At 56.1% G+C, this 115,343-nt stretch carries 96 protein-coding genes, 1 tRNA gene and 4 pseudogenes (2 of these 101 cut by a window edge); 61 read left to right on the top strand and 40 right to left on the bottom strand.

Annotated features, from left to right (window positions below; genetic code table 11):
* The 3 genes from xseA to pcaF all read left to right on the top strand — a co-directional run.
* On the top strand, positions 1-984 hold the 3' portion of the coding sequence (gene xseA, locus DBV39_RS06155; protein WP_407669269.1) for an exodeoxyribonuclease VII large subunit. It extends 300 nt beyond the left edge of the window; the window shows 984 of its 1,284 coding nt (coding positions 301-1,284); the start codon falls outside the window, past its left edge; its stop codon occupies positions 982-984.
* Positions 985-1,238: 254 nt separating this feature from the next.
* Positions 1,239-1,817: a superoxide dismutase [Fe] gene (sodB, locus tag DBV39_RS06150; RefSeq protein ID WP_108620783.1), complete on the top strand. Its 579-nt coding sequence runs from the start codon at positions 1,239-1,241 to the stop codon at positions 1,815-1,817.
* A gap of 236 nt (positions 1,818-2,053) precedes the next feature.
* On the top strand, positions 2,054-3,262 hold the full coding sequence (pcaF, locus tag DBV39_RS06145; RefSeq protein WP_108623134.1) for a 3-oxoadipyl-CoA thiolase: 1,209 nt from the start codon (positions 2,054-2,056) through the stop codon (positions 3,260-3,262).
* A 114-nt stretch (positions 3,263-3,376) separates the two neighbouring features.
* Here the strand turns inward: pcaF and DBV39_RS06140 are convergent, their stop codons facing one another.
* Complete coding sequence (locus DBV39_RS06140) at positions 3,377-3,859, bottom strand: DUF192 domain-containing protein (RefSeq protein WP_108620782.1); 483 nt, start codon at positions 3,857-3,859, stop codon at positions 3,377-3,379.
* 136 nt (positions 3,860-3,995) lie between these two features.
* Positions 3,996-4,238 (bottom strand): transcription antiterminator/RNA stability regulator CspE, encoded by a 243-nt coding sequence (gene cspE, locus DBV39_RS06135; protein ID WP_108620781.1) that lies wholly within the window; start codon positions 4,236-4,238, stop codon positions 3,996-3,998.
* Between the two features lie 205 nt (positions 4,239-4,443).
* On the opposite strand from cspE, the gene clpS reads away from it, so the two are divergent.
* Positions 4,444-4,764: an ATP-dependent Clp protease adapter ClpS gene (gene clpS / locus DBV39_RS06130; protein ID WP_108623133.1), complete on the top strand. Its 321-nt coding sequence runs from the start codon at positions 4,444-4,446 to the stop codon at positions 4,762-4,764.
* A gap of 246 nt (positions 4,765-5,010) precedes the next feature.
* The gene (gene clpA, locus DBV39_RS06125; RefSeq protein ID WP_108623132.1) at positions 5,011-7,344 is read left to right on the top strand and encodes an ATP-dependent Clp protease ATP-binding subunit ClpA; all 2,334 of its coding nucleotides are present in this window, start codon (positions 5,011-5,013) and stop codon (positions 7,342-7,344) included.
* A 159-nt stretch (positions 7,345-7,503) separates the two neighbouring features.
* Here clpA and dut read toward each other — a convergent pair whose 3' ends face one another.
* From dut to DBV39_RS06095, 6 genes are all read right to left on the bottom strand, one after another.
* Positions 7,504-7,956, bottom strand: coding sequence for a dUTP diphosphatase (dut, locus tag DBV39_RS06120; protein WP_108620780.1), 453 nt, complete (start codon positions 7,954-7,956; stop codon positions 7,504-7,506).
* Between the two features lie 135 nt (positions 7,957-8,091).
* Positions 8,092-8,712 carry a DedA family protein gene (locus tag DBV39_RS06115; RefSeq protein WP_108620779.1) on the bottom strand — a complete coding sequence of 207 codons (621 nt, stop codon included), beginning with the start codon at positions 8,710-8,712 and terminating at the stop codon, positions 8,092-8,094.
* 61 nt (positions 8,713-8,773) lie between these two features.
* Positions 8,774-9,970, bottom strand: coding sequence for a bifunctional phosphopantothenoylcysteine decarboxylase/phosphopantothenate--cysteine ligase CoaBC (coaBC, locus tag DBV39_RS06110; RefSeq protein WP_108620778.1), 1,197 nt, complete (start codon positions 9,968-9,970; stop codon positions 8,774-8,776).
* 134 nt (positions 9,971-10,104) lie between these two features.
* Positions 10,105-10,641, bottom strand: a complete 537-nt coding sequence (gene lspA, locus DBV39_RS06105) for a signal peptidase II (RefSeq protein ID WP_108620777.1) — start codon at positions 10,639-10,641, stop codon at positions 10,105-10,107.
* Positions 10,577-13,432 (bottom strand): isoleucine--tRNA ligase, encoded by a 2,856-nt coding sequence (ileS, locus tag DBV39_RS06100; protein ID WP_108620776.1) that lies wholly within the window; start codon positions 13,430-13,432, stop codon positions 10,577-10,579. The genes lspA and ileS overlap by 65 nt, the downstream gene beginning before the upstream one ends.
* Positions 13,401-14,384, bottom strand: coding sequence for a bifunctional riboflavin kinase/FAD synthetase (locus DBV39_RS06095; protein ID WP_108620775.1), 984 nt, complete (start codon positions 14,382-14,384; stop codon positions 13,401-13,403). Before DBV39_RS06095 ends, ileS begins: the two co-directional genes overlap by 32 nt.
* 56 nt (positions 14,385-14,440) lie before the next feature.
* On the opposite strand from DBV39_RS06095, the gene purN reads away from it, so the two are divergent.
* The 6 genes and pseudogenes from purN to DBV39_RS06065 all read left to right on the top strand — a co-directional run bounded on the left by purN (position 14,441) and on the right by DBV39_RS06065 (position 21,501).
* Positions 14,441-15,100: a phosphoribosylglycinamide formyltransferase gene (gene purN, locus DBV39_RS06090; protein ID WP_108620774.1), complete on the top strand. Its 660-nt coding sequence runs from the start codon at positions 14,441-14,443 to the stop codon at positions 15,098-15,100.
* 373 nt (positions 15,101-15,473) lie between these two features.
* Positions 15,474-16,763 carry an RsmB/NOP family class I SAM-dependent RNA methyltransferase gene (locus DBV39_RS06085; RefSeq protein ID WP_227870838.1) on the top strand — a complete coding sequence of 430 codons (1,290 nt, stop codon included), beginning with the start codon at positions 15,474-15,476 and terminating at the stop codon, positions 16,761-16,763.
* A 240-nt stretch (positions 16,764-17,003) separates the two neighbouring features.
* Positions 17,004-17,435 (top strand): annotated as a pseudogene (locus tag DBV39_RS06080) (transposase); the annotation flags it as partial.
* Positions 17,436-17,633: 198 nt separating this feature from the next.
* Positions 17,634-18,836 carry a DesA family fatty acid desaturase gene (locus DBV39_RS06075; protein WP_108620772.1) on the top strand — a complete coding sequence of 401 codons (1,203 nt, stop codon included), beginning with the start codon at positions 17,634-17,636 and terminating at the stop codon, positions 18,834-18,836.
* Positions 18,833-21,130, top strand: coding sequence for a UvrD-helicase domain-containing protein (locus tag DBV39_RS06070; protein WP_108620771.1), 2,298 nt, complete (start codon positions 18,833-18,835; stop codon positions 21,128-21,130). Before DBV39_RS06075 ends, DBV39_RS06070 begins: the two co-directional genes overlap by 4 nt.
* Positions 21,131-21,261: 131 nt before the next feature.
* Positions 21,262-21,501: a hypothetical protein gene (locus DBV39_RS06065; protein ID WP_159078829.1), complete on the top strand. Its 240-nt coding sequence runs from the start codon at positions 21,262-21,264 to the stop codon at positions 21,499-21,501.
* A 20-nt stretch (positions 21,502-21,521) separates the two neighbouring features.
* Here DBV39_RS06065 and DBV39_RS06060 read toward each other — a convergent pair whose 3' ends face one another.
* From DBV39_RS06060 to dapC, 5 genes are all read right to left on the bottom strand, one after another.
* Positions 21,522-23,468 carry an ABC-F family ATP-binding cassette domain-containing protein gene (locus DBV39_RS06060; protein ID WP_108620769.1) on the bottom strand — a complete coding sequence of 649 codons (1,947 nt, stop codon included), beginning with the start codon at positions 23,466-23,468 and terminating at the stop codon, positions 21,522-21,524.
* The gene (prmB, locus tag DBV39_RS06055) at positions 23,465-24,364 is read right to left on the bottom strand and encodes a 50S ribosomal protein L3 N(5)-glutamine methyltransferase (protein WP_108623131.1); all 900 of its coding nucleotides are present in this window, start codon (positions 24,362-24,364) and stop codon (positions 23,465-23,467) included. Before prmB ends, DBV39_RS06060 begins: the two co-directional genes overlap by 4 nt.
* Positions 24,365-24,366: 2 nt before the next feature.
* On the bottom strand, positions 24,367-25,512 hold the full coding sequence (gene dapE, locus DBV39_RS06050) for a succinyl-diaminopimelate desuccinylase (protein ID WP_108620768.1): 1,146 nt from the start codon (positions 25,510-25,512) through the stop codon (positions 24,367-24,369).
* A gap of 7 nt (positions 25,513-25,519) precedes the next feature.
* Positions 25,520-26,341, bottom strand: a complete 822-nt coding sequence (dapD, locus tag DBV39_RS06045; RefSeq protein WP_108620767.1) for a 2,3,4,5-tetrahydropyridine-2,6-dicarboxylate N-succinyltransferase — start codon at positions 26,339-26,341, stop codon at positions 25,520-25,522.
* Positions 26,342-26,888: 547 nt separating this feature from the next.
* On the bottom strand, positions 26,889-28,097 hold the full coding sequence (gene dapC / locus DBV39_RS06040; RefSeq protein ID WP_108620766.1) for a succinyldiaminopimelate transaminase: 1,209 nt from the start codon (positions 28,095-28,097) through the stop codon (positions 26,889-26,891).
* Between the two features lie 115 nt (positions 28,098-28,212).
* On the opposite strand from dapC, the gene DBV39_RS06035 reads away from it, so the two are divergent.
* From DBV39_RS06035 to DBV39_RS06010, 6 genes are all read left to right on the top strand, one after another.
* Positions 28,213-28,299: transfer RNA gene (locus DBV39_RS06035), tRNA-Leu, on the top strand.
* 70 nt (positions 28,300-28,369) lie between these two features.
* Entirely contained in the window at positions 28,370-29,695 is a 1,326-nt protein-coding gene (tig, locus tag DBV39_RS06030) for a trigger factor (RefSeq protein WP_108620765.1), read from the top strand.
* A gap of 298 nt (positions 29,696-29,993) precedes the next feature.
* Positions 29,994-30,650: an ATP-dependent Clp endopeptidase proteolytic subunit ClpP gene (gene clpP, locus DBV39_RS06025; RefSeq protein ID WP_108623130.1), complete on the top strand. Its 657-nt coding sequence runs from the start codon at positions 29,994-29,996 to the stop codon at positions 30,648-30,650.
* 22 nt (positions 30,651-30,672) lie between these two features.
* Positions 30,673-31,980, top strand: coding sequence for an ATP-dependent Clp protease ATP-binding subunit ClpX (gene clpX / locus DBV39_RS06020; protein WP_108620764.1), 1,308 nt, complete (start codon positions 30,673-30,675; stop codon positions 31,978-31,980).
* Between the two features lie 93 nt (positions 31,981-32,073).
* Complete coding sequence (lon, locus tag DBV39_RS06015) at positions 32,074-34,542, top strand: endopeptidase La (protein ID WP_108620763.1); 2,469 nt, start codon at positions 32,074-32,076, stop codon at positions 34,540-34,542.
* Positions 34,543-34,673: 131 nt separating this feature from the next.
* A complete protein-coding gene (locus tag DBV39_RS06010) occupies positions 34,674-35,069 on the top strand; it encodes an RNA-binding S4 domain-containing protein (RefSeq protein WP_108620762.1) in 396 nt (131 codons plus the stop codon).
* Positions 35,070-35,306: 237 nt separating this feature from the next.
* Here DBV39_RS06010 and lexA read toward each other — a convergent pair whose 3' ends face one another.
* On the bottom strand, positions 35,307-36,014 hold the full coding sequence (gene lexA, locus DBV39_RS06005; RefSeq protein WP_108620761.1) for a transcriptional repressor LexA: 708 nt from the start codon (positions 36,012-36,014) through the stop codon (positions 35,307-35,309).
* A 380-nt stretch (positions 36,015-36,394) separates the two neighbouring features.
* Complete coding sequence (locus DBV39_RS05995; protein ID WP_108620759.1) at positions 36,395-37,600, bottom strand: amino acid aminotransferase; 1,206 nt, start codon at positions 37,598-37,600, stop codon at positions 36,395-36,397.
* Positions 37,601-37,784: 184 nt separating this feature from the next.
* On the opposite strand from DBV39_RS05995, the gene uvrB reads away from it, so the two are divergent.
* From uvrB to DBV39_RS05940, 11 genes are all read left to right on the top strand, one after another.
* The gene (gene uvrB / locus DBV39_RS05990) at positions 37,785-39,809 is read left to right on the top strand and encodes an excinuclease ABC subunit UvrB (protein ID WP_108620758.1); all 2,025 of its coding nucleotides are present in this window, start codon (positions 37,785-37,787) and stop codon (positions 39,807-39,809) included.
* 192 nt (positions 39,810-40,001) lie between these two features.
* Positions 40,002-40,493: a low molecular weight protein-tyrosine-phosphatase gene (locus tag DBV39_RS05985; protein WP_108620757.1), complete on the top strand. Its 492-nt coding sequence runs from the start codon at positions 40,002-40,004 to the stop codon at positions 40,491-40,493.
* Between the two features lie 815 nt (positions 40,494-41,308).
* A complete protein-coding gene (locus DBV39_RS05980; protein WP_108620756.1) occupies positions 41,309-41,836 on the top strand; it encodes a Fe-S cluster assembly transcription factor in 528 nt (175 codons plus the stop codon).
* 52 nt (positions 41,837-41,888) lie between these two features.
* The gene (locus DBV39_RS05975) at positions 41,889-43,100 is read left to right on the top strand and encodes an IscS subfamily cysteine desulfurase (protein WP_108620755.1); all 1,212 of its coding nucleotides are present in this window, start codon (positions 41,889-41,891) and stop codon (positions 43,098-43,100) included.
* Between the two features lie 125 nt (positions 43,101-43,225).
* On the top strand, positions 43,226-43,609 hold the full coding sequence (gene iscU, locus DBV39_RS05970) for a Fe-S cluster assembly scaffold IscU (protein ID WP_108620754.1): 384 nt from the start codon (positions 43,226-43,228) through the stop codon (positions 43,607-43,609).
* Positions 43,610-43,628: 19 nt separating this feature from the next.
* Positions 43,629-43,952: an iron-sulfur cluster assembly protein IscA gene (gene iscA / locus DBV39_RS05965; RefSeq protein WP_108620753.1), complete on the top strand. Its 324-nt coding sequence runs from the start codon at positions 43,629-43,631 to the stop codon at positions 43,950-43,952.
* 4 nt (positions 43,953-43,956) lie between these two features.
* On the top strand, positions 43,957-44,514 hold the full coding sequence (gene hscB / locus DBV39_RS05960) for a Fe-S protein assembly co-chaperone HscB (RefSeq protein ID WP_159078828.1): 558 nt from the start codon (positions 43,957-43,959) through the stop codon (positions 44,512-44,514).
* 18 nt (positions 44,515-44,532) lie between these two features.
* Positions 44,533-46,386: a Fe-S protein assembly chaperone HscA gene (hscA, locus tag DBV39_RS05955; protein WP_108620751.1), complete on the top strand. Its 1,854-nt coding sequence runs from the start codon at positions 44,533-44,535 to the stop codon at positions 46,384-46,386.
* A 14-nt stretch (positions 46,387-46,400) separates the two neighbouring features.
* A complete protein-coding gene (gene fdx / locus DBV39_RS05950; protein WP_108620750.1) occupies positions 46,401-46,742 on the top strand; it encodes an ISC system 2Fe-2S type ferredoxin in 342 nt (113 codons plus the stop codon).
* 52 nt (positions 46,743-46,794) lie between these two features.
* Positions 46,795-47,616: an HpcH/HpaI aldolase family protein gene (locus DBV39_RS05945; protein ID WP_108620749.1), complete on the top strand. Its 822-nt coding sequence runs from the start codon at positions 46,795-46,797 to the stop codon at positions 47,614-47,616.
* Positions 47,617-47,633: 17 nt separating this feature from the next.
* Entirely contained in the window at positions 47,634-48,491 is an 858-nt protein-coding gene (locus DBV39_RS05940; protein WP_108620748.1) for a hydroxypyruvate isomerase family protein, read from the top strand.
* Positions 48,492-48,645: 154 nt separating this feature from the next.
* On the opposite strand, the gene lysS is transcribed toward DBV39_RS05940, so the two are convergent.
* From lysS to DBV39_RS05915, 5 genes are all read right to left on the bottom strand, one after another.
* Positions 48,646-50,154 (bottom strand): lysine--tRNA ligase, encoded by a 1,509-nt coding sequence (gene lysS, locus DBV39_RS05935; protein WP_108620747.1) that lies wholly within the window; start codon positions 50,152-50,154, stop codon positions 48,646-48,648.
* A 2-nt stretch (positions 50,155-50,156) separates the two neighbouring features.
* Positions 50,157-50,912 (bottom strand): SDR family NAD(P)-dependent oxidoreductase, encoded by a 756-nt coding sequence (locus DBV39_RS05930; protein WP_108620746.1) that lies wholly within the window; start codon positions 50,910-50,912, stop codon positions 50,157-50,159.
* A gap of 213 nt (positions 50,913-51,125) precedes the next feature.
* A protein-coding gene (gene prfB / locus DBV39_RS05925) for a peptide chain release factor 2 (RefSeq protein ID WP_159078827.1) occupies positions 51,126-52,230 on the bottom strand; the annotation gives its coding sequence in 2 pieces (ribosomal slippage) (positions 51,126-52,148 and positions 52,150-52,230; 1,104 coding nt in all).
* A gap of 82 nt (positions 52,231-52,312) precedes the next feature.
* Positions 52,313-54,028 (bottom strand): single-stranded-DNA-specific exonuclease RecJ, encoded by a 1,716-nt coding sequence (gene recJ / locus DBV39_RS05920; protein WP_407669279.1) that lies wholly within the window; start codon positions 54,026-54,028, stop codon positions 52,313-52,315.
* On the bottom strand, positions 54,010-55,209 hold the full coding sequence (locus tag DBV39_RS05915; RefSeq protein WP_108620743.1) for a hypothetical protein: 1,200 nt from the start codon (positions 55,207-55,209) through the stop codon (positions 54,010-54,012). Before DBV39_RS05915 ends, recJ begins: the two co-directional genes overlap by 19 nt.
* Before the next feature lie 328 nt (positions 55,210-55,537).
* On the opposite strand from DBV39_RS05915, the gene DBV39_RS05910 reads away from it, so the two are divergent.
* The 3 genes from DBV39_RS05910 to DBV39_RS05900 all read left to right on the top strand — a co-directional run bounded on the left by DBV39_RS05910 (position 55,538) and on the right by DBV39_RS05900 (position 58,619).
* On the top strand, positions 55,538-56,857 hold the full coding sequence (locus DBV39_RS05910) for a lipoprotein-releasing ABC transporter permease subunit (protein WP_108620742.1): 1,320 nt from the start codon (positions 55,538-55,540) through the stop codon (positions 56,855-56,857).
* Between the two features lie 4 nt (positions 56,858-56,861).
* Complete coding sequence (locus tag DBV39_RS05905) at positions 56,862-57,635, top strand: ABC transporter ATP-binding protein (RefSeq protein ID WP_227870837.1); 774 nt, start codon at positions 56,862-56,864, stop codon at positions 57,633-57,635.
* 153 nt (positions 57,636-57,788) lie between these two features.
* A complete protein-coding gene (locus tag DBV39_RS05900; protein ID WP_108620740.1) occupies positions 57,789-58,619 on the top strand; it encodes a TatD family hydrolase in 831 nt (276 codons plus the stop codon).
* A gap of 68 nt (positions 58,620-58,687) precedes the next feature.
* Here DBV39_RS05900 and DBV39_RS05895 read toward each other — a convergent pair whose 3' ends face one another.
* Positions 58,688-59,917 carry a hypothetical protein gene (locus DBV39_RS05895; RefSeq protein ID WP_108620739.1) on the bottom strand — a complete coding sequence of 410 codons (1,230 nt, stop codon included), beginning with the start codon at positions 59,915-59,917 and terminating at the stop codon, positions 58,688-58,690.
* A 261-nt stretch (positions 59,918-60,178) separates the two neighbouring features.
* On the opposite strand from DBV39_RS05895, the gene DBV39_RS05890 reads away from it, so the two are divergent.
* The 7 genes from DBV39_RS05890 to dusA all read left to right on the top strand — a co-directional run bounded on the left by DBV39_RS05890 (position 60,179) and on the right by dusA (position 69,074).
* Entirely contained in the window at positions 60,179-63,400 is a 3,222-nt protein-coding gene (locus DBV39_RS05890) for a ComEC/Rec2 family competence protein (RefSeq protein WP_108620738.1), read from the top strand.
* Between the two features lie 91 nt (positions 63,401-63,491).
* Positions 63,492-64,373 (top strand): alpha/beta hydrolase, encoded by an 882-nt coding sequence (locus DBV39_RS05885; RefSeq protein ID WP_322348749.1) that lies wholly within the window; start codon positions 63,492-63,494, stop codon positions 64,371-64,373.
* Between the two features lie 179 nt (positions 64,374-64,552).
* A complete protein-coding gene (locus DBV39_RS05880) occupies positions 64,553-65,401 on the top strand; it encodes a PHP domain-containing protein (RefSeq protein ID WP_108620737.1) in 849 nt (282 codons plus the stop codon).
* A 110-nt stretch (positions 65,402-65,511) separates the two neighbouring features.
* The gene (greB, locus tag DBV39_RS05875) at positions 65,512-66,009 is read left to right on the top strand and encodes a transcription elongation factor GreB (protein ID WP_108620736.1); all 498 of its coding nucleotides are present in this window, start codon (positions 65,512-65,514) and stop codon (positions 66,007-66,009) included.
* A gap of 63 nt (positions 66,010-66,072) precedes the next feature.
* Positions 66,073-67,545 carry a M20 family metallopeptidase gene (locus DBV39_RS05870; protein WP_108620735.1) on the top strand — a complete coding sequence of 491 codons (1,473 nt, stop codon included), beginning with the start codon at positions 66,073-66,075 and terminating at the stop codon, positions 67,543-67,545.
* Positions 67,546-67,735: 190 nt separating this feature from the next.
* Complete coding sequence (locus DBV39_RS19440) at positions 67,736-67,876, top strand: hypothetical protein (RefSeq protein WP_159078826.1); 141 nt, start codon at positions 67,736-67,738, stop codon at positions 67,874-67,876.
* A 244-nt stretch (positions 67,877-68,120) separates the two neighbouring features.
* The gene (dusA, locus tag DBV39_RS05865) at positions 68,121-69,074 is read left to right on the top strand and encodes a tRNA dihydrouridine(20/20a) synthase DusA (RefSeq protein WP_265416055.1); all 954 of its coding nucleotides are present in this window, start codon (positions 68,121-68,123) and stop codon (positions 69,072-69,074) included.
* 71 nt (positions 69,075-69,145) lie between these two features.
* Here the strand turns inward: dusA and DBV39_RS05860 are convergent, their stop codons facing one another.
* The 5 genes from DBV39_RS05860 to DBV39_RS05840 all read right to left on the bottom strand — a co-directional run bounded on the left by DBV39_RS05860 (position 69,146) and on the right by DBV39_RS05840 (position 73,293).
* The gene (locus DBV39_RS05860; protein ID WP_108620733.1) at positions 69,146-69,484 is read right to left on the bottom strand and encodes a carboxymuconolactone decarboxylase family protein; all 339 of its coding nucleotides are present in this window, start codon (positions 69,482-69,484) and stop codon (positions 69,146-69,148) included.
* 245 nt (positions 69,485-69,729) lie between these two features.
* The gene (locus DBV39_RS05855) at positions 69,730-70,593 is read right to left on the bottom strand and encodes a CDP-diacylglycerol diphosphatase (RefSeq protein ID WP_159078825.1); all 864 of its coding nucleotides are present in this window, start codon (positions 70,591-70,593) and stop codon (positions 69,730-69,732) included.
* Positions 70,594-70,772: 179 nt separating this feature from the next.
* Positions 70,773-71,702: an NAD-dependent epimerase/dehydratase family protein gene (locus DBV39_RS05850; protein ID WP_108620731.1), complete on the bottom strand. Its 930-nt coding sequence runs from the start codon at positions 71,700-71,702 to the stop codon at positions 70,773-70,775.
* A gap of 2 nt (positions 71,703-71,704) precedes the next feature.
* Positions 71,705-72,610: a class I SAM-dependent methyltransferase gene (locus DBV39_RS05845; protein ID WP_108620730.1), complete on the bottom strand. Its 906-nt coding sequence runs from the start codon at positions 72,608-72,610 to the stop codon at positions 71,705-71,707.
* Between the two features lie 20 nt (positions 72,611-72,630).
* Positions 72,631-73,293: a SixA phosphatase family protein gene (locus DBV39_RS05840; RefSeq protein ID WP_108623129.1), complete on the bottom strand. Its 663-nt coding sequence runs from the start codon at positions 73,291-73,293 to the stop codon at positions 72,631-72,633.
* Positions 73,294-73,782: 489 nt separating this feature from the next.
* Here DBV39_RS05840 and DBV39_RS05835 point away from each other — a divergent pair, with 489 nt between their 5' ends.
* The 4 genes from DBV39_RS05835 (at position 73,783) to tsaD (ending at position 77,501) form a co-directional block, all read left to right on the top strand.
* The gene (locus DBV39_RS05835; RefSeq protein WP_108620729.1) at positions 73,783-74,628 is read left to right on the top strand and encodes a haloacid dehalogenase-like hydrolase; all 846 of its coding nucleotides are present in this window, start codon (positions 73,783-73,785) and stop codon (positions 74,626-74,628) included.
* Between the two features lie 74 nt (positions 74,629-74,702).
* Positions 74,703-75,203, top strand: coding sequence for a tRNA adenosine(34) deaminase TadA (gene tadA, locus DBV39_RS05830; RefSeq protein WP_108623128.1), 501 nt, complete (start codon positions 74,703-74,705; stop codon positions 75,201-75,203).
* Between the two features lie 111 nt (positions 75,204-75,314).
* Positions 75,315-76,397: an LD-carboxypeptidase gene (locus DBV39_RS05825; RefSeq protein WP_407669264.1), complete on the top strand. Its 1,083-nt coding sequence runs from the start codon at positions 75,315-75,317 to the stop codon at positions 76,395-76,397.
* 33 nt (positions 76,398-76,430) lie between these two features.
* On the top strand, positions 76,431-77,501 hold the full coding sequence (gene tsaD, locus DBV39_RS05820; protein WP_108620728.1) for a tRNA (adenosine(37)-N6)-threonylcarbamoyltransferase complex transferase subunit TsaD: 1,071 nt from the start codon (positions 76,431-76,433) through the stop codon (positions 77,499-77,501).
* Positions 77,502-77,630: 129 nt separating this feature from the next.
* Here tsaD and plsY read toward each other — a convergent pair whose 3' ends face one another.
* Positions 77,631-78,317, bottom strand: coding sequence for a glycerol-3-phosphate 1-O-acyltransferase PlsY (gene plsY / locus DBV39_RS05815; RefSeq protein WP_108620727.1), 687 nt, complete (start codon positions 78,315-78,317; stop codon positions 77,631-77,633).
* 258 nt (positions 78,318-78,575) lie between these two features.
* Here plsY and surE point away from each other — a divergent pair, with 258 nt between their 5' ends.
* From surE to rlmD, 5 genes and pseudogenes are all read left to right on the top strand, one after another.
* Complete coding sequence (gene surE, locus DBV39_RS05810; RefSeq protein WP_108620726.1) at positions 78,576-79,325, top strand: 5'/3'-nucleotidase SurE; 750 nt, start codon at positions 78,576-78,578, stop codon at positions 79,323-79,325.
* A gap of 76 nt (positions 79,326-79,401) precedes the next feature.
* Positions 79,402-80,102, top strand: a pseudogene (locus DBV39_RS05805) (protein-L-isoaspartate(D-aspartate) O-methyltransferase).
* Between the two features lie 17 nt (positions 80,103-80,119).
* Positions 80,120-80,902 carry a peptidoglycan DD-metalloendopeptidase family protein gene (locus tag DBV39_RS05800; protein ID WP_193853050.1) on the top strand — a complete coding sequence of 261 codons (783 nt, stop codon included), beginning with the start codon at positions 80,120-80,122 and terminating at the stop codon, positions 80,900-80,902.
* A 14-nt stretch (positions 80,903-80,916) separates the two neighbouring features.
* Positions 80,917-81,693 carry a 3'-5' exonuclease gene (locus tag DBV39_RS05795; protein ID WP_108620725.1) on the top strand — a complete coding sequence of 259 codons (777 nt, stop codon included), beginning with the start codon at positions 80,917-80,919 and terminating at the stop codon, positions 81,691-81,693.
* Positions 81,693-83,012 (top strand): 23S rRNA (uracil(1939)-C(5))-methyltransferase RlmD, encoded by a 1,320-nt coding sequence (gene rlmD / locus DBV39_RS05790; protein WP_108620724.1) that lies wholly within the window; start codon positions 81,693-81,695, stop codon positions 83,010-83,012. The genes DBV39_RS05795 and rlmD overlap by 1 nt, the downstream gene beginning before the upstream one ends.
* A gap of 77 nt (positions 83,013-83,089) precedes the next feature.
* Here the strand turns inward: rlmD and argH are convergent, their stop codons facing one another.
* Complete coding sequence (argH, locus tag DBV39_RS05785) at positions 83,090-84,505, bottom strand: argininosuccinate lyase (RefSeq protein ID WP_108620723.1); 1,416 nt, start codon at positions 84,503-84,505, stop codon at positions 83,090-83,092.
* Between the two features lie 72 nt (positions 84,506-84,577).
* Between argH and DBV39_RS05780 the strand changes: the two genes are divergently transcribed.
* The 3 genes from DBV39_RS05780 (at position 84,578) to DBV39_RS05770 (ending at position 88,446) form a co-directional block, all read left to right on the top strand.
* Complete coding sequence (locus DBV39_RS05780) at positions 84,578-86,239, top strand: NAD+ synthase (protein WP_108620722.1); 1,662 nt, start codon at positions 84,578-84,580, stop codon at positions 86,237-86,239.
* Positions 86,240-86,290: 51 nt separating this feature from the next.
* On the top strand, positions 86,291-86,629 hold the full coding sequence (locus tag DBV39_RS05775) for a P-II family nitrogen regulator (protein WP_108620721.1): 339 nt from the start codon (positions 86,291-86,293) through the stop codon (positions 86,627-86,629).
* 191 nt (positions 86,630-86,820) lie between these two features.
* Entirely contained in the window at positions 86,821-88,446 is a 1,626-nt protein-coding gene (locus DBV39_RS05770) for a gamma-glutamyltransferase family protein (protein ID WP_108620720.1), read from the top strand.
* A 137-nt stretch (positions 88,447-88,583) separates the two neighbouring features.
* Here the strand turns inward: DBV39_RS05770 and DBV39_RS05765 are convergent, their stop codons facing one another.
* Entirely contained in the window at positions 88,584-89,828 is a 1,245-nt protein-coding gene (locus DBV39_RS05765) for an MFS transporter (protein ID WP_108620719.1), read from the bottom strand.
* 140 nt (positions 89,829-89,968) lie between these two features.
* On the bottom strand, positions 89,969-90,577 hold the full coding sequence (locus tag DBV39_RS05760) for a chorismate--pyruvate lyase family protein (RefSeq protein ID WP_108620718.1): 609 nt from the start codon (positions 90,575-90,577) through the stop codon (positions 89,969-89,971).
* 22 nt (positions 90,578-90,599) lie between these two features.
* Here DBV39_RS05760 and DBV39_RS05755 point away from each other — a divergent pair, with 22 nt between their 5' ends.
* From DBV39_RS05755 to DBV39_RS05745, 3 genes are all read left to right on the top strand, one after another.
* Positions 90,600-91,328, top strand: a complete 729-nt coding sequence (locus DBV39_RS05755) for a pseudouridine synthase (protein ID WP_108623125.1) — start codon at positions 90,600-90,602, stop codon at positions 91,326-91,328.
* A 235-nt stretch (positions 91,329-91,563) separates the two neighbouring features.
* The gene (locus DBV39_RS05750) at positions 91,564-92,046 is read left to right on the top strand and encodes a tripartite tricarboxylate transporter substrate-binding protein (RefSeq protein WP_108620717.1); all 483 of its coding nucleotides are present in this window, start codon (positions 91,564-91,566) and stop codon (positions 92,044-92,046) included.
* A 60-nt stretch (positions 92,047-92,106) separates the two neighbouring features.
* On the top strand, positions 92,107-92,799 hold the full coding sequence (locus tag DBV39_RS05745; protein WP_108620716.1) for an RraA family protein: 693 nt from the start codon (positions 92,107-92,109) through the stop codon (positions 92,797-92,799).
* 841 nt (positions 92,800-93,640) lie between these two features.
* Here DBV39_RS05745 and DBV39_RS05740 read toward each other — a convergent pair.
* Positions 93,641-94,528: pseudogene (locus DBV39_RS05740) on the bottom strand (23S rRNA (adenine(2030)-N(6))-methyltransferase RlmJ); the annotation flags it as partial.
* Positions 94,529-94,643: 115 nt separating this feature from the next.
* On the opposite strand from DBV39_RS05740, the gene DBV39_RS05735 reads away from it, so the two are divergent.
* Positions 94,644-96,602 carry a SurA N-terminal domain-containing protein gene (locus DBV39_RS05735; RefSeq protein ID WP_159078824.1) on the top strand — a complete coding sequence of 653 codons (1,959 nt, stop codon included), beginning with the start codon at positions 94,644-94,646 and terminating at the stop codon, positions 96,600-96,602.
* Between the two features lie 452 nt (positions 96,603-97,054).
* Here DBV39_RS05735 and DBV39_RS05725 read toward each other — a convergent pair whose 3' ends face one another.
* A complete protein-coding gene (locus DBV39_RS05725) occupies positions 97,055-97,765 on the bottom strand; it encodes an arylesterase (RefSeq protein WP_227870836.1) in 711 nt (236 codons plus the stop codon).
* Between DBV39_RS05725 and DBV39_RS05720 the strand changes: the two genes are divergently transcribed.
* The gene (locus DBV39_RS05720; RefSeq protein ID WP_108620712.1) at positions 97,764-98,441 is read left to right on the top strand and encodes an ABC transporter ATP-binding protein; all 678 of its coding nucleotides are present in this window, start codon (positions 97,764-97,766) and stop codon (positions 98,439-98,441) included. The two genes, DBV39_RS05725 and DBV39_RS05720, sit on opposite strands and share 2 nt — an antisense overlap.
* Here the strand turns inward: DBV39_RS05720 and DBV39_RS05715 are convergent.
* Positions 98,438-99,364: a DMT family transporter gene (locus DBV39_RS05715; protein ID WP_227870835.1), complete on the bottom strand. Its 927-nt coding sequence runs from the start codon at positions 99,362-99,364 to the stop codon at positions 98,438-98,440. The two genes, DBV39_RS05720 and DBV39_RS05715, sit on opposite strands and share 4 nt — an antisense overlap.
* A 420-nt stretch (positions 99,365-99,784) precedes the next feature.
* On the opposite strand from DBV39_RS05715, the gene DBV39_RS05705 reads away from it, so the two are divergent.
* The 4 genes and pseudogenes from DBV39_RS05705 (at position 99,785) to DBV39_RS05690 (ending at position 104,549) form a co-directional block, all read left to right on the top strand.
* A complete protein-coding gene (locus DBV39_RS05705; protein WP_108620710.1) occupies positions 99,785-101,164 on the top strand; it encodes an amidase in 1,380 nt (459 codons plus the stop codon).
* Positions 101,165-101,372: 208 nt separating this feature from the next.
* Positions 101,373-101,963 (top strand): ATP-dependent zinc protease family protein, encoded by a 591-nt coding sequence (locus DBV39_RS05700; RefSeq protein WP_227870834.1) that lies wholly within the window; start codon positions 101,373-101,375, stop codon positions 101,961-101,963.
* Between the two features lie 112 nt (positions 101,964-102,075).
* A pseudogene (locus tag DBV39_RS05695) lies at positions 102,076-103,598 on the top strand (inactive transglutaminase family protein).
* A gap of 3 nt (positions 103,599-103,601) precedes the next feature.
* Positions 103,602-104,549: an alpha-L-glutamate ligase-like protein gene (locus DBV39_RS05690; RefSeq protein WP_108620709.1), complete on the top strand. Its 948-nt coding sequence runs from the start codon at positions 103,602-103,604 to the stop codon at positions 104,547-104,549.
* A gap of 29 nt (positions 104,550-104,578) precedes the next feature.
* Here the strand turns inward: DBV39_RS05690 and DBV39_RS05685 are convergent, their stop codons facing one another.
* The 3 genes from DBV39_RS05685 to gmk all read right to left on the bottom strand — a co-directional run bounded on the left by DBV39_RS05685 (position 104,579) and on the right by gmk (position 108,072).
* Positions 104,579-106,888 (bottom strand): RelA/SpoT family protein, encoded by a 2,310-nt coding sequence (locus DBV39_RS05685; protein ID WP_108620708.1) that lies wholly within the window; start codon positions 106,886-106,888, stop codon positions 104,579-104,581.
* Positions 106,889-106,904: 16 nt separating this feature from the next.
* Entirely contained in the window at positions 106,905-107,108 is a 204-nt protein-coding gene (gene rpoZ, locus DBV39_RS05680) for a DNA-directed RNA polymerase subunit omega (protein ID WP_108620707.1), read from the bottom strand.
* Positions 107,109-107,448: 340 nt separating this feature from the next.
* Positions 107,449-108,072 (bottom strand): guanylate kinase, encoded by a 624-nt coding sequence (gene gmk / locus DBV39_RS05675; RefSeq protein ID WP_108623121.1) that lies wholly within the window; start codon positions 108,070-108,072, stop codon positions 107,449-107,451.
* Between the two features lie 305 nt (positions 108,073-108,377).
* On the opposite strand from gmk, the gene DBV39_RS05670 reads away from it, so the two are divergent.
* Positions 108,378-109,148, top strand: a complete 771-nt coding sequence (locus tag DBV39_RS05670; protein ID WP_407669278.1) for an SDR family oxidoreductase — start codon at positions 108,378-108,380, stop codon at positions 109,146-109,148.
* A gap of 92 nt (positions 109,149-109,240) precedes the next feature.
* On the opposite strand, the gene DBV39_RS05665 is transcribed toward DBV39_RS05670, so the two are convergent.
* The 4 genes from DBV39_RS05665 to ggt form a co-directional block, all read right to left on the bottom strand.
* Positions 109,241-110,224, bottom strand: coding sequence for a Bug family tripartite tricarboxylate transporter substrate binding protein (locus tag DBV39_RS05665; RefSeq protein ID WP_227870833.1), 984 nt, complete (start codon positions 110,222-110,224; stop codon positions 109,241-109,243).
* A 517-nt stretch (positions 110,225-110,741) separates the two neighbouring features.
* Positions 110,742-111,251: a hypothetical protein gene (locus DBV39_RS05655; protein WP_108620704.1), complete on the bottom strand. Its 510-nt coding sequence runs from the start codon at positions 111,249-111,251 to the stop codon at positions 110,742-110,744.
* A 365-nt stretch (positions 111,252-111,616) separates the two neighbouring features.
* Entirely contained in the window at positions 111,617-112,552 is a 936-nt protein-coding gene (locus DBV39_RS05650; protein WP_108620703.1) for a YicC/YloC family endoribonuclease, read from the bottom strand.
* Between the two features lies 1 nt (position 112,553).
* Entirely contained in the window at positions 112,554-114,545 is a 1,992-nt protein-coding gene (gene ggt / locus DBV39_RS05645) for a gamma-glutamyltransferase (protein ID WP_108623119.1), read from the bottom strand.
* Between the two features lie 682 nt (positions 114,546-115,227).
* Here ggt and rph point away from each other — a divergent pair.
* On the top strand, positions 115,228-115,343 hold the 5' end (the start) of the coding sequence (gene rph / locus DBV39_RS05640; protein WP_322348748.1) for a ribonuclease PH. It continues 637 nt past the right edge of the window; the window shows 116 of its 753 coding nt (coding positions 1-116); the start codon lies at positions 115,228-115,230; its stop codon lies beyond the right edge, outside the window.

Genomic DNA, 115,343 nt, shown 5'->3' with positions numbered 1-115,343 from the left:
GACTTTCAACTCAATGTGCAGGTGATGCGTCCGGATGGTCGTGGCACGCTCTACGAACAGTTCCAGCAGATCCGCTCGCGATTGCAGGCAGAAGGTCTTTTTGATCCTGGGCTTAAACGGTCGGTGCCTCTTCATCCCCGGGCCATTGGCGTGGTGACTTCGCTGGCCGCTGCGGCGCTTCACGATGTGCTCACGACACTGGCTCGCCGTGCACCTCATGTGCCAGTCATCATCTATCCTGCCAGTGTGCAGGGTGTGCAGGCACCGCTGCAACTCAGGCAGGCTCTGGCCCAGGCCAATGAGCGGATGGAAGTCGACGTCATTTTGCTGGTTCGCGGTGGTGGCAGCATTGAGGACCTCTGGGCTTTCAGTGACGAGTCCCTGGCTAGAGACGTGGCCGCCAGTACATTGCCCGTGATCTGTGGAGTCGGTCATGAGTCAGATGTTTCCATCGCTGATTTTGCGGCTGATCTGCGTGCACCGACACCGACTGCTGCTGCAGAACTTTGCTGCGCGTCTGTTGCGGATTTACTCGCGAACGTGCGGGGCGGCTTTGAGCGCCTGCAGTTGGCCATGGCTCGCAAGCTTGAACGCTGGTATCAGCGTGTTGACCAACTCAGCTACGGTCTGGTTTCACCGTCACAGCGACTTGCGGCGCAGTCGCAGGCCTTGCTTCGTCTGGAGAGTCGCCTGGCACAGGTTCGACCTGACACCGAACGTCGCTCGGCGCGTGTGCAGGCGCTTGAGGTCGCGTTGCGTCACGGTTTCAGCCGGCAGATGCAGTTGCGTGAAAGTCGCCTGGCGATGGCGGTTGCTCGACTCCAGTCTCTGGCACCCCAGGCCATTCTGGACAGGGGGTTTGCGATTGTGCGCGATGTGGATGGAAAGCTGCTGACCAGTTCGGCGTCGCTTGCGCCCGGGCAGGGGGTCAAGGTTCAGCTCGCAAAAGGTGCGTTCGAGGCCGATGTCCGGAACGTTGTCTGAAACGGGTGCGACAGATCGCGTGACCCGCGGGTGTAGCGCGCCTGTGCACGGCGTGTCCCGTTACGGGCTTTACGCAGGGATCGTCGGGCGCACAGAAGTGGCCCCGGGGGTGCCGGACGTGCTCGCGAGTAACCCTTGAGAAGGATGGGGCCGGGTTAGCCGGTTAGCCTGCACTTCGATACAATGCAGACTACCTTGCCGATTTCGGTCGAGCAACTCATTCACGATAACCTGACTAGAGAGGATTTGGCACTATGACTCATACCCTTCCTGCACTGCCGTATGAAATGGATGCGCTCGCTCCGCATATCTCCAAGGAGACGCTGGAGTTTCACTATGGCAAGCACCATCAGACCTATGTCACCAATCTGAACAACATGATTGGCGGGACTGAGTTTGAATCGGCCTCCCTTGAGGACATCATCAAGAAGTCCTCGGGCGGTATCTTCAACAACGCTGCTCAGGTCTGGAACCACACCTTCTACTGGAACAGCCTGTCCCCACAGGGTGGCGGTGAGCCATCGGGCGCACTGGCTGAGGCAATCAATTCCAAGTGGGGCAGCGTCGAGGCGTTCAAGGATGCATTCAACAAGTCCGCCGCCGGTAACTTCGGATCGGGTTGGACCTGGCTGGTGAAGAAAGCAGACGGATCTGTGGATATTGTCAACACCAGCAATGCGGCGACTCCGCTGACCACCGATGACAAGCCTCTGCTGACCTGTGACGTATGGGAGCACGCCTACTACATCGACTATCGCAATGCCCGTCCGAAGTATCTCGAAACCTTCTGGAAGCTTGTGAACTGGAAGTTTGCAGAGCAGAACTTCGCCTGAATGTGCAGTCGGGTGTGACAGATCAGCTGGATATAAACACTGGCTGACACGATGTAACTGACGCCAGCACCTTGCTGGCGTTTTTTTCACTATGATGAGGCGATCACTGTGTCGACGGTCGCTGTCTGTGGCAGGTCTGAAATCGTTCATCGGTGGTGGTTGGTGGTCTGGCCTGTAAAGTGGACGCGCGTAGTCCAGGGTCGGACATCAGAATCAAATTTATCAGGGGACTCAAGATGTCAATCAAAGAAGCATTCATTTGTGACGCACTTCGCACACCGATCGGGCGCTACGGCGGTGCGCTCTCCCAGGTACGCACGGATGATCTGGCTGCCATTCCAATCAAAGCTCTGATGGCGCGCAACCCTAATGTGGACTGGAGTCAGGTTGACGAGGTTCTCTATGGGTGCGCCAACCAGGCTGGAGAGGACAACCGTAACGTGGCGAGGATGGCTGGTTTGCTGTCTGGATTGCCGGTCGATGTGCCGGGTGGCACGATCAACCGCCTTTGCGGTTCAGGCATGGACGCAGTTGGTACGGCTGCGCGCGCCATCAAGACAGGCGAGGCCTCACTAGTGATCGCTGGCGGTGTTGAGAGCATGAGTCGCGCCCCGTTCGTCATGGGTAAGGCCGACACGGCGTTTTCACGGTCCGCTGCAATTTATGACACAACCATCGGGTGGCGGTTTGTCAACAAACTGATGAAAGCCCAGTACGGCGTTGACTCGATGCCCGAGACAGCAGAGAACGTTGCCGATCAATTCAACATCTCTCGTGAAGACCAGGACAAGTTTGCACTGGCCAGCCAGACTAAAACCGCGGCGGCACAGGACAACGGTTTTTTCGATCAGGAAATCACGCCTGTGTCGATTCCGCAGCGCAAAGGCGATCCGGTAGTTGTTTCGCGTGACGAGCATCCTCGCCAGACGACTATAGAGTCACTCGCCAAGCTCAAGCCTGTCGTGCGTGAAGGTGGAACGGTGACGGCAGGTAATGCGTCTGGTGTGAACGATGGCTCGGTTGCGATGATTCTTGCCAGTGGCGAGGCCGTCAAGGCGCATGGGTTGACTGCACGGGCGCGTGTCATCGGCATGACGACAGCCGGTGTGGAGCCACGGATCATGGGTATCGGACCCGCACCTGCTTCGAAGAAGCTGCTTGCTAGCCTGGGCATGACCATTGACCAGATGGATGTCATCGAACTCAACGAGGCGTTTGCTGCCCAGGGCCTGGCCACTTTACGTGAACTCGGTGTCGCCGATGATGATCCTCGTGTCAATCCGAACGGTGGCGCTATCGCGCTGGGCCATCCGCTTGGTGCCAGTGGTGCACGTCTGGTGATGACAGCTGTCAACCAGTTGCACCGTACGGGCGGACGCTATGCATTGTGCACTATGTGTATCGGTGTCGGGCAAGGGATTGCGATGGTGGTTGAGCGCGTCTGATCAGCGTCAATTGAACGGCTGGTAGCCTCTCAGGCAGTGATAGCGGGGCTGGGGGATCACTCCCCCAGCCCCGTTCTGCTGTGGGGTGTTGTATGCGGATACTGCGGGGTTTACTTATTGCTTGCCTGGCAACCCTCTGATCTGCATGCCTGACTTGATATTGCGCTGTTCAAACCATCCCTGGTTGACTTCCAGTGCAAGCCTGACGGGCTCACTCGAGCAGTGTGAGGCCCGACTCAGGGGCTCCATGTGTTCGATGTTCGTGATGGTCCCGTCTTCTTTCAGGAAGGCGATTGAAAGCGGAACAAATGTTTGTTCCATCCAGAAGCACTGCCGTTGTGGCGACTCAAAAACGAACAGCATTCCATGATTGTCCGGCAGGGATTTGCGTCCCATCAGTCCGATGGCCCGCTGATCCGGCGAAGCAGCCACTTCGGTAACGATCCGGTGCATGCCCGCGTACAAGTCCTGAGTTGGTAGACTGGCCTGTACCGGCTGGGCGTGGGCGATCGAAGCGATGACCGTCACGCTCACTAGTGTGGCAAATGCTTTTAAAATGCTGGTCAGGCCTCTGGCTGGCGTTGCATGTCTGAACATTGACGGTTTTCGTGTGCGTAGGTGCGCGTCTCGCCTGGGTTTGGTCAGGGCGTCAGGCAGTGCTGGACCCACCGGTCGGTGCGGTACGGTGTGAGCGTGTTCAGACATGCGGATTCAGGGTTATACAACCCGAAGTTTAGCCAGCCGTTATATTAACGGCTTGTTTGCCTTTAGGTCCCTGCGTCACCTCGAAGTTGACTTTCTGACCTTCCTTCAGTGTCTTGAATCCATTCATCTGGATGGAAGAGAAATGTGCAAACAGGTCTTCCCCGCCGTCGTCGGGGGTGATAAAGCCAAAGCCTTTGGCATCATTGAACCACTTGACGGTGCCCGTGCTGGTGGTGGGGAACTCTGCGGACGGGTTGGTCGAGTCTGACATGACGACTGCCTCTTGTTACGGGGGTGATTCTGCAAGGACAGACCATTGCTGTCCTTCCGACGCCAGGAACATAGTGGGTTGTTCAAGGCCTTCAGGAAATATGCGACATACTTGTTACATTCGTCAAGTGGTTATCGGGTTTTCTCGTAGGCGTCAGTCCATTTAAACTGGTATTCGTTACCAAATGGAGTTGTTTGAATTCATCATGGCTACACGCTATAGCTCATCCAGCGGTGTTCTGCTTGAAAAGCAGGCCAGTCGCACTAAACCACCTCCGATGTATCGGGTGATTCTGCTTAATGATGACTACACCCCCATGGAGTTCGTCGTCCATGTGTTGCAGCGGTTTTTTGGCAAGTCCGAAGAGGAGGCGATGAAGATCATGCTGCAGGTGCATCATGAAGGCAGGGGTGTGTGCGGGGTCTATCCACACGATGTGGCGGCGACTCGTATTACCCAGGTTTTACAGTTTGCCAGATCCCGGCAGCATCCTCTGCAATGCGTCATGGAGCCAGTGGGGGATTAGCCGTTTGTGGGGATTAAGGCATAGAATCGAATCGAGTATGTGATCATGTCAGTTCCTTTAGTGGTTGTGCTCAGGGAGTCTTACGAGGATGTGTGTCAGACGTCCTGTAATCAGAAAATGTGTACAGGGTGTCTGGTTTTCCCCGATGAGTTTTCTGGCGACGCAACCAAAACAGTGTGAGATGATCTAAGAAATATCTGCGTGGCCAAGGTCACGGAATTGGGTTTAGACGCAACGGGAGGAAATGTGATTTCCCAAGAACTTGAAGTTAGCTTGCATATGGCGTTTGTTGAAGCTCGTTCGGCACGCCATGAGTTCATTACCGTTGAGCACCTGTTGCTGGCCCTGCTGGACAATGCCGCTGCGCTCGAGGTTCTGAAGGCTTGTGCAGCCAACGTTGATGAATTGCGCCAGAACTTGCGCAAATTTGTTTCCGACAACACGCCGGTGATTCCGGAGGGTGGGGAGGTTGACACACAGCCGACCCTCGGGTTTCAGCGAGTGATCCAGCGGGCCATCATGCATGTCTCGGCAGGTGGAACCTCCAAGAAGCCGGTGACGGGTGCCAATGTTCTGGTCGCCATTTATGGCGAGAAAGATTCCCATGCGGTGTATTACCTGCAGCAGCAGGGGATATCGCGTCTGGATGTGGTGAATTTTCTATCGCATGGCATCACCAAGAACCAGCAGACTCCGGAGTCGCCTCAGAGCGCACCTCGCGATGCTGCAAGTGGCGGTGAGGAAAGTCAGCCTGGCGCGGAGAACCGTCAGTCACCGCTTGATCAGTATGCTCAGGATCTGAACGCATCAGCCCTGGCTGGCAAGATTGATCCGTTGATCGGCCGTGATCACGAGGTTGAGCGGGTGATTCAGATCCTCTGTCGGCGCAGAAAGAACAATCCGTTGCTCGTGGGTGAGGCAGGTGTTGGCAAGACCGCCATTGCAGAAGGGCTTGCCTATCGCATCACTCGCGGCGAAGTCCCTGAAGTCCTTGCACAGGCCAAGGTGTTTGCGCTTGATATGGGGGCACTGCTGGCTGGAACCAAGTACCGTGGGGATTTTGAACAGCGACTTAAGGCGATTCTCAAGCAGATCAAGAGTAATCCTGACGCCATTCTGTTTATTGACGAAATTCACACGCTCATCGGGGCGGGATCTGCCTCGGGCGGCACGCTGGATGCTTCGAACCTGCTCAAGCCGGCTCTGTCGGCAGGTCAATTGCGCTGTATCGGTGCGACTACCTACACCGAGTACCGTGGCATCTTCGAGAAAGATGCAGCGCTGTCGCGGCGATTCCAGAAGGTCGATATCAACGAACCTTCAGTTGAGCAGACGGTCCAGATCCTGCGCGGGCTGAAGACACGTTTCGAGTCGCATCACGGTGTGAAGTATTCAGCGGCAGCACTCACTGCAGCAGCAGAGCTCTCTTCGCGCCATATCAGCGACAGACATCTGCCAGACAAGGCGATTGATGTGATTGATGAAGCAGGTGCAGCACAACGCCTGTTGCCTCGCTCTAAGCAGAAAAAAGTGATTGGCAAGCATGAGATCGAGTCGATCGTAAGCAAGATTGCCCGTATTCCGCCGCAAAGCGTTTCGACGGATGATCGTAGCAAGCTTGCAACACTCGAGCGCGATCTCAAGACCACGGTGTTTGGACAAGAGACGGCGATCGAGGCTCTGTCGGCTGCCATCAAGATGGCTCGTTCAGGTCTTGGAAAACCGGACAAGCCAATCGGTGCGTTCCTCTTTTCAGGGCCGACCGGCGTGGGCAAAACCGAAGTTGCAAAGCAACTCGCGTTTACGCTCGGCATCGAACTGGTTCGTTTCGACATGTCTGAGTACATGGAAAGACACACAGTCTCCCGATTGATCGGTGCGCCACCCGGATACGTCGGATTTGACCAGGGAGGATTGCTGACCGAAGCGATCAGCAAACAGCCACACTGTGTCTTGTTGCTTGACGAGATCGAGAAGGCGCATCCGGACGTCTTTAACATCCTGCTTCAGGTCATGGATCATGGCACATTGACTGATAACAACGGCCGCAAGGCAGACTTCCGAAACGTGATCTTGATTATGACGACCAATGCTGGTGCAGAGGCGATGAGCAAGCCCACAATCGGGTTCTCCAACTCCCGAGCCAGTGGCGACGAGATGGCTGACATCAAGCGCCTGTTCTCGCCTGAGTTCAGGAACCGTCTTGATGCCATTGTTCACTTCAGCGCGCTGAACCAGGACATCATTTTGCGTGTGGTTGACAAGTTCCTGATGCAGCTCGAAGACCAGTTGCACGAGAAGCGCGTAGACGCCAGTTTCACTCAACGTTTGCGTGACTATCTGGCCGAGCATGGATTTGATCCGCTGATGGGGGCCCGTCCGATGCAACGCCTGATTCAGGACATGCTGCGCCGTGCCCTGGCAGACGAGCTATTGTTTGGTCGACTGGTCAATGGTGGAAGCGTGACACTTGATATCGATGAAGATGGCAAGGTTAAGCTCGACATCGAAGACGAGTCTGCAACACCAAAATCCGTACGTTCCAAGCCAAAGTCAGACAAGGAGCTCGTGCACGAGTAAGTGAAAAGAAGACGCGTGGTCCGGCTTTGGGGACGATGCGTCTTCTTTTTATCATGTCTCTCGGTGTAGTAACAGGATCACGATCCGGATTGGCCTTATGTCTCATTTCAAGGGCCAGTCCGGGCTGTCCAGTTTGCTAATACCCTGTTCGCAGGGTGTTTACCGTGTCCCCGTGCTTCCAAATCCCCCCTGACCCCGGTTTGAAACCTGACTGAAGTCGTCTACGAGTTCAAACTGCGCACGAGCAACTGGAACAATGACTAGTTGTGCAAGCCGCTCCATGGGTTCAAGCACAAAAGGTGTTTGTGACCGGTTCCAGGCCGAGACCATGAGAGGGCCCTGGTAGTCCGAATCAATCAACCCCACCAGATTGCCCAGCACGATTCCATTTTTGTGCCCGAGTCCTGATCTTGGCAGGATGACTGCCGCGTAGTCTGGGTCGCCGATATGAATGGATAGTCCTGTCGGAACCAGAATCGTCTGACCGGGTTCGATTGTGACAGCCTGCTCAAGGCAGGCGCGCAGGTCCATGCCAGCGGATCCTTCAGTCGCGTAGGCTGGGAGGTGCTCACGCATCCGTTGGTCAAGAATTTTTAATGAAACAGGAACCATGTATCTGCTCGCTTCGGTTAGTCGCTTAAGGGTTGATTGAAATGGTCGGGCTGGGTGGACGGATCGGTGAGGAACCAGGCAACGCAAGCCGAGCTCTCCAATCGAGCGCATCCGACTATCCCCTGAGCAGCTGGGTCAGCGTTTGGATGGTCGTTTGCGGACAAAAAGATAAAACAGTCCAACACCGATGACCAATGAGAGTCCACCGGCAATGTACAGCCCCAGTTCGCTTGTTTGCTGCGCGGTTGACAGACTTTTTGCGGTTAGAAAGCCCGGTGCCAGCAATGCCGGTACCCAGGCGATTGAAGACGTGATGTTTGCAATCTGGAAGCGCCAGTGTGACATGCCCATTACGCCGGCGACTGCGGGCACGGTACTGCGCAGTGGGCCCAGAAATCGCCCGACAAATACAGCCATGAATCCATAACGATAAAAGAACAGTCGGGCCCTCGCCACACTGGTTCGGTGGCGCTTGAGTATTTTCCACCTCAGGAGGGACGGGCCAGTCCACCGACCGAGTGCGTACGAGGCAGCATCTCCCAGTATGGCACCGAGTGACCCCCAGACCAGGAGAGGCATGGGCTCAAGCGTCCCTGATCCTACGAGTCCACCTGCAAAGAATAGCAAGGTCGTCGCGGGGATGAGCACGCCAACGATCAGCAAAGACTCCCCAAATGTGAGCAATCCGATGATTGGACCGGCCCAGACCTGATTGGTCTGGATAAAAAGCTGAATCTGGTCCAGATACTCTTGCATGGTTTTCTAGATTTGGCTGAAATCAATCAAGGCAGATATTCTGAAGCACCTTCTACCGCGCTCAGTGCGGCCTGACATAGCGCTGTGCAATCTCTTGCACGATTCGTCTGGCGATCTCGAGCTTCTCGCCTGAGCCCAGATTGATCATGCCCTCATCGTCAAAGAGTTCCACTGTGGTGTGGTCAGCATCCATGACGTGCTGAGCAAGGTTGCCGATGAGCATTGGCACACCCTTGCGCCGACGCTTCTCTTGCGCCATCTCGGGATCCAGCGTGGTTTCGGCTGCGAATCCAACGCACCATGGCGCATCCGGGCGCGCGGCCACTTCAGCCAGAATGTCAGGGTTCTGCACAAAATGCAAAGCAGGTGGTTGACCGTCCTTTTTCTTGAGTTTCTCGCTGGATTGGTTCTCGACCCGCCAGTCTGCGACGGCGGCTACAGCGATGAAGATGTCAGCGTCGTCCACGCGCTGCATCACAGCATCGCGCATCTGAACAGCAGTCTGGACCGGGATGCGCTCCACGCCTGGTGGACAGGCCAGGGCAGTGGGGCCAGATACAAGCTGAACCGTGGCGCCATACTCGTATGCGGCCTGGGCGAGCGCGTAACCGGTTTTGCCTGACGATCGGTTGGTAATCACCCGCACAGGATCAATGGGCTCGCATGTTGGTCCTGCGGTGATGAGCACTCGGCTGCCAGCCAGTGGCTTCGGTTGAAAGTATGCAATCACGGCTGCCAGCAGTTCATGTGGCTCCAGCATGCGGCCATCACCGACTTCACCGCATGCCTGGCTACCCTCTGCTGGACCAAGAATTTGTACACGGTCTTCACGCAGCTGGCTGGCGTTTCTCTGTGTGGCGGGCGCAAGCCACATTTCGCGATTCATGGCAGGCGCCACCAAAATGTCACGCGGACTGGCCATGCAGAGTGTGGTCAGGAGGTCATCAGCCAGTCCATTGGCCAGCTTGCCCATGAAGTCAGCCGTCGCAGGGGCAACCAGCACAACATCGGCTGCGCGCGTCAAATCGATGTGGGCCATGTTGTTGGCCATGCGGTTGTCCCAGAGGTCTGTGTAGACGGTTCTGCCAGACAGCGCCTGAAATGTGACTGGTGTAATGAAACGGCAGGCCGATTCAGTCATCACGACATCAACTGTCGCGCCATGGTCAATCAGTCTTCGAACCAGTTCAGCACTTTTGTAACAGGCGACACCGCCTGTCAGCCCTAGGACAATGTGTCTGCCTTGGAGGTCTCTCATGCCGGTGCTCCGCTTTAAATCGTGTTGTATCAAGTTGACGCCATCCGGCTGCATGTGGTTCCGATTCACGTATCGTGAGCAGCACAGGGTTGAACCAGACACTGCTCCCTTCGCCCTGATTCGTTCGCATCAGCTTATTGTCGGTCCGAGTCTTTTTGCTGGCGCCACCGTACCCATTCATCGTAGATGATCAGGATGGCTCCGAATGTGATCGACATGTCTGCAACATTGAATGCCGGATAGTACCAGCCACGCCAGTGCAGCAACAGAAAGTCGATGACATGTCCAAGCAGAATCCGATCAATCAGATTACCAATCGCTCCGGCCAGTATCAGCGTTAACGCCAAGACAAAGCGCGTCTGATCCTGGTAGCGTCGAATCATCCAGCTGATCACGATGATAGCAATTACTGCAATGCTCGCGAGCAACCAGCGCTGCCAGCCGGATCCGCCTGCCAGAAAACTGAATGCTGCACCAGTGTTGTAGACCAGTGTCAGGTCGAAAACGGGAAGAACAGGGATGCGCTCTGCAAAGTCAAATGTCAGTTCAACCCACCACTTGGTCACCTGATCCAGAATGACAATCAGTGCAGCCAGACCCAGCCACCTAGCCACCCGAGGCCTCGGCCAGGTTTGACACGCAGCGAGCGCAGATATCCGGATGGTTTGCATCACTGCCTACATCCGCTACGTAGTGCCAGCAGCGCGCGCACTTGGTGTGTTCGCTTGCGCGAGCGAGCACCCGGATCTCATCGCCCGGACCGCTGACTACTGTTGCACTCGATACAATCAAGACAAACTTTAGCTGATCACCCACGCTATTCAGGATCTCTGCGTCAACTGGTCCGCACTCTATCTGGATCTCGGCCTGCAGCGATGCGCCGATCTTGCCGTCCGTGCGCAATACCTCGAGGTCTTTCTGTACCTGTGCGCGGATTTCTCTCACCCTGGACCACTTGCTGTTCAGATCCTGTGCATTGTCGAGTGCAGGCATAGTGTGGTAGCACTGCGCGAAGATGGTCTTCTGGGACGGAACATCTTCAACGTTGAGGACGCCTTCCTGCTGCAGCACTTGCCAGGCCTCCTCAGCGGTGAAGGAAAGAATGGGCGCCATCAGCTTGAGCAGTGATTGTGTAATATGAAAGATCGCAGTCTGTGCGCTACGGCGAGCGTGGCTTGAAGGTGCGCTGGTGTAGAGGCGATCTTTGAGGACATCGAGGTAGAACGCTCCAAGGTCCTCCGAGCAGAAGTGCTGCAGTCGTGAGACCGCAGGATGGAAGTCATACTGTTCGTAATGGGCCAGGACTTCCTGCTGCATGGATTGAGTCATGGCGATCGCATAACGATCGATCTCGAGCAGATCCGGTGCCGGGATGCTGTGCTGAGTGGCCTTGAAGTCCGACAGGTTGGCCAGCAGAAACCGCAGAGTGTTGCGGATTCGACGATAGCCCTCGACTACACGTTTCAGAATTTCCTTGGAGATCGACAGTTCACCTGCATAGTCGGTGCTGCCGACCCACAGCCTGAGGATCTCCGCACCCAGTGCGTCAGAGACTTCCTGCGGTGCAACGACATTGCCAACAGACTTGCTCATCTTGCGGCCATGCCCGTCCACCACGAAACCATGCGTGAGCAGGCCTTTGTAAGGGGCGCGTCCGTAAAGCATGCATCCGGTTAGCAGGGACGAATGAAACCAGCCGCGGTGCTGATCTGAGCCTTCAAGGTAAAGATCGGCAGGCCATTGCAGCAGTTCCCCGTGAGAGCCATCCTGGGCATTCTCAGGGCCACCGATTACGGTCGAATGGGTTGATCCGGAGTCAAACCAGACATCAAGGGTGTCGCGGTTTTTTTCGTAATGTCTGGCTTCGTCACCCAGCAAATCGGTCGTGTCCATGTTCTGCCAGGCTTCAATGCCGTCCTTTTCAACCCGTTTGGCAACCTCTTCAAGCAGGCGCGGCGTATCTGGGTGCAGATCACCCGTTTCCTTGTGAACAAAAAACGCCATCGGGACGCCCCACTGGCGCTGACGCGACAGTGTCCAGTCGGGACGATTCGCGATCATGTTGTGCAGGCGAGCGCGGCCCCATGACGGGTAGAAGGCTGTTTCGTCAATGGCCTTGAGAGCGCTTTCGCGCAAGGTGTCGCCGCCTTCATTCGGGGTGATATCCATGCCAGCAAACCACTGGCTGGTTGCCCGGTAGATCACGGGCGTTTTGTGTCGCCAGCAATGCATATAGCTGTGCTGATGAGGCTCATGTTTAATCAGTGTCCCAGCTTGTTCGAGTGCCTTGACGATCGCCGGATTGGCCTTCCAGATCAGTTGCCCACCAAAAAGCGGCAAGCTTTCAGCGTAGTGACCATCGCCCATGACCGGATTCAGGATGTCCTTATCCTGCATGCCATGGGCTTTGCAAGAAACGAAGTCCTCAACACCATAAGAGGGTGCCGAGTGAACCACGCCCGTTCCAGTGTCTGTAGTAACGTAATCGCCCAGGTAGACAGGTGACGTGCGGTCGTATCCCGCGTGCAGTTGTGCGAGAGGGTGACGGAACTGAAGTCCTTCGAGGTCAGATCCATTGCAGGTTGCAATGATCTCGCCCGCAAGACCCCATTCCTGCAGACAAGGTTCGACCCGCTCCCTGGCGAGGATCAGGTGCTCGCCGCTTGCGTGACTCTGGTTCAGACGGACCAGTGCATAGACGACTTCAGGGTGGAGGTTTAGTGCCTGGTTCGACGGAATTGTCCACGGGGTGGTGGTCCAGATGACGATTGCACCGCTGGAAACGGATGGCACCCCGAAAGCACTCGCTACGGCCTGTGGATCTGCAAATGGAAACGCAACGTCAATTGCCGGATCAGTCCTGTCCGCGTATTCGACTTCCGCCTCGGCCAGTGCAGAGCCGCAGTCAAAGCACCAGTTCACAGGCTTCAGTCCACGAAACACGTATCCCTTCTCAAGAATGCGCCCAAGTACCCGGATTTCGTTGGCTTCGTTCTTGAAGTTCATCGTGAGATAGGGGTTGTCCCACTGTCCCAGCACACCGAGTCGTTTGAAATCGTGTTTCTGGCTCTCGATCTGCTCGTAGGCGTAGGCGCGTGCTTTGGACTGCACCTCGGCGACAGGCAGGGATTTGCCAAACTTCTTTTCGATCTGGATCTCGATCGGCATGCCGTGACAGTCCCATCCAGGAACATAATGGGCATCATAGCCAGCCATGTTCCGGCTCTTGACGATGATGTCCTTCAGGATCTTGTTGACTGCGTGTCCGATATGAATAGATCCATTCGCATACGGAGGCCCGTCGTGCAGGATGAACTTGGGTCGACCGTCGCTGGCCTGCCGAATGGCCTTGTAAATGCCATTCTCTTCCCATTGCGATACCCATTGCGGTTCGCGTTGCGGCAGGTTACCGCGCATTGGAAAGGTGGTGTCAGTCAGATTCAGCGTAGTTTTGTAGTCCATTTTGCGCAAAGTAGTTGACCGCGTGCTGCCTGTCTTGCTGCATGGCCGCGGTCAGAGTGGGAAGATCCGGGAATTTTGCTTCATCCCGCACGTGTTGCAGGATGTCGATCTCTACGAGTTTACCGTAGGCATCGACATTTGCATCGATCAGATGGGTCTCTAGTAGAACGTCCTTGCTGTTGGTCACCGTCGGGCGTACGCCCAGACTCGCGATGCCAGGCATGGCATTGGGGCCCAGACCGCGGACCTGAACCACGTAAATGCCGAACCGGATTGCGCAGTTGGACGGTACCCGCACGTTCATTGTCGGAAAACCAAGTGTACGGCCGAGTTTCTGTCCGTGCAGGACGTGGCCACTGATCTGGTAAGGCCGGCCGATCAGATTGCTGGCTGCGCTCATGTCAGCGCAGGCCAGCGCCAGCCTGAGGTTGGAGCTCGACACACGATCGCCTGACTCATCGCGTACGTCCTGAAGAATCTCAAAGTCGAAATCGTATTGTTCACTGGCCTCACGCAGCGTACTGGTGTTGCCGGCACGCGAATGGCCGTAGCGAAAGTCTGCACCGACAATCAGCCAGCGGACGTTGAGTTGCTTGATCAGCAGATCTCGCACGAAAGCATCGGGACTCATCCTGGCCATCGCCTGGTTGAATCTCAGAAGCGCGATTTGTTCGATGCCTGCCCGAGCCAGACCCTGAATGCGGTCGCGTAATCCGTTGATGCGCAATGGTGCGATCTCGGGCTTTCCAAGTAATTTCGCAAAATACGACTTGGGGTGCGGCTCAAACGTCATCGCACTGGGAATCAGAGAACGTTGTTCGGCTGCCTGCACAGCCTTGGCAAGCATAGCCTGGTGGCCGCGATGGACGCCATCAAAGTTCCCGATGGTCAGTGCACAAGGGGGCAGGGGATGGGGGCAAGGTAGGTGCCGGATGATGCGAATCGGTTTCATGTCGAGCGTAAGTTTACAATCTGGCGCATTCAACTACTGTCTAAATCCTCGTTTGCATGCAACCTGCTTCTGAAATTTGTCGTTTTGTGGTGCTGATTTCCGGTCAGGGCACCAATTTGCGCGAGATTGTGCGCTCGTGCCGAGAGCACAATGTGCCGGCCGAGTTTGTCAGGGTCATTTCGAATCAGGCAGATGCGCCAGGTCTGCAATGGGCAAGAGAGCAGGGAATAGAGACTGCTGTTCTGTCGCACAGGGATTTTGCCAGCCGTGAAGCTTTTGATGCTGCTCTGGCTGAATTGATTCAGGAGAGCATGCCGGAATATGTCATTCTGGCAGGGTTTATGCGAATCCTTACTGAAGGGTTTGTCAGACAGTTCGAGAGTCGGATGGTTAACATTCATCCTTCTCTGTTGCCAGCGTTCACAGGGCTACATTCCCATGCGCGCGCAATTGAAAGTGGTGTAGGCTGGCACGGGTGCACGGTTCACTTTGTTACGGCCGAGCTTGACCATGGGCCGATCATTGCGCAGGCCGCGCTTGAAATCGAACCGCAGGATACGCCCGATTCACTTGCCAGGCGAGTTCAATTGCTAGAGCACCGGCTCTATCCGCAGGTTATCGAATGGCTTGCGCGGGGCCGCGTCAGTCTTGACCAGCACAACAAAGTCCATGTCCGGGGCGTTGAGCACCGGCATATCAAGGGGTATCAAGCGTGAAATCAGATCGTGCAAGCCGTAACCCGTCTCGGTCCAGATCAGGGCAAGGACTGGCTGACCGGTTCACCAGAGCCCGGCGCACGCCAGGCTCTGGTGGCGTAGCATCCGCACCGGTGGCCACGCCAGACCGCCAGACGAGGTCGACTGTGTCGCCGGGTTCATCCACATCGCCCACTTCTGCATCACATCATCGTCAGAGCATCAAGACCGGTGAGCAATCGCCCCCGCACGTGCGCAACAGAACCGTCATGTCGGAAAACCTGGGGCGGCTTCAACAGGTGGCAAGCGTCCGGACGGTGCGTCGAAATCGCATGTTGACAGGAAGAGTGGTTCCAGGCCCGGCTCCAGAGACGTTGAAAAATCGACCGTCAATTTGCGCATCGGTCGTCCCCAGCAAGTGGCCAGTTTGCTGGAAGATATTTTTCAATGGCGTCATCCCGCTGATCAATGTGTTTCATACTATTTCAGGCAGCACCGCCACCTTGGTGGGCGGGATCGGGCCGAGATTGCTCAGGCTGTGTTTGATGTGCTGAGGCACTTGCGCCGCTATCGCCGCGATGCGCAAAGTGGACCAGGCCCGTTGAACCTCTGCCTGGCCTGGCGTGGTTTGAGTGCAACACTACCTGACGCTTCTCAGACACTGGGCGCAGATGCTCCGATGCAAGAGTGGGTCAAACGCTGTGAACAGATCGATGAGCAATCACTACCATTCGAAGTCCGGTTCAGCCTGCCTGACTGGCTCGCACAGCGAATTCAGGCGATGCCTGAACCGGACAGCCTAGCCCGTTCGTTCTTGCGAAGTGCGGCGATCGATCTTCGGGTCAACACTGTCAAGGCGGATCGCGATAGTGCACTGACTCAGGTACGCGAGATGCTGACGCAGTCCTCGCGTCATGGCTTTGATGCAAAGGCAACCCCTTATTCAGATGTCGGAATTAGGCTCAAAGGTCATCCACCTATTCAGCGCTGGGCCCTGTTTGAGCAAGGCGTGCTGGAAGTCCAGGATGAAGGGTCGCAGTTACTTGCGAAACTGGTTGATCCGAAACGGCAGGAAATGGTGATCGACTTTTGCGCGGGCGCGGGGGGCAAGACATTGGCGCTTGGTGCGATGATGCGTTCGACTGGCCGTCTGTATGCATTCGATGTGTCGGCGCCCAGGCTGGCCCGTGCGAAGCCCCGGTTCGCGCGTAGTGGTCTGAGTAACATTCATCCGGTTGTGATCCGCCCCGAAGGCGATGATCGAGTCCGTCGTCTGGCAGGCAAGGCCCATCGGGTGCTGATCGATGCGCCCTGCACAGGTCTTGGCACGCTGCGCCGTAACCCGGACCTGAAGTGGCGCCAGAGCGCCGATGAGCTCGACAGGTTGCAGATCGAACAAGCGCTGATTCTCGAGCAAGCCAGTATCTGCGTTCGACCGGGCGGACGTCTGGTTTATGCGACCTGCAGTGTGCTGGCCGAAGAGAACGAAGCCCAGGTGGTGCGTTTTCTGGAGAGTCATCCGGAATTCACCCTGATTGATGCGCGTGCGTTGCTTGCGGCGGAGCTGACCGAAGGCGGGCACAGTGCAGTTGATGACCAGGGTATGGTGCGTTTCAGGCCGGACTGGCATGGGACAGATGGATTTTTTGCGGCTGTCATGCAGCGGCAAGGTAGCCTGGCCTGATGGGCCGTTGCAGGCGTAGGAAGGTGAGACGGCAGGTGAGGCGGCAGGTGTTGAAATGTGAACACTTGCCCGCGCATTCCCCTTGCTAGTCCGACTGGTTCGCGTGCGAACCTTTAGGCGAAGCCGACCGGAGAGGAGGGGGTCAGGCGGTCGGTCTGGTTATGGGTGACCCTGGGCCATTTGCCTTGGCGACTGTTTTGCGGGCATGCTCTTGGGTTTCCTGAGCGTCGACATAGGCACGCACTGTCTCAAGCGTTACGCTGGCACAGCGGATTTGTCTGCCCACGTTGTCATGAGTCCAGTCACAGCAAGACTGGCGGTCGTACGCATGCCTTGTTTCAATGCCAGGCCTGCCGGCATCAGACATCACTCATTGCGGGCACCGTGATGCAGGGTACCAAGTTGCCATTGACCACCTGGTTTCTGGCCATTTGCCTGATCAGTCAGGCCAGGACGGATCTTTCAGTACTGGCGCTCAAACGCCATCTGGGCGTGAGCTACCCGACAGGCTGGCTCATGCATCACAATCTGAGGCGTGCCATGGCTCAGAGGGAGAGACGCTATACCCTCGAAGGGCAAGTGCAACTGGATGATGCCTATCCAGGTGGTGAGCGCAGCGGCAAAGCCTGCGTCGGCTCGATCTGGCGTTTCAAACCTTCTTTCGTCGCGTCAAGGCTGGACAAACGCCGGGTTACCCGCAGTGCAAGAGTTTATTGTCATGGAAGTTCCCGCTATTGCTATCTAACCGGTAACTTCCCGCTATTTCTTTGATTCACAGCAATAACATCAGGAAATTCGTTCTATCGAAAATTCAACTTGTCGGCTACACTCGGATTTGTTTTTACACCCTAGCAGGACACTGATACCTATATGGACGCACTTCTTTCATTTGCCGCGGGCGGTTTGACCCAAGCCTCCTGGTGGGAAATCGTCATTTACACGTTGGTGGTGACACACATCACAATCGTGGGAGTGACTCTCTACCTGCATCGCTCACAGGCGCACAGGGGACTCGACTTGCACCCTGTCGTGTCACATTTTTTCCGGTTCTGGCTCTGGATGACCACCGGCATGGTGACCAAAGAGTGGGTTGCCATTCACCGCAAGCACCACGCTCGCTGTGAACGTGAAGGCGATCCTCATTCTCCGATGATTTACGGCATCGAGCGTGTGCTGTTCCGTGGAGCGGAGCTTTATCGCGAGGAATCCGCCAAATCCGACACGCTGAAAAAGTTTGGTCACGGTACACCAAACGACTGGCTTGAGAAGAACATCTACTCACGTTACAGCGTGGGCGGCATTTTGCTGATGCTGGCGATAGATGTTGCATTGTTTGGCGCGATCGGTCTGACCGTCTGGGCGATCCAGATGGCCTGGATTCCCTTCTGGGCGGCAGGTGTGGTCAATGGGATTGGTCACTATTGGGGGTACCGCAACTTTGCTAGTCCGGACACCAGCACCAATGTGTTTCCAATCGGCTTGCTGATCGGTGGCGAAGAGTTGCACAATAATCACCACGCTTACGGTACATCGGCGAAGTTCTCAAGCCGCTGGTTCGAGATCGATATCGGGTGGACGTACATCCTGATTCTGCGTACGCTAGGACTGGCCAAAGTTCGCAAGGTTGCGCCCAAGCTCAAGCTTGAGGATGGTGGCAAGACAGGCGTCGATCTGCGTACCCTCCAGGGTGTGATTGCGCACCGCTATGAAATTCTTGCCCGCTACACGGGACTGATGAAGCGGGCGTGCCTGGAAGAGGTGTCGCGCATCAGCAACAAGGATGAGTCAGTGGTCAACGTTGATGCGATCAAGTCGGCGGTTCACTGGCTGGGTCGTGGAGAAGAGACGCTGGCACCTGCTGAACGCGAGCGCATCAATCAGGCGCTTTCTCAGACCGAATCACTGTCGGTGATGGTTCAGATGCGCCAGGAACTGGTCAAACTCTGGGAAAGCTCCAGTGCCAGCAGCGAACAGTTGCTACACGACCTGCAATCATGGTGTCACCGTGCCCAGCAAAGTGGCATTGAAAGCCTCCAGGAGTTTGCAATCAGATTGCGCCGCTATGCGGCATGATTGAGCAGCTCAATCCCTATCAGAGCCAGGCTGTCACGCATGAAGATGGTCATGCTCTGATTCTTGCAGGGGCCGGTAGTGGCAAGACGCGAGTTCTGACAACACGCATTGTGTGGCTGATTCAGCAAAAGCTGATCAGTCCACATGCCATTCTGGCGGTCACATTTACCAACAAGGCTGCGCGCGAAATGAAGTCGCGCATCGCTGCCATGCTGCCTATCAATGTGGGTGGCATGTGGGTGGGGACTTTCCACGGACTGTGCAACCGGTTGCTCAGAGCACACTACCGGGACGCGAATCTTCCACAGACTTTTCAGATTCTTGACAATACCGACCAGCTCGCCGCAATCAAGCGTATCTTGAAAGCGGGAAACTTCGATGAAAGCAAGTTTCCTCCGAGGGATGTCCTGCGGTTCATTGCCTCTCGCAAGGAGGAGGGCTTGCGGCCCGATGCCGTACAGGCCCAGGACCCGTATTCGCTGCGCATGGTCGAGATTTACCGCTTGTACGAAGCGCAGTGCCAGCGTGAGGGCGTGGTTGACTTTGCAGAGCTTTTGCTGCGTTGTCTTGAGTTGCTCGAGCGCAATCCGGTCATCAGTCAGCACTACCAGCAGCGTTTTCAGCATATTCTGGTTGATGAGTTTCAGGATACGAACCGTCTGCAATACCGCTGGTTGCAGTGCCTGGCCGGGCCCAGGAGCTTTATGTTTGCAGTGGGTGATGACGATCAGTCCATCTACGCGTTTCGCGGCGCACGAGTCGGCAACATGGTTGACTTCGAACGTGACTATGCAAAAGGTCACGTCATCCGGCTCGAGCAGAACTATCGTTCTTATGGCCATATCCTCAATGCGGCCAATGCCTTGATCGCCAACAATACCGAGAGGCTGGGCAAGAACCTCTGGACCGAACAAGGTGAGGGTGAACAGATCCGGGTGATGGAGCTGGCATCCGACCATGAGGAAGCTCAATGGGTTGTCGACGAGGTCAGGGCGCTGATTCGTGATGGCATGTCCAGGTCCGATATCGCCATTCTGTATCGAAGCAATGCCCAGTCCCGGGTGCTTGAACACGCACTTTTCACATCGGGTATCCCTTATCGAGTGTACGGCGGGTTGCGATTTTTTGAACGTCAGGAAATCAAGCATGCACTGGCTTATCTTCGCCTGACAGCCAGCCTGGATGATGACAACTCTTTTTTGCGGGTTGTGAACTTTCCTGCGCGCGGCATCGGTGCACGCACGCTGGAGAACCTGACCGACCAGGCGCGGACATACAGTACTCCGCTGGCTCAGGCCGTTGCCCGGGTGGCAGGCAAGGCCGGCAGTTCATTGGTTCAGTTTTGTGGTCTGATCCAGCGCCTCACGGAGGCCTCTAGAACATTGCCGCTGTCCGAACTTGTTGACGAGATGATCGAAGTCAGCGGATTGAGAGCCTACTACCAGACGCAGCGTGACGGTTCTGAACGTTTAGAGAACCTGGAAGAACTGGTGACGGCCGCCAAGGTTTTTGAGATTGAGCAATCCTTTAGTGGCTTGCCGGCGGGACTGACTCCCCGGCAGATCAATCAAAACTCACCTGATCCCTTCGAACAGGCCCCGGCCATCGGGCAGGCTGATGGCGTGGATGAAGCTCTGAGCCCCCTGGTTGCCTTTCTGGCACACGCATCGCTTGAGTCGGGTGATGCCCAGGCTGACGATGGTACGCAGGCGGTTCAGTTAATGACGGTTCATTCGGCCAAGGGGCTCGAGTTTGATGCCGTCTTTCTGACTGGACTGGAGGACGGATTGTTTCCTCACGAGAACAGCATTCACGAACGCGATGGTCTTCAGGAGGAACGGCGGTTGATGTATGTGGCGATGACCCGTGCGAGAGAACGTCTGTATATGACGCTTGCTCAAAGCCGCATGCTGCATGGGCAGGTCCGGTACAGCCGTGCTTCGCGCTTTGTTGAGGAAGTCCCACCAGAACATCTCAAATGGTTGTCAGCCCGGGCTGCGGACAATGTGTGGCTGGACCTTGCACCCATGTCCACGGCGACGAGTGGTCGAAGAAGCTCATCTGGTGCTGGATTTTCTCAAGGACCGGGCGCCACAACGACGATGGCGAGAGGCGTAGAGGTCGGTGGAGTTCAGTACCGTGCCGGTCTTCAGGTCAGTCACCCCCGGTTTGGAGAGGGAACGGTGCTGACGGTGTCGGGTGCGGGACTTGACGCACAGGCCCAGATCAACTTTGCCGATGTCGGGGTCAAAACGCTCGCTTTGGGGATTGCCAAACTGACAGTATTGTCCTGACTGTCCGGCAATCTGCCGACTTTCCGGGCGCGGGAGCAACGCTTGGCGCCCGGAGTCTATGACAAGACTATCTCTTGCGTTTGATTCGCCCGGAGTCGATGGTCTGCAGGATTTTTCGGGAAACTGCCGCAATGATTCTGATGTTTCTGGTAATGGTGTTCGTACATGCTTTGCTACCGCTTCTGGGCGCCTGGTTGACCAGGTCGCGTAGTGGCGTAGTGCTCGGAGGCGTTGTCGCTGCCATCGTAGGACTGGTCTCGGCAACACCTATCCTGATGGGAGCCGGAGTTGCAGGGCTGCTGCTTGGCATGTGGAGCGGATTTTCCTGGCTTAAACGACAGGAGAGCAAGAAAAGAGCAGGCGCTAGATAACGCCTCCCTTACTCTGCACTCTAATCGGCTGCCTGGCTGTATTTTGCTTCGAGCTCTTCAATCTCTTGCGACACTTCAAGCCACTGCTCTTCCAGAACCTCATGGTCTCGAGTAAGTTGCCCGTGATCCTTCAGGGTTTGCTGACGCAGGTTGCTGTCAGCAGATTCGTAGAAGGTGGGGTCCTGCATCTGCTGATCGATCTTTTCTAATCTCGAAGCCAGTGCCTGCATCTGTGTCTCGATCTTCGTCAGGCGTGACTGCAATGGTTTGCGAAGGCTCGATAACTGCTGCCTTAGTTGGGCTTGTTCGCGTTTTTGCTGCTTGCGGTCGCCCTGAGCTTGCGATCCATCCTCAGCCTGAGCGGATGCATCGGTCGATGTCTCCGTTGAGGCGCCGGAGCGACTCAGTGTGTGTTGGCGATAATCCTCCAGATCACCATCAAATTGTGTCACCTGGCCATCACCAACAATCCAGAACTGATCAACACTGGTTCGTAGCAAATGGCGATCATGTGAGACCAGGAGCAAGCTGCCCTCGTACTCCGCCAGCGCTGTCGTCAAAGCCTCTCTCGTTTGAACATCCAGGTGGTTGGTCGGTTCGTCCAGAACGAGCAGATTGGGTCGATGCCAGACGATCAGCGCCAGAGCCAGCCGGGCCTTCTCTCCGCCTGAGAATGGTCCGACTACATCCATGACTTTTTCCCCGGTAAATCCGAAGCGAGCCAGGTAATTCCTCAGCTCCTGCTCTCGCGTCTGGGGTGCAATCCGCTTAAGATGCAGCAGGGCACTGGCATGTGAATCCAGTATGTCCATCTGTTGCTGGGCAAAGTAACCAATGACCAGGCCTTTACCTTCAATTCTCTCACCTGCAAATGGATCGAGTTCGGCTGCAATAATCTTGACCAGAGTGGATTTTCCGGCCCCATTGACACCGAGAATGCCTATACGACTGCCAGCCTCGATTCGCAGACCGATTGAGCGCAGAATCGTGTGTGGTGAGCCGTCGACCAGATAGCCGGCATCGATGTCCTTCAATCTGAGCAGCAGATTTGGCGCGTGCTCGGGTTCCGGGATATGAATGCCGATATCAGTTTCAGTTTGCAGTGGAGCCAGTGTCTGCATCCTTGCGAGTGCTTTGACTCGGCTTTGCGCCTGTTTGGCTTTGGATGCTTTGGCCTTGAATCGGTCAATGAACTGCTGCAGGCGAGCAGATTCCCGCGCCTGACGTTCGATTGCCAGACTGGTCTGACGCAGCTTCTCAGCCCTTTGGGTCAGAAAGGACTGATAGTCCCCGCGATAGCGTTCGATACGCTTATGTTCGATGTGCAGAATGACATTGCAGACCGCATCGATAAACTCGACATCGTGCGAAATAATGATGACGGTACCCGCATAGGCTGTGAGCCAGCGCTCAAGCCAGAGCATGGCGTCAAGGTCCAGGTGATTGGTGGGTTCGTCCAGTAGCAGAAGGTCTGAGGGTGCCATCAACGCGCGGGCCAGACTGATCCGCATTTGCCATCCACCCGAGAACGAACCGACCGGATTGAGCCATTGATCGGGTTTGAAGCCCAGTCCGGAGAGCAGGGACTCTGCGCGAGAGTTCGCCTGCCAGGCGCCAGCGTCGATCAGGCGTGTCTCCAGCTCCGCGATGGCTTGACCATCTTTGGCTTGTTCGCGTGCAGCCTGCAACTGTCGTAGTGTTCTGTCCCCGTCTATGACGTATTCACGGGCAGGCCGCTCGAGATCCTCGATCGTCTGTTCTACCCATGCCATGTTCCAGGTGACAGGGATGTCAACATTTCCCTGGTCCAGATCGAGCTGCCCACGAAATGCGGCAAATAGCGACGACTTGCCGCTGCCGTTGCGCCCGATCAGGCCGACTCGCTCGCCCGGATGCACGACAAATTCGGCATCCTGTATCAGAATCTTGGTACCGCGACGTAGGGTTAGTGCGTTTGCTTTGATCACTTTATCAGGTCATTTCCAGCGAGTAGCATGATCTGGTCATCAGCTGCCTCAGTTTGCAGCCAGGTCGGATTCAGGTCCGGAAACGCGCTTTCGAAGTGCGCCTTCTCATGTCCTATCTCCAGGATCAGGTGGCCTGTCGGACTGATCCGGCTTTGAATCTGTTCAATCAACCGGGCAACGAGTTGCATGCCATCCTGTCCACCTGTCAGCGCGAGTTCGGGTTCATGCTGAAACTCCGCGGGTAACGCTGTCATGGAGGTACTGTTGACGTAGGGGGGATTGCACAGAATCAGGTCGCACGTGTTGTCCGGTGCCAGCGCTTCGATCATGTCAGTCTGTACCAGTGTGATCCGGTCGGTCAGTCCGTAGAGTGCGATATTTTGAGCCGCGACTGCCAGTGCGCGTTCCGAGATGTCGGTTGCGAGGACTTCTGCGTGCGGAAACCGGAGCGCGGCCAGAATGGCCAGACAGCCTGATCCGGTGCATGCGTCGACGATTCTTCCTGGTTCAGGCCGATCGTCTAGCCATGGAGAAAAGCCTTCCTGAATCAGCTCGGATACGGGCGAACGCGGAATCAAGACATCCTCGTTGACGATGAAACGCAACCCCGAGAGCCATGCTTCACCGAGAATGTAAGCCGCTGGAATCTGATCCCGGCAGCGCCGGTCAAGTACATGGTAAAGGCGGTGCCGCTCTTGCGGGAGCACCCTGGCATCGAGAAACGGTTCGAGCTCGTCCACCGGCAAATCAAGCGTTCGCAGTACCAGAAACACGCTCTCATCCCAGGCGTTGTCGGTGCCCTGTCCATAGACGACACCAGACTTCTCCAGACGGGACACCCCGAAGCGGATCCAGTCGCGGACAGTACCCAGGTGTTCGATCGCTTCCTGTTGCAGGTTCACGCGCGGTCCTTCAGAAGCAGCGATTCAAGTGTGCGAAGATAGATGTTCTTGAGAGGCTCAAGTTCACTGATTGCAAGACGTTCGTTGATCTGGTGAATCGTCGCATTGAGCGGACCAAACTCCACCACCTGCGGACAGATCCGTGCGATGAATCGACCGTCTGACGTACCGCCTGTGGTGGACAGTTCTGCTGCGACACCGGTTTCAGCAGCAATGGCTCGAGTCAGTGCTTCGCTCAGTTCTGCTCTGGGAGTCAGGAAAGGCAGTCCGCTGATCGACCATTCGATCCGGTATTCGATCAGGTGCGATTTCAGGATGGACTCGACCCGCGACTGTAGTGACTCGGGTGAGCATTCCGTTGAGAACCGGAAGTTGAAATCAATGACCACTTCACCCGGGATGACGTTGCTTGCACCAGTGCCGCCGTGAATGTTCGAGATCTGGAAGCTCGTGGCAGGGAAGTACTCATTGCCGCGATCCCATACCTCTGTGATCAATGCCTGCAATGCTGGCGTGGCGTCATGAATCGGGTTGCGAGCCTGCTGTGGATAGGCAATGTGGCCTTGCTTGCCGATAACGGTCAGTTTGCCTGACATCGAACCACGGCGACCATTCTTGATGGTGTCACCAAGCTGACTGACCGACGTGGGTTCACCCACAATGCAGTAGTCGAGCTGCTCCCCACGGCTCTTGAGCGCCTCGCACACTTTGACGGTCCCGTGCACAGCTGGCCCTTCCTCATCGGAGGTGATCAGTAGTGCGATGGAGCCGGGGTGATCCGGATGCGCATCCACGAACTCGCGGGCAGCCACAACAAACGCGGCAATTGAACTTTTCATGTCGGATGCGCCACGACCACAGATGTATCCGTCCACTTCGACCGGATCGAACGGGTCGTGGTCCCAACGATCCAGTGGACCAGTCGGTACGACGTCTGTATGACCAGCGAAGACCACCAAGGGACCAGTGTCACCCTTTCTGGCCCAGAGATTGGTCACTCCCCCTGCTGCGATGGTTTCTCCACCAAATCCCGCCGGACCAAGGTGCTCCATCAGAAGCGACTGGCATCCAGCGTCCTCTGGTGTAACTGAAGGTCTGGCAATCAGGTCCTTGACCAGTTCAAGTACGCGCGTTTGCTGCATAGGGGCCTCAGGCGCGAAGCAGTTCGTTGATGCTGGTCTTGGCGCGCGTCTGCGCGTCAACGCGTTTGACGATCACCGCGCAGGCCAGACTGTGGGAGCCATCTTCGGCCGGCAATGATCCGGGTACAACGACTGAACCCGAGGGCACGCGGCCATAGGTAATCTTGCCCGTTTCACGATCAAAGATGCGGGTGCTCTGGGACAGGAACACGCCCATGGCCAGAACCGAGTTCTCTTCAACGACCACGCCTTCTACCACTTCGGAGCGAGCACCAATAAAGCAGTTGTCTTCAATGATGGTCGGGTTGGCTTGTAGTGGCTCGAGCACACCACCAATGCCGACTCCGCCCGAAAGGTGTACGTTCTTGCCAATCTGTGCGCAGCTACCGACGGTCGCCCAGGTGTCAACCATGGTGCCCTCATCAACGTAGGCCCCGATGTTGACGTATGAGGGCATCAGTACCACGTTACGTCCGATGAACGATCCGCGGCGCGCGACAGCAGGGGGAACGACTCTGTAGCCACCTGCGTGAAAGGCATTGATGCCATAACCGGCAAACTTGAGCGGCACTTTGTCGAAAAACTGCATCGGGGCCTGGCCCATGACCTCATTGTCAGAAATGCGGAATGAAAGCAGTACGGCTTTCTTGAGCCACTGATGCACGACCCACTCTTCGTCGATTTTCTCGGCAACGCGCAGCGTGCCTTGGTCCAGCGCGTCCAATGCATGCTCGATGGCCTCGCGAATATGAGGTTCGACGGTCTGGGTGCTGATGCTTGCGCGGTCTTCCCAGGCATGTTCGATCGTCTTTTGCAGGTCAAGGGTCATGGTGTTTGTTCCGTCAGTATGGGTCAGTCGGTGGATAAAAAAGCAAAAATGATGGCCAGGACACGCGCACAAGTCCTTTGCGATCATTCCCGGTGTTTCAAGAGTATTGCTCTTTGTACCGGAGTCTGATTGATGTGGTTGCGCGATGCGTGCCTTGCAGTTGGCAGATGGTCTGCAGCAACTCGTCTGTTGCCGACCTGAAGTTTAGCCAATTGAGCAGCCTGTTGCTTGAAATTACCTCGTTTTTTGCTGTTGCTCGGGTTGAAATAGCGCTGGCTGGGCCGTGTATTCCATTCTGTGGAAGACAAGGTGTCAGTGGCCGATCGCAATGAATGGATGATGGTTGAGCGCTGCTACGTGTGCTGTCAGTGTGATGCGTGTGCTCCATGCAAGGGCTGCTTGTGCCGCTTGCTTTCACGCGGATTCGAGTTGGTAGTGCTCTGGCCGAACCACGCTGTCGGCCGGTGATCAGCCAGGAGAGAAGTCCTGTTTGCGTGAAATCCCGTGCCCTCACGTCGGCACAGGACTCCGTAGCCGATCCGGTCAGTCAGCGAGATTTCGCCTCTGATTTCACGAAAGTGGCGATTCGGTGAGCCGCTTCGACGCACTCCTCGAGCGGAGCGACCAGCGCGATCCGGATACGACCAGCACCTGGGTTCACACCACCAGACTCTCTGCTTACGTAGCTTCCAGGCAGCACGCGAACCGCCTGCTGGTCCAGCAGGTCATGGGTGAAGCGCATGTCGTCTGCGCGGGTGCCTGCCCACAGATAGAACGATGCCTCGGGTCTGGTCACATCGAGAACCGGCTCAAGAATGGGTAAAACCGCATCGAACTTTGCGCGATATGCATCTCGGTTGGCCACGACGTGTGCCTCGTCATTCCAGGCAGCCAGGCTCGCGGCCGTGACCAGGCCAGACATGGCGCTTCCGTGGTAGGTGCGGTAGAGCAGAAACCTGGAAATGATCGATGCGTCACCGGTCACAAAGCCTGATCGCAGTCCTGGCAGGTTCGACCGCTTTGACAGACTGGAAAAAACCACTAGCCGGGAAAAGTCCTTCCGGCCGAGCTGCCAGGCTGCCTGCAGAGCGCCCAGAGGCGCTGCATTCTCGTCCAGATAGATTTCGCTGTAGCATTCATCGGAAGCGATCACAAATCCGTAACGATCAGAAAGCTCGAACAGCAGCTTCCATTCTTCGATCGGCATGACGCTGCCGGCTGGATTCCCGGGGCTGCAGGTATACACGAGTTGTGTGTGCATCCAGACGTCATCAGGCACTGAACGCCAGTCAGGCAGAAAACGTGTTTCCTCAGGTGTATTGATGAAATAAGGTTTGGCCCCTGCAAGCAGCGCCGCTCCTTCATAGATCTGATAAAAAGGGTTTGGACACACGACACGTGCATCCGGACTGGCAGGGTCGATCACTGTCTGGGCGAAGGCAAACAGCGCCTCGCGCGAACCAAGCACCGGCAGTATCTGTGTTTCGGGATCCGGGGTGTCGATGCCGTAACGGCGTCCTAGCCAGGCGCTGATTGCCTGCCGCAGGGCCGGGTCACCCTTGGTGGGAGGGTAGCCTGACAGTCCTTCGAGTGCGCCGACCAGCGCTTGACGCGCAAGTTCGGGTGCGGCGTGCTTGGGCTCACCGATTGACAGGTCAATCAGGCGCAGGCCAGTTTCCTGCGGCCGAGCGGTTGCGAGCAAAGCACGAAGCTTCTCGAAGGGATAGGGCTGAAGGAGTTCGAGGCGTGGATTCATGGTTTTTATTTTACCTAAATGCGCGGTACATCTGGCCTTCAGCAAAAGGTCGATGTGAGGGCCGGACCCGGTTGTTCGAAGCAGGTGTCGTGTGTGCGTTACAATCCCAAATCACGCGAAGGTGGCGAAATTGGTAGACGCACCAGGTTTAGGTCCTGACGCCCTCACGGGTGTGCGGGTTCGAGTCCCGCCCTTCGCACCATTTTTCCTGACAACAACATGAGCAGCCGGGTGATCCGGCACTCGTATAGATCCAATCGGTGGTTATTCCTATGCAACCTGAGGTTGAAACTCTGACAGGCCTTGAGCGCCGAATCGAAGTATCCGTCGCGATGGCGGACGTTGAAAAGCAAGTCGGCGAAGAGCTCAAACGCGTGGCCCGGACAGCCAAGGTGGCAGGGTTCCGGCCGGGCAAGGTGCCAATGTCGATGCTGCAACGCTCGCATGGTCCCAGCATCCGCTACGACGTGATCAATCAGCAGGTCGGTCAGGCGCTCGAGACCGCGCTTGAAAGCACAGGCCTGCGAGTCGCTGGCCAGCCCCGACTTGACCCCAAGACAGAGGGTGTGTCTGAGGGCACTATGGCTTTCACTGCAACGTTTGAGGTCTACCCTGAAATTGAACTGCCGGAAATGTCCGCGCTTGAGGTCAAGCGTTGTGCTTGTGAAGTCAGTGATGAAGCAATCGACAAGACGGTGCAGATTTTGCGTGAACAACGTGCTGAATACATTGCTGAAGAAGGTCGTGCTGCGCAGGATGGCGATCAGGTGAAAGTCGACTTCGTCGGCAAGATCGACGGCGTTGCGTTCGAGGGTGGTTCGGCAGAGGATTTCTCCTTTCTGATCGGCAAAGGCCGTATGCTGGCCGAGTTCGAAGAGGCTGTGAGTGGTTTGAAGGCGGGCGACTCCAAGACCTTTCCGCTGACTTTCCCTGAGGACTATCAGGGCAAGGAAGTCGCTGGAAAGACCGCCGAGTTCACGGTTACCGTCAAGGAAGTTTCCCGTCCCGAGTTGCCCGAAATCAACGCCGAGTTCGCCAAGACGCTTGGTCAGGCTGAGGGTGATGTCGAGAAGCTGATGGCTGACATCCGCCAGAATATCGAGCGTGAAGTGACAGCACGTGTGAGCGCGCGCACCAAGGGTAGCGTGATGCAGGCACTGGTCGATGCTGCCACTTTTGATGTGCCCAAGGCACTCGTAGACGGTGAAATCGAGAACCGGGTAAAGGCTGCGCGAGAAGAACTCAAGCAGCGTGGCATGCCCAATGTAGACGATCTCCCGATTCCTCCCGAAACTTTCTCCGAGGAGGCAACCCGCCGCGTCAAGCTCGGACTGATAATTGCGGAGCTGATCGACAAGGCGCAACTGCAAGCCAAACCCGAACAGGTTCGTGCCAAGATTGAGTCGTTTGCGCAGAATTACGAGCATCCGGCTGAGGTGGTCAGCTACTACCTTACCGATCGCCAGCGTCGCGCCGAAATCGAGGCAGTCGTGCTTGAAGACAATGTCGTAGAGCATGTCCTGAATTCAGCGAAAGTCACCGATGATTCAGTCTCGTTCGATGAGATCATGGGTACCTCAGGTGATGTAAACGCCTGAGTTGGTTAACCGTTTGCCGGAGGAGCCAGAGTGTCTCCGGCAATCTGTCATCGACAGATCATTGACTGGTGGACTGGCCGGGTCGCTTAGCTGAAGCCGGCTGTTGTCCACGGGTAAGCTTCAAGCAAGTGGTGAGCAGTAATTTTGCGTGATCTCTGGCTGACAAGGCCGCGTTTCAGGCCAACTTGTCCAGGTCGCGTTGATCGGACCTTTTCGTCCGGTTCAAGGGTCTTTTTCCCGAGGACCGGTCGACAAGGTCGTCATGGAGTCCATCAGAATCATGAGCACGAACATTGAGATGAATCGGTTTGCCGATTTTTATGCCAGTATGAATGGCGCTTCGTCTGTCACGCCGACCAGTCTCGGGTATATCCCGATGGTGGTCGAGCAGTCTGGGCGGGGAGAGCGATCGTATGACATTTACTCGCGCCTGCTCAAGGAGCGTGTCGTGTTTCTGGTTGGTCCGGTTCAGGATCAGTCTGCCAACCTGGTGGTTGCACAGTTGCTGTTTCTGGAGTCCGAGAATCCTGATAAGGATATCTCCCTGTACATCAACTCACCGGGTGGGTCGGTGTACGCTGGCATGGCAATGTACGACACCATGCAGTTCATCAAACCGGATGTATCAACCCTTTGTACGGGTCTGGCAGCGAGCATGGGTGCGTTCTTGCTGGCGGCAGGCGCCAAAGGCAAGCGATACGCCTTGCCCAATTCCCGTATCATGATTCATCAGCCTTCTGGTGGTGCACAGGGTCAGGCGTCGGATATCCAGATCCAGGCGCGCGAGATTCTCGATCTCAGGGAGCGCCTCAATAACATCCTGGCCGAGAAAACCGGTCAACCGATCGAGCGCATTGAACTCGATACGGAGCGCGACAATTTTATGTCGGCCGAGTCCGCGGTCACGTACGGCATCATTGACAAGATGCTGACAAGTCGTGCCGACACCGTCTGAATTTTTATTTGAGTAGCATAAGATGGCTGACAAGAAATCCACTACCTCTTCCAAATCCTTGCATTGTTCATTCTGCAACAAATCGCAGAATGAAGTTCGCAAGCTGATTGCTGGGCCTTCTGTATACATTTGTGATGAGTGTGTGGATCTCTGCAAAGATATTATCCGGGAAGAGATTGAGGCGACCACACGCGAATCCGTTCGCACCGAGTTGCCCACCCCCGCTCAGATCAAAGCGTTTCTTGACCAGTACGTGATCGGTCAGGATTCACCCAAGCGTGTGCTTGCTGTCGCTGTCTACAATCATTACAAGCGCCTGCGTCATGGGGCAGATCTCAAGGGCGATGAGGTCGAACTGAGCAAGAGCAATATTCTGCTGATCGGCCCGACTGGCTCTGGCAAGACGTTGCTGGCGCAGACTCTCGCCCGGCAACTCGACGTTCCGTTCGTGATGGCCGACGCGACGACTCTGACTGAGGCCGGATATGTTGGCGAGGATGTCGAGAACATTATTCAGAAGCTGCTGGCTAACTGCAATTATGACGTCGAGAAGGCTCAGCGCGCGATTGTCTACATTGATGAAATCGACAAGATTTCACGTAAAGCCGATAACCCGTCAATTACCCGGGATGTATCTGGGGAAGGTGTTCAGCAGGCGTTGCTCAAGTTGATCGAGGGGACTGTTGCATCGGTTCCGCCGCAAGGTGGTCGTAAACATCCGAATCAGGATTTTGTGCAGGTCGACTCCACCAACATCCTGTTCATCGTCGGCGGTGCCTTTGATGGGCTGGAAAAGGTGATTCTGGATCGCACTGAAAGATCTGGAATCGGTTTTGGGGCCTCCGTTGCCGCCAGAAGTGAGAAGCGGGCCGGCGAGGCGTTTACATCGGTCGAGCCCGAAGACCTCGTGAAGTTTGGTCTGATTCCTGAGCTGGTCGGACGCTTGCCAGTGATCGCAACCTTGCAGGAACTGACCGAGGATACGTTGGTCAAAGTGTTAACTGAGCCCAAGAATTCGCTGGTTCGTCAGTTTCAGAAATTGTTCGAAATGGAAGGGGTGGAGCTAGAAATCCGCCCACAGGCTCTGCATGCCATTGCCCGCAAGGCTATTCTCAGAAAAACTGGTGCCCGAGGATTGCGCTCCATACTGGAGTCGACACTTCTCGACACAATGTATGAGATTCCTTCCCAGGACAATGTCAGTCGAGTGGTGTTGGACGAGAACGCCATCGAAGGTCAAGCTGAGCCACTGCTGGTTTATCAGGAAGACGAAGCGGAAGGACAAGACAAGTCTTCCGGTCGTTCTAAAGCGCGAAATGCTGCTGCCTGAGCTTGATTTTTAGGCTATTGTCCCAATATCACTAACTATGTTAGCGAAGGTCTCCTGATTGGATCAGGGGACCGATTTGAAGAGGACAAGCAAATGTCAGGTCAACCCATTCTCCCCGCCGAGCGCATTTCACTGCCTCTGTTGCCGCTGCGCGATGTCGTTGTGTTTCCACACATGGTGATCCCACTGTTTGTGGGGCGGCCGCGCTCGATTCGCGCGCTCGAAGCAGCGATGGAAGGGGACAAGAGCATCATGCTCGCCGCCCAGAAGTCTGCGACGAAAGACGATCCGACACCTGACGACGTGTACGAGATTGGTAGTCTCGCCACCATTCTGCAGATGTTGAAGCTCCCTGATGGTACCGTCAAGGTGTTGGTGGAAGGCTCACAGCGCGCTCGGATTCTTTCAATCGAGGAGGCTGAGGAGCACTTCAGCGCAGATGTTATGCCCATGCAGCCAGACGAAGCCAAAGGATCGGAAATCGAGGCCTTGCGTCGTGCGATCGTCGGTCAGTTTGAGACGTACGTCAAGCTCAACAAAAAAATCCCGCCAGAAATCCTGACTACCCTGTCGGGTATAGACAGCCCGGGACGGCTGGCTGACACGATCGCAGCCCATCTGCCACTGAAACTCGAGCAAAAGCAGAGCATGCTTGAGGTCACTGACACCGCAGAGCGTCTGGAGGCGTTACTCGCACAACTCGAGACCGAGATCGATATTCTCCAGGTCGAGAAGCGTATTCGCGGCCGGGTCAAGAAGCAAATGGAGAAGAGTCAGCGTGACTACTATCTGAATGAGCAAGTCAAGGCGATTCAGAAAGAACTCGGTGAAGGCGAAGAAGGTGCTGATATCGAAGAGCTCGAGCGTCGAATCGAAGCTGCCGGGCTCAGCAAGGAAGCGCGCAAGAAAGTTGATGCCGAACTGAAAAAGCTCAAGCTCATGTCACCGATGTCGGCCGAGGCAACGGTGGTCCGTAACTACATCGACACGGTTATCGGTTTGCCATGGCGCAAGAAGAGCAAGATCAATCACTCGATCCCGCATGCGCAAGAGGTGCTTGACGATGATCACCATGGTCTTGAGAAAGTCAAGGAGCGTATCGTCGAGTATCTGGCTGTGCAACAGCGAGTCGACAAGGTCAAGGCTCCCATCTTGTGTCTTGTCGGCCCACCGGGAGTCGGCAAGACTTCCCTGGGTCAGAGCATTGCCAAAGCCACCAATCGTAAATTCATCCGGATGGCACTTGGTGGTGTACGGGATGAAGCAGAGATTCGTGGGCATAGACGGACCTATATCGGTTCCATGCCTGGCAAGATTCTCCAGAACATGAACAAGGTCGGTGTGCGCAATCCATTGTTCCTGCTTGACGAGATCGACAAGCTTGGCATGGATTTTAGAGGTGACCCTGCTTCTGCATTGCTCGAAGTGCTGGATCCCGAGCAGAATCACACTTTCCAGGATCACTACGTTGAGGTGGATTTTGATCTGTCGGACGTCATGTTTGTGGCGACCAGTAACACCTTGAACATCCCGCCTGCGTTGCTGGACAGGATGGAAGTGATCCGTCTGTCCGGTTATACCGAAGACGAGAAGATTCACATTGCCAAAGATCACCTTTTGCCTAAGCTGATGAAGAACAACGGGCTCAAGGAAGGCGAGTTAACTGTTCAGGACGATGCCTTGCAGGACATGGTTCGTTACTACACCCGGGAAGCCGGTGTACGTTCACTTGAACGTGAAATCAGCAAAATCTGTCGTAAAGTGGTTAAGCAACTTGTGTCCAAGCTTCCTCAGGGTGTCAGTGCTGCACAGACTCGCAGAGCAGCAAAGTCGCAGACGACTCAGACAATTGTTGTATCAAGCGAGAACCTGGGGGAGTACCTGGGTGTGCGTCGATACAGTTACGGCATGGCGGAGAAAGACAACCAGATCGGACAGGTCACCGGACTGGCATGGACCGAAGTCGGTGGTGATCTGTTGACTATCGAAGTCGCCGACATGCCGGGTAAGGGCAACATCCTTCGTACGGGATCACTCGGTGATGTGATGAAAGAGTCGGTCGAGGCGGCGCGTAGTGTTGTCAGGGCGCGTGCCAGTCGGTTGGGTATTGCTAATACGGTGCTTGAGAAGCGTGATATGCACGTGCACGTGCCAGAAGGGGCCACACCCAAAGATGGTCCGTCTGCGGGGATTGCAATCACGACTGCGATTGTGTCAGCGCTGACCCGGATTCCAGTGCGTGCCGACGTAGCCATGACAGGTGAGATCACCCTTAGAGGCGAAGTGCTCGCGATCGGTGGGTTGAAAGAAAAATTGCTGGCGGCTCGTCGAGGTGGCATCAAGACTGTTCTGATTCCCGAAGAGAACGTGAAGGATCTTGCTGAGATTCCGGATAACGTTAAGAATCATCTCGAGATCATTCCTGTCAAATGGATCGACAAGGTGCTCGAAGTTGCGCTTGAGCGCAAGCCGGAACCTCTTTCTGAAACCTCAGTAGAGGAAGCTGTTGTGAGCAAACAGGCATCATCTGATGTCACAAGCAATCCGGTGATCAAACACTGATCACTACCGGCTTGAGGGGATGCGATCCTGCATCCCCTCAAGCCGGACAAATGAACTGGCTGCTCGGTGTTATTTTTGTGGCAGCACGTTTACTATCTACTCATTCCGATATCTGACCTCCGATCGCACCCATGGCCGAAGAAGTTCAGTCCGTCCGTCTTGACAAGTGGCTCTGGGCCGCACGTTTTTTCAAGTCGCGATCGCTGGCGACGGATGCGATTGAGCTTGGACGCGTGCATGTTAATGGTAGTCGGGTTAAACCAGCCAGAAGCATCAAAGTCGGCGAAAAAGTTCAGGTTCAGCGAGGACATGAGCGGTTGGAGGTGTTTGTACGTTTTCTGAGTGATGTGAGACGTTCTGCCTCGCTTGCTCAGTTGCTCTATGATGAAACGCTTGAAAGCCGCGCAGCCCGTGAGGAAGCATCTGAGCGAAGGAAGCTTTTCTCGGAGCCTGCTCAAGGCATCCGCAAGGGGCGTCCCACAAAACGCGACAGGCGGCAGATTGAGCGCTTTGCAAAGGACGATTGACTGTGCCTGGGCGTTTTATTGGCTAGGTGCAGAGGGAAAGGTCAGTGACAGCCTTGTTCAGAGCAAGAAAGTCGCCAAGGAATATCAAGTGTCTGTTGGTGCCTGCTTCCCTTGAATGGGTACACTCAGGGCTCGTGCGTGATGCACAAAATGATCCTTGCTTTCATTTTCTTCGCGTTCATCTTCTCGAATTGTCTGTATCAAGAAGATCGTTTCGTGTGAGCTGGTCAAGCTCGCTTAATGTAAAGGCTGTGTTCGAATCAGGCCGACCGCCAGTCCTTCGATAGCAAAGACCTCGCCAGAACGGATATGAATCGGCTCAAAGTCCGGATTCTCGGGCAGTAGCACAATTTTTCCCTTTTCCCTGGACAGTCTTTTGACGGTGACCTCATCGTCGATACGGGCAACCACGATTTCTCCGACACGCGCTTCACTCGTCTTTTTGACCGCTAACAGATCCCCGTCCAGTATGCCGATGTCGCGCATACTCATTCCACGAACCTGAAGAAGGTAGTCCGGTCTGGACGAGAATAACGATGAGTCGACGGCGAGCTCTTTCGCGACGTTCTCTTGTGCAAGAATTGGCGAACCGGCGGCCACACGTCCAATCAGGGGTAGAGTGGTCTGGTTGAGGCTTGGTAGTGCATACGAGATGGTTGATGCATATGGCATGCCGGACTCAACAGTCTGGTCCGCTATCTGCGCTTGAGTTGAATTATGCGTCGGTTTTTGCTGGATCAGCCTGATGCCTCGTGATGCACCTGCCTTGAGCTCGATATAGCCTTTTCGCGCCAGAGCACGAAGATGATCTTCTGCCGCATTGGTCGATTTGAATCCAAGCTTGCGCGCAAGTTCAGCCCGTGTCGGAGGGAAACCTGTTTGTTCGAGCAGCTGCACGATGAGATCAAGCACCTGTGCTTGTCGAGCGGTTAACTCAGTAGCCATCAAATTCTCCGGGCTGTATGTATATACAGCGCATTGTGACGTATTTCATCACAATTTGCAAGTGAGCACATTGTGTGAAGTAAGTCGTCTAGCTGTCTGATTCCTTTGGTTGTTTTAGGTTGATTTGAAGGCAAGACCAGGCCGATGGCGTTGGGTCATCGGGCATGTCTTGGTTCAAGCATATGAATTTCTGCTATCAACTGGCGGAATCGTTCAGCCATTCAGAGCGGCAGAAGTCACAGATGGATATCAAGAGTTCGAGAACGCGAGAGCCACTCAGGCCAGGGAGCCACACAACGTGGTTCGCTGGCCTGAGTGGTTTGCAAAGGGGCGACGTGATTCTTCACGCCAAATTGCTGGAGTCAACAACTTCTAGTGCGTCAGCCTTTGATAACGCTTGCGATAGCCTTTGCGACTGTGTCGATGTTTTTGCTGTTAAGGGCGGCAACGCAGATCCTGCCACTTGAAATAGCGTAGATCGCATGCTCTTCACGCAGTTTGTCCACTTGTGCTGCTGTCAGTCCCGAGTATGAGAACATGCCTTTCTGGGCCATCACAAAATCGAAGTTCATGTTGACGCCATTCTCAGCCAGCTTGTTCACAAGCTGTGATCGCATTTCCTTGATGCGTTGACGCATCTCACCGAGCTCTTCTTCCCACATTGCGAACAGTTCAGGCGTATTCAATGCTTCAGCGACAATTGCACCGCCAAATGTTGGCGGGTTGGAGTAATTGGTGCGAATGACCCGTTTGACCTGACTCAGCACCCGGGCTGCCTCCTCGGCGCTATCGGTCACCAGTGTCAGGGCCCCAATACGCTCTCCGTACAGAGAAAATGACTTGGAGAACGATGTGCTGATCAGGCAGTTTAGACCCTTTTCCACAAACAGTCGCACTGCGGCTGCATCGGCCTGCAATCCATCACCAAATCCCTGGTAGGCGATGTCCATAAACGGAATCAATTCCTTGTCCTGAACAACTTTGGCGATCTCGGTCCACTGTTCAGGAGTCGGGTCAACGCCCGTCGGGTTGTGGCAGCATGCATGTAGCACCACGATGGACTTTGCGGGCAGGCTCTTCAGAAAATCGAGCATGCCATCAAGATTCAGTCCGTGTGTCTCGGGGTCATAGTAGGGGTACTCAACGACTTCAAAGCCGGCTTTTTCAAACAGCGCGCGGTGATTCTCCCAGCTCGGCTTGCTGATAGCGACTTTGGCGTCAGGCAACAGCGCTCTAAGGTAGTCTGCGCCAATCTTCAGAGCGCCGGTTCCACCAATCGATTGAACAGTGACGCAGCGCTCTGATTTGATCGCCTCACTGTCCTTGCCCAGAACCAGTTCGCGTGCGCCACGGTTCAGCTTGGCGATGCCCTCGATCGGCAAATAGCTGTGAGCGAGCTGAGCCTGAACCCGGTCAACTTCAGCCTTGTGAACACAACGCAGCAAAGGGACACGTCCATCATCGTCGTAATAGACACCGACTCCCAGGTTGACTTTATGCGAACGGGTATCTGAGTTGTACTGTTCGGTCAGACCCAGGATTGGATCACGCGGTGCGAGTTCGACGGACTGAAAAAGTTTGCTCATTGGGCGACCTTCGCGCTTGCGGCAGCGCTACTTTTGAATGTTGTCAGTTGTGAATAATCGGGGAAAGTCATCAGACGGAAGAACCCTTTCGAGTCATCTGGATGGTCATACTGGACTGCAGGGGAGGCTACCGTCATAATGGGGGTTGTCCACGAATTGGGGAAAACCCCATCTAAAGTCTAACATGACAAAAGGCCGTTTCGTAGAGTTTCCGCAGAGCCCTTTCTCTCTGTACCAGCCTTATCCGCCAGCGGGCGATCAGCCTGTGGCGATTGAACAACTGAGCGAGGGCATCGATGACGGATTGATGTTTCAGACACTTCTGGGGGTGACTGGTTCTGGCAAAACCTTCACCATGGCAAACATCATTGCCAGGACTGGTCGGCCGGCACTGGTGCTGGCCCCCAACAAGACGCTCGCGGCACAGCTATACGCGGAAATGCGAGAGTTTTTTCCTCGTAACGCGGTTGAGTACTTCGTGTCTTACTATGACTACTACCAGCCGGAGGCCTACGTCCCGTCACGAGATCTCTTTATTGAAAAAGACTCGTCAATTAACGAACACATCGAACAGATGCGACTGTCTGCCACCAAGAGTCTGCTTGAGCGGCGCGATACGGTCATTGTGGGGACTGTATCCTGTATTTACGGTATCGGTAATCCTTCCGATTATCACGCGATGGTGCTGGTCCTGCGCGCAGGTGATCGAATTTCGCGCCAGGAAGTGCTGGCACGACTAGTGGCCATGCAGTACTCGCGTAATGACGCTGAGTTCACCCGGGGCGTGTTCCGTGCGCGCGGTGAGGTCATTGACGTGTACCCGGCAGAAAGTGCAGACCTGGCTGTACGCATCACAATGTTTGACGACGAGATCGAGAGCCTGGCTTTGTTTGATCCGCTTACTGGCAAGGTTCGCCAGAGCGTTCCGCGATTCACTGTTTATCCGGGGTCACACTACGTCACGCCTAGAGAAACGGTTCTGCGGGCTGTAGAGACCATCAAGGAGGAGTTGCGCGAGCGTCTCAAGCAGCTTGTTGACGCAGGGCAACTGGTTGAAGCCCAGCGCCTGGAGCAGCGCACCCGGTTTGATCTGGAGATGCTCGGCGAGCTCGGCTTCTGCAAAGGAATCGAGAACTACTCACGCCACCTGTCCGGAGCAAAGCCAGGCGACCCGCCGCCGACGCTGATTGATTACTTGCCGGCCGATGCGCTGATGTTCATTGACGAGAGTCATGTCACGATGGGGCAGCTTGGCGGGATGTATCGAGGAGACCGTGCAAGAAAGGAAACACTGGTTCAGTACGGTTTTCGTTTGCCTTCGGCCTTGGATAATCGTCCGCTCAAGCTTGAAGAGTTCGAGCACCGTATGCGTCAAACCGTGTTTGTTTCAGCCACTCCGGCGGCATACGAGCAGGGGCGCTCCGATAAGGTGGTAGAACAAGTGGTTCGACCGACAGGGTTGGTCGATCCGATTGTCGAGGTGCTTCCAGCGGCTACTCAGGTTGACGATCTGCTTGATAAAGCCAGGATCTGCGTCAGTCATGGCCAGAGGGTGCTCGTGACAACACTTACCAAACGTATGTCAGAGGAGCTGACGGACTTCCTGACCGAGCAGGGGTTGAAAGTGCGTTACCTGCATTCGGACATCGATACGGTCGAGCGAGTGGAGATTATCCGGGATCTGCGTCTGGGTGTTTTTGATGTGCTGGTGGGGATCAACTTGCTGCGCGAAGGTCTCGACATTCCGGAAGTCGCATTGGTGAGCATTCTGGATGCTGACAAGGAAGGATTTCTGCGATCTGAAAGGAGCTTGATTCAGACGATTGGACGCGCTGCCCGTAATGTCAACGGGCGCGCAATCCTGTACGCCGACCGGATCACAGACTCGATGCGCAGGGCTATGGATGAAACGAGTCGACGGCGGGAACGCCAGATAGCATTTAATCTGGAGCATGGAATCGAAGCAAAGAGTGTGATCAAGGCGGTAAAGGAACTGATTGATGGCGTCGTGGTAAGTACCCCGGTGAATGCGGGGCAGGACGATCTGCCGGCATTTGAACCAACGGATGAGAAGTCGGTCGCCAAAGCCATTAAGCAGCTGGAAAAGAAGATGCTTGATCACGCCAAGAACCTGGAGTTCGAGCAGGCTGCGGCTGCACGCGATGCGCTAAACAGGCTCAAGCAACAAGTGCTTCAATATGGTGCGTAACAAGTGAAAATTGGTGCGTTGCAAGATGACAGCGTCATTTTCTTGATGTGAATTATTAGATAATTTACTTTAAAATTAGATGTTAACATTATGTTTTAAATAGAAGTAAGTGTAATTTTTCACTGTAACGAAAATGCAACTTCCTTAAAAAAATTCTGGACAACTTACGGGTTTTCCCGCAAAATTCGCACCATGATGACAAAAGTTCTCTTCGTATGCATGGGTAACATTTGCCGTTCGCCAAGTGCGGAGGGCGTGTTTCGCCATATGATCAATGAGGCCGGCCTGAGCGATGTAATTGGCATCGATTCCGCCGGGACACACAACTTTCACGTGGGTGAAATGCCAGACGCAAGAACAATTGCGGCTGCACGCAAACGTGGCTATGAGGTTACCCAGCGTCCTGCGCGGCAGATCAGTGCCGAGGACTTCCTGGAATATGACCTCATTCTTGCTATGGACTGGGAAAACCTGTCAGCGATGCAGCAGCAGTGCCCTAAGCACCACCGGCACAAACTGATGCTTCTGATGCGTTTTGCGAATGAGTTCGAGGAGGCCACTGTTCCGGATCCCTACTACGGTGGGCTGGACGGATTTGGCAAGGTTCTCGACTACATCGAAGACGCCTGTCAAGGGGTTCTGGAGATGGTTCGCAAGCGTGCGACCCAGTATCAGGCAGCCTGACGCAGAGCTGTGACAAGCTGGCACGCGAATTGCAGGACTTCCGGATTCTCGTTGCTGGCTCAGTCATCAGGCACACGGGGTCTCACCTCCCATTGAGCAAAGCATTGATTGCAATGCGTGACCAGGCTCTCGTTATCGAGACCTGTATAACAGCAGGGTGAGGGGTGAGCGGAATTCAACGCAGTCACATTTGAGTTCTACACTGCAGCACCGGGATCTTCTCCCGGTTAATTAAAAAAACCGCGCCTGGTTGCGCGGTTTTTTTGTGGGCGGTGTTTTTTACCGACAGAGACCAAAAGTGGAGCCCAATACTGTGTTACGGAGCCCCAGAAGTGCCTTGAGTTTCGGTTGATGGCTCGAGATCTCGTCAGGTAAACGCCTATTGCCACAGGGCTAACCACTGTGTAAGCGCTTTCAATAAAAGAAGACTCTAATTTATTTCTTGATGATGCGTTGATGCCAGCTGTTACATTTCAGTGTGAATGTCATCAGAGTCTGTATATCTTTCACAATGGTTCTATAAAATATCAATAAATCAATTATATAAGATAACTATATAAAGTATTTTCTAGAAAAATTTATCGTCACAGGAATAGATTTCTTTCGATGATCGAGTGTGCTTGCTGAGTTTTTTGAACTAATGAGTTCAGATTGCGTCGAATCAGTTTCCGGCATTTACTGATAAATAAGTTGACTATTTAAGTCGGAAATTTGTTATACTTGAGTTGTTTAGTCAACTTAATACATCAGGCCAGTTCGCATTCAAAGCCCGATAGCTTTGAAGCTGGCAGGATGCTTTGACAGAGGACGATGACATGCGACTAACTACGAAAGGGCGGTTTGCGGTAACGGCGATGATCGATTTGGCCCTGCGACAGCATAGCGGTCCGGTCACCCTGTCCGCGATCAGCCAGAGGCAGAACATATCTCTGTCCTATCTTGAGCAGCTGTTTGGCAAGTTGCGTCGCCACGAACTTGTCGACAGCATTCGCGGCCCAGGTGGTGGTTACACGCTGGCCAGGCTGGCGCGCAACATCACGGTGGCCGATATCATTTTTGCGGTCGACGAACCCATGGATGCAACCAACTGTGGGGGAAAATCGGACTGTGCTAGCGGCACGGATGGGCGCCCTGGCGTGTGCATGACCCATGAGCTGTGGTCTGCGCTCAACCGTACCATGGTTGATTTTCTGGATTCGGTGTCCCTGCAAGATCTGGTTGATCAGCAGCGGATGCGTCAGCTTCAGGAAGGGACCGTGCAGCGCTCCGAGACTCCGATCCGTGTTTCCCCCACAGCAGCAGATCCGTTTGCGCGCCGTGCGGGAGAGACCGTTACGGTGTGACTTCGGTCCGGCACGCGACTTTGAATTCATCTAGTTTCAGGAGTTTTTAAAAATGTCGGTCAAACCAGTCTATTTCGACTATTCAGCCACGACTCCCGTGGACCCGCGTGTGGTCGACAAGATGGTGCCGTGGCTCTATGAACATTTCGGCAATCCAGCTTCGCGCAGCCACGCATTCGGTTGGGAAGCGGAAGCGGCTGTCGAGCAAGCCCGTGCTGACGTGGCAGAGCTGATCAATGCGGACCCGCGTGAGATTATCTGGACCTCCGGTGCAACCGAATCTAACAACCTGGCCATCAAGGGCGCAGCTCATTTCTATGCTGAGCGTGGCAAACATGTGATTACGGTCAAGACAGAACACAAGGCGGTTCTTGATCCGTGCCGCGAACTTGAGCGTCAGGGTTTTGAAGTGACGTATCTTGATGTGATGGAGAATGGCCTTGTTGACATGAAGGCGCTTGAAGCTGCTATCCGGCCCGATACGGTTCTCGTGTCCGTGATGTTCGTCAATAACGAGATTGGCGTCATTCAGGACATAGAAGCGATTGGCCAGATGTGCCGCGAGCGCAAGATCATTTTCCACGTTGATGCGGCCCAGGCCACCGGCAAAGTTGCGATTGACCTCGAGAAGCTGAAGGTCGACCTGATGTCGTTTTGTGCGCACAAGACTTATGGTCCGAAGGGCATCGGTGCGTTATACATCCGTCGCAAGCCGCGTGTTCGTCTGGAAGCGCAGATGCACGGTGGCGGGCACGAACGGGGGTTCCGTTCCGGTACGCTTGCAACGCACCAGATTGTCGGCATGGGTGAGTCTTTCAGGCTTGCTCGGCTTGAGATGGGTACAGAGAACGAACGTATTCGTATGTTGCGGGATCGTCTCTGGAACGGTATCAGCGAGATCGAAGAGGTCTATCTGAACGGTGATCTCGAGCGTCGGGTGCCACACAACCTGAACGTGAGCTTTAATTACGTCGAAGGCGAGTCGCTCATCATGGCGGTCAAGGAGCTTGCAGTCTCTAGTGGATCCGCCTGTACATCGGCCAGCCTTGAACCCTCGTACGTTTTGCGCGCGCTGGGTCGTAACGATGAACTGGCACATAGTTCCATTCGTTTCACGCTGGGACGTTTCACGACTGAGCAGGAAGTCGACTTTGCAGTCGAGCTCCTTAAGGCGCGTGTCCAGAAATTGCGTGACATGTCACCGCTCTGGGAGATGGCCAAGGAAGGTATTGATCTCAACTCTGTCCAGTGGACAGCTCATTGAGTTTGATGCACTGAGGTTGAGAGTCAAGGTTGAATATGTAGGCTGCGCACCGGTTGCGCACAACAAGACTGTGTATCGCGATGAGGTCTGACCGCAACCGCGAACAGTCATCAGGAGTAACAAACATGGCATACAGCGATAAAGTTCTGGATCATTACGAGAATCCCCGTAACGTCGGGGCGTTTGACAAGTCAGATGATCACGTCGGAACCGGGATGGTCGGTGCACCAGCCTGTGGGGATGTGATGAAGCTGCAGATTCGTGTCAACGATGAAGGCATCATTGAGGATGCACGCTTCAAGACCTATGGATGCGGTTCAGCGATTGCGTCGAGTTCACTTGTAACAGAGTGGGTCAAGGGTAAGTCCCTCGATCAGGCGATGGATATTCGTAATACCGAGATCGCCAAAGAACTCGCGTTGCCTCCGGTCAAGATTCACTGTTCGATTCTGGCTGAAGATGCGATCAAGGCCGCTGTCAAGGATTACAAAGACAAGCATGGAAGCTAACCTGGAAACGAGGACGAGCATGGCAGTGACACTGACGGCCAGCGCGGCCGACCATATCCAGAAGTATCTGAGCAAGCGCGGTAAAGGGATTGGTCTGCGGCTAGGCGTGCGAACCACCGGATGCTCGGGCATGGCGTACAAGCTCGAGTACGTAGACGACCCGAAACCTGAAGACGAGGTGTTCGAGAGTCATGGAGTCAGGGTGTTTGTTGACCCCAAGAGTCTCGCCTATCTGCAGGGTACTGAACTTGATTACGCTCGAGAGGGATTGAACGAGGGCTTCAAGTTTCAGAATCCGAACGAGAAGGCCACCTGTGGTTGTGGCGAGTCTTTCACGGTTTGATGCCTTGACTTCAAACCGTTCGCCCAGTTTTTTCGAGCTGCTTGGTCTGGCCGAAACATTCGAGATTGATCCTCAGGATTTGCAGGATCGGTGGAAGACTGCGGCTGCAAAGGTGCATCCGGACCGGTTCGCAGGTGGTACGGCGGCTGAGCGGCGGGTTGCAATGCAGTGGAGCGCCCAGCTCAACGAGGCTTACCGGACTCTGCGTGATCCGGTAAGCCGTGCTCGCTACATCTGCGAGCTGAACGGACACCCTGTCGGGGATCGTCCTGGCGGTCAACTTGATGCCGATTTTCTTGAGCAGCAGATGCTTTGGCGGGAAGCGCTTGAAGAGATCCGGGAGTCGACCGGCTCCGATGATTCGCAAGCACCGTTGCACACCAGGGAAGCGGTTGATTCGCTCAGAGTGCAGGTTGAGCAGGCGCGTCAGGCGTGCGTCACCCAGGTTTCAAGAATGATTGATGCGCAATGCTGGCCCCAGGCAGCGGCTGCACTGCAGCAGTGGATGTTCGTAGACAAATTTATGCAGGAGGTCAGTCGGCTCAAATTGACTGGCTCCTGAGCGGATTCAAATATCAATATGGCATTTTTACAGATTTCTGAGCCCGGGCAGTCGCCTGCGCCGCATCAACGTCGGGTCGCGATTGGTATCGACCTTGGCACGACGCACTCCTTGGTCGCTGCTGTCAGGCATAGCGTTGCCCAGTGTTTGCCGGACGAGCAAGGTGAGTTGCTACTGCCTTCGGCAGTTTACTATGCGGGCGACGGCAAGGTGCTGGTGGGTCGTGATGCACTGGCCCACCAGCGATCTAACCCGCTTGACACGCTGGTGTCCACCAAGCGGCTCATGGGGAAGTCGCTCGAGGATGCCAGGCAGTCACAGATGCCTTACCGGTTTGCCGAGCATGGCAACAGTGTCTCCATTGTGACCGATGGTGCTACGGTTACTCCGGTGGAAGTGGCCGCCCAGATCCTTCGGGCATTGCGCGAGCGTGCCCAGGCCAGTCTGGCAGAGGACCTGGTGGGTGCGGTGATTACGGTACCAGCGTATTTCGACGATTCGCAGCGGCAGGCGACACGAGACGCGGCGAGGCTTGCCGGCTTGACGGTCTTGCGTCTTCTGAACGAACCCACTGCTGCGGCCATTGCCTATGGACTCGATAACGATTCGGAAGGCGTTTACGCTGTCTACGATCTGGGGGGTGGTACGTTTGACTTGTCTTTGCTGCGATTGACTCAGGGTGTTTTCGAGGTGATCGCGACCGGCGGAGATACCGCACTCGGTGGAGATGACTTTGATGACGTGATTGTGCGGCATTGTCTGGGCAAAGCAAAAATAGCTGATGTTGATTCGCCTACACAGCGTCATCTGTTGTCAGCCGCGCGCCGGCTGCGCGAGAAACTGACCGAATGCGACGAAGCGAGCGAGCCCACCGGCCTGGATGAACCGAGTCAGTTGCATCTTTCTCGTCAGGTATTTGAGGAACTGGCCGAGTCGCTGGTTCAGCGTACGCTGGTCTGCGCACAGCGGGCGATGGACGATGCAGGTCTGGATGTGACGCAGGTAAATGGTGTTGTGATGGTGGGCGGTGCTACCCGTATGCCCGTTGTACAGCGTCTGGTTGGTGCTTATTTCGAGCAGGACCCTCTGGTCAATCTGAATCCCGACGAGGTGGTGGCGATGGGTGCGGCCAAACAGGCCAATCTGCTAGCAGGAAACCGATCGGTCGACGAGGACTGGTTGCTGCTTGATGTCACGCCATTGTCGCTGGGGCTTGAGACCATGGGGGGTCTTGTCGAGATCGTCATCGCCCGCAATAGTACGATTCCGGTAGCGCGTGCTCAGGATTTCACAACATATCAAGATGGCCAGACGGCCATGGCATTGCATGTTGTCCAAGGCGAGCGTGATCTGGTGAGCGAATGTCGTTCCCTGGCGCGGTTTGAGTTGCGCGGAATTCCGCCCATGGTCGCGGGTGCGGCGCGTATCCGGGTCACTTTTCAGGTTGACGCGGACGGGTTGTTGAGTGTGACTGCCAGAGAACAGTCGAGTGGTGTGGAAGCAACGGTCACAGTCAAACCCTCGCACGGACTGTCTGACGAGGACATCGCGAACATGCTTGCTGATGGTGTTGCCAGTGCGGATGCAGATTCGCAGTCACGCATGTTGCGTGAGCATCAGGTTGAGGCTCGCCAGTTGGTGGAGTCGACCATTGCAGCCCTTCAGTCAGATGCAGACCTGTTGTCGGAAGCGGAACGTGCCGTCATTGACACCCAGATCGGGAAGACCCGCCTGGCGATTGAAAGCGACGATGTGGATGCAGTGCGCGATAATTTCGAAGCACTGTCGCGCGCAACCGACGAGTTTGCAGCCCGCAGGATGGATCGCAGCATCCGTGCCGCGCTGACTGGCCGAACCCTGGATCAAATCTGACTGACGTATAAAAAATGCCCAAGCTTACTGTAATACCTCATCCTGATGTTTGTCCTGATGGTGCGGTCATTGAAGACGCGCCGCAGGGCGAGTCTATCTGTCGCGTGTTGCTTGATCATCAGATCGAGATCGAACACGCGTGTGAACTGTCTTGTGCCTGCACGACATGTCATGTGATTGTTCGTACTGGGTTTGATTCGCTGGAAGAAGCGACCGACTCAGAAGAAGACATGCTTGATCGTGCCTGGGGTCTGAGTACACTGTCCCGACTATCTTGTCAGGCGATTATTAGCGATGAAGACTTGACGATCGAGATTCCACGCTACACCATCAACCACGCTAAAGAAAATCACTAGCGCCGGTTTTCCTGCCGTGCGCTTTTCTTGTCAAAGTTTTCGAGAGATTATTGTGAGACCAAACTCCATCAAGCGCGCGCTGCAGGCAGGCCAGTCCATCGTCAACGGTTGGCTGGCGATTCCTTCGTCATATTCGGCAGAGGTGATGGGACACTCCGGATGTGACGCGGTAACAGTTGATCTGCAACACGGTATGATCGGGTTTGACTCGGCGCTAGGCATGTTCCAGGCGCTTTCATCTACACCAGCCATTCCACTGGCGCGTGTGCCAGTCAACGACGGTGCCCAGATCATGCGACTGCTTGACGCAGGTGCATACGGCATAATCTGTCCCATGATCTCGACGCCTGAGGATGCGGCCCGGTTCGTCTCGGCCTGTCGTTACCCGCCTAAAGGTGACCGCTCATTTGGCCCTTCTCGTGGCATGCTCTACGGTGGTTCTGATTACTACCCGCATGCAGATGACGAGATTCTGACAATTGGCATGATTGAAACCCAGGCTGGACTCGACAACCTTGACGCAATTCTTTCTGTCGAAGGCCTGGATGGTATTTACATTGGTCCTAATGATCTGAGTCTTGCGCTTGGGCAGGCACCTAGTTCCGAGCCAACGTCACCGGTGGTGGTTCAAGCCATCGCCCATATCTGCGAGCGCACGTCCGCGCACGGCAAGATCCCCGGTATCTTCTGCTCGTCGGGCGAGGCTGCCAGAATGCGGGTAGAGCAAGGTTTCCGAATGGTGACTCCGGGTAATGAGGCAGGTTTGCTTGCAGCGGCGGCCCGAGCTGCAGTCAGCACCATTAAGGGGAATGGCACCGGCTTCACACCATCAACCTCTTCCACGTCCGGACCAACTGGACATTCGGGTTACTGATTCTCTGGGAGAGGAGTATGTCTGCTGCTCCGAGTGCACCGAGTCTGCGATTTTCTGCCAATCTGGGGTTTTTGTGGCGAGATCTGCCTTTGCTTGAACGCATCGAACGGGCGGCCAGGGCCGGATTTCAAGGCATTGAAATGCACTGGCCATATGAGGAAGATCCCGATGCGGTTGCCACGCTCTGTCAAAAGCATGGCATGTCGGTTCTCTCTATCAACACTCCACAAGGTGACGTTGCCGCGGGTGATAGCGGCCTGGCTGCGCAGCGAGGTCGGCAAGAGGAATTCCGTGATGCATTTCTGATGACGCTAGACTGGGCGGTCAGGAGTACGGCGAGCATGATTCATGTTTTGCCTGGCAAACGAAACGTCGAAGCGACTCGAATCAGCGAGAACCATTTTCCCTCTGCGGACAACCCTGTCGATTCCGGGCAGTTCGATTGTTTTGTGAAAAATCTTCAATGGGCAAGTGATCAGGCCAGAGCACACGGTAAGGGACTGTTGCTTGAAGCGATTAATGGCCGGGACAAGCCAGGGTATTTTTATCATACGCAGGAAGCTGCACACGCGGTTTTAACAGCGTGCAATCGATCCAATATTCGATTGATGTTCGACGTCTATCATGTCGGTGTTGCCCAAGGGGATGTGCTGAACCGGCTTGAACGTTTCATCCCATCCATTGGACATGTCCAGATTGCAGGCGTTCCGGATCGAAATGAACCCGATCGGGGTGAAATCTGCTATCGCGCTGTTTTTGAGAAGCTCATCAGTCTCGGTTACACCGGCTGGATTGGTTGCGAGTACCGTGCAGATGCAGGAATTGAGTCGGGACTTTCTCGCTGGACGAAGTCTTGCGCGGTGACGCTGGGTTGACCTGAGTTTGGCCAGTACGCTATTGCACTTCTAGTGACAGAGGGGGCAGGCAAGACATCCCGGATGTTTCGTGTCGACAAGAACAAACGTGGCAGAAGATCATCCTCAGATCTCCTGCCACGTTGTTACTGACTCAAGGTCCTGGTCTTGATTCCTAAGCTTCCTGCTTTCGCATGTGTGGAAACAGAATCACATCCCGAATGCTCGGGCTATCCGAGAGCAGCATGATCAGACGGTCCACACCGATTCCACACCCTCCTGTCGGTGGCATGCCGTACTCTAGCGCACGGATGTAGTCTTCGTCGTAGTACATTGCCTCTTCGTCTCCAGCGTCCTTGGCTGCAACCTGAGCTGCAAATCGTGCAGCCTGGTCTTCAGGGTCATTCAGCTCGGAGAAGCCATTGGCGAGTTCGCGCCCAGCAATGAAGAGCTCGTAGCGCTCGGTGACACCCGGTTGGCTATCGGATGCACGTGCGAGCGGGGATACCTCGACGGGATAGTCGATGATGTAGGTCGGATCCCAGAGATTGGGTTCTGCCACCTCCTCGAACAGAGCAAGCTGCCATGCCCCGACGCCTGCATTGGTGAAGGCGGGGTCATTGATATTCACTCCGAGCCGTTCCAGTTCTTCCTTGAGGAATTTGACGGTGCCGAGTTGCTCGGTCTCGTAGTGAGGTGCATGCTCTTTGATGGCTTCGACAATTGTCTGGCGTTTGAACGGCTTGGCCAGGTCAAGTGTCCGGTCCTGATAGGTGAGGGTGGCGCTACCGGTTGCACGAATTGCAATTTCCCGGATCAAGGATTCGGTGAAATCCATCAGCCATCGGTAATCCGTGTAGGCTGCATAGAACTCCATCATGGTGAATTCAGGATTGTGACGCGGACTCACACCTTCATTGCGAAAATTGCGGTTGATCTCGAATACCCGTTCGAATCCACCCACAATCAGTCGCTTGAGATACAACTCAGGGGCAATCCGCAGGAACATGGCCATATCAAGCGCATTGTGATGCGTGATGAATGGCTTGGCGGCTGCACCTCCGGGGATGGGCTGCAGCATGGGGGTTTCCACTTCGAGAAACTCATGTTCGACCATGATCTGTCGCATCGCGGCAATCGCTTTGCTGCGCATGACGAAGGTGTCCCGAGTTTGCTGGGTCACAATCAGATCAACGTATCGCTGACGATATCGAAGCTCCTGGTCAGTGACACCGTGAAACTTGTCCGGAAGCGGGCGCAGCGACTTGCTCAGGAGGCGAATCTGCGAGGCATGGATCGACAGTTCACCTTTGTTGGTCTTGAAGACTTTTCCATGGACACCGAGGATATCGCCAAGGTCCCAGTGTTTGAAATGTTCATAGACATCTTCGCCAATCGACCCTTTGTCCAGGTAGATCTGGATACGGCCTGTGGCGTCTTGTAAAGTCGCAAAACTTGCTTTGCCCATCACGCGCTTGAGCATCATGCGCCCGGCAACTGACACCTCATGGCCGGCCGCTTCAAGCGTGGGTTTATCCTGCTCACCGTAAAGGTAGTGCAAGGTGGCCGCGCGGTGGCCGGGAGTGAAGTCGTTCGGAAATACCTGACCAATCTGACGGATTTCGGCGAGTTTCTGACGACGTTCGGCGATCAGATGGTTCTCAGAGGAGGGAGCTTGATTCATGGTTAGAAAGTATGTTGACGGACATCATCGATTGCACGATCCCCAAAATCTGCCAGTGCCAGCAGGCTCAGCAGATTGGACCCGGTCACCTTGGGATCAGCCAGTGCGCCGGTACGGTGGAAGTCTTCAAACTTCTGGCGGTTTGGAAACAGCTCGTCTGGCGTACCACGAATGGTTTCCTGCATGGGTGTATCGACGATACCAGGCGCAACTGATGCAATGCGCAAGTTGGCATGGCCTTCGATCTTGACCGCTTCAACATAGCGATCCATGGCGGCCTTGGTGGCGCAGTAGATGCCCCAGCTGTGCGAGGCATTACGACCAGCGCCTGAAGAGATCATCATAATGCGGCGTTCCGTTGCCTTGCCGGTGGCCTGAAGGAAGCAGCCTGTCAGGTAGATGGGGGCTACGATGTTGATGTCAAACGCCTGGGCAATTGCATCGATGTCGGTGTGTCGGTCTGCTGGCAGGATCGGATTGACGGTGCCTGCGTTCAGGACCAGACGTGCCTGGTCGACGCCTTCGAGAAGGGTCGCCAGTGCCTGTCCGGCCTGTTCTGTTTCGTTTCGATCGGACAGGTCGACCAGCAGCTCGTTCCAGTCTGTCGAGTGCGCCTTGGCGATTTCGACCAGTTCAGGAACGCTACGACGTCCCATGGTGATGACGCGCTCGCCGCTTTGCGCCATTTTCTCTGCCATGGCGCGACCAATTCCGCGTGTCGCACCAGTGATGATCGTGGTTGGTTTTTGCTGAGTCATAACGTTATCTGGTTCTGTGTCTTGTTATTAAAGGTCTTCAGGGTCGTGCCATACCGTTCCGGCCGTAGGAGCTGCTGTGTATTGCGATCGACCAGGCTTTGACCGTCATCGGGAGATCGAAGCAAGTGGACAGACTGCTCACACTGAAAACGTGGTGCCATGTATAAACAGGCAGGCACCACTGTGGTCTCTGTGCTCATTGCCGGACAAGGCTTACAGACCCTGCTTCAAGCTGGCTTGAATAAACGGATCAAGATCGCCGTCAAGAACCTTCTGGGTGTTCGAAATCTCGACCGAGGTGCGTAAATCTTTGATTCTGCTCTGATCGAGGACGTAGGAGCGAATTTGATGACCCCAGCCGACGTCGGTCTTGGCGTCTTCCATTTTCTGCTGTTCAGCCATGCGCGCACGCATCTCGAATTCGTACAGTTTGGATCGCAGCATTTCCATCGCTTCAGCCCGGTTGCGGTGCTGGGAGCGGTCATTCTGGCACTGCACCACAATGCCGGTGGGCGCGTGCGTGATCCGCACCGCCGAGTCGGTCTTGTTGATGTGCTGACCACCCGCGCCGCTGGCACGGTAGGTGTCGACCCTGAGATCGGCAGGGTTGATGTCGATCTCGATGGATTCATCAACCTGCGGGTAAACGAACACACTTGCAAACGAGGTGTGACGGCCCCCGGAGGAGTCAAACGGGCTTTTGCGAACGAGTCGATGTACACCGGTTTCGGTGCGCAGGTGACCGAACGCGTAATCGCCTTCGACCTTGATGGTGGCTGACTTGATGCCAGCTACATCACCTTCGGACTCTTCCAGTACTTCGACCTTGAAATCCTTACGTTCGCAATATCGAAGGTACTGACGCAGCAACATGGACGCCCAGTCCTGGGCCTCGGTGCCACCTGCACCGGCCTGAATGTCGATGAAGCAGTTCAGTGGATCAGCGGGATTGGAGAACATCCTGCGGAATTCCAGACCTTCAAGGGTACTCTGGAACTCGTCTGCGTCGGCATCGATCGCGATCAGCGTCTGGTCATCCTCATCTGCAGCGGCGAGCTCGAACAGTTCCAGCGAGTCGCGAATCGCGCGATCAAGCGAGTCGAGTGTGTGGACCACATTTTCCAGGCTCTTCTTCTCGCGACCAAGCGATTGAGCCCGTTCGGGGTCATTCCAGACCTCAGGGTCTTCAAGTTCCGCGTTGATGACTTCTAAGCGGTTGGCTTTGTCATCGTAGTCAAAGATACCTCCGGGCAGACAGCTCGCGCTCGAGGTAGTCTGCGAGTCGGGCGGCCAGTGCGTTTTGACGTTCAGCTTCCATAGTCTTCCAGTTCCTGCTTGTTCTAGTTCAACCCGTTATTCTAACGTACGGGCTTGCCGTGTACGCGATCAGTCGTTCTGCTTTACGACGCAGGCCATGCTGCATCGATGATCATCTGAAGGGAAATACGGGATTGCCAGACGTTGGGGGCAATTCGGTACACCGCTTCGATGCTCTCGGCCAAAGGCTCTGCCTGGTTGAACCAGATGGCATCAAAACGCTGCCTGTCGCGCACTAGCGAGAGCTTGAGGTGTTTGCCCCCGACCAGGCGCTGTCCTGCAACCTGGAACGTATCCTGAAACAGCGGTGCCGCAAATCCGGCGCCCCAGACCTGCTGTTCAAGCATTTGTGCTGTCTGCACATTGGCCCAGCCCGATTCCAGCGAACCATCTGTCTCGATCACTGGTTCGAAGCGGGTTTGTCCGGTCAGTTCGACAACTGCGTCAATCAGGGCTGTTTCAAATGTCTGGAGATGACCGTCTGCCAGCGTGAGGCCAGCCGCCATGGCGTGTCCGCCGAACTTGAGGATCATGCCGGGATGGCGTTTTGAGACGAGGTCAAGCACATCGCGCAGGTGAACGTCCGGAATGGAACGCCCGGATCCGCGCCAGTTCCCGTCATCACCCTGTGCAAACGCAATGACCGGGCGGTAATACTTTTCTTTCAGGCGCGATGCCACAAGCCCTACCACGCCTTGATGCCATTGCGGATGGTGCACACACAGTGCAGCCTGCTGTGCGCTGGCTTGTACGTCCTCGACTGCGGTCATGGCCTGGTCCCGCATGACAGACTCGATCTGGCGTCGTTGCTGATTGATCTCGTCGAGCTGGCGGGCGAGCGCGAGCGCATGGTCCGGATCGTCAGTGGTCAGACACTCGATTCCAACGGTCATGTCTGTCAGGCGGCCTGCGGCATTGATGCGTGGGCCGATGGTGAATCCCAGATCAAAGGTGGTTGCCTGTGCCGGGTCGCGGCCACTGACTGCAAACAGCGCCCGCAAACCTGGTTGCAGTTGCCCGTTGCGCATGCGTGCCAGTCCGCGCGTCACCAGGAGGCGGTTGTTGGCATCGAGTCGAACAACGTCGGCAACCGTACCGAGCGCCACCAGGTCGACCAGATTGTCCAGGCGCGGCTGGCTTTGCGCATCAAAATGTCCGCGGCTGCGCATTTCACTGCGTAGCGCCATCAGCACATAAAAGATCACACCAACACCTGCCAGATTCTTGGACGGAAATCCGCAGTTGGGCTGATTCGGATTCACGATCGCCAGTGCATCAGGCAACTCATCGCCGGGCAGGTGGTGGTCGGTCACCACTACCTGCATGCCGTGCTCGTGCGCGACCCTCACGCCGTCTACACTGGCAATCCCATTGTCAACTGTCACCAGAATGTCGGGCTTTCCTGCCGCGTGCCGTACGGCCAGCTCGACCACCTCGGGTGACAGTCCATAGCCAGTTTCGAAGCGGTTTGGCACCAGAAAGTCCACACTGGCTCCAAGCGCACGCAATCCCCGGACAGCCACCGCACAGGCTGTCGCGCCATCACAGTCATAGTCAGCAATGATCAGCAGATGCTTGCCGGCCTCAATGGCGTCAGCCAGCACCTGTGCTGCATGGTCAACCTGGGTGAGCCGTGCAGGTTCGATGAGCTGCCTCCATTCTGTTCCCATTTCGGCGCAATCCCTGACCCCGCGGGCAGCCAGCAGGCGAGCCAGCAACGGATGAACGCCCTGACTGGCGAGTCGTCTGGCGATGTCCTGCGGGACGGGACGGGCTTTAGTCAGACGTTGTTCCACCAGTGACTCCATGTTTGTTGCGGATGTTGCCGGGTTAAAGGGCTGTCAGAACTGCTCACCGGGCTGCTTTGCTGCCGGTGCGGGTCTGGGCGGGTGGTTCCAGGCTGACCGCCACGCAGGCGTGACAGCGTGTTCTTGAGTAAATGTGTGATCAAGCTCGAAACGCGATGCATCGTTGCCTGTGGTGGCGTCGACTGTCCGAGAGTCCTTTGACCGTTCTTGCTCGCGTCGGTGTGCAAGCTGACGATGCGATCGTCTCCGGTCAGAATCAGTTCAAAGTCATTCTGAACGTTATGGCCTGTCCCTGGCATCGCCTCTTTTTCCCGTAAAAGCTGTTCGACAATCCGGGCATAACCGCAGAGCCATTCGGCCCAGTCCCCGTTCTGTGCAGGGCGCGTCAGTTCGGTGATCCACTGAACATCGGCCTCAGGTCTGGGTGTCCATCCATTGGCACCGCCATAGAGCCAGACACCATTGATCGTCGGCATACCTTGCTGTGACCGTCTTTCGTTGACAGGATGGTCATGCCAGCACATCTGGATTTCGTTGAGCAAGCGTCTCCACGGTCTCCATGCATCATCTGTTGGCCACCAGTCTCCCAGATCCTGTCCACGCACTGCACCCGGCGAGGCAAGCCAGGCGTGCTCTGGCAGATTGCCCCGCACTCGCCAGCTGCCTGGTGTCAGCATCTCGAGTTCAAAGGGGTCACCAGGCTGCCCTTGTAGCGGCGTGATGGCCTCGTGCAGTGCGCGCAAATCCTCCTCGCTCGCCTGCAAGTCTGATAGAGGGAGTAAAGTCGCTCGCTCAGCGGAGATCAGCGTGGCGCACGCCTGGGCAATCCAGACGGGCTCATCGGGATCGCGGATACCATACTCGAGGGCCGGGAGTGCACTCCCGGGCGGCAAAGCAGGTGCGCCCTTGATGCCCTGAGGCTCGGTATCGTCGGTGCTGATCCGACAGCCGTTTGTCTGCAGCAGCAACCGCTCGGCGGGGGTGCAGCCATACTCGGAAACCGGGCTGGCAAGCATCCGGGCGTGCAGGGGGCCGAACAATTCGGCGAGCCGGGCAGGCATGTTGTCACTTGAGTTCAGCAATGCTTGCTCAAGCGACTGGGCGAGTGCGGCAGGCGGTAGCGCGTGGGTCACGATCCATTTCATGCCTGTATTGTAAGGTTTGCGTGCCATCACGCTTGTATGTCCGGATGCAGTAGGAGGCTAAGTGGTGGTGACTGAGTGGTGGTGACTGAGTGGTGGTGACTGAGTGGTGGTGACTGAGTCGTAGACGAGGCCACTCTTGGCTGTGTCGGGATGGGCAGCTGCTGGTGCAACGGCTGACCGAGCGTCCGGGAACGTTGGTGCCATAATGACGGTCTTACTGCCGCACAGCATCTGTGCGCAGGCTTGGGCAGGGGGCGATCAGTGGACGTTGCGCCGGTCACGAGCTTTGATCGTCCTGTCGGCGCACGGCCAGCACAGGCTGTCCAGGTAGCATGCCAGCAAAATGGGTTGATGAATGAAATTTGGATTTGAACTCTGGGTTGGAGCCCGGTATGCAGGGCTTGCGAGGCTTGCATCAAGACGGTCCGGCAAACGTGCTGGTCCTTCGGGAGGCTCTGCGGGCGGCTCAGGCAAGGACCGGTTTGTGTCGTTTGTCGCGATGATGTCGATGGCCGGTATTGCACTTGGGGTCGCTGCGCTCATCATTGTGCTGTCGGTCATGAACGGTTTTCAGAAGGACGTTCGCGATCGCATGCTGTCTGTCCTGCCGCACATCGAATTGTTCGTTCCTGGTCAGATGCCTGAAGCGGTACTCGGTCGGTTTGAGGAGCTTGCTGAGCGGGCAGGCGATCATCCGGAAGTGGTGGCGGGTGCGCCATTCGTGGCAGCGCCGGCGATTGTGATGCGTGGACAGGTGCTAAGAGGGGTCCAGGTACGGGGTATTGATGCCCAGACAGAGAAGTCAGTGTCTGAACTGGACTCCCAGATGGTGTCCGGTTCACTTGAAGGTCTGGTGCCAGGCGAGTTCGGTCTGATTCTTGGGCAGACGCTGGCACAGATTCTGGGCGTTGGGGTGGGTGACACGATCATGGTGCTGGCCCCTCAAGGAAGCGTCAGTCCGGCCGGGTTCTCCCCCAGGATGCGCCAGTTTACAGTGGCGGGTCTGTACCGGTCAGGTCACTATGAGTATGACAGCTCACTGGTGTTCGCACAGGCTCAGGATGCTGCCCGTCTGTTTCGCGACACGGGTTCTGCCGGGGTGCGTCTGAAAGTCCAGAATATGTACGAGGCGATGAGAGTTGCCAGCGAGTTGCAGCAGATGATGCCGTCTGATGTATTCGTAGCGGACTGGTCACGAAACAATCGCACCTGGTTTGCCGCAGTCCAGACAGAAAAGCGCATGATGTTCATTATTCTGGCTCTCATTGTCGCCGTCGCCGCCTTTAACCTGCTGTCATCACAGGTCATGGCGGTCAAGGATAAACAGGCTGACATCGCGATTTTGAGGAGTTTCGGGGCAACACCAGGCAAGATTGCAAGAATTTTCCTGATTCAGGGGGCGTTGGTCGGTGCGATCGGAACCCTGCTTGGAGTGGGTGCGGGTTGCCTGATCGCCTACAACGTGGATGTCATCGTGCCAGCCCTGGAGCAGTTTTTTGGTGTTCAGTTCCTGCCACAAGAGATCTACTTCATTTCGTCCCTGCCGTCTGATCCCAGGCTCGATGACATTGTGACTATCGGGATCACCTCGCTCGTGCTTTCTTTGCTGGCGACACTCTATCCGAGCTGGCGCGCATCCCGGGTCGAACCCGCACAGGTGCTCCGACATGACTGATATCATGCATCAAACTTCAACACCCTCAAACGACGGTCGGATTGTTCTCGAAGCGCGTGACCTGGGCCGGCACTATGACGATGGTGAACAGCGCATAGACGTGCTCAGACATGTCAGCCTGAGTGTTCATGCAGGGCAGCTGGTGGCTATTGTCGGTGCATCCGGTTCTGGCAAAAGCACGTTGCTTCACTGTCTGGGTTTGCTTGACAGGCCTGACTCGGGGGAGGTGCTCGTGTGCGGGCAGTCAACCAGGTCGATGACTGAGTCGGACCGCAGTCGTCTGCGCAATGAGCGCCTGGGCTTTGTATACCAGTTTCACCATCTGCTACGTGAGTTCAGCGCTCTCGACAACATCGCCATGCCACTGGTTGTGCGAGGAACTTCCCTGCGCCAGGCCAGAGAATGTGCCGGGCCGCTATTGGAACGGATGGGTCTGGCTGCGCGTGCAGGGCATTTTCCGGGGCAGCTCTCCGGTGGTGAAAGACAGCGAGTGGCGCTGGCCCGGGCACTGGTTGCCTCGCCAGACTGTGTCCTGGCTGATGAGCCAACGGGTAATCTGGATCGACGCACGGCCTTTCAGATGTTTGATCTGATCGAGTCGGTCAAGCGGGATCAGTCAGTGGCTGTTGTCGTGGTGACCCACGACCTGGAACTTGCCGCCAGAGCTGACCGGGTGCTGAACATGGGTGATGGTGTGCTCAAAGAACTCGATACCGCATCAGTCGTGACCCGCACAGCAGAGATCCAGTCCAAAATGCCAACCGGTGGAAGCAATTGATGGATACGGCCTGATTGCCTTAGCTGCTGCGATCCGGGGGCGAGGCAATCAGCCAGGGCGCTCGATCGGAAGCGATCACCCGGGAACAGGGCCGGATAGCAAAGCCAGCCCGACCGATAGTGCATTGAAGGCACAGCGAATTGAGGATGCGCGATGGAAAGGGAGTACGAGGCTCATCTATACGACACGCACTGTCATCTGGACGCGAGTGAGTTTGATCTCGACCGCGATCGCGTGATTGAACGGGCACGACACGCCGGGGTGCGCGCCATCTTGATTCCCGCCGTTGAAGTTGACAATTTTGAGCGGGTTCGCGATCTGGCACATGGCTTGCCTGAAGGTTTCTACGCAATTGGCATTCATCCAATGTATGTAGACCGGGCGCGAGACGACGATCTCGAGCGGGTGCGTGCATTTGTTGCTGATCACCTCGATGATCCGAAGCTGGTGGCGATCGGAGAAATCGGGCTGGATTTTTTTGTTCAGGCAATCGCAAGCGGTGCTGCCCGGAATCGGCAGATTTTCTTTTATCGTCAACAACTCGAGTTCGCCAGGCAGGTGTCGCTTCCTGTCTTGTTACATGTTCGAAAGTCGCAGGACGAGTTGCTCAAGTGGTTGCGTCGTGAAGGGTCGCCAGGTGGCATTGCCCATGCGTTTAACGGCAGTCATCAGCAGGCACAGCAGTTTATTGAACAGGGGTTTGCGCTGGGCATCGGTGGAGCGATGACGTTTACGCGTGCTCTCCAGATCCGTCGACTGGCCCGTGAATTCGATCTCTCGCATCTGGTGCTTGAAACCGACGCGCCCGATATGTCTCCAGCATGGCTCGCGCGGAGCCAGAGAAATGAACCTGCCGAAGTCGCTGAGATCGCCAGGGCGCTCGCTGCGCTCAGAGATTGCGATGTCGAGACGGTACTCGAAAAAACATCCGCTACTGCCAGACGGGTTGTGAGGCGGCTGTCCTTGATGGGCTCGGCCCTCTGAAACTGCCCGACGCAAATGACAGCATGGCAGTCTGCGACGGGTTGGCTGACTGCTCACTTGGCGTTGCCTTATGGTGTGCTGTCATTCTTACGCCTTGTCGGGTTGGGATTGCCCGCGGCGATCGACTGCCTGGCCTGTTCGACAATTGCCTGTAGCCATTCCCATACGCTGATGGCTACCTGCGATATGCGTCCGGTGTTGCCGTCCAGTAGAAAAACAGCTGAATCACGGCGCTTCATGGGTGCTGGCGGTGGTTTCAGAATGAACCAGTAATGGCCGCGTTCGTTTACCCCCACGAACAGCGCCCGATCGGGTACGGGATCGCCGTCCTTGCACTCCCATTTACTCGCAACCAGGCGTCCAAGCGCATTGATCCGCTCAAGTTGATCGGCGTATATCAACATCTTGATGTCATTGACGAGCCGGCCAGCATCATGTCCGATAATCGACAGCACCTGCAAATAGCTTTGCGGCATCGCACCCCAGGTTGCGATCAAGTCGCTTGACTCTTCGTCTGACAGCCCGCGAATCGTATCGGGGTGTGCGATACCGCTGGTTTCGAGGGTATGAGCCAGATTGCCGTATCCAAGCCAGATCGACCGGTATCGTGCATGCCACTCCCGTGCGCGTATGGGTGGCGGCCAGCTAGGTGCGCTTTGACCATGCCTGGATTGATTCAATACGGCGGATTCATGAACCTGCAGATCCTGGTTCAGTTTTTGCCAGACAGTCTCATCATATCGGTAGTACGGGTAGGCCTGACCGATGGCGATCTCCATGTAGTTGATTGGAATGCCATATGTGATCAGGTAGACAATGCGCAACGCGGCCGCGTAGGGGCCAGGATCGGTCTTCGCCCAGGCACGATCCTGAATCCAGTCGTACGGCGCACTCCAGAGCGCAATGCCGAAATGTGCTTCGCAGTACCCGTCCCAATAGTTTGACTGGTCGTAACCATCAGGCGTAATGCCGGCGAGTGGACCCAGTGCCAGCGCGACCAGTTCGGCACGCGTATCCGTACCCGTACCCATTGACGCTGTGTTGTCTGGTGCCGCGCTGTCCGATGGCGCAATCTTCCTTGGAGCCACCAGCAGCGCTTGCGTCACTTCGCCGGGTTTTAGCGACAGGCTCAGCATGTCGCCAATGTCACTTCGGAACCGGCCGCAAGACTCGATGGTCTGGCTGTTTCGGGCCAGATATCTGGCCAGCGTCATCAAATTCCCGGATTGCTCGCCGCTGATATCCAGCGGGTAGTGGACATATCGCATGTAAGGATCTGAATGATTGAAACGGGTCATCGTCGGCAATGGTCTGATGTATCGAGCTACAAGTCATATCGATCACGGTTCGGGTCGGGTGGCGCGCAGTTACCGGACCCTCAACAATCTGGCAGCGGGGCTTGCTTTGAGTGTATCCGCAAGCCTGTACTGCAGGGGTGCATCGATTCTTTCATGATACCGCCGCACGATCTGCCAGGACATTTGCGCACATTGCGTATGGTTCTGGATGCCGTCTGGAACAAAAATTTCAGGCTAAGGGTTTTCGGTAAATGGTGAGCAATGAGATTTGACTGGCTGGCTCTGGCCTGGTTGGCAGGCCTGACGCTGGCCCAGCGTCAGGCTGTGCTTTTGAGCAAGTCTATTCTGATGATGCTGGGGACGACTGCTCTGCTGATTGCATCACTCGGTGTATGGCACTTGAGCAAATCGGGTGCAAACAGACTTCGTTCTGAAAGAAATCAGACCAGTCAATGGGGGAGTGTCGGTCTATGGATTGATCACCAGTGCGTCAATGTTCTGGCAGTTGTGTTCTTGCTCATGACCGCCGCCGTACTGGGGTTCGTCTGGGCCAGTGGAGCCGCACACTTCAGAATGCAATCCCGGTTTCCCGCCGAACTCGAGAACACCGAGCATCTGTTGCGTTTCGAAGTGACAGGGCTTCCCGTGCAGTCAGGTTCTGCCATGGGCACCTCGGTACGGGTGGCGATCAGGATTCTGGAAAAAGAGTCTGACCCGACCACAAAACATCAGTTTTCTGCTGAAGCGATTCCTGAAGGCGCTCTGCAAGGGGTCATGCTGAACTGGCCCGGCGCATGTGTCCGTGACTGCGGTCTCATCATTGTGCCCGGGCAGCGATGGCAGGCCCGTTTGCGGCTTCGGATGCCACATGGACCATTGAACGAGTCGGGTCTGGATTCGGAAGCTCGCATGCTGCAACAAGGCGTACGCGTCATGGCGCAGGTTCGTGGTCAAGCAAGTTATCTCGGAGATAGCGAGGAGTTCAGCCTTCAGGTGCAACTGGCGCGATGGCGTCAGCGGATTGCAAATCGCATGATGCTAGCCATGTCCGGCGGTGAGTTTGCAGGGGTGCTGGTTGCCTTGTCGATCGGCGATCAACAGGGCATCACCCCTGCGCAGTGGGACTGGTTCTCGCGCACGGGTATGTCGCATCTGGTCGCCATCAGTGGTACACACGTGTCGCTATTGGCTTCGCTTGTGGGGTTGCTGACCTGCATGGCGACCAGAAAAGTTTGCTGGCGGACCAGATTAGCAGGTCATGGATGGGTTCAGTGCCCCTCAAGCAGCATTGCATTGCGTGTAGTGTTTGCCATTGCCGGTACCCTGAGTGCATTGATCTATTGCTTGTTCGCAGGGTGGGGTATCCCGGCGCAGCGGACCTTTTATATGCTGGCCTGCGCGGGGCTGGCCGTGGTCGCCCGCTGGCGCTTGTCAGCGCGCGATGGGCTTGCGCTGGCACTGGTGATTCTGACAGCCATCGATCCGTGGTCGGTGTTGACTGGCGGACTCTGGCTTTCATTTTCTGCTGTGGCGACTTTGATGATCTTCACCAGGAGTCAGGCTGACGCTGTGGCTGCGGCGACGGCTCTCCGTGGCGGTGAACTGTACGACGCTGGGCAGTCTCGTGATTATCAGGGTCACGCTGGTCAGGTTGCGGGTTGGCAGGCGGACTGGCGTGAGCGCCTGTCAGGCCATGTGAACACAGCCTGGCTGGCGATGAAACAATGGCGCTACTGGTCGTATTTCAGAACCGCTCTGGGTCTGCAATTGATTGTCACGCTGGCCACGCTACCCTGGGTGGCTGCCCAGTTCAACGGCATCAGTCTGGTCAGCCTGCCTGCCAATCTCTGGGCGGTTCCCTGGGTCAGTCTTGCGCTCACACCGGCTGCACTCATGCTGGCAATGCTGGCCGGGCTTGGACTGCCTCAACCGTTACTGCTGGCGCTGGCCTTGCCGGTGCATGGGTTGGCGTGGGTGGCCTTGGCACCAACCCAGTGGCTGGCACAGTGGCCAGGGGCGGTTATGGAAGTGGCCAGAGCGCCTGGCTGGCTGGTGGCACTGAGTCTCGCAGGCGTACTGATTGCATTGACGGCGCCGCCCTTCAGGGGACGCTGGCTTGCCTGGGCATTGATGCTGCCGCAGTTGGCATGGACACCAGACGGACCGGTTGCCGGGGGCTGGAGGCTGCACGCATTTGATGTAGGGCAGGGCAGTGCCCTTCTGGTTCAGACCAGCAACCACACTGTCTTGTTCGATACCGGTTGGCGTCATGGTCATAGTGATGCCGTCAGGAGAATGGTTTTGCCAGAACTGAAGGCATTGGGCGTTCGCTTCATTGATGATGTGGTCATCTCGCATCCTGATCTGGATCATGTGGGCGGCCTGGACACCTTGCTGCAGTCCCGGCAGGTCGGGCAGTTGCGAGGCTCCGGGCTGGCTCCAAGATCGTATGTCGCATGTCAGGCAGGCCAGCGCTGGGAGTACGATGGGGTCGAATTCAGCTTTGTAGCGCCCACCGGCAACTGCTCAAGCTCGATGCTTGAGGGGCTGGAGCGCAACCGCTGCAGTTGTGTCTTGCTGGTCAAAGGGGTCTGGCACCGGGCATTGCTTCCTGGCGACATTGATGGGCAGGTCGAGCGCTCCATTCTGGGACTGGGCGTCGACTCCGACGCGAAAGCGTCAGGCACGTCAAGCAAGAGATCTCAAAGGAATCGACCGGCGAAGCGTTCCAGACGACGCGTAAAGCAGAAGTTCAGGCAGGAACAGGAACTGGCGGGGTTGCCGTCAGAGCAGCCATCAGCACTACCATCAGAAGAACGTACGAGTTCGCGTTCAGACCGGCAACCGGAAAGCAGTAGCCATGCTCGGTCGAGGCGGGCGTCTGCGACTGGATTGAACAAGGGAGCAAACAAGGGAGCAAACAAGGGAGCAAACAAGGGAGCAAACAAGGGAGCAAACAAGGGATCGAAGAAAGAGTCGAAGCGCCGATCAAAGGCTCAGTCAAAGAGCAGGACCCGGCCAGACACCGAGGCAAGACAGATCAATGGCTCGTTCGTGGCACGTCCTCTCTTAGAGCCCTCATCCGTAGCGATTGCCGATCCAGCGCTGTCCCGCACACCGGTAGACTGGTTGCCAGTTGATGTGGTGCTGATGGCCCACCATGGCTCGATATCCAGTTCTGTACCAGCCTGGGTCAAGGCGCTGGCGCCTGCGCATGCGATTGCGCAGGCAGGTCGTCACAATCAGTTTGGCCACCCCCACCCCAAGGTGATCGCCCGCTGGTGCGAACAAGGAGCCCGGGTCTGGTCTTCGCCAGAACATGGGAGCGTAAGGGTCGAGTCTGGCCCAGACGGACTCCATGTGGTTTATGCCCGGGCGTTAAGACGTCGCTACTGGCATAACGCGCTCCCCAGGCTCAGATGCTCTGACCCGCAGGGTCATCCCGACGAACAAGGCAGACATGCCAGCCATGCCGGACCATGACTGGCCAGTCGATGCTGAGCCAGCGTGGTCTGTAGCGCTCGCAGGTGAGTCTATCCACTAAAATGGATAACACCCAACACAAGGAGAAGACATGAGCTCGCCACGAGTCGAATCGATTGCATGCACCAGTCCGGCTGGTATCCACAAGATGGCGTACTACGACTGGGGTGATCCCGATAATCGCGATGTGCTGCTTTGCGTTCACGGTCTGACGCGTAACGGGCGGGATTTCGACATGGTGGCTCAGCGCCTGTCAAAGCGATACCGTGTGATCTGCCCCGACATTGTGGGTCGCGGTCTGTCTGACTGGCTACCCAATCCGGCCGGCTACCAGGTCCCTCAGTATGCATCCGATATTCTGACTTTACTGGCCCGGTTGCAGCCAGCATCGCTGACCTGGCTGGGTACGTCGATGGGTGGATTGATCGCCATGGTCTATTGCGGTCTGGTTGCCAAGGCCCGGCGTGGCAAGGCGCCTATGCCACCGGCGCGACTGAGTGTTTCCATTCCGGACCCGATCGTGCCAATCAGCCGTCTGATCCTGAACGATGTCGGTCCCCGTGTGGAGCCGGAGTCGTTGCTGCGTATTGGTTCATACCTGTCGGAAATCAAGGAATTTGATTCGTACGCCAGTGCAGTGGCCTATATTCGTGAGGCATCGGCTTCGTTCGGTCTGCAGACCGACGAGCAGTGGGACATGTTTGCACGCCATTATTTTGTGGAAAAGGACGGCAAGTGGATCAAGCATTACGATCCGTCGATCGCAGGTGGATTTACTGGCATGACGCCAGAATCCATGGCAAAGGGCGAGCAGTACCTCTGGGGGTGTTCGAGGGAATCAGTGTGCCTACCCTGGTCTTGCATGGTGATCAGTCTGATCTGCTGTCCGTATCTTCAGTCGAGCGTATGCTGGCCTGCAATCCGAATGCCAGCTCGGTCGACGTTGCCGGAGTGGGGCACGCACCTAGTCTGATGATCGATCACGAGATCGACCTGGTCGAGGAGTTCCTCTCAAAATGATGTAACGGCGTGATGCGGTGGCGGGTCGGGTGTTCTTTGGTCGATGCTCCCTTCCGGGAACCGATCTTGCCCGACCATTTCTTGCTCGACCGACTGTTTCTGAGTGCGTATTAAAGATTTCAAGGAGTCTGTGTGTATCAGTGTGTTGACCTGCATTGTCATTCCCGGGTGTCAGACGGTGTTCTGGAGCCAGACGAGCTTGCTCGTCGCGCTGCGGCCAACGGGGTTGATCTCTGGTCACTCACTGATCACGATGAGGTGAGTGGTGTTGCACGGGCCCGGGAAGTGTCCCGTGAACTCGGCATGACGTTTGTCGCGGGAGTCGAAATTTCGGTCACCTGGTCGAACCGGACTGTGCACATTGTCGGCCTGGACATTGACGAGACTCATCCTGTACTGCTTGAAGGGCTGGCGCAGACCCGCTCCGGCCGGATCGAACGCGGGCGCCAGATGGGCGAGAAGCTCCATGCGATGGGCATGCCCGGAGCGTTTGAAGGCGCGCTTGCCCTGGCGGGTCAGGATCAGTTGCTTAGCCGCACACACTTCGCTCGCTATCTGGTTCAGAAAGGGTATGTGAATTCGATGCAGACCGTATTTGACCGCTATCTCGGTGATGATGGTGTCGCTCACGTTCCGGCACGCTGGGCGGACCTGGGTCAGGCGGTCGAATGGATTGTTCAGGCTGGCGGCGTGGCGGTTCTTGCGCATCCTGGCCGCTACAAGTACAGCGATCTGCAGTTTGACTCGCTCTTTAGATCATTCAAAGGCTACGGTGGCCTGGCGATTGAGGTTCACACAGGAAGTCACCAGCCACATCAGTATGATCAGTACGCACGGATCGCCCGGCAGTACGGGTTTCTTGCTTCATGTGGATCGGATTTTCATGGGCCGCAGGAAAGTCGCTGTGATCTGGGTGCCGTTCCTGCGTTGCCATCGGACCTGGAGCCCGTCTGGCAGGCACTCAGCCTTTCGGTGCGCTAGCCAGGCTTGTTCCTGGTCCTGACTGAAGTGCGAGTGCAAGCCGCAGAGACTGTTGTTAATCAGGTCTGATTCGTTAGCCTTTGAGCTCCTTTGTTTTGGTTGAGCACGCCATGAGTGATGTCACCCCTCCAAAAAACTACATCACCCGCCAAGGTTACGATAGGCTGCGGGCTGAGTTGGTTCACCTTATGAAAGTCGAGCGTCCCGAGGTTGTGCAGACCGTTTCCTGGGCAGCCGCTAATGGTGACCGCTCAGAGAATGGTGACTATATCTACGGCAAACGCCGATTGCGCGAGATTGACCGCAGGATGCGATTTTTAACCAAGCGACTCGAGATTGCCGAGGTGATCGATGTGGGTGCGCAGCCGCATCAGGACCAGGTGTTTTTCGGGGCAACTGTCCAGTACCTGGATCCCGATGAGGAACTCGTCACCGTGACCATTGTGGGCGTCGATGAAGCTGATCCGCTCAATGGCCTGATCAGCTGGATATCGCCAGTGGCCAGAGCGCTTCTGAAATCACGCGAAGGCGATAGTGTCACCTTGCAGACACCGGCAGGACCACAGACGCTCGAGATCGTCGACGTGACGTACGGTTCAGGTGTCTGATTTTGTCCGCAGCGGGGCCACTCGGCGCTATAGTTTCAGTCTAAGGATTTTTCGGAGTTTGCCATGAATGCCGTCGTGATGGATGAAGGGGAAAAGAGCGTATTTGACACGCAACGTTTGCTGACAGAAGTGAGTCGTGAGTGGGATGAGGATCTGGTCAAACAGATCAGCGAGTACATCGAGATTCCGGCCAAATCACCCATGTTTGATGCCCAGTGGGCCAGGAATGGTTACCTGCATCAGGTAGCAAGGCGAGCCGCGGACTGGGTTCAGGCCCAGAAAGTGCCGGGACTGACGCTCGAACTGGTGGAACTGCCAGGACGTACGCCAGTGCTCTTTTTTGATGTGGCTGCCACGCGCGCCCAGTCAAGCCAGACTGTGCTGATGTATGGACACCTGGACAAGCAGCCCGAGTTCGACGGTTGGCGCTCGGATCTGGGGCCGTGGCAACCCAAGTACGTCGACGGACTGTTGTACGGACGTGGAGGAGCCGATGATGGTTATGCCGTCTACGCTGCGATCACGGCAATTCAGGCGCTCAAGAGCCAGAACGTGCCGCATCCAAGAATTGTCGGGCTGATTGAAACGTCGGAGGAGAGCGGGTCGGTGGATCTGTTGCCTTACGTCGATTTGCTCAAGCCCAGGATGGGGGACGTGGGACTGGTCGTTTGTCTGGATAGTGGTGCGGGCAATTACGACCAGTTGTGGTTGACGACCAGTCTGCGAGGCATGGTCGCCGGTGTTCTCAAGGTCGAGATCCTGACTGAAGGCATTCACTCCGGTGATGCGTCTGGCCTGGTTCCGTCGAGCTTCCGTATCCTGCGTCATGTGCTGGATCGACTCGAAGACAGTGCCACTGGACGGTTGCTTCCCGAGATTTTTTATTGCGAAACCCCTGAACTCCGTCGCAAGCAAGCCGAGGTCACGGCCGGGATTCTGGGTGACACGCTTTTCAAGCGATTTCCTTGGGCACACCATGACTGTGGCGGGTCATCACTCTTTGCGCTTCCCACGACGCTTGATCCGGTCGAGGCCTTGCTCAAGCGAACCTGGGAGCCGACCCTTAGTGTGACCGGAGCAGACGGATTTCCGTCGCTGCAGAATGCTGGCAATGTGCTCAGGCCCTATACCGCGTTCAAGCTCAGTCTGCGCATGCCACCGCTGGTGGACGCGGCGGCGGCCGTCCAGACGCTGAAGAAATTGCTGGAGGACAATGCGCCTTACCAGGCCAGGGTGACATTCGAGCCGCAAGGTGCTGCCAACGGCTGGCATGCACCCGAAACTGCCCCATGGTTCGATGACGCACTCAACGAAGCCAGCCAGTCCTGTTTCGGACACCCCGTTGGCTATATCGGACAAGGTGGAACCATTCCGTTGATGAACCTGCTGAGCAAGGGCTTCCCGACCTCGCAGATGATGGTTTGTGGCGTACTGGGGCCGAAGTCCAATGCGCACGGTCCGAACGAATTTCTGCACGTACCTTTTGCCAAGCGTTTGACGGCATCGGTTGCAAAAGTCATCGCTGCCATGCCTTGAACGGGATTTGATCCTTGTGATGTGCTCGCTCTGACCTGAACAGTCAGGGCGATGCTCACCTCTGATCCTGCCTGCACCTTGCCAGTTCAATCATTTTTTACCTCGTTCAGAAAGGGTGCTCTGCCGTGTCGAATGTCTCTGACCCGAGTGTGCGCGTTACAATTCGACCAGACGCCTGCCCGAAGCCGATTTGACAGACACTTCTGCGATCGGCTCATCGCTGCTGCCATTCCTGCTGTTGCGCATGTGGTACGCCATTCGCTTTAACCATGTCTTGATTCTTTGCGTGCCCGCACATGCATATGCGAACATGGATATGCGGGTAGTCTGATCGCTGCGGCCCTGTCAAAGAAGCCGGGAGCCGTAATGGTTAACTGATTGGCCGCCAGCCATCGGGTTCTGTTTTCACTGACCATATCGACTTTGTCAGGTGCGGCGCGTTCGTAAACGTTGCGCTCTCTTTTTTTGTTGCGACTTTTTTCATGAATCTATCTACTGTCCCGTCAGATCCCGCTTCGCACGTTACCCGTTCGGAGGCGTTGCCCGAGTTTGGTCATGCGCTCTGTGTCGCGCCGATGATTGATGTGACCGACCGGCATTGTCGTTTCTTTCATCGTCTGCTTGCTCCCAGAGCGGTCTTGTACTCAGAGATGACGACCACCGGCGCCTTGCGGTTTGGCGATCAAGGGCGTCATCTGAATTTCAACGAGTCCGAGCATCCTGTTGTTCTGCAGCTTGGTGGCAGTGAGCCCGATGAGCTCGCTTTCAGTGCGCGCCTTGGAGAAAAATGGGGGTATGACGAGATCAACCTTAATTGTGGTTGCCCATCCGAGCGTGTGCAGCGAGGTGCCTTTGGCGCCTGCCTGATGCGTGAGGCTTCGCTGGTGGCAGACTGCATACGGGCAATGCAGGATGCCGTGAGCGTGCCTGTCACGGTCAAACATCGGCTTGGCCTCGATGGCACGACCGATTACGGTTTTGTACAGGACTTTGTGGGCAAAGTGTACGACGCGGGCTGTCGGGTTTTTATCGTCCATGCCCGCCATGCCATCCTTGGCGGGTTATCCCCTAAAGAGAACCGGGAGATCCCACCGCTCCAGTACGACCTGGCGGCGCAGTTGAAAGTCGAGTTTCCCGATGCAAGATTTGTCCTCAATGGTGGACTGGCGAGCGTTGCGGATTGTCTGGCCGAAATGAAGCGCTTTGATGGTGTGATGCTGGGACGTGCCGCCTGGCACGACCCGGCGATTCTGGGGGAACTCTCCGTTGCATTGGGCCATTGTGAACAGGTCATGCCCGAGGAGGATGTGATCGCCGCGATGATTGACTATGCTGGTAGCCAGGTTGCTGTGGGTGTGCCGCTGCGAGTGGTCGTCAAGCCCCTGTTAGGATGGTTTCAAGGCAGGCGAGGTGCTCGTCAGTGGCGCCGCACACTTTCCGACAACACACTACTGAATCTGAATGACCCGTTGCTGATCGAAAGAGCCTGGACCGACCTGGTTGGACAAGCGAGGCCAGAGCCCGCCTGAGTCTCAATCAAATCAGGTCACTCCTGGCCGGTGCCGATCGTTCCTGAAGGCAGCCTGGCCTGGCGTGCACATCAATCCGCGAATTGCTCGAACGCCATCTGAGCTTCCGCCGCCGTCATCACAGATGGGCCGCCACCCATGTAGATGGCCACTTGCAACATCTCGTTGAATTCCTCTTGCGTGACACCCATTTTGCGGCAGGCTTGTGCGTGAAACGCTAGACATCCCTGGCACCGCATGGCGATGGCGATCGCCATCGCCATCAACTCCTTGTTTCTGGCGGTCAGCGCCCCATCGTGATGGGTGGCGCCAGCCATTTGCGCAAACCCTTTCATGGTGTGCGGAATGTCTGTCCTGAACTGCTTGAGTCTGGCGCTGATGTCTGAGGCGAGGGCTTTGTAATCTGACATGTTGAGTCCCGTGTGCGATAGGGTAGCTCTGTTCCTGTGTTCAATGCCTGGAACAGAAAGGCAGGATAAACAATATTTTTATTTATATAATGTTTATGCACAATCCGGGATGATCCAGATCAAACATTGTCCAGGCTTTGTCAGCGAAATCGCCCGGGTTGGCAGTGTAGAGGCTGTGTTGGTGCTGTCCGTCTTCAGGCAGATTTCGTTCGGTCAGAGAGTGTTTGTTTCCCGGTCAGCGTTCGTCAGCCGGCTCCATTCATGCTGCAGGCCTGATCAGTTGACAGGACGAGTTCAGTTCGTACCAGACCTTTTGCTGCCATCACCCAGGTGCCCGTTGCATCAGAGCTTCTGGCTACCAGGATGCCATAAAGTGGCATGGACGACTCTCCTGCAGGCAACATCTGCACGACACTATCGAAGATGGAATGTCCTTGCAAAGGTGCCTGACCCGACACGTCAGGTAAGTATCTGACGAAGAAATGATAGCCATTGATCTTCAACTCGGTGATGACGCCGGATTGATGCGCAAGTCTCTCGAGTCGTGTCCGATAGGACGGATCGAGTCGTCCGATATGAACGTGAAGTTGATGTTGCGAGCGACGATTGGCGGGCTGTATCAGCATGGCCAGTTCATCTGCCGGAATCTTTGGTTCAATCAAGGTCGTCGCGGCTTCGAAGGCGGCGTGCCAGTAGTTTTGTTCATCTCTGAGCTGCGCGTGTTCGATACCGATGACCGGATCGGTTGCCCATAGCAGAAACCAGCAGTTTCTTCTCAGGTCGAAAGGAAACCTCCAGGGCTTCTGATAGCGCAGACTGTGCTGGAGTGCGACGCCCCTTTGTGGGTCAATCAGGAACTCGCCTTGCTCCGTGGTGCACCGACCTGAGCGGCATTGAACAGTGTTCAGCGTGCGGTAGACCGCGCACTCCGGCGTCTTTGCATTGACGGGGTCTTCGCAAGTCTGGCATTCACGAGGGGCTCGATCAGCCAGATTGTTGGCGACAGGCGAATACCAGTGCTCATGCGCCGTACTGTCGCATCGCACTGTCTGGGCATGGACGTTCGGATGACTCCATAGCGCTGCGATGGCAACCAGCGCAATAACCATGGGACAGAATGTTCGCAACCATGATTGTGGTTGGCTACAGTATGTCCTGGCGTATCGGGAACTTGGCATGGAGCTGGCCTGAAGTCTGCTAACCAGGTGTCGCCAACAGAATCATCATCGCATCGTCGCCGGACGGATCAGGCCATCTTGCGCATTCTGATTTCCAGTTAGTTTCCTGACTACTGAGCTGCGTGATCAAATGAGTCAATCACGGTTTGGTATCCGGTCCTGGAATCCGGCCAGCGGAACTCGAAACCACTGTCAAGCAACTTGCGGTTCGAGAGTCGCTTTCTGCCCATCATGGCACTGGGGGCCGCTTCGGCTGGAGCCGGCGCGTTCAGGCGTTTTGCCAGATCGAGATACACCTCTCGCAAAGGCAGGGGGAAACAGTCGGTTCCGATAAAGGTCTCGCCACCTGGCGTCAGGTTCAGCAGGTGCAAAGCAGCGCGAGCGGCATCTTCAATATGGATCCGGTTGGCCCAGAAGTCGGAGCTTGCCGGCACGGTTGCCTGTCCGGCCATCAATCGTCTGAGCAAGTAAGTCCTGCCAGGTCCATAGATGCCGGAAAGTCGCAGAATCTGTGCTTCAGGAACCATTTTCCGACACAATATCTCCGCTTCGAGCATGATCTGTCCATTGAACCGACCAGGTTCAGTGGGAGACTTTTCATCCACCCATCCTTCAAGCGACTTGGCATATACCGCGGTCGAGGATACAAACACCATTTGCAGCGGCTGACTCGGTCTCGGGTGATGCTCGAGAATGTGTTCAAGTGGGCGTTTACCGATCGGGCCTCTGCCCGGACGGGGCGATTTCACCTTGGTGAGCAGGTTGCGCAATCCGTCGACGTAGATTGCCCGATACGCCTCGGGATCTGCCCCGTCAGCGCTGGCGCAGTACACAATGTGAGTGATGTCCTCGGGCAAGTTATCCAGACTATCAGGGTCACGCAGATCGGCCTTGATGGCCCGGATGCCGGGCGCGAGTTCAAGCTGATTGACTGACCGTCCAAGAGCCAGGACGGGACCGGGGATGTTGCCGGGCGTTTCAAAATACTCATGGGCAATCTGGCGACCAAGATCACCAAATCCTGCTATCAGCAGACTCATCTTCAGGTCTCCTGTTCAAATGCTGGAACAAAGAACCGGTCGCGAAGCGCAGGCAGGCCAACACGATCCAGAATCGCGTTCAGCCGTTCAGCAGCATGGGGCTGTGGCTTGCCCTTGCGCTCGGCCAGAATCAGTTCATTCTTCATGGCGTGCTCCCATCCCACTAGTTCAGTGACCCTGACCTGGTATCCATGCGCCTCAAGTTGCAGGCATCGAAGCGTATTGGTCAGATGGCTGCCAAACTCGCGTGTGTGTAGCGGGCGGCGCCAAAGTTCGGTCAGCGGATCAGGGTCATAGGGCCGCTTTGCCTGTCTGAGGAACCCCGCCACCTCTGCCTGACAGCATGGAACCAGTACGATAAATTTTGCCTGGTGGTGCAGCCCGAACCGAATCGCATCATCCGTCGCCGTGTCGCATGCGTGCAGCGCTGTCACTATGTCGACGGGATCGGGCACTTGTTCGCTGGTGATCGATTCTTGCGCTGTCAGCGCGAGAAACGACATCTGGTCAAATCCGGCCTCGCTGGCTAGCAACTGTGCCCGTTCGACCAGATCAGCCCTGCGTTCGATACCGATGACTCTGGCGTTTGGCGCCCTCTGGCGAACATAGAGATCAGTCAGGATGAAACCCAGGTAAGACTTGCCGGCACCATGATCAACTAGTGTCCAGTGCTCGCTATGCTCAGTCAGCTGGTCCAGTGAAGGGGCGAGGAGCTGGTACAGGTGGTTCACCTGTTTGAGTTTGCGGCGACTATCCTGATTCAGCTTGCCATCACGCGTCAGAATATGGAGTGCCTTCAGCAGTGCGATGGACTGTCCGGGGGCGAGCTCAGACAGATCGTCCGACCGGGAGCCGATCGAAACGTGAGCGGGTGATTTGCTGGGTTGGTTGTGAGGTCTCGCGTTCATGCACAAATTGTAAACCTGGCCTAAGGGAATGTGGGAGCGGTGAGTTGTGTCGTGTCGGCAGGAGCGATTGACCATTCTGACTCCGGATTGCCAGACAGATCTAGCCAGACACCGTGCCCGCTGTTTGGCCATTGCCGGGTCAGGTCGGTGATGGTGACCTGATGAGCCACCATCAGGTAAGGGCCTGCCTCTGGGCCGAGTGCCTGGATGAATGATCGTAATGCCTGATTTTGCTCATTCGCGTGGGCGCGATCGCGGAAGGTCGAGTTCAGGGAGGGCAAATCCTCGACTTCTACATCATGTCCTGCATCGCGTAATGTCTGGGCGATCAGTTCGGCGGTCTCCGTAGCGCGACACCATTGGCTTGTCCAGATACGGGTGGGAATGTAATCAGTTGCGAGTAATGCCTCGCCGATGGCGCGCGATTGTGCGCGTCCGGCATTATTCAAGTTGCGCTGGGTGGTGCAGTCTCCGAGACGAAACTGCGGCGGATCGCCAACACCCGGTGCGAGCGCGTGCCTCAGTAACAGCAGGGTGCCCCGGTTTGACGAATGCGGCGAAAGAGACTGGCTGCTCGTTGCGTGTACGATGCGAAGTGACGCAAGTGAGAGAAACAATCCCGCCAGAACTGTGATAGCTCCGGCCAGGAACAATCCTTTACGCAGTTTATGCGGGTGTACCATGATCGTTGAACCGTCCTCTCGACGGTGTGGCAGTGGACGCAGTGAATGCGGGTTGATCATCCTGACAGGCCTTTGTTTCAAGTGAGGTGGTACCTGGCGATGCACGTTATAACCTACTAGTCATTTTATGACGATAAAGTATATTTGATCTGACTGCCAGTCCCGCGGCGGGTTCTGAACCTCATTTTTATGGTTTGTTACGCCCAGACGCCCTCGCTGCGGCGAGTGCGACTACGAAAGACCGTGAGCCAGACGCAGGTGCACGTCGATCGTGTTCGAAATCCCTGCAGGAACTCTCGGTGTATCAGGCGCTGACGGCACCGCGTTCGAGCCGTTAAACTGTCGAACAGACGAGTCTCTTGAGTCACCCCGACTCTCAGTGGGGCAAATTATCCGGGTTACCCATTCACGACGAGGACTGTGTGGCCGCCATTGCAATTCAGAGTCTGGGCTGCGGACTCCAACCAACATCGAGGTCTTGCATCGACTATGGCAGACGTGATCGCGCTGGTATTTGATTTTGATGACACGCTTGCACCAGACAGCACATCGGGCTTTCTGGCGCATATCGGCGTAGACGTGGCAAGCTTCTGGTCGACCGAGGTCGACCCCTTGATTGCCCAGGGATGGGATCCGGTGCCAGCCTACCTGTACGCGATGATCAAACTCTCGCAATCGGGAAAGTATGGTCCGATTACGTATGAGCGACTCCGTGACTGGGGTGCACGCCTGCCATTGCACGATGGGGTGCAGACCCTGTTTGATCGTCTCAGGGATCAAGTGAAGCAGGCGCACCCGCAGGTGCAGCTCGAGTTTTACCTGATCTCCAGCGGGATTGGTGACGTGGTCCGGAATTGCCCGGTTGCCGATGCTTTCACCCAGATCTGGGCGTCCGAGTTTTCTTACGTGGATGGCGGGGAGATCGATTTCACCAAGCGTATCGTAAGTTTTACTGACAAGACCCGTTACCTGTTCCATATCCAGAAAGGCATCATCGGGCCGCAGTACGAGGGCAAACCGTTTGAAGTCAATCGCAAGATCCCTTCCGAGCGATTGCGGGTTCCGTTTGACCAGATGGTTTTTGTGGGTGATGGCTACACCGACATCCCGTGTTTTTCTCTGGTGCGTAATTCGGGCGGTGTTGCGTTCGGCGTCTGGGACCCAAGGCACCGTGACAAGCGTAGTCGCGCCTGGGGGTTCATTGAGGACGGCCGGGTATCCAATCTGAATCAGGCCCGGTACGATGAGAACGCCGAACTCTATCAATGGCTGGAAGAGTCACTCATCAGTCTGGCCTCCCGTATTGCAGTGAAATCCAGAACCTACCGGGGTTAGTGGTGCCGGGCTCTGAGAATCTCAGTCCTGCCAAGGACAATCCCGTCATTGCATTGCAAGTCGACGAACACTTCATGAGACTGGCACTTGATCAGGCGAGACTGGCTGAACAGGCTCAAGAAGTGCCCGTCGGTGCCGTGGTCGTCGATGCAGCAGGTACGATTCTGGCGTATGGTCAGAACTCGGTTCTGAGACGTTCGGATCCGAGTGCACACGCAGAGATCATGGCTTTGCGCGAAGCGGGGCGTCTGCTGGAGAATTATCGTTTGCCGGGACTGACGCTCTATGTGACGCTTGAACCCTGCACGATGTGTCTGGGGGCGCTCTTTCATGCTCGGGTCAGCCGGGTCGTGTTTGGGGCGCACGATCCAAAGACGGGCGCTTGCGGTTCCCGGCTGGATCTGACTACACCCGGGTTGATTAATTACCACTGCTCGGTTCACGGTGGCGTGCTTGCCCAGGAGTGCGGTCAGGTGCTGAGCGAGTTTTTCCGCAAGCGAAGACAGGCTGCAAAGAATCAGAAACAGCACAGCCAGCAGGACGTTTCACAAGACGGTGAGTCCAACTCAGGCTAAAATTTTCAGTGAGTCAAAGTGAGCAGAAAGTTCTGGTCATGTTTTCTCACCAGGTCATGCTTCATAAGTCAGCAATCACCAGCCAACAGCCAATAGCCACCAAGGGTAATAATGCGTAAGCAGCAGCAGGCCAGTTCCGACAAAATGGCTAACACCCGCGCGCAAGCGAGTCCCGATGTCCATCGCAAGTCGCGTGGCGACACGCACGATCCGGGTCATGACCACAAGCATGAGGGAGATGCGGGTCAGCGAGTCGAGCAGGCGGAACAGGATGAACACATATGCTCGCCTGACTGCGAGCATGCCATGCCCGAGGGGATCTATGTGATCTCAGGTTCGAGTCCCGTCCCGAGCGCGGATCGACTAAAGCTCGGCGCAAAGAATCTACGCAAGCTGGGATTCAAGGTTAAGGTCGATCGCAGCGCAGCGCTTCAGACGGGGCGGTTTGCAGGGACCGACGCGCAACGGCTGCAGGCTATTGAACGCAGCCTGGAGCAACCTTACCCGATTGTGATGGCCTCCCGAGGAGGATATGGTATGAGCCGGCTCCTGGGACAGATCAACTGGAATGCGGTGGCTGATAGTGGCAAGCGTTTTGTGGGGCACAGCGATTTCACGGCATTCAACCTAGCCTTGCTGGCGCGCACGGGCGCTGTCAGCTACACCGGCCCTAATGTCTCGACAGACTTCGGCGAGGACTCGCCCAACGAGCTGACGCGTGACATGTTTGTGGAGGTCATGCGCAACGAGCTGGAAATCCTGAGCTTTGAGAGTCCGGACAGCGACGCTTTCGACGGCAGGGGTGTGCTCTGGGGAGGCAATCTTGCGATGCTGGTTTCGTTACTTGGCACACCTTTCTTCCCGAAGATTCGCGGCGGCATCCTGTTTGTCGAAGATGTCAACGAGCACCCATACCGGGTTGAACGCATGCTCTTGCAATTGGCACACGCCGGTGTTCTGGCTCGCCAGAAGGCGCTCGTCCTGGGACATTTCACTGAGTACAAGCAAGTCGCTCACGACCACGGTTACGGGCTGCCGGACGTGATTGCGTACATCCGCAAGACGGTGGGGATTCCGGTTGTCACCGGGTTGCCGTATGGTCATACGCCGGTCAAGGTGACATTGCCCATTGGCATGCGTGTCGGACTGGCGACCGAAGACGGGATGGGATATCTGGTGCTACAGGAACACTGAGTATCCTGGACCCCACCATCGTACAATGCACTCATGATCATTCTCGGATTTGAAAGTTCGTGTGACGAGACCGGCGTGGCACTTGTCTGTACCGAACGGGGTGTGCTGGCACACACGCTGCACACCCAGGTTGCCATGCATGCAGCCTATGGCGGTGTGGTGCCCGAACTCGCCTCTCGCGACCATGTGCGGCGCATCATCGGGCTCACGCGCTCGGCACTGACGCAGGCCTCTCTTGAGTTGAGTGACGTCGATGCCGTGGCCTACACGGCTGGTCCAGGACTCGCAGGAGCCTTGCTGGTTGGTGCCGGAGTGGCGCAATCGATTGCCTGGTCTCTGGACAAGCCTGCGTTTGGTATTCATCATCTCGAGGGACATCTGTTGTCACCCAGGCTGGCAGATCCCAAGCCTGAATTTCCGTTTGTTGCCTTGTTGGTGTCGGGTGGTCACACGCAGTTGATGCTGGTCAAAGGCGTGGGTGACTACGAGATGCTTGGAGAAACGCTGGACGATGCGGCTGGGGAGGCGTTTGACAAGACTGCCAAGCTGATGGGACTCGGCTACCCGGGTGGTCCAGCTCTCGCGCGCCTGGCAGAAAGCGGGGAGCCTGACCGGTTTGATCTGCCACGACCCTTGTTGAACCGGGGCGGTCTGGATTTCAGCTTTAGCGGGTTGAAGACGGCAGTGATGCAGCGGGTCAAGGGACTTGGCGGATTGGACGCGATGCCTGACAAGGACAAAGCAGATCTCGCCGCTGCCACCCAGGCTGCCATCGTTGATGTGCTGGTGGCCAAATCGTTACTCGCTTTACGACAGACAAAAGCCCGCAGACTGGTGGTGGCGGGTGGCGTGGGTGCCAATCAGCGTCTGAGATCAAGGTTGCTGGCAGAGACATCCCAGCGTCGTCTCGAGGTATTCTTTCCACCCGTGGCGCTTTGCACGGACAATGGTGCGATGATTGCGTATGCTGCTGCAGAAAGGGTCAATGCGGGGTTGCTGCATGCGCATGGGCCATCTGACCTGTTTGATATCAAGCCGCGCTGGCCGCTTGATGACATTCAGGCTCGCCCTGGCGTGCCAGGCGAATCCGTTGGCGTGGTCTGAGGCCTGGGGCCGTGTGATTTTTGCCCCTTGATGAACTCCCCCTGTCAGTGAGATCACCCCTTTAGTCGAGTCACTGCTTGCTGGCAAGTTTTTTATCTTTGCGGGTTCGCGGTCTGACTCTCGAAGATATCAGCGTTTGCCAGAATGCCCAGAGCCCTTCTTGTGACTGGCCGTGCGAGATTTTTCGGCGGCGGATTTTTTTCCGATTTTAGGTTCAGTTCCTTTGATGATTCGACTCAGGTTGGCGTGATGGCGATAGATCAGGATCAAGCTCATGGCTGAAATGGCAAAGGTGACAGGTCCCTGTGCCTGCCAGACCATTCCAGATGCCAGAACGTAATAGAACGGTGCAAACAGGGCAGACGCCATCGCCGCTGCAGACGACATCCTGAAGAAATAGGCAACGATCAACCACGTTAGCATGGTCGCAAGCCCGAGCCAGACTGAGATGCCCAGCAATACACCGAGGGCAGTTGCCACGCCTTTACCGCCTTTGAACCCGAGAAACACCGGAAACAAATGCCCGAGGAACACCGCCAGGCACACCCCGGCCATGGTCCAGGGGGGCGCCATGTACTCGATCGCCAGCCAGACTGCCAGCCATCCTTTGAATCCGTCCCCGACCAGAGTCATGAGCGCTGCTGCCTTGTTGCCTGATCGCAGCACATTGGTGGCACCCGGGTTGCCCGAGCCGTATGAACGCGGATCGGCAAGACCGAACAGATGACTGGACAGGATGGCAAACGGAATGGAACCGAGAAGGTAGGCAATTGCGATGGCCAGCAGGCTCATGAAGGGGGTGTCCAGCGTTGTCATGGTGTACGGTGTCGTCTGTCAGTCGTATGTGGGCGAGTATTTTCTTGTTTGCCGCCTGAAAGGCATATGTAAGTGTAACGATCTGCGTGCAGACTAGCATAGGTGATTGCGTGAGTCCGTGAGCAATGCAGGATCTGGCAGCATGCCTGATTGCCACAGAGTCACATGAGTCACCGCGAAGCTCATCTGTCCTGAGATCGTCAGAATGGGGCGCTACAATCAGTTTCTCTTGGTCTGAGCATAAAAGGTTTTTGAGTGATGAAAATCCTCGTATCGAATGATGATGGGTACACTGCGCCGGGTATCGAGATGTTGTATGAAGTGCTCAGACCCTACGCCGAGTTGACAGTTGTTGCGCCAGAAGTCAATCACAGCGGCGCGTCAAACTCGCTCACACTCAATCGACCACTGCAGGTTCGACGCTCCAGTAACGGCTTTTACGTGATCAACGGCACGCCATCGGATTGTGTACACATAGCGCTGACCGGTTTGCTGGATTTCAAGCCGGATCTGGTTGTATCCGGTATCAACAACGGGGCCAACATGGGAGACGACACCCTGTACTCGGGGACCGTCGCAGCGGCAATAGAAGGGCATCTGTTCGGAATTCCGGCGATTGCATTCTCGCTCACGCAGCGAGGCTGGCATCATCTGGATGCCGCGGGTCAGATCGCGCTTGAAGTCACACGTCGTTTTATGGCAGGCCCGCCTGCAACTAATGTATTGCTCAATGTGAATATTCCAGCATGTCCCATCGAACAGATTGCGGGTTATTCTGTGACTAGACTGGGCAAGCGCCACGCGTCGCAACCGGTAATTCCGGCGCAGAACCCGGGCGGGGAAACGGTGTACTGGATCGGACCTGCGGGCGATGCGCGGGATAGCTCCCCCGGGACGGATTTCAATGCGATCGGGAATAACCGGGTTTCCGTGACGCCTTTGCGTCTGGATCTGACCCATGATCTGCAATTGGGCGCTGTAGAGAGATGGTTGGGCGATGGCACGTAAATCACTGTTTGAACCACTGGCTGGCATCAAAGCAGCCAACAGCAATACCCGTATCGTCCTGCCAGGTCAGGGCAACATGACTGCGCGTGCAACGTCGGGTAAAGTGGGAGTGGTTCAGGCGGACTCGGGGGACAACCTGGGGCTGACGTCAGAACGATCGCGCCAGCATATGGTGCAGCGCTTGCGCGAAAAAGGCATCACCGATGAAGATGTGCTCAAGGCGATGGGAAGTGTGCCAAGGCATCAGTTTGTCGATCAAGCCCTGGCCAGCCGCGCGTATGAAGAAGCTGCGTTGCCGATCGGGCACGGGCAGACAATCTCCCAGCCCTGGGTGGTGGCGCATATGCTGTCGATCCTGCGCAGGGGGGGCGGTTTGGAAAGGTGCTTGAAGTTGGTGGTGGCTGTGGGTACCAGGCGGCTGTCCTGGCCAAGTTATTTCGGCAGGTATATTCAGTCGAGCGGGTCAGACCGTTGTACGATACGGCCAGAGGCAGGATAAGTGTGCTGGGGCTGCGCAACGCCCACTTTGTTTACGGTGACGGTATGCTGGGCTGGAAAGCACAGGCTCCGTATGACGCGATCATTGTTGCGGCAGCTGGTCTTGCGATCCCCCAGTCTTTGCTGGATCAGCTGGAAATTGGGGGGCGATTGATCGCACCCGAAGGGCAAACGACCCAGCGACTGGTGCTGATCATACGTGAGGATACCCAGCGCTGGTCCAGACAGGAATTGGAGGCTGTGCGGTTTGTGCCGCTCAAGCCAGGTGTACAGACATGAAAGATCAGGAGAGTCGGATGAGTGAAGTCCGCGCTTTGACGTTTACGAGTCAATTGGCGTCACGCGTCGGTCAGGTGAGCCAGCAATGGGGTTCAGGTTTGACCCGTTTTGGGCGCATCGCAGGTGTGGTTGCGATGTTGACGCTGGCGGGATGTGCCGGCACCGGACCGTTTTCTCCGGTGACTGATCTCAATGAGTCGGGTGGTGGAACCTACACGGTCAGGCCCGGCGATACCCTGCATTCAATCTCGCGCCAGACCGGCGTGAGTGTGGACCAACTGAGTACTTTGAACGGAATTTCGAATCCAAGCCTGATTCGGGTTGGTCAGCGATTGCGTCTCGGTGAAGGCGCTTCCATGGCGAGTTTCGATTCGATGAGTCCTGCAGCTGAACCGGCTTCTCAGACCGTGTCACGTGCAGCAGATGCAGGCAAGCTGAATCTGATATGGCCGGCAAAAGGGGACATCATTCAACGCTTTACCCCGGAGACCAAGGGTATCGACATTGCCGGTACAGTCGGAGAGCCTGTCGTGGCGGCAGCGTCGGGCAAAGTGGTCTACGCTGGTAACGGTGTGCGCGGTCTGGGTAATCTGGTCATCATTGATCACGGCAACGGGTTCATCACCGCTTACGCGCATAATGAGCGTCTGATTGCCAAGCAGAATGATTCCGTGACCAAGGGGGCGGAAATCGCCACGCTCGGCCAGAGTGACACCACGTCGCCTCGCCTGCATTTCGAGGTGCGGCGCAACGGCACGCCCGTCAATCCGCTCAGTTATCTGCCGGCGACCGGTAGCTGACGGAGTCGTATGGCATGACCCCAGTACTCGTATTTGATCTCGAGACCATTCCGGATGCCAATGGGCTGCGCGCGCTAAACGGCTGGGATGATCTTGACGACACGGAAGTGATAGAGCGAGCGCTCGCCGAGAGAAAAGAAGAGACCGGCAACACTTTTCTGCCACTGCACCTGCACCAGATTGCAGTAGTTGGTTGCGTGTTTCGTAACGACAAGGGCTTTCAGGTGCGTTGTCTGGGCGAGGCCGATGATCCGGAGCAAGTGCTCATCCAGCAGTTTTTCAAGACGATCGACTATTACACGCCACAACTGGTGAGTTGGAATGGTTCAGGCTTTGACCTCCCGGTGCTGCATTACCGCAGCCTGATCCATGGTGTGACTGCCGCGCGCTATTGGGAAACCGGGCAGGATGATCGTGACTTCCGATACAACAATTATCAGAGTCGCTATCATGAGCGGCATCTGGATTTGATGGACGTTCTGGCCAAGTACACCGGGCGGGCCAATGCCCCGCTGGACCAGTTGGCAAAACTATGTGGATTTCCCGGCAAACTGGGCATGGATGGCAGCCAGGTCTGGCAGGCCTGGCGAGACGGCAAAGCTGACGAGGTCAGGGCCTACTGCGAGACCGATGTCGTTAATACCTGGCTGATGTTGTGCCGGTTCAGGCTGATGCGTGGTGAGCTGTCCCGCGACGCTTATGAGCAAGAGATTGAGCTGGTGCGCGCGCACCTGGAGTCGGTGGATGTACCCCACTGGAAAGAATACTTACAAGCCTGGAGCAAGGGTTAATGAGGTCGGCGCCCCCTGAAGTACGTGTACAAATCGAGTCACTGGATCATGATGCACGAGGTGTCGGACGAATCGATGGCAAAGTTGTCTTTGTAGACGACGCCTTGCCTGGTGAAGCTGTCATGGCACAGGTTTATCGCAAGAAGCCTTCCTACAATCTTGCCAGGACCAAATCTGTGCTGCGCACCTCATGGATGCGCGTCAAACCACGCTGCAAGCATTATGGAGTCTGTGGTGGCTGCTCTATGCAGCATCTCGATCCAGTCGCTCAGGTTGCTGTCAAGCAGCGAGTCCTCGAAGATGCTTTCGGACACCTCGGCAATCTTCGACCCGAGCAAGTGCTTCCTCCCATTTACGGCCCTTTCTGGGGGTACCGCTTTCGAGCCCGACTGACAGTCCGTTACGTTGCCCGCAAAGGGGAGGTGCTGGTCGGATTTCACGAGCGCAAGAGCAGCTTCGTGGCCGACATGACGTCCTGTCAGGTCTTGCCCGAGAGGGTCAGTAACCTGCTCGTGCCTTTGCGTCGGTTGATTGAGTCGTTGAGTATCCCTGAGCGTCTGCCACAGATTGAGGTTGCCGTTGGTACCGAAGTGGTTGCACTGGTGCTGCGTCACCTTGATCCATTGAGCGAGGAGGACCTTGCAAAGCTGCGTGAGTTTGCCAGCGCCCGCCAGGTCCAGTGGTGGTTGCAGTCCAAAGGTCCTGACACGGTGCATCTGCTGGATCACCAGGCACCTACAGAACTGGCCTACACCCTCCCAGAGTTTGACGTGCGAATGCCGTTCAAACCGACTGACTTTACGCAGGTCAATCACCAGATCAACCAGCGTCTGGTCTCTCGTGCGCTGGCTTTGCTGGAACCCGGGGTGAACGATCGGGTGCTGGATCTTTTCTGCGGGCTGGGTAATTTTACCTTGCCGCTGGCCAGGGTCAGCAAGGAAGTGGTTGGCATTGAAGGCAGCCAGGTGCTGGTTGACAGGGCATTTCAGAATGCTGAGCTTAACGGTTTGTCCAACACCCGGTTTGAGGCTCGCAATTTATTCGAGATGACCCTGGAGGATCTGACTGCTCTGGGTCGATTTGACCGAATGCTGATCGATCCGCCACGCGAGGGTGCGATGGCCGTATGTGAGGCGCTGGCGGTCCTTGATCCTGAGATGCGCCCGGCGCGCATCGTTTACGTATCGTGCAATCCGGCGACCCTTGCCAGAGATGCGGCTCTTCTGCATCACAACGGGGGGTATCATTTGCGTGCTGCTGGTGTCGTCAATATGTTCCCCCATACCGGTCACGTAGAATCGATTGCCGTGTTCGAGTAGTTTCCTGAAGATCTTTTGTAATAAACGGGTGAAACCGTGAGTTTCACCCGTTTTTCTGGTTCTTCAGAACTGAGCGATTATTTCGCCCTTTCGATGGCAGCCTTGGCCGCCTGTGCCACTTGTGCAGGGGCGGTACCGCCGAGATGGTCGCGCGCGTTCACTGATCCTTCGAGTGTGAGGACCTGATAAACATCTGATTCGATGCTGGGGTGAAATCCCTTGAGATCTTCGAGAGTGAGATCTGGCAGGTCGCATCCACGTTTCTCGCAGGTCAGCACGGCATGGGCAACAACTTCATGCGCATCCCGAAATGGCAATCCTTTCTTCACGAGATAATCGGCGAGATCGGTGGCTGTGGCAAATCCCTGCCTGGCTGCATCACGCATGGACTGGGCATGGACCGTGACACCGTTCATCATGTCAACAAAAATGGTCAGAGTGTCACGAACCGTATCGGCGGTATCGAACAGGCCTTCCTTGTCTTCCTGGTTGTCTTTGTTATAGGCGAGCGGTTGCGCTTTCATGAGCATCAGCAAAGCAACCAGATGACCTGTTACACGGCCGGATTTGCCCCGTGCAAGTTCCGGTACGTCAGGATTCTTCTTCTGGGGCATGATTGAGCTGCCCGTGCAGAAGCGGTCAGCCAGTGTGATGAAGCCCACCTTGGGACTCATCCACAGAACGAGCTCCTCCGACAGACGGGAAATGTGTGTCATCACCAGCGCGCTGGCCGCACAAAACTCGATTGCAAAATCCCGGTCGGACACTGCGTCCAGCGAGTTGCGGCAGATCCCGTCAAAACCGAGTGTTCGGGCAACGCGCTCACGATCGATCGGGAAGCTGGTGCCTGCCAGGGCTGCAGCACCGAGCGGCAACCGGTTGACACGTTTTCGGCAGTCGAGCATGCGCTCTGTATCGCGTTCAAACATTTCTGCGTAGGCCAGCAGGTGGTGTCCGAATGTGACAGGCTGAGCGACCTGCAGGTGGGTAAAGCCAGGCATGATGGTGTCGGTGTGCTCGCTTGCCTGTTCGGCCAGCACCCGGCGCAGTGCGATCAACTGCTCAACAATGAGGTCAATCTGTTCACGTAGCCATAGGCGGATGTCGGTTGCTACCTGGTCGTTGCGCGAGCGACCGGTGTGCAGGCGTTTTCCCGCGTCGCCGACTAGCTCGACCAGGCGTTTCTCGACGTTCAGGTGCACATCTTCCAGGTCAATTGACCACTGGAGTTGGCCTGCCTCGATTTCCTGAAGGACTTGTGCCAGGCCTGACTGGATGGCCTTGAGGTCATCTGCACTGAGAATGCCACAATGAGCGAGCATCTCGGCATGGGCAAGCGAGCCCTGGATGTCGTGCACTGCCATGCGCTGATCAAAGTCGACTGATGCGGTGTAACGCTTGACAAGGTCGGAAACCGGCTCGGAAAAGCGTGCAGACCAGGCCTGAGCCTTGTTGGCGAACTGGTTCTGATGGGTGTCTTTGGATGTATTCATAGTTCAAGATTATAGTGTCCTCCAGCGTGCGATAATCGGCGCACGTGTTCAACCAAACGGCAAGCAAACTTTATGGCAGCGGCAAAAGTCGCGCTGGCACAGATCAACTCTGTGGTCGGCGGTTTTGTGGGGAACGCCAGGCTCATCGAAGAGCAGGCTCGGCAGGCTGCGCGAGACGGCGCGGACGTTTTACTCACTCCCGAGATGGCACTCACGGGATACCCCCCGGAGGACTTGCTGCTAAGGGCAGCTTTCATCGATGCAGAACGACTGGCGCTCGAGCGTCTGTGCGAGTCTCTGGCTGACTTGAAAGGGCTGGCTGTCGTAGTCGGTCATGTCCATGTCAATGATGGCAAGCTCCACAACGCGGCCAGCGTGTTGCTCGAAGGCAGGGTTGTGGGACGCTACTTCAAGCGTGAGCTGCCAAACTACAGTGTATTTGACGAAAAGCGCTACTTCGAACCCGGCCAGGACGCTTTGGTGTTTGATCATGCCGGTATTCGTTTCGGGGTGAACATCTGTGAAGACACGTGGCTCAAAGCGGCGCCCGCAGCGGCTCGCGAAGCGGGCGCACAGTGTCTGCTTGTTCTCAACGCCTCACCGTTTCACATGGGCAAGTTCACCCAGCGGGTGGACATGTTGCGTCGCTGCGTTGACCGGATCGGTATCAGCGTGATCTATGCCAATCTGTGCGGAGCACAGGATGAACTGGTGTTTGACGGCATGTCGTTTGCCATGGACCGGATGGGGCATTGCGTGGGCCACATGCCTGCGTTCGAGTCGGGACAGGCGATTGTCCAGGTCAATGCGGGCGGTGCAATTGAGGCTGTGCAGGGACCATGGCACGCGATGCTGAGCGAAGCCGACGAAAATGATCAAGGGCATTTGTCGCAGGTCTGGCAGGCGCTCGTGGTAGGGGTTCGGGATTACGTTCACAAGAATGGATTCAAGAATGTGCTCATCGGGTTGTCCGGTGGCATTGATTCGGCGCTGGTGCTTGCCGTGGCAGTCGATGCGCTGGGTGCGGATCGCGTCATGTCGGTGATGATGCCATCGGCTTACACGGCCGATATTTCGCGCGACGACGCGCATCAGATGGCGCAAATCCTGGGCGTACGGTACGAGACCATTCCGATCGGTCACATCACTGAATCGTTTGAACAGTCCCTGGCCGGCCTGTTCACGGGTCGCGTGGTTGATACGACAGAAGAGAATATCCAGGCACGTGCCCGCGGCAATCTGCTGATGGCTATTTCGAACAAGTTCGGGTCGCTGGTTCTCACGACCGGCAACAAGTCCGAACTTGCCACTGGTTACTGCACGCTTTATGGTGACATGGCAGGTGCTTTTGCGGTTATCAAGGACGTTCCTAAAACACTGGTCTATCGCCTGGCGCGCTGGCGCAACGACCAGTCACACGTGATTCCCGATCGGATCATCACACGGGCGCCTTCGGCAGAATTGCGTGCGGACCAGACTGACCAGGATTCTCTGCCGCCCTACGAGGTGGTCGATGCGATCATTGAGGGTTACGTTGACCACAACCTGCCAGTCAGCGTGCTCGAACGTTCGGGTCTGGACAAGGCTGCCATCGAACAGGTAGTCAGGTTGATCCGGATCAACGAGTACAAGCGGCACCAGTCTGCACCAGGCCCGAAGGTGACAGTGCGAGCATTTGGGCGCGATTGGCGCTATCCTTTATCTAATGCGTTTCGTGAACCCCTTGTCGGCTAGTCGAGACGCTGCCAGAATAAATTCCACAAGCAAAATAAGCCAGGAGCCATCGTGAAACTAGTGACTGCCATCATCAAACCGTTCAAGCTCGACGAAGTGCGAGAGAGCTTGTCAGAAGTCGGTGTCAACGGATTGACAGTGACTGAAACTAAAGGCTTCGGACGCCAGAAAGGCCACACCGAGCTCTATCGCGGAGCAGAGTATGTGGTTGATTTTTTGCCGAAGATCAAAGTCGAAGTGGCTGTCGGGGACGGTTTGGTTGAAACCGTCATCGAAGCGATTCTCAAAGCCGCCCGCACTGGCAAAATAGGCGATGGGAAGATCTTCGTGACCCCGCTTGAGAACGCAATTCGTATTCGTACAGGTGAGTCGGGTGACCCTGCCCTGTAAGGCATTGCAGGAAAGTTTGCAGTGAGAATTAATACGGGGGCTGCCTCATCTGGTGCATGAGGCAGCCCTCATTGGATTCAGGCATACCAGTCGATGAAAAGTCTGCGTTACGTCCCATGCCGATTTGATTCGCCGCCTGCTATCTTGTCGCGTGATTCGAATCTGATCTACTCAAGAACTCAAGGAACTTCATGAAACCGTTTGACTGGCACAACCCGTATCCCAGCGTTCGCATTCCATTGCTTGCCCGCAATATTGTTTCTACCTCTCATCCGTTAGCGGCCCAGGCCGGGCTCAGGATGTTGCTCAAGGGTGGCAGTGCTGTGGATGCGGCCATTGCCGCAGCAGCTGCGATCACGCTGGTCGAACCAGTCTCCTGTGGTCTTGGAGGTGATGCGTTTGCGATCGTCTGGCACGAGGGTAAAGCACACGGGTTGAACTCGTCAGGTCATTCACCCAAAGCATGGAATCCCGAGTATTTTGCGCAGCGCTACGGGCGCGATGCCAACGGTCTGGCCAAGGCTCCCAAGCGTGGTGTTGACACAGTGACAGTTCCGGGTGTGGTCGCTGGATGGGCGGCACTGCACGAGAAGTTTGGCAAGCTGCCGTTTGAAGAGTTGATGCAGCCAGCAATCGAGATTGCGCGCAGGGGTCATGCGATCGCTCCAGTCGTGTCTCACAAGTGGGCAGCGGCCGTGCCTGAGCTCGAAGATCAGCCAGGATTTGCACAGACATTTATGCCTGCTGGCCGTGCCCCGGAGATTGGTGAGCGATTCAGCGTGCCCGGTGCGGCGCATACGCTCGAGACGATCGGACGCACCAGGGGACGTGCCATGTACGATGGGGAACTGGCCCAGAAGATGGTGGAGTTTTTGAATGAGCATGGTGGTGCGCACACCATGGACGATTTTGCGGCATATGCGCCGCAGTGGGTCGAACCGTTGCAGAAGAACTACCGCGGTTTCACCTTGCACGAGATCCCGCCGAACGGGCAGGGGATTGCGGCCCTCATGGCTGTTGGTATGCTCGAGCACTTTGATTTCAAGGGCAAGGATCCGGATTCGGTCGAGGTTCAGCATCTGCAGATCGAGGCCATGAAGCTCGCTTTTGCGGACCTGTATCGCTATGTGTCGGATCCCCGGACGATGGCGGTCACCCCGGAGCAGATGCTTGATCCAGTGTATCTCGCCTCACGGGCGCGTCTGATTGATCCCGGTCGTGCGCAGCATTTCGGACCCGGTGTGCCTGACGCAGGCGGAACCATCTATCTGTCGGCGGCCGATGAGAACGGCATGATGATTTCGTTCATACAGTCCAACTACATGGGCTTTGGTTCTGGTGTGGTCGTGCCTGATACCGGTATCAGCCTGCAAAACAGAGGGGTCGGATTCTCGATGGATCCAGAGTCTCCCAACGTGGTGGCTGGCCACAAGCGTCCGTTCCACACCATCATTCCAGGTTTTCTCAGCCGCGATGGCAAACCAGTGATGAGTTTTGGTGTGATGGGTGGTGACATTCAGCCGCAGGGGCATCTCCAGACGCTGGTAAGGATGGTGGACTTCGACCAGCAACCGCAAGCAGCCTGCTGCGCACCACGCTGGAAGGTCAACCGTGACTTCACGCTTGACGTCGAGGGCAGCATGAATCCGGCTCTCGTTGACGGACTCAAGGCCCTTGGGCACCAGTTGAAGTCGATCGAGGATCCTTACATGGATTTTGGCTCGGGTCAGTTCATCTGGCGTCTCTCGGATGATCTCGAGGATGGCTACGTGGCAGCGAGTGACGCTCGCCGTGACGGGCAGGCAGTGGGATTCTGACGAAGTCTGGACAGGATGCCGCGTGCTGCGATGCGCTGTGATGTACTCGCCATCCTTTCCCACTCCAGCACTTAACGGGGGCTGCTAGCCCCCTGCGACTGGTCAGCTTCTGCTTGAGCGAGATTGAACCAGATTAGTCAGCCCGCCCTGGGAGCCCTCAGGTGTTGCCAGATCATCAGTGCAAACACCAGTCCTACAGCCGGGAACATCATGAGATTGATGATTTCCCAACCCGCTACGGACAGAAGTTTGCCAGACGAGAACGATGAAATGGCAACCGATCCGAACACCAGGAAGTCATTGAGAGCCTGAACGCGGTTTCGCTCCTCAGGTCGATGGCAAGCTGTCACCATGGTGGTGGCACCGATGAATCCAAAGTTCCAGCCGACTCCCAGCAAGATCAATGCGATCCAGAAATGGGCGACGTCGAGTCCTGAAAGGCCCACTACTCCCGATATGGCGAGCAGAAACAGACCGAAGGCGGTCACTGCGTTCACACCAAAACGCTGAATCAGACGACCAGTAAAGAAGCTTGGCGCAAACATTGCGAGAACATGCCACTGAATTCCCAGTGCTGCCTCACCGACCGTATGTCCGCATCCGACCATGGCAATGGGTGCTGCGGTCATCACAAAGCTCATCAAGGAGTAGGAGACTACACCGGCCGTCACGGCCAGAATGAATTTTGGTTGGGCAGCGATTTCTTTTAGTGGACGGCCTGCCGGCACTTTGGCAGAAGCATTCGATTGATTTGTGCTGAAGGCAGGTTGCCTGGTTGATGGGCTGGAGACGGGGGTTGAAGTGGTCGGTCTGAGTCGCCAGATGACAGGAAGGGCCAGCAATGCCAGCACGCTTTGCGCCACAAAGCTGCCAGCAAACGGTGCCCATGCCACGATATCACGGGTCCAGATGACTGTTTGCGGTCCAATGATCGCTGCAAACAGACCACCGACCATAACCCAGGAAATGAGGCGTGGCTTGATATCCTCGGGAGCGCCGTCTGCCACCGCGAATCGGTAGCTCTGGACATATGACGCATAAAATCCAGCGATCAGAGTGCCCAGGCAGAAAACGACAAACATCTGCTCGAATATCCCGGCCGCCGCGATCAGCCCGGACACCACGCCTAGTATTCCTCCTGTCATGTAACCCGCCCGTCGTCCATGACGCTTCATGATCCAGGCGGCCGGCAATGTGCCGATCGCCAGCCCCAGGTTGAAAATACTGACCGGCAGGGTAACCAGAGACGGATGGCTGGCCAGTTGCTGGCCGACCAGCCCACCGAGCGAGACAATGATCGCCGGACTGGCTCCACCCAGAGCCTGGGCGGTGGTGAGGATACGTGCGTTGTGACGGGATCGGTCGGAGATATCGAGGGACATGGTTTGCAGTGAGGCAATCTGATCGGGAACTGGAACCGGGTTGGCTCCAGTGGTGGGTATACGCGCTGTTTTTAACTGCTATACCGGCCGTAACTGAACATTCTGTAACCGGGGTGGGTCAAGACATGGAGAGATGAAACTCACTCGCCAGTTGTCGCTTCGTTTGAACCGCTGCCAGCAAGTGACCAGAAATCTGGCATAAAACATTCCGACACCAGCAACGGCTGGTGGTCTCTCCAGAAAACCGAGCGCCTGGCCAGTAACGTGGGCTCAGTCTCGATGTTCTCGCTCAGCGTGTAGCTTGCTGAAGTTGCCAGCAAGGGCCGGGCGCGAATGACTGTTCCATGCAGTCCATGTGCGCGTCCGATTTGACTGATTTCAAACTGACTGCGAACAATGCCTGGGTCGTTATACAGAATGTCAGCCAGAGGGCGCCGTCCCAGACGACGGATGCCTTGCCAGGTGCCATGCGATGCGAGCAAGATTGTCACGCTGCGAGCCAGTACGCAAGGTATTTCATCGATAGACATGAGTACCTCGCGCCGCCAGGTCAGCGTCTTGGGCGCAAAGCAATTATCTTCAGGTCTGGACAGTTCCACTCCTTGGGAAACGACGTGCAGACTGAATCGTCCCAGCGTACGTAGCCCTGCGGTCAGTGCGCCTGGACGTGTCAACCAGCGCTTGTGGAGCGATGAACAGACAGGTGGTGGCTGGCGGCGCCAGCGATTGAAGTAGATAAGAGAAGCCATGGTGGCGTATTATCTCAGCCTTATGGAAAAAGTGCGCATCTCAAAACTGATGGCCCAGCAAGGGCTATGCTCCCGTCGAGAAGCTGATCGCTATCTCGAGCAGGGCCTCGTTCGCGTCGACGGTCAGATCGTTGGCCTGGGGGACAAAGCGTTGCCTGGCCAGCGTATAGAACTGGCCAGGCAGGCCAGTGCCGAGCAGGAAGCCCGGATCACGGTTCTCATCCACAAGCCGATCGGACTGGTGTCGGGGCAGGCCGAGGATGGCTATCAGCCTGCCGTGACGCTGGTTACGCCGGAGAACCTGTCTGCCACCGACCGGTCAGGGATGCGTTTCAAACCTTCGCACCGTCGAGGTCTCGCTGTTGCCGGACGTCTGGATATTGATTCGACCGGTTTGCTGGTGATGACTCAGGATGGCCGGATTGCCAGGCAGCTGATCGGTGAAAACAGTGACATCGAGAAAGAGTATCTTGTTCGTGTCAAAGGGAGAATCGCCACCGATGGTCTGAAGCGACTCTGTCACGGACTGTCACTGGATGGCAGGCCGCTCAAAACGGCACGGGTTGAATGGCTCAATGAAGACCAGCTTCGCTTTATCCTTCAGGAGGGGCGCAAGCGCCAGATACGTCGCATGTGCGAACTGGTCGGGTTGCAGGTTGTCGGGCTCAAGCGGGTCAGGGTCGGGCGGGTCCGTCTCGGAGAACTCGAGCCCGGGAAGTGGCGCTACCTGCGCCCGGACGAAAAGTTCTGACAAGTACCTGTGATTAAGGGTGCCAGAACGTATGGGAGTGTGCGTCACTGAACTTGCTTTGCCCAAGTTCGCAGGAATTCTGGCTTGCTTTCGAAAGCAGGGGACGGACAAGGTTTTGAAGGCGCGAAGGATCGAGTCTGTGGGCGGACCCCGGGATACTCATTGCCCCTGCTAGATACCTGTTCGTTCCAGGCTCCGTCCTTGCCGACGAATGGTTTGATAGGCCTCTGAACACTTGCCACAGGTCGCTGGCTTCAAAACTCAGCATATTTCCTCTAAAGGATTCAGTGCCGCCCTGAACGACCTGCCTGGCGGTCAAGTTAACATGTTCATGGAGTCGGTCGCTACAGCACTGCCGCGGATTCAGGCATGCAAGCTGCGTGCACTTGCAGTCAAGTCTGCCGGACGTTCGCCTCAACTGCCTGACGTGCCAACGATCGTCGAATCTGGATATCCGGGTTTTTTGGGGGGGGTGACATGGATCGGGATCGTCGCACCGGCAGAAATCCTGCAAGATGTGTTTCATGAGCTCAACAAAGAAATCAACACTGCTCTGAAATCCAAAGATTACAGCGACAGATTGCGTGTCCGGGGGGCTGTCGTGCCTGGGGGGCATCGGAAAAGCTTAAACAGACGATCGAACGTGATCTGGATGTCTGGCAAAAAGTGCTCGCGGAGTCTGGCGCTAGAGTTGATTGATCTGACAGTCGCGGGTTGACCAGGTGCTGATGTCTGGTCAATCTGGTTCACTTTATATTGTGTAAACAGGGAGTTCGTTATGAAGATAGATCACGTACCCGCCATCCGTAAGGATATTGTGCGCGTCAGTCCGGAACTGGTTGAAGCAGCACGTGCCTTTCCTGCGGCCATCCTGGCCGACGTGGCGGGCCGAAGAGGCAGCCTGGGCGCTCGGATACGGCCACTTGCGCCTCACATGAAGGTCGCAGGACCCGCCTTTACTGTTGAAGTGCGTCCTGGAGACAACTTGATGTTCCACGCCGCGCTTGCCTTGGCGCAGCCGGGCGACGTCATCGTTGTTGACGGCAAGGGTGACGAGACGATGGCGCTATGCGGCACCTTGATGAGCACGCAAGCCCAGAAAGCTGGTATCGCCGGGTTTGTGGTGGATTCGGCCGTGCGAGATTCGGCAGAAATCTGCGAGGGCGAATTCCCGGTATTTGCGATTGGCACTAATCCGAACGGCCCTACAAAAGGCCTGGCCGGGCGTATCAACTGGCCAGTCTCGATTGCAGGGGTCTCGGTCAGTCCGGGCGATCTGGTGGTCGGTGATGCAGATGGTGTGGTGGTAATTCCGCGCGAGAATGCACAAGCGATATTGTCCAGAGCACAGGGCAAAGTCGATGCTGAACAGCGCCGAATGGATGAGCTCAACGCGGGCAATCTGGCATCCCCGTGGCTTGAAGACGCCCTGATCAGCGCCGGGGTCTTGAAGGCTGGTGAGTCATTGTAATTGCATCAGGCAAGCAGGTTGTGCTTGTGACGCGATTAAACAAACATGGGAAGTCCCCCGGCGATGCCGGGGTGGCAGTAGAAGTTTGACATTTATGGGAGTCCATCGATGAAACTATCCGGGTGAGCCGCCAGGCATACTCGAGAAAAGCAGTTTCACGATGGACGAGTATGAAAGAGAACGAGGACTCTCGACTGGAGCAATTGAGTCTGCTCTGAACCTGGCCACAGAATGGTGGCACAAGACACGGAGCCGCGTTAGCGTCTCCGGAAAACCGCTTTGAGCGGCTCACAAATGAAGGCCCCCGGCTTTGCCGGGGATTGTTACTCCGGTCTGACTCTGGCAATCCCGCATCACCCCTCGCGGCGCCTGCCGGATCTGCAAACAGGCATCGTCTCGTCTGTTCCTTGCAGCAGCCCATATGGCCGTGAGACATGTTCGACGCTGTCTGCTCACTCAATAACGCCCCGCTACCGACATCGCTGATTTCATTTGCAGTTTACGACTACTTTTTTGGGGGTCTGGTGTCCGTGCGTGTTCTTTGCTTTGACGCACGAGCAGATCTATTACTTCGAACAACCCGTGCTGGCGCCTTGTCTGAGAAGTGCCCAGTCGCGGTTTCTGACTCGCCACGTGGCCTCGCAACCGACATGTCAACCGATGTGCTGTTTGATGCGCTGCCCGACTTTGATGGGTTCGATCGCACGCTGGTACGTTTGTAGCTGGGCTCAGCACGCATGATCCTGGGAGGATGGCCCGGGTTGCGTTTGACTGGCCGCTCAGGCTTGCTGTCCGGTGAGTCGTCGCTTCGGGATGCATTGGTTAGCGTTTCGTCGCCACTTTCGATTGACCAGCGGGCGGTGTCGTCCAGCGCCAGAGTCTGGCTCAACCAAGGCATGGCCTCTCGCATCTCGCCCTCGAGTGTATAGGGTGGATTCACCACAAAACATCCGGAGCCAAACAGTCCGTGCCCATCCGATGCGGGTCTGGAAACAGTCATTTCAATGTCGAGCCATTGTCCGGGAGAGAGTCTGCGAAGCTGCTTGCGCATCTGGTCGACCTGCAACCGGCTCACTCTTGGATACCAGACCATGTAGCAACCCGTAGAAAACCGGACGACCGCATCTTTGAGCATTTCGATAACGCGATGGTAGTCGCGTTTGTCTTCGTAGGATGGATCGACCAGGACGATTGCCCTGCGAGGCGATGGCGGAAGGAAACCTTTCAGACTCTCGAATCCGTCTTGTTCCAGCACCTGCACGCTGCGAGGGGGGAGATCGCGAACCTGCGCCAGGTTGCGCCTCAGGACCTCCGCCTCGACAGTCAACTGTTCGACAAGCTTGAGCTTGTCCTGTTTGCGCCAGCCGTGCAGCCAGATCCACGGTGATCCCGGGTAATATCGAAGTTGACCGTCCGGGTTGAGTTGACGCACGGTTTCAAGCCAGGGTCCAAGGGCGTCTGGGACATGTTGTGCAGAGTCTGACCTGGAATTTGTTCCACTATCTGGAATCATCAGCTTTTCCCAGATTCTTCCGACACCGTCCGCGTATTCGGACTTCGTGTTAGCCCATCCGCCAGACAGGTCGTAGAGTCCTGCGCCGGCGTGGGTGTCGATGGCCCAGAAGGGGGCGTCTTTGCCGCGGTAGTAGTCGAGGACCCTCGACAAAATCGTGTGTTTAAGCACGTCGGCATGGTTGCCTGCATGAAACCCGTGGCGATAACTGAACAAGATAGACTCCGACGTGTAAAAACCAAATGTGAACTGTTGCGAGACGCAGTGCGTCTGGCACGTATGGCAGATGGTACACTCAAGCGCGTTTTCACAAGGGTTTTCGAGCGCTTTCATGTTTGATTTCATACGCAATCACCGCCGGTGGATGCAGTTGGTACTGCTCCTGCTGGTCGTTCCTGCCTTTGCGTTCTTTGGCATCGAAGGCTATGTCGGGTTCATGTCGCAAGACCGTGAGCTCGCCAAAGTCAACGGTACAGCCATTACGCTACCAGAGTACGACCAGGCCAGACGCGCACGTCTCGAGGAATTACGCTCGATGCTGGGCAATCGTTTTGATGCCGAGGCGATCGATTCGCCGAGTTTTCGAGAGCAACTGCTTGAAGAAATGATTGATCAGCGTGTTATCGCTGCCGCTGCGATCGAAGGGCGCTACACCGTCTCCGATGAAGCGCTTCGCCAGACGATTGCTGACGTGCCCGCTTTGCAGGAGGATGGTCAGTTTTCTCCTGAGCGGTATCGCCAGGTACTGGCTTCCCAGGGTATGACGCCTGCTGATTTCGAGTTGCGTCTGCGCAGTGATCTGATTCTGTCTCAGGTACTGGGGCCGGTCAGCCTGACAGCGTCTGCCCCCAAGTCAGTTGTAGATCATCTTGTCAACGCACTGACTCAGCAGCGTACGGTATCGACGCGGCGCTTTACTCAGTCAGCCTACGAGGGTGATGTATCGGTGACCGATGCAGACATCAAAGCCTGGTATGACGAAAATGCCGAGCAATTGCGTCTGCCGGAAAGCGTCAATATCGAATATGTCGTGATTGACGAGGATGCCGCCACGCAAGGCGTGAACGTTTCCGAAAAAGAAATCGAACATTACTACCAGCAGAATCAGAGCCGGTTCGGGCAACCTGAGCGCCGACGTGTCAGCCATGTACTGTTCACGGTGTCGGCCAGTGCTGATCAGGCTGAGAAGGACGCTGCGCTTGCCAAGGCTGAACAGGCTGCCCGGGATATCAAGGCAGACCCATCATTGTTTGCCGACATTGCACGTGAGCGTTCTGAAGATCCAGGCTCCGCTTCCCAGGGTGGTGACCTTGGCTGGATCGGACAGGGAACGCTGGTGCCAGAAGTGGAGCAATCAGTGTTTACGCTGGACAAGGGTCAGATATCAGATGTGGTTGAAAGCCCGTTTGGTTATCACGTCGTCACGGTGACAGATGTCCAGCCAGCCTCGGTCAAACCACTCGAGCAGGTGCGCGCAGAGATCACTAGCCAGATCAGAACCCAGCTCGCGTCCGCTCGCTTTGCAGAAATGGCCAGTCAGCTGACCAATCTGGTTTACGACCAGCGCGATGCACTCGAGCCAATCGCTCAGCAACTCGGATTGCAGCTGAAGAAAGCCGAGGGCATTTCTCGAGACGGGTTGTTGTCTGACGAGTTGTTCGTGCGTGAAACCGAGATGACCGATGATATTCAGGCGCTGTTGAGCCACCCTCGTATCATGCAGGTTGCGTTCTCTGAGGAAGTGAAGGGCACTGGTGAGAATTCCGGTTCGATAGAGCTGGCGCCTGATACGATTCTTGCCCTGAGGGTCACACAGATCAATCCATCTGAGATCCCGTCGCTTGAACTGGCCAGTCCGGTGATTCGTGAGGACCTGGTGCGCGAGCGTGCGCTCGAGATGGCACGCCAGGCCGGTCAGAGTCTGCTCAAGGATTTGGAGGCGTCTGAAGAGGCTGCGCCGGCAGGATTCAGTCCTGCCCAGGCTGTGTCGAGACAGAACCCCCGTGATCTGAATACGGATGAACTCAGAGCTGTAATGGTGATGAACGAGCAGTCCATTCCTGGTTATGTCGGTATGAATGTCCAGGATGGTTTCACTGTGATCCATGTCCAGTCTGTGGAACCTGGTGAGCCGCTCGATCCGTCCGAGTTGCGTCAGTTCCAGGGGCAACTGTCCCAGGCTTGGGGTCAAGCTGAGGAAACTGCTGCGCTTGCGATCTTGCGCAAGAAATTCCAGGTCGAGATCACCCCTGATGGTCGGGCTCTTATTGACGGGTTGGCCGCTCAGTAATGTCTGGCGGTGATTTGTAGGCGTTCCGACAACGCAGGTGTGCCAAAAAAAACAGCAGCCATTGAGCTGCTGTTTTTTTTTTGGCACACCTGCGGATGCAAGTTCTGCTGCTGGCCTGTCACAGTGCATGAGTGAAAGTTCACCAGTGAAAGTTCGCAAGTGAAAGCTCGCAAGTGAAAGTTCGCAAGTGAAGCAAAACTGGCAACATGCGACTGCTCGTGCAGATCAGGTATTGATCGCAAGTCGTGAATTGATGAGTACGCATCACAGAGTAGGAGAAGGCGCTACTGAGCGTGTCGAGCGACCATGTTGGCGTATGGGACAAAGGACAAGAAGGGGCAAGGTACAAGGGCGTGGAACTTCATGTTCCCGGCCTGATCAGATAGTGAGGTGCGGCTCAATCGCGCCGCACCAGGCACCGCAGAGACCCTGTGCGAGGCCACTACTGGCAGTTAGCTCTTGATGATGGGTCCGATCACTTCCCACACATTGTCGAGAATGATGGGTTGGGCCTCTTCTGAAGGGTGAATGCCATCTTCAATGAACAGGTCACGTCGGGTCTCGAGTCCGGAGAGTAGAAATGGAATCAATCCTGCACCGGTCTTCTGGGCGACCTCAGTAAACACAGCACGAAACGCCTCGGAATAGACCGGTCCGTAATTGGGCGGTATCTGCATACCCGCCAGGACAACTCTGGCACCTGACTGTTGCGCCATTTCAACCATGCGAGTCAGGTTGTCGCGGGTCATGGACATTGACAGTCCTCTGAGCGCATCGTTGCCACCGAGTTCGATCAGGACCAGATCGGGTTTGTGATCCTCGAGTAAGGCAGGCAACCGGGAGACACCACCACTGGTGGTGTCTCCGCTGATACTGGCATTGATGACTGTTGCAGGAGATGGTTTGTGGTCTGCCAGTCGCTCGCGCAGCAACTCGACCCAGCCCGTCTGGCGTCGAATGCCATATTCTGATGACAAGCTGTCGCCGACGATCAAGATGCGATTGATGGTGTTTTTGACGTCATCTGTCTGAGTGAAGTTGTGCGTAGGGGCTGTGTCAGCTTCGCTCCGGGTTTGTGCGACACTCACGTGTGCACCGAGCATGACTGCGCCGATCAGCGCGGTTGATACGAAGTTTTTGAGGAAATGAGACAAACGGATCATGTCGAATCAAGCTGCCATTGAAGTTGAAGGTCTGTCCAAACGCGTATCTGACGCGGGGGGTGAGCTCACCATTCTGGACAATGTCGGGTTTCAGGTCTCCAGAGGGGAGTCGGTGTCCATCACGGGCGCCTCTGGCTCCGGAAAGTCTACCTTGCTTGGACTGCTCGCGGGGCTTGATGTTCCCAGCCAGGGGCAGGTGACCTTGCTTGGCCAGAGAATTTTTGATCTGGATGAAGACGCCAGGGCACAGTTTCGCGCCAGGCATGTCGGGTTTGTGTTCCAGTCATTTCAGTTGTTGCCGAACCTGACTGCCCTTGAAAACGTCATGCTGCCACTTGAGTTGGCAGGCAAGCCCGCTGAACAGGCGGCTCGCAAGGTGCTTGACGAGGTGGGTCTTTCGCATCGCTTCAATCATTATCCGTCGACGCTTTCGGGTGGGGAGCAGCAGCGGGTCTCAATTGCGCGCGCGTTTATTACCCAGCCAGCGCTACTGTTTGCGGATGAGCCGACGGGTAGTCTGGATGTTGTCACAGGAGCCCGTATCATTGACCTCATGTTCCAGTTGCATCAGGAACATGGCACGACCTTGATTCTGGTCACACATGATCAGGATCTCGCCAGGCGTTGTGAACGCTCAATCGAGATTCACGCGGGGCGTCTGGTGGCTGCGGTCTAATGTCGTCGAGTCTGCCACTCATACAGGGCGATACCTGCGCCACTGGCGCAAATGACCGCAATCCCGACCCAGGTCAGCCGGTCAGGGAACTCCCCCCAGATCAGCCATCCGAGGGCGGTGGCCGCTGATATCTGCAGGTAGATGAACGGTGCAAGCAGGGAGGCCGGGGCATGCTGGTAGGCATGAATTTGCAGCAGGTGGCCCAGGCCACCGGACAATCCCAGTGAAATCATTACGAGCCACCGCCAGGCAGACAGATTTGCCAGGGCTGAGAGGGATTCATCAAGTCTGAACAGCAGCACTAGCGTCATCAGAACCGTGCCAATCAGTCCACCCCAGAAAAGCGTGGTCATCGGGTGGTCAACAGCCAGTCGACGGGTGCAGATGTGCTGAAGAGCGAGCAGGAAGGCCGCCGCCAGCGCAAATGTCACACCAACCGGATCAAGACCGGCACCCGGCCGTATCACAATGACGACCCCCACAAAACCCGCAGCAGCGGCGACCCAGCGAGACAGCCTTTTGGGTTCTTTTAATAACCATGGTGCCATGGCGAGCATGATCAACGGCGCGAGAAATGCAATCGATGTGGCTTGAGCCTGCGGCAGATAACGCAGGGCATTGAACAGGCAGACCGAGGCGACCAGCATGGCCAGTGCGCGCATGATCTGCCACTTCATTGCACGGCTTTGCAGGATGCGAATTCCTTTTCTGGGAAGAATCAGCATCGACATCAGCACCAGGTGGCTTAGATAACGCATCCAGACAGCCGTCAGGAGTGGAACGCCTACGCCGAGTAGCCATTTGCCGCTGGCATCCAGTGTGGACAGGCACCAGAGCGAAAGATAGAACAAGCCAATTCCGAACAGGGCGTTCTGAATCTTTTCCGGGGAGGAAGTTGAGGTAATGGGAGAGGGTGAAGTCACAAATTGCGAGGCCAGAACAGGGGTCAGATCATCAGTGGTCGTTTGCAGGCAGCGGGTGAGGCGGCAGTGAGTGTCTTGTCAGCAACCCCAGTGCGCAACCCTCGCATGATACTCCTGGGCCTCGCCTGTGTTGTCCGGCACACTCGTGAATTCGTAACTATTTGGCAAGAGGTTTTCGGCATCAGCCCTTTTTTCATTGTTCGCTGCAATCATCTGGCTCCAGTCAAGCGAAAGCGATCGTCGTTCAACTCTTTCTGCCATCCAGCTTGTCTGGGGACTCCGGGCAAGCTGTGGGGCTTACGGGTATAGTTTGAACCAGAACTTTGCATTCAGGCGGGTCGGGGCGCTTCTTACGGGTCAGATGAACCGGGCTTGGCCTGATTGGTGGCACGTTAGAACAAGATCGAGGCTAAACGATTCATGTCTTCAAATTTATCTATAGATCAACTGGCTGTTGCTCCTCTGGCAGAGGTCGCCAGTGCGTTGCAATCCGGACAAACGACCAGCGTTGAGCTGACCAGGCGATTCCTTGCGAGTGCGAGCGATGCGCAAGGTCAGGGTTCCCGGGTGTTTACCGAACTGTTTGCCGATCAGGCACTGGCAGCGGCACGTGCCTCGGACTTGTTACGGGCTGCGGGACTCGCCCGGTCGCCGCTTGAGGGTATCGTGCTGGCAGTCAAAGATCTGTTTGATGTGGCGGGCGTTTCCACCAAGGCAGGCTCATTTGTTCTGAAGAATGCACCGAAGGCCCAGGCTGACGCGCTGATTGTGCGCCGCTTGCGCGCTGCAGGAGCTGTGATTATCGGGCTTACCAATATGACCGAGTTCGCGTTTTCCGGGTTGGGATTGAATCCGCATTACGGCACGCCGCTCAATCCCTGGGACCGAGAAACCGGACGCATCCCAGGGGGGTCGTCATCAGGCAGTGCTGTGGCCGTCAGCGATGCCATGGCATGTGCAGCGATCGGGACCGATACGGGCGGATCGGTCCGAATTCCGGCTGCGCTGTGCGGATTGACCGGCTTCAAGCCGACCGCAAGCCGGATTGATCAGACTGGTGCCTTGCCGCTTTCACCCTCTCTCGATTCGATTGGACCGATAGCCCGTTCAGTCCAGTGCTGTGCCTTGCTGGATGCGGTGATGGCGGGGCAATGCGCGCCCAGACTGACCTCGGCCACCGCCGAGACAGTTGTTCTGGGTATGCCGCGTCAACTGTTCATGGAGGCGGTTGATGACGACGTCGCAAATGCATTCGATCGGGCTTGCGGGCGACTGCGTGATGGGGGGGTGCAGATCGTGCCGATCGATTTGCCAGAACTCGATGAGTTGCCACACATCAATCATGCGGGAGGCCTTGCAGCGGCAGAATCCTGGGCATGGCACGAGGAACTGCTCGAGCGCAATGCGCAGCATTACGATCCGAGGGTTGCTGTTCGCATTCGCCGTGGATCGACACAGACAGCACGCGACTACATTGAACTGACGCGAGCCAGAGTGAATTGGATACGTCGGGTGACTGCAAAGATTTCGGGTGTGGATGCACTCGTGACACCAACTGTGCCCCGGGTTGCGCCTGCCTTGTCGGCGCTTGAGATCGACGACGAACTGTATGCATTGACCAACATGCTGATGTTGCGCAATCCCAGCGTGATCAACTTTCTGGATGGATGTGCGATTTCCTTGCCGTGTCATGAGTCAGGTCAGGCGCCAGTGGGTTTGATGCTGGCGTGTGCATCCGGGCAAGATGCCCGTTTGCTTTCGGTCGGGTTGTTGTGTGAGTCTTTGCTGAAGGCTCAGTAAAGGCTGGTCCGTGCGGCTGGTCCGTGCATAGATCGTCTTTGCGTGGGTGATGTGATGACTCTATTCAGGCCCCGTCGTTCGGATCGGGTAGCCTGGGTTGAACTGCGACGGTTTCTGGGTGTTCGGTTTCGCGTTACCCTGCAAGGAGATCAGGGTGAGATAAACTTAGGTTCATCCTGGGTTGTCAGACGTTGTCTTAGGAGGTTCAATGCCAGATATTGTGAATAGATGTTTCGGTTATTTCTTTTCTGCAGGAAAATTGTTTGCGGTCTTGGCTCTGGTCGCAACCGCATCGATGTCGGCTGCGCCCGTTTCAGCCGCTGGGCAAGCCAGCTCAGACAAGCCTGGCAAATCAGTCAGGACAAAGGATCTCGCGATCGCAGGTTATGTCGAGAACGTGAAGATCTTTCCCGAGAATCTGACCTTTGAGTCCCGCATGGATACCGGTGCCACGACCTCATCGTTGAACGCGCTGAATCAAAAACGCTTCGAGCGAGCCGGCAAGGAGTGGATCCGGTTCGATGTCATCGACCCTGAAAACGACAACAAGAAAGTCACGCTTGAACGCGAGATCGTGCGCAACGTTCGCATACTTCGCCATGACGGTAACCATCAGCGTCGTCCTGTTGTCCGGATCGGATTCTGTATCGGGTCTTCGTATCGAGAGGGCGATGTGTCCTTGCAGGATCGGACCGAGTTGAGTTATCAGTTGCTCGTCGGTCGTAATCACATGAAGAATCTCGTACTGATTGATTCAGCGCACAAGCATTTGCTAGGCCCTGATTGCCCCAGGCCATGATGACAACGGATATGGGATCGATCGTCTCAAAGGTGGCACGGGAAATGACTGGTAGCGCGAGCAGTGTGTCAGGCAGACTCGCTGACATAGCGTATTTCTGGATGGCTTGCAAATGAAACGCCTGCACCTGCCCTTGCTGATCCTGTTGCTAGTTGGCGCGTCGTTGTCATTGTTTCTATACAAAGTCGAAGTGCTCAAGATGCCTTTGACACCTGCCAGGGAGATGCCGACCTGGACCGTGGAGGCTACGATCCGGTTTGCGCCAACAGGTGGATCTGTCAAGGCTGATTTTCTGATTCCGCAATATATGCCGGGATTCACGCTGCTTGACGAAAGCTTTATCTCGCGCGGCTATGGACTGACGACTGAGCAGATCGGCCCCAACCGGATGGCGACCTGGACCCAGCGCCGGCCCACTGGACAGCAGACGGTGTACTACCGTATGAGTGTCTATGCCAATGAGGAAAGCATTCCGAAGAGCGAGTTTCCAGGGCCGGCACCATTGCCTGAACTCTCAGAGCCGCTCCAGGCGGCTGCAGATGCCTTGCTCGAAGACATTCGTTCACGCTCGGCTGACATCGACTCGTTCAGCAGTTTGCTGGTGCGTGAGGTCAATCAGGCCAATCCCAACGAGAATGTGGCTGCGTTTCTTAACCGCAGTTCCGATGAGCTTGACCGGCTTCATCTGATTATTGATTTACTGGCAGGGGCCAGGATTCCGGCCCGCATTGTGCACGGATTCAAGCTGGGTGATCAAACGCAGAAGGCCGAGCTGGTGCCCTGGATCGAATACCACAACTCGCGACAGTGGATGCCGATTAATCCCAGGACAGGTGTTCGGGGATTCCCCGAAAGATTTCTGGTTTGGTGGGTGGGTGACCAACCCAGTGCCCTCTCCGTCGATCGTGGAAATCAGACATCGGTCCAATGGTCAGTTGCTCGTAGTTATCAGGATGCGTTCAGCATCGCTCAACAGCGTGCCGCCATGCTGAATTCGCGGCTAATGGATTTTTCGATTCAAGCCTTGCCTGTTCAAACCCAGAACACCTACAGGATTCTGCTGCTGGTGCCGCTTGGCGCGCTCGTGATCGTTTTTTTACGCAACATTGTCGGTATCCGGACCTTCGGCACGTTCATGCCGGTGCTGATTGCATTGTCCTTGAGAGAGACCGAACTCGTGAGCGGCATGGTGATGTTCAGCATGATTGTTGCGCTGGGACTGGCCATCCGTTTCTATCTGGAACATCTGAAGCTGCTGCTGGTGCCGCGACTCGCGGCCGTGGTGATTATTGTGGTGATCCTGATGGCGATGCTGTCCATACTGAGCTACAACCTGGGCATCAGCGTTGGGCTTGCGATCACGCTGTTCCCGATGGTGATTCTGGCCATGACAATCGAGCGGATGTCTATTGTCTGGGAGGAACATGGTGCAGGTGAAGCGGTCTGGCAGGGGTGGGCAGTCTTGCAGTAGCCTCGGTCAGTTATCTGGTGATGATAAACCCGTATGTCGAACACCTCTTTTTCGTGTTCCCGGAGTTGCTGCTGATCGTGCTGGCACTGGCGCTGCTGGTAGGACGTTACACCGGCTACCGTCTGGTCGAGTTGTTACGGTTTCGCACGTTTGCAAAGGACTGAGCGATGAGCTGGTTTGTCTCTCCCAGGCGACTGCGAGACCTGGGAATTCTGGGTATGAATGCCCGCAACGGGTTGTATATCGGACAGTACAATCCGCGCAAACTGTATCCACTTGTTGACGACAAGCTGCAGACCAAGCGACTGGCGCAGGAGGCCGGGTTATCGGTTCCAGCGCTCTATGGTGTTGTCAGAACACATCATGACATTCGCAGAGTCTCGAAGATTCTTGATACGCATCGCTCATTCGTGGTCAAGCCTTCCCGTGGAGCTGGAGGGGAGGGGATCGTTGTGATTGACGATCGACTGGACGAAAATCTGTTCCGGCGCGCAAGTGGGCGGACCATGACGCTTGAGCAGCTTGAGCATCACGTCAGCAATATCCTCAGTGGCGCTTACTCGCTCGGGGGATTGCCAGATGTTGCAATGATCGAGCAGCGTGTCGAATTCTCTGATTTATTCAAAGATATCAGCTATCAAGGCGTACCGGACATTCGCATCATCGTGTATCGGGGGTATCCTGCAATGGCCATGATTCGTCTGCCGACCCAGCAGTCTGACGGCAAGGCCAATTTGCATCAAGGGGCAATCGGCGCCGGAATTGACCTGAAAACAGGGTGTACCACCCGTGGTGTCTGGGACAATCAGCCTGTCGACAATCATCCGGATACGGGACACACGATCATTGGCCATCAGATCCCCGAGTGGGTCAGATTGCTTGAGCTGGCGGCCGGATGTTTTGATTTGACGGGACTGGGCTATCTAGGGGTAGATATCGTGCTGGACCAGCGCTATGGTCCGTTGATTCTCGAACTTAACGCCCGTCCGGGTCTGGCAATCCAGATTGCCAATCGGCAGGGGTTGAAACACAACCTGGAGCAGATCGATCGTTGTGTACAGACCAACCCGGATGCCGATATCGTAACGCGCAGTCGGTGGTATGAGGCACATTGAGTACGCCTCATACTCTGGCCGCTATATGATTAATTGCCTTTGACGCGGACAATTCTACGCACCTGATGTATGCGGCGGATCGCACGGAATACTTTGGCCAGGTGGTTTCGGTCGTCGACTTGTACCACCAGGTTCATGACAAACGATTCAGCATCGTCGTGCGAACTCACGCGAATGATATTGGAGTCTGCCTGGGCAATCTCGCCGGCGATTTTTCCGAGCACACCACGTTCGTTGACTGCAGTGACATCCAGACGAACGACAAAGTGTCTCGCAGTGGTTTTGTCCCACGCCACATCCACCCAGCGTTCCGGCTCCCGGGCCCGGGCCCGCTTGGCAACCGGGCAGTCAGCTGTGTGAACGACCAGACCTGCTCCGACCCGAAGACTGGCCATGATCTCGTCGCCAGGAATAGGCCCGCAGCAAGGTGACAGCACCACGGCCTGACCTTCATTGCCCTGAATGTGAATCGGTGCTGCACGGGCGGCGCTGAGCGTGTCGAACTCGGCGGCTGTGGTGGCAATCAGAGAGTTCTCAGGAGAGAAACGTCGGGCAACCACCGCAGCCAGTCTTTTACCCAGACCGATGTCTGCGAGAATTTCTTCTCGCGACCGGGCGCCACTTTCCTTGATCAGCTTGTCCCAGGTCGGATTGTCTTCCTCGGGATAGCTTGTCTGCAGTTCATGGAAGGCTTGCTTGAGCAAACGCTGCCCAAACGCAACCGACTCTGCATACCGTACGGTCCGCAGGTAGTGACGGATCTCCGACCGGGCGCGACCGGTTCTCGCAAAATTGAGCCAGTGCGCGCTTGGACGTGAAGCATCGGATGTGATGATCTCGACGGTATCGCCACTGGACAGTTCCGTGCGCAGTGGCACATACTCGCCATTGACCTTGCTGGCAACCGCCCGGTTGCCCACATCGGTATGGATCGAATACGCAAAATCGACCAGCGTTGCACCTCGCGGCAAGGAAACAATCTCGCCGTTGGGTGTGAAGACGTAGACTGCATCGGGAAAGAGATCGACCTTGACGTGTTCGAGAAATTCTCCGGAGTCACCCGTCTGGCTCTGGATGTCGAGCAACGATTGAATGGCTGCATGGGTGCGCTTCTGGATGTCGCTAAGCGACATCTCGTCGGTCTTGTAGATCCAGTGAGCCGCGACACCTTCTTCGGCTACGTTGTGCATCTCGTGAGTGCGGAACTGAAACTCGATGGGCGTGCCGTAGGGACCGACCAGCGTGGTGTGTAGTGACTGGTAGCCGTTGAGCTTGGGGATGGCGATATAGTCCTTGAACTTGCCAGGAACAGGACGGTAAAGCTGGTGCAGGATTCCCATGGCCAGATAGCACTCCGGCAACGTGTGGACCACAACACGGAATCCGTATATGTCCAGCACCTCCGAGAAGCTTTTTTTCTGGTCCACCATTTTGCGGTAGATACCATAAAGCGTCTTTTCCCGGCCAGAGACATCGGCTTCGATCCCGGCAGCAGGCAGTGCCGCCCTGACGGAGTCGAAGATACGTGTCAGGACCTCACGGCGGTTACCGCGTGCGGCAAGCACGGCACGTTGCAGTACCTGATAACGATTGGGATATATCGCTGCAAAACACAGATCCTGCATTTCCCGAAAGACGGCATTCAGACCCAGGCGATTGGCAATCGGTGCGTAGATATCCAGCGTTTCACGCGCGATTCGGCGCTGCTTCTCGGGGCTGACTGCATCAAGCGTACGCATGTTGTGCAGTCGGTCAGCCAGCTTGATCAGGATGACGCGCAGGTCGCGCGACATCGCCAATAGCATCTTTCTGAAGCTTTCAGCCTGCTGCTGTGCTTTCGTTGCAAAGTCCAGGCGATCCAGTTTGGATAGTCCGTCAACCAGTTCGGCCACTTCAGGGCCGAACTGCTCGGCCAGGGCAGATTTCTGTACGCCCTGATCTTCCATCACATCATGCAGCAAAGCCGCCATCAGCGCCTGGACATCCAGCTTCCAGCCTGCACAGATCTCGGTTACTGCGATCGGGTGCGTGATGTAGGGTTCGCCGCTGGAGCGAAACTGACCCAGATGAGCCTGATCCGAGAAGCGATAGGCCTCCTTGATCTGTGCGACTTCCTTGGCTTCCAGGTACTCGGATACGATGGACTGCAATCGGGTGATCGATGCGGCGTCAGATACGGCTGCTGCCTGCTCCGCTAGCGCTGCGGAGACATCTGCGGCTAGCGTGTCAGGCTGGGAAGTGTTTTCCGTGCGCTTCGCGCCCCGCTTGCCCAGGCGTGACGTGGCCTTGATTGCTGAAAGCAACCCGGAAGAAGCAGAGCGCAGCCCCGGAAATCCCATGCTGTGCTCCGATGCCTCAGGTAGGAACCTTGCGAAGCATCTCCAGCCCGGTGACACCGGCCGCGATTTCACGCAATGCGGTCACGGTGGGTTTGTCCTTGCTGTCAATGCGTGAGGCATGGCCTTGAGCCAGTTCACGCGCACGATATGTCGCGGCCAGCGTCAGCTTGAAGCGATTGGGGATCCTGTCTAGACAGTCTTCAACTGTGATACGAGCCATAGTGTTTTCACCTGAGATGCTAAAAATGGTTGGAAGGCAGTCATTCCGGTAGGCTGATATGCCTGAAAGCGGAAACCTCGCCTGACCCTGGAAACGGAAACGGGATGCAGATCCCTGTCAGGCCAGCCTGATTTGATGCCAAATAAATCCAGACACATCCTGCTAGCGGTCAACGCAAACAGGATGCATGGTATCAATTGGTCGATGCTGGTCTGAACGATGCACTGCAATGTTGCTACATCGATATGATAACCGCCATTTGCATCGGGATCACCAATACCTGACGGGTTTCGCTGCTTGCCATCGAGTCATGGCGCTTGTTTTAACTGAACAAGCGGGATCAGGACAGGCCAAAAGATGTAAACAGAGCCGGATTGACTTTCGCCTGTCGGGGGAATCGCAGGCGAGACGCCGCGACAATATGCTCGAGCTGGTTCAAAGCGACGCTGAAGTCCTGATTGATGATGATGTACTCGAATTCACTGGCGTGCGATATTTCACTGGATGCGGCCGCAACCCGACGCCCGATGATTTCCTGACTATCTTTGCCGCGCGCTTTGAGACGTTGCTCGAGCACCTCCATCGAGGGCGGCAGGATGAAGATTCCCGTGACAGGTCCGAGCATCCTTCTGACTTGCCGGGCACCTTGCCAGTCAATCTCGAGAATCACGTCGCGACCGTTGGCCAGTGCATCCGCTAAAGGCCCTTTGGGTGTGCCGTAAAAATTGTCATGCACCTCGGCCCATTCAAGCAGATCGCTCTGGTCGCGCATTTCGATGAAGCGTTCGCGTGAGACAAACCAGTAGTCTTTACCATCGACCTCTCCATCACGAGGGGGTCTTGTGGTGCATGAGACCGACAGTTGAAGGCCGGGATCACGCTCGAGCAGCGCGTTGACCAGACTGGATTTGCCAGCGCCGCTAGGGGCGGTGACGAGAAAGATATTACCGGCAGAAGTGCTCATGATGTTCGGATGGTTGGTATGAAAGTGGCCTGCATGACCTAAACGGATACTGAACAAATCAACCGGGCAGGCCTCAACTTTCAGACATACGCCAAACTCAAGTTGCTGAGATGGCTGGATCGTTGAGTACGCCTGTTGGTCAGGCTCTGCGCGCACGTCTGGAGAATGTCGGCATGAGCAGTGCGTATCCCGTGCGCATGCAGGAAATTTGCTACGTACAATGATCGCAAAGCATAGCAGATCGTCGGGATCGGTATGTCGGCCGACTGAACAGGCGTCGGTAAGCCCGGTTCTTCAGGTGATTCATTCAGGAGGAAGTCATGAGTGACAAGAAAGTGGCGCTCGTCACAGGCGCAGGATCAGGTATTGGCAGGGCGACAGCACTCGCGCTGGCCAAGGCAGGATGGGATGTTGTGCTGGTGGGCAGGCGACCTGAGGCGCTCGATCAGACCAAGGAAATGTTGTCCGATACCGCACCTGGCATGCATCCTATGCCGACCGATGTCAGCCAGTACGCAGAGGTTCAGGCTCTGTTTGAACAGGTCAAGAGCCAGTTCGGGCGTCTTGATCTCCTGTTTAACAATGCAGGGCGTGGTGCGCCAGCGGTACCCATTGAAGAACTGCCGATCGAGACGTGGCTAGAGGTGGTCAACGTCAATTTGAATGGCATGTTCTTTTGCGCGCGTGAAGCTATCAGGATGATGAAAGACCAGCATCCGCAAGGTGGAAGAATTATCAACAACGGTTCCATCTCCGCACATGTGCCCAGACCTTATTCGATAGCCTATACAGCCACCAAGCACGCGGTCTCGGGTTTGACCAAATCCATTTCACTGGATACACGGACCTACAGGATCGCTTGTACGCAGATTGATATTGGAAATGCCGCCACCGAGATGACCGAGCGTATGGCCAAGGGTATTTTGCAGGCAGATGGCTCTACCAGAGTCGAGCCGCGCATGGACGTAAACCATGTGGCCGAGTCGATCGTGCAGATAGCCGGCTTACCGCTAGAGACCAATGTGCAGTCGATGGTCATTATGGCCACCAATATGCCATTTGTTGGACGAGGCTAATCTGTCTGTGAGGTTTATCTGAGGCTGGATCAGCGTCTTCCTCTGATCCAGCCAGTCCATCAAGTCAACTAAGGTCGGTTCATCTTGACGAGTCACTTCACCTTGATTTCTTTCAGGAGTTCAGACCATTTGGCTTCGTCACGCTTGAGGTTCTCGGTCACCTGCTCCGGAGTGGACGTTGTGAGAACAATTCCGAGGTTCAGGAGGTCGGCACGAAGCTTCTCATCCTGGCCCAGCTCCTGCATGGTTGTCGACAGCTTGTTCTGAATGTCCTTGTCCAGTCCTGCTGGTGCGACTACAGCCAGCCAGAAAATAGCCTCGAAATCCTTTGAACCTGTGGCCTGATTGAGCGAGGGCAGGTCAGATATGGACGGTTGAGGATCCTGCGATGTGATGGCCAGTCCATTGGTTTTGCCACCCGCAATCAGGGGCAGGGCTTCTGAAGCGGCCGAGAACATCAGCTGGGTCTGGTTGCCCAGCAACCCTTGAGCGGCCGGCATGCCACCCTTATAGTGAACAACCAGCATGTCAAGTCCGTATTCCTTCAAAAAATACTCTGAAGACAGGTGGTTGATCGAACCCATGCCAGATGTGCCAATCGCGTATTCTCCTGGGGATGCTTTGATCAATTCGATCAGCTCCTTCACATCTTTGGCCGGAACGCTGGGATGGGTCTGCAGGATGAACGGCGAGCTGGCCATCATCGAGATCGGTGTGAAGTCTTTGAACGGGTCGTACTGGACGCTACCTTGCAGTGTCGGGTTGATGACCAGGGACACGGGTGCAGCGTAAATGGTGTAGCCATCGGCCGGCTGGTTGGCAACGTGTGTACTCGCAACAGATGAAGCGGCTCCGGCCCGGTTCTCGATCACAAACGGTGTACCAAGCTTCTTCTCCATGGCGGCCGCGACCAGACGCGAGGCGGTGTCACTGATGCCACCTGGAGGATAGGGCACGACAAACTTGATGGGCCTGTCCGGATAGTTCTGTGCCAGGGCTGCGCCGCTGGCTGCCAGCATGACGCCTGTCATGGCAACACCGATCAGTCGGGATGCTTGCTGCTTCAAGTACTTCATCTTGTCTCCTTTTTATGACGCTTGCGCATGTGTGCAGTGCATGGATGCATCACTGCACGATACTGATGGACTGACCGATGCGCCTTTTGTGAGTCAATCACGTTAAAGCCGGTCCAAACCGAATAATCCAAACCAAACGAGCAGGTCCGCTGGTCCCGGCGCTGTGCCGGGCTCTCGCGAAGATTCTCATCGATCGAGACGCGCTCCGTCCGTCCATGACAGACCGTACCATTGCGGCGGGGTCTCACCTACATGGATTTCCCTGTGCCGCAGCCCCAGGCGCTCGTCCGGGACTCATTCACGCGGGACCGGACTGGTCAGTGCGGGGAGCTCGAGCGAGAAAAGTGCGCAGGGATATATATCGAGTGACGTGATCCGCGCGAAAACCTGGATCAGGAAAACTCTTGCAAAGATGTCCTGACACAAGGTTCTGTTGCGCATTCTGGCAAGTGCGAAGATGATAGGCCCTTGCAGCACGCGAACTGAACAGTGGAGGTTTCAGGTTTCTTGGCCTTTTTCAGGCTTTTCCAAAAATCCTGCGTGCCAGTCCGATGCAGACCAGTGCAGCGAGAACGTGCCCGATCAGCAAGGCCCCGACCCACGCTCTGAGTCCTTGTTCGGGCACGAATGTCGAAGCAACACCAGAAAGCAGAATCCAGAACAGCAAGGCTGCGATCAATCCGAGTTTCCAGGATACCCCGAGATTGCGGCGATCACCGAGGGCAACGGTCAGGCCCACACCCACTGCGGAGAAAATGCCAAAGCTGTAGGCCATGATCGCCGAGACGATGGTTCCAATCACAACTCCGCCAACCAGTAGTCTCAGGATCTCCGACAGATTGAAACCTTGCGTCGCGATCTCTTGACCGGTTGCCATGAGAGCGAACAGAATATTGACGCCAAGTGCACCGGCAATCGGGCCGAGCAACACAAAAATGGCCATGATGCCAGCGAAACGACCCCAGGAATTCGGAGTGGTCAGCCCGTTGCTTGCCGTGGTGTTCGATGAGGGTGCCGGGGTGTTCATGGATGAGGTTCCTTGATTGCAGATGGGATCAGAGCGTTTCCCTGTCTTTGTATGAGCTGTGTGTGGCTTGGCTTGTGCGCATCTTGTGTCCAACGTTGTGCCTGCAGCTTGGTTTTACCAGTTTGAGCCAGCTACTTGCAACGCTCTTGCGTACCTCGAACGGACGTTTCTGTTGCATTTGATGTCTGAACCACCCCATGACTAAAGTCAGGGGCTTGCGCTTACAGTTGGTCAGGAGAATTCGGCGCTCCTGAGGTGTCGTTTAGCTTGCTGGCCAGCGTCCGGTTGCTCGCTTTTCTCAAAGCAAAGCCTTCTACTTGAGTTCCTCGCCGGGCTTGATCGATATGCCAGGTTGAATGGACGGACTATTCGATGTTCTGAATCTGTTCTCGCATCTGTTCGATAAGAAGCTTCAGATCGATTGCAGTGCGGGTCATGTCCATGTGAACGGACTTCGAACCCAGGGTGTTTGCCTCGCGATTCATTTCCTGGAACAGGAAGTCCAGACGCTTTCCGTGGCCCTTGCTTTGAGCAGAGGCAGACTTGGCAGAGGATTGGCCGGCCTCACACTCCGGAATCTGAATGATGGATCTCAGTTCGCACAGATGAGACCGCAGGCGGGCCAGTTCTTCTGCAACGTCCGCCTTCAATGAAAACATCCCTGCCTCGGCATTGAGCCGCTCGCTGAAATCCGCAGCGCTCAGATTACCGGTTGGCATGGCCTGTTCCAGAGCCTCCTTCATCCGGTTGACCAGGCGCTCGTGCTGAAGCCTCACCAGTTCGGGCAGACGGGACTCCAGCGCCTGGACTTTTTCGTCGATCTGACTGGCCAGGTCATCCAGGATCACGGCCAGCCTTTTGCCTTCACGCGCACGGTTCTCGATCAACTGTGACAGTGCCTGTGTGCAGGCTTGCTGGCAAATTTTTTGCCACTGGCCTGGATCGCTCTGACTGCGGCTGGCGTCTGGCCAGTTCATAATGTCAGACAGCGTCGGTGGCTGCAGAGTCGGAATGACCTTGCTTGCCTTGCGATACGTCTCGTTGACTGTTTCAAGCAACTGGTCGCTCACCAGTTCATCATTCGCACTGACAGCACGTGCGTAAGAAGCACGGACCTCTACCTTGCCTCGTCGAATGCTGCGTGTGATGAGATCGCGCAGCGGCATTTCGGCCTGACGAAGTTCTTCCGGGATCCGAAACGACAGATCCAGATAGCGACTGTTGACGCTACGAATCTCGATGGTCACACTGCCTGGCTCACCCTGTGCCTGGGCACTGCCATATCCTGTCATACTCTGCATATCAATGAAATCCTGTAGTCGCTGATGTATTTGTTGTGGTCGGCGTTTCTGCTGAGTTCGTGTCGGATCTCGTAGCCGTTATTCTGAGATGGTCCGGGCCGATGGCCGCACCATCTGCACTGCGCGGATCAGAAGCACCTAGCCACACGATGTGGTGATCTCTGGCTCTGTCGTCATTCTGGACGTCGTTGCCTGGTGACTGTGATGCGACGCTTTGCACCCGACCTGCCGCCCGTGATGGTTCGACCTGGTGCCCTGATTGTTGAAGTATACGAATCGTGTCAGGGCTGAAGCCGGGCTCAAGGTCAATTCTGTCCGGGAGCCATTGGTGATGCATGCGGGGCACTGCACCGGCTGCAGCGATGTTCATCTTGTGATCCGCTACATTCAGGATCACCTGAAGTACCATGGTGATGATGCGTGCCCCGCCGGGCGTCCCGGTCGCAAACGCGGGCTGCCCGTCGCGAAACACAATCACAGGGGTCATTGAGCTCAATGGACGCTTCCCGGGCTCGATTCGATTGGCATCACTGCCGATCAGGCCGAATGCATTGGCCACGCCCGGTTTGCTGGAAAAATCATCCATTTCGTTGTTCAGCAATACGCCCGTCCCGGGTGCCATCCATCCCGAACCAAAGTTCAGGTTCAGCGTGGTGGTCAGGCTCACCATGTTGCCCCAGCGGTCCACGGCTGAGAGATGGGTGGTTTCTGTCCCTTGCGCCGGTGCTGGTTCGCCAGCACTGATCGCTGAACTGGGCGTGGCCTCGGTCAATGAGATCTCGTCTGCCAGCGCCTGCGCATAAGCCATGCTGGTCAACCATTGGACCGGGATTTCTACAAAATCCGGATCACCCAGATATGCCGCTCGGTCTGCGTAGGCACGCCGAGCCGCTTCAGTCATCAGGTGGATGCTGGCGGCACTTCCATAGCCGTAGTTTGCCATCGGAAATCGGGACAGGATATTAAGCATCTGGATCAGATGAATCCCGCCAGAGCTCGGTGCCGCCATACTCGCGATCGTCAGGTCGCGATACTCACCGATAACAGGCTCTCGCCAGTGCACGCGATAGTGTGCCAGATCATTGAGGCTCATCTGGCCAGTGTCGGCGTTTACGGTATCGGATATCGACTGGGCAACTGGACCGGTGTAAAAGCCGGGCGCACCAAGATCACGAATACTGCGCAGGGTGTTGGCGAGATCATGCTGGATCAGCAAATCACCAATCTGAAGTGGTTCCAGGGCTTCGAACGGACAGGAGGCGGGTTCGCAGTGCGTTGAGTCAGACTTGCGGCTAAAGAAAACCTCCCGATTGGCGGGTGATTTGTACAGGTGCCGCGAGTGACTCGCCAGGAGTCCAGCTAGCGTCGGTGTGACTTCAAATCCCTGCTCAGCCAGCCTGATGGCAGGTTCAATGACCTCGGCACGAGGCAGGCTGCCAGTGCGTTCGAGCATGGCCAGAAGACCTGCCACCGTTCCCGGCACACCGATACTTGCAGTGGATTCGATTGACATGCGCGGAATGACATCACCTGCCGCGTCCAGAAACAAGTCCGGATGAGCACTGGCTGGTGCTGACTCCCTGAAGTCAAGCGCCAGTGTGGACATGGGTTGGTCAAGTCCGATCATGGCCTTGTTTTCTGACGGGTTTTGATTGTCTCGATCAAATATGAGCGCAAAGCCACCACCGCCGAGGTTGCCAGCGTATGGCAGCACGACTGCAAGCGCGAATGCCGTGGCGACTGCGGCATCGGTGGCATTGCCACCCTGTGCCAGAATGTCTGACCCTACTTGAGACGCCAGAAAGTGGTCGCTCGCGATCATTCCGTATCGTGCCTGACGTGGTTCGAATATTGCACGTCGATCCTGATAGTTCAGAACAGCCTGGGCGGTCTGGCCAGCGTCGATGCGAGATGTCGAAGCAGCCTGGGCCTGGGCGCTGGTGACAGCCATCATGCTTGCGGTGGATAGCGCGAGCGTTGAAATAGCCGCCATAATGACAGATCTGAGGACTGAGGCAAGGGCAGACGTTTGAACAGAAGTGCGGATCGAACTCGCCATGCGCAAACATGCAGGATACTGATCAGTGCGTATACTCTCGGTCTGCAATGATCGTGAGTCGGTTGTGCGTATCCGTCGACGCCCGGATTGTATTCTGGTCCGGTCAAAACTTTTCAACTGCACACCCAGTACCCCGATGGTCACGAAAGTGTCGAAGGTTCTCAAAGCGCCAACAGTCTCCGGGGTCTCGTGGACTTCTGGCTCGCTTGAAAGGTCCTCTTCCCGATGAGTATTACCTGTAAACCGTGGCTTCAATGTGCCATCGATCGCACCTTGTCCGGATTGGGTGAGGGATGCGACAGAGACAGCTTGCCTGAGCAGCAGATCTGCACCTTGACCACCAACTGTAGTAGTGGTCTTTGATGCGAGGGCAATCGGGCGGAGTGGTCGGTCAGGTTGCGTCATTCTTGAATGTTAACTTGCCTGAGCCGCGGTGCGGTACCTGCCAGAGGATCCAGATCAGACGCACAGTGGCGTGCGCGTTCACGCCTGGCGCTATGCTGTCCGATTGCCGATCAACGATTTTCATATGCCGTTCGCCGGTTACTCAGGCGATGGTCACATTGGCGCATACAAACAATTCAACGTATTGCCAGCAACAGACAGGAGAAACAGCGTGTCAGAACAACAAGTCAAACAGGTCGATCGAGCGCATCAACGAGGCATTGATGCTTTGCGCCCAGTAACCTTCGTGCGCAATTTCACTCGCTATGCCGAAGGATCAGTGCTGGT

This window comes from Orrella marina, from assembly GCF_003058465.1.
Classification (GTDB): Bacteria; Pseudomonadota; Gammaproteobacteria; order Burkholderiales; family Burkholderiaceae_B; genus Algicoccus; species Algicoccus marinus.
This window is presented reverse-complemented; position numbering and strand designations above follow the sequence as displayed.

Excerpts from the sequence above, each read along its gene's own strand:
- sodB (WP_108620783.1), top strand. The coding sequence starts at position 1,239 with ATGACTCATACCCTTCCTGCACTGCCGTATGAAATGGATGCGCTCGCT.
- pcaF (WP_108623134.1), top strand. The coding sequence starts at position 2,054 with ATGTCAATCAAAGAAGCATTCATTTGTGACGCACTTCGCACACCGATC.
- DBV39_RS06140 (WP_108620782.1), bottom strand. The coding sequence starts at position 3,859 with ATGTTCAGACATGCAACGCCAGCCAGAGGCCTGACCAGCATTTTAAAA.
- cspE (WP_108620781.1), bottom strand. The coding sequence starts at position 4,238 with ATGTCAGACTCGACCAACCCGTCCGCAGAGTTCCCCACCACCAGCACG.
- clpS (WP_108623133.1), top strand. The coding sequence starts at position 4,444 with ATGGCTACACGCTATAGCTCATCCAGCGGTGTTCTGCTTGAAAAGCAG.
- dut (WP_108620780.1), bottom strand. The coding sequence starts at position 7,956 with ATGGTTCCTGTTTCATTAAAAATTCTTGACCAACGGATGCGTGAGCAC.
- DBV39_RS06115 (WP_108620779.1), bottom strand. The coding sequence starts at position 8,712 with ATGCAAGAGTATCTGGACCAGATTCAGCTTTTTATCCAGACCAATCAG.
- coaBC (WP_108620778.1), bottom strand. The coding sequence starts at position 9,970 with ATGAGAGACCTCCAAGGCAGACACATTGTCCTAGGGCTGACAGGCGGT.
- lspA (WP_108620777.1), bottom strand. The coding sequence starts at position 10,641 with ATGCAAACCATCCGGATATCTGCGCTCGCTGCGTGTCAAACCTGGCCG.
- ileS (WP_108620776.1), bottom strand. The coding sequence starts at position 13,432 with ATGGACTACAAAACTACGCTGAATCTGACTGACACCACCTTTCCAATG.
- DBV39_RS06095 (WP_108620775.1), bottom strand. The coding sequence starts at position 14,384 with ATGAAACCGATTCGCATCATCCGGCACCTACCTTGCCCCCATCCCCTG.
- purN (WP_108620774.1), top strand. The coding sequence starts at position 14,441 with ATGCAACCTGCTTCTGAAATTTGTCGTTTTGTGGTGCTGATTTCCGGT.
- DBV39_RS06075 (WP_108620772.1), top strand. The coding sequence starts at position 17,634 with ATGGACGCACTTCTTTCATTTGCCGCGGGCGGTTTGACCCAAGCCTCC.
- DBV39_RS06070 (WP_108620771.1), top strand. The coding sequence starts at position 18,833 with ATGATTGAGCAGCTCAATCCCTATCAGAGCCAGGCTGTCACGCATGAA.
- DBV39_RS06065 (WP_159078829.1), top strand. The coding sequence starts at position 21,262 with ATGATTCTGATGTTTCTGGTAATGGTGTTCGTACATGCTTTGCTACCG.
- dapE (WP_108620768.1), bottom strand. The coding sequence starts at position 25,512 with ATGCAGCAAACGCGCGTACTTGAACTGGTCAAGGACCTGATTGCCAGA.
- dapD (WP_108620767.1), bottom strand. The coding sequence starts at position 26,341 with ATGACCCTTGACCTGCAAAAGACGATCGAACATGCCTGGGAAGACCGC.
- dapC (WP_108620766.1), bottom strand. The coding sequence starts at position 28,097 with ATGAATCCACGCCTCGAACTCCTTCAGCCCTATCCCTTCGAGAAGCTT.
- tig (WP_108620765.1), top strand. The coding sequence starts at position 28,370 with ATGCAACCTGAGGTTGAAACTCTGACAGGCCTTGAGCGCCGAATCGAA.
- clpP (WP_108623130.1), top strand. The coding sequence starts at position 29,994 with ATGAATCGGTTTGCCGATTTTTATGCCAGTATGAATGGCGCTTCGTCT.
- clpX (WP_108620764.1), top strand. The coding sequence starts at position 30,673 with ATGGCTGACAAGAAATCCACTACCTCTTCCAAATCCTTGCATTGTTCA.
- lon (WP_108620763.1), top strand. The coding sequence starts at position 32,074 with ATGTCAGGTCAACCCATTCTCCCCGCCGAGCGCATTTCACTGCCTCTG.
- DBV39_RS06010 (WP_108620762.1), top strand. The coding sequence starts at position 34,674 with ATGGCCGAAGAAGTTCAGTCCGTCCGTCTTGACAAGTGGCTCTGGGCC.
- lexA (WP_108620761.1), bottom strand. The coding sequence starts at position 36,014 with ATGGCTACTGAGTTAACCGCTCGACAAGCACAGGTGCTTGATCTCATC.
- DBV39_RS05995 (WP_108620759.1), bottom strand. The coding sequence starts at position 37,600 with ATGAGCAAACTTTTTCAGTCCGTCGAACTCGCACCGCGTGATCCAATC.
- uvrB (WP_108620758.1), top strand. The coding sequence starts at position 37,785 with ATGACAAAAGGCCGTTTCGTAGAGTTTCCGCAGAGCCCTTTCTCTCTG.
- DBV39_RS05985 (WP_108620757.1), top strand. The coding sequence starts at position 40,002 with ATGATGACAAAAGTTCTCTTCGTATGCATGGGTAACATTTGCCGTTCG.
- DBV39_RS05980 (WP_108620756.1), top strand. The coding sequence starts at position 41,309 with ATGCGACTAACTACGAAAGGGCGGTTTGCGGTAACGGCGATGATCGAT.
- DBV39_RS05975 (WP_108620755.1), top strand. The coding sequence starts at position 41,889 with ATGTCGGTCAAACCAGTCTATTTCGACTATTCAGCCACGACTCCCGTG.
- iscU (WP_108620754.1), top strand. The coding sequence starts at position 43,226 with ATGGCATACAGCGATAAAGTTCTGGATCATTACGAGAATCCCCGTAAC.
- iscA (WP_108620753.1), top strand. The coding sequence starts at position 43,629 with ATGGCAGTGACACTGACGGCCAGCGCGGCCGACCATATCCAGAAGTAT.
- hscA (WP_108620751.1), top strand. The coding sequence starts at position 44,533 with ATGGCATTTTTACAGATTTCTGAGCCCGGGCAGTCGCCTGCGCCGCAT.
- fdx (WP_108620750.1), top strand. The coding sequence starts at position 46,401 with ATGCCCAAGCTTACTGTAATACCTCATCCTGATGTTTGTCCTGATGGT.
- DBV39_RS05940 (WP_108620748.1), top strand. The coding sequence starts at position 47,634 with ATGTCTGCTGCTCCGAGTGCACCGAGTCTGCGATTTTCTGCCAATCTG.
- lysS (WP_108620747.1), bottom strand. The coding sequence starts at position 50,154 with ATGAATCAAGCTCCCTCCTCTGAGAACCATCTGATCGCCGAACGTCGT.
- DBV39_RS05930 (WP_108620746.1), bottom strand. The coding sequence starts at position 50,912 with ATGACTCAGCAAAAACCAACCACGATCATCACTGGTGCGACACGCGGA.
- DBV39_RS05915 (WP_108620743.1), bottom strand. The coding sequence starts at position 55,209 with ATGGCACGCAAACCTTACAATACAGGCATGAAATGGATCGTGACCCAC.
- DBV39_RS05910 (WP_108620742.1), top strand. The coding sequence starts at position 55,538 with ATGAAATTTGGATTTGAACTCTGGGTTGGAGCCCGGTATGCAGGGCTT.
- DBV39_RS05905 (WP_227870837.1), top strand. The coding sequence starts at position 56,862 with ATGCATCAAACTTCAACACCCTCAAACGACGGTCGGATTGTTCTCGAA.
- DBV39_RS05900 (WP_108620740.1), top strand. The coding sequence starts at position 57,789 with ATGGAAAGGGAGTACGAGGCTCATCTATACGACACGCACTGTCATCTG.
- DBV39_RS05895 (WP_108620739.1), bottom strand. The coding sequence starts at position 59,917 with ATGACCCGTTTCAATCATTCAGATCCTTACATGCGATATGTCCACTAC.
- DBV39_RS05890 (WP_108620738.1), top strand. The coding sequence starts at position 60,179 with ATGAGATTTGACTGGCTGGCTCTGGCCTGGTTGGCAGGCCTGACGCTG.
- DBV39_RS05885 (WP_322348749.1), top strand. The coding sequence starts at position 63,492 with ATGAGCTCGCCACGAGTCGAATCGATTGCATGCACCAGTCCGGCTGGT.
- greB (WP_108620736.1), top strand. The coding sequence starts at position 65,512 with ATGAGTGATGTCACCCCTCCAAAAAACTACATCACCCGCCAAGGTTAC.
- DBV39_RS05870 (WP_108620735.1), top strand. The coding sequence starts at position 66,073 with ATGAATGCCGTCGTGATGGATGAAGGGGAAAAGAGCGTATTTGACACG.
- dusA (WP_265416055.1), top strand. The coding sequence starts at position 68,121 with ATGATTGATGTGACCGACCGGCATTGTCGTTTCTTTCATCGTCTGCTT.
- DBV39_RS05860 (WP_108620733.1), bottom strand. The coding sequence starts at position 69,484 with ATGTCAGATTACAAAGCCCTCGCCTCAGACATCAGCGCCAGACTCAAG.
- DBV39_RS05855 (WP_159078825.1), bottom strand. The coding sequence starts at position 70,593 with ATGGTTATTGCGCTGGTTGCCATCGCAGCGCTATGGAGTCATCCGAAC.
- DBV39_RS05850 (WP_108620731.1), bottom strand. The coding sequence starts at position 71,702 with ATGAGTCTGCTGATAGCAGGATTTGGTGATCTTGGTCGCCAGATTGCC.
- DBV39_RS05845 (WP_108620730.1), bottom strand. The coding sequence starts at position 72,610 with ATGAACGCGAGACCTCACAACCAACCCAGCAAATCACCCGCTCACGTT.
- DBV39_RS05840 (WP_108623129.1), bottom strand. The coding sequence starts at position 73,293 with ATGGTACACCCGCATAAACTGCGTAAAGGATTGTTCCTGGCCGGAGCT.
- DBV39_RS05835 (WP_108620729.1), top strand. The coding sequence starts at position 73,783 with ATGGCAGACGTGATCGCGCTGGTATTTGATTTTGATGACACGCTTGCA.
- tadA (WP_108623128.1), top strand. The coding sequence starts at position 74,703 with ATGAGACTGGCACTTGATCAGGCGAGACTGGCTGAACAGGCTCAAGAA.
- DBV39_RS05825 (WP_407669264.1), top strand. The coding sequence starts at position 75,315 with ATGCGTAAGCAGCAGCAGGCCAGTTCCGACAAAATGGCTAACACCCGC.
- tsaD (WP_108620728.1), top strand. The coding sequence starts at position 76,431 with ATGATCATTCTCGGATTTGAAAGTTCGTGTGACGAGACCGGCGTGGCA.
- plsY (WP_108620727.1), bottom strand. The coding sequence starts at position 78,317 with ATGACAACGCTGGACACCCCCTTCATGAGCCTGCTGGCCATCGCAATT.
- surE (WP_108620726.1), top strand. The coding sequence starts at position 78,576 with ATGAAAATCCTCGTATCGAATGATGATGGGTACACTGCGCCGGGTATC.
- DBV39_RS05800 (WP_193853050.1), top strand. The coding sequence starts at position 80,120 with ATGAGTGAAGTCCGCGCTTTGACGTTTACGAGTCAATTGGCGTCACGC.
- DBV39_RS05795 (WP_108620725.1), top strand. The coding sequence starts at position 80,917 with ATGACCCCAGTACTCGTATTTGATCTCGAGACCATTCCGGATGCCAAT.
- rlmD (WP_108620724.1), top strand. The coding sequence starts at position 81,693 with ATGAGGTCGGCGCCCCCTGAAGTACGTGTACAAATCGAGTCACTGGAT.
- argH (WP_108620723.1), bottom strand. The coding sequence starts at position 84,505 with ATGAATACATCCAAAGACACCCATCAGAACCAGTTCGCCAACAAGGCT.
- DBV39_RS05780 (WP_108620722.1), top strand. The coding sequence starts at position 84,578 with ATGGCAGCGGCAAAAGTCGCGCTGGCACAGATCAACTCTGTGGTCGGC.
- DBV39_RS05770 (WP_108620720.1), top strand. The coding sequence starts at position 86,821 with ATGAAACCGTTTGACTGGCACAACCCGTATCCCAGCGTTCGCATTCCA.
- DBV39_RS05765 (WP_108620719.1), bottom strand. The coding sequence starts at position 89,828 with ATGTCCCTCGATATCTCCGACCGATCCCGTCACAACGCACGTATCCTC.
- DBV39_RS05760 (WP_108620718.1), bottom strand. The coding sequence starts at position 90,577 with ATGGCTTCTCTTATCTACTTCAATCGCTGGCGCCGCCAGCCACCACCT.
- DBV39_RS05755 (WP_108623125.1), top strand. The coding sequence starts at position 90,600 with ATGGAAAAAGTGCGCATCTCAAAACTGATGGCCCAGCAAGGGCTATGC.
- DBV39_RS05745 (WP_108620716.1), top strand. The coding sequence starts at position 92,107 with ATGAAGATAGATCACGTACCCGCCATCCGTAAGGATATTGTGCGCGTC.
- DBV39_RS05735 (WP_159078824.1), top strand. The coding sequence starts at position 94,644 with ATGTTTGATTTCATACGCAATCACCGCCGGTGGATGCAGTTGGTACTG.
- DBV39_RS05720 (WP_108620712.1), top strand. The coding sequence starts at position 97,764 with ATGTCGAATCAAGCTGCCATTGAAGTTGAAGGTCTGTCCAAACGCGTA.
- DBV39_RS05725 (WP_227870836.1), bottom strand. The coding sequence starts at position 97,765 with ATGATCCGTTTGTCTCATTTCCTCAAAAACTTCGTATCAACCGCGCTG.
- DBV39_RS05705 (WP_108620710.1), top strand. The coding sequence starts at position 99,785 with ATGTCTTCAAATTTATCTATAGATCAACTGGCTGTTGCTCCTCTGGCA.
- DBV39_RS05700 (WP_227870834.1), top strand. The coding sequence starts at position 101,373 with ATGCCAGATATTGTGAATAGATGTTTCGGTTATTTCTTTTCTGCAGGA.
- DBV39_RS05690 (WP_108620709.1), top strand. The coding sequence starts at position 103,602 with ATGAGCTGGTTTGTCTCTCCCAGGCGACTGCGAGACCTGGGAATTCTG.
- DBV39_RS05685 (WP_108620708.1), bottom strand. The coding sequence starts at position 106,888 with ATGGGATTTCCGGGGCTGCGCTCTGCTTCTTCCGGGTTGCTTTCAGCA.
- rpoZ (WP_108620707.1), bottom strand. The coding sequence starts at position 107,108 with ATGGCTCGTATCACAGTTGAAGACTGTCTAGACAGGATCCCCAATCGC.
- gmk (WP_108623121.1), bottom strand. The coding sequence starts at position 108,072 with ATGAGCACTTCTGCCGGTAATATCTTTCTCGTCACCGCCCCTAGCGGC.
- DBV39_RS05665 (WP_227870833.1), bottom strand. The coding sequence starts at position 110,224 with ATGAAGTACTTGAAGCAGCAAGCATCCCGACTGATCGGTGTTGCCATG.
- DBV39_RS05655 (WP_108620704.1), bottom strand. The coding sequence starts at position 111,251 with ATGAACACCCCGGCACCCTCATCGAACACCACGGCAAGCAACGGGCTG.
- DBV39_RS05650 (WP_108620703.1), bottom strand. The coding sequence starts at position 112,552 with ATGCAGAGTATGACAGGATATGGCAGTGCCCAGGCACAGGGTGAGCCA.
- ggt (WP_108623119.1), bottom strand. The coding sequence starts at position 114,545 with ATGGCGGCTATTTCAACGCTCGCGCTATCCACCGCAAGCATGATGGCT.